The 92,268-nt window shown below is 55.2% G+C and carries 68 protein-coding genes and 4 pseudogenes; 30 read left to right on the top strand and 42 right to left on the bottom strand.

Annotation, left to right across the window (positions count from 1 at the left end):
• Positions 1–906: 906 nt before the first annotated feature.
• The 3 genes from ACL7TT_RS02435 to ACL7TT_RS02425 form a co-directional block, all read right to left on the bottom strand.
• The gene (locus ACL7TT_RS02435; protein ID WP_413392880.1) at positions 907–1,176 is read right to left on the bottom strand and encodes a hypothetical protein; all 270 of its coding nucleotides are present in this window, start codon (positions 1,174–1,176) and stop codon (positions 907–909) included.
• Between the two features lie 701 nt (positions 1,177–1,877).
• Positions 1,878–2,930, bottom strand: coding sequence for a quinolinate synthase NadA (nadA, locus tag ACL7TT_RS02430; protein WP_413392878.1), 1,053 nt, complete (start codon positions 2,928–2,930; stop codon positions 1,878–1,880).
• Between the two features lie 1,598 nt (positions 2,931–4,528).
• Positions 4,529–6,094 (bottom strand): lytic polysaccharide monooxygenase, encoded by a 1,566-nt coding sequence (locus ACL7TT_RS02425; protein WP_413392876.1) that lies wholly within the window; start codon positions 6,092–6,094, stop codon positions 4,529–4,531.
• 1,436 nt (positions 6,095–7,530) lie between these two features.
• Between ACL7TT_RS02425 and ACL7TT_RS02420 the strand changes: the two are divergent.
• A pseudogene (locus ACL7TT_RS02420) lies at positions 7,531–8,250 on the top strand (helix-turn-helix domain-containing protein); the annotation flags it as partial.
• Here ACL7TT_RS02420 and tnpA read toward each other — a convergent pair.
• From tnpA to ACL7TT_RS02390, 6 genes and pseudogenes are all read right to left on the bottom strand, one after another.
• A pseudogene (gene tnpA / locus ACL7TT_RS02415) lies at positions 8,250–8,543 on the bottom strand (IS200/IS605 family transposase); the annotation flags it as partial. The pseudogenes ACL7TT_RS02420 and tnpA overlap by 1 nt on opposite strands.
• Before the next feature lie 238 nt (positions 8,544–8,781).
• Positions 8,782–9,648, bottom strand: coding sequence for an S-formylglutathione hydrolase (gene fghA, locus ACL7TT_RS02410; protein WP_413392874.1), 867 nt, complete (start codon positions 9,646–9,648; stop codon positions 8,782–8,784).
• Between the two features lie 14 nt (positions 9,649–9,662).
• Entirely contained in the window at positions 9,663–10,796 is a 1,134-nt protein-coding gene (locus ACL7TT_RS02405; RefSeq protein ID WP_459564482.1) for an S-(hydroxymethyl)glutathione dehydrogenase/class III alcohol dehydrogenase, read from the bottom strand.
• Positions 10,797–11,046: 250 nt separating this feature from the next.
• Positions 11,047–12,060, bottom strand: a complete 1,014-nt coding sequence (locus ACL7TT_RS02400) for an AraC family transcriptional regulator (RefSeq protein ID WP_413392872.1) — start codon at positions 12,058–12,060, stop codon at positions 11,047–11,049.
• A 513-nt stretch (positions 12,061–12,573) separates the two neighbouring features.
• Positions 12,574–12,993, bottom strand: coding sequence for a CBS domain-containing protein (locus ACL7TT_RS02395; protein ID WP_299947722.1), 420 nt, complete (start codon positions 12,991–12,993; stop codon positions 12,574–12,576).
• A 73-nt stretch (positions 12,994–13,066) separates the two neighbouring features.
• Positions 13,067–13,495, bottom strand: a complete 429-nt coding sequence (locus ACL7TT_RS02390; protein ID WP_413392869.1) for an Hsp20/alpha crystallin family protein — start codon at positions 13,493–13,495, stop codon at positions 13,067–13,069.
• Positions 13,496–13,773: 278 nt separating this feature from the next.
• On the opposite strand from ACL7TT_RS02390, the gene ACL7TT_RS02385 reads away from it, so the two are divergent.
• Positions 13,774–14,211: a host attachment protein gene (locus ACL7TT_RS02385; protein WP_413392867.1), complete on the top strand. Its 438-nt coding sequence runs from the start codon at positions 13,774–13,776 to the stop codon at positions 14,209–14,211.
• A gap of 99 nt (positions 14,212–14,310) precedes the next feature.
• Here the strand turns inward: ACL7TT_RS02385 and ACL7TT_RS02380 are convergent, their stop codons facing one another.
• A complete protein-coding gene (locus ACL7TT_RS02380) occupies positions 14,311–15,216 on the bottom strand; it encodes an acyltransferase (protein ID WP_413392865.1) in 906 nt (301 codons plus the stop codon).
• An 882-nt stretch (positions 15,217–16,098) separates the two neighbouring features.
• Here ACL7TT_RS02380 and ACL7TT_RS02375 point away from each other — a divergent pair.
• The 6 genes and pseudogenes from ACL7TT_RS02375 (at position 16,099) to ACL7TT_RS02350 (ending at position 22,794) form a co-directional block, all read left to right on the top strand.
• Complete coding sequence (locus tag ACL7TT_RS02375; protein ID WP_413392862.1) at positions 16,099–16,764, top strand: hypothetical protein; 666 nt, start codon at positions 16,099–16,101, stop codon at positions 16,762–16,764.
• 155 nt (positions 16,765–16,919) lie between these two features.
• Positions 16,920–17,498 (top strand): cytochrome b, encoded by a 579-nt coding sequence (locus ACL7TT_RS02370; RefSeq protein ID WP_413392860.1) that lies wholly within the window; start codon positions 16,920–16,922, stop codon positions 17,496–17,498.
• A 41-nt stretch (positions 17,499–17,539) separates the two neighbouring features.
• A complete protein-coding gene (locus tag ACL7TT_RS02365; RefSeq protein ID WP_413392858.1) occupies positions 17,540–18,109 on the top strand; it encodes a YceI family protein in 570 nt (189 codons plus the stop codon).
• 531 nt (positions 18,110–18,640) lie between these two features.
• Positions 18,641–19,615: an FHA domain-containing protein gene (locus ACL7TT_RS02360; protein WP_413392856.1), complete on the top strand. Its 975-nt coding sequence runs from the start codon at positions 18,641–18,643 to the stop codon at positions 19,613–19,615.
• Positions 19,616–20,244: 629 nt separating this feature from the next.
• Positions 20,245–20,988, top strand: a pseudogene (locus ACL7TT_RS02355) (serine/threonine-protein kinase); the annotation flags it as partial.
• A gap of 18 nt (positions 20,989–21,006) precedes the next feature.
• Positions 21,007–22,794 (top strand): tetratricopeptide repeat protein, encoded by a 1,788-nt coding sequence (locus ACL7TT_RS02350; protein WP_413392890.1) that lies wholly within the window; start codon positions 21,007–21,009, stop codon positions 22,792–22,794.
• Positions 22,795–22,797: 3 nt separating this feature from the next.
• On the opposite strand, the gene ACL7TT_RS02345 is transcribed toward ACL7TT_RS02350, so the two are convergent.
• Positions 22,798–23,292 (bottom strand): hypothetical protein, encoded by a 495-nt coding sequence (locus ACL7TT_RS02345; RefSeq protein WP_413392854.1) that lies wholly within the window; start codon positions 23,290–23,292, stop codon positions 22,798–22,800.
• A gap of 511 nt (positions 23,293–23,803) precedes the next feature.
• Here ACL7TT_RS02345 and ACL7TT_RS02340 point away from each other — a divergent pair.
• The 6 genes from ACL7TT_RS02340 (at position 23,804) to ACL7TT_RS02315 (ending at position 31,113) form a co-directional block, all read left to right on the top strand.
• Complete coding sequence (locus ACL7TT_RS02340) at positions 23,804–25,585, top strand: trans-sulfuration enzyme family protein (protein ID WP_413392852.1); 1,782 nt, start codon at positions 23,804–23,806, stop codon at positions 25,583–25,585.
• 110 nt (positions 25,586–25,695) lie between these two features.
• Positions 25,696–26,994, top strand: a complete 1,299-nt coding sequence (locus ACL7TT_RS02335) for a S1C family serine protease (protein ID WP_413392850.1) — start codon at positions 25,696–25,698, stop codon at positions 26,992–26,994.
• On the top strand, positions 26,985–28,013 hold the full coding sequence (locus ACL7TT_RS02330) for an FHA domain-containing protein (protein ID WP_413392848.1): 1,029 nt from the start codon (positions 26,985–26,987) through the stop codon (positions 28,011–28,013). The genes ACL7TT_RS02335 and ACL7TT_RS02330 overlap by 10 nt, the downstream gene beginning before the upstream one ends.
• Positions 28,010–29,083, top strand: a complete 1,074-nt coding sequence (hisC, locus tag ACL7TT_RS02325) for a histidinol-phosphate transaminase (protein WP_413392846.1) — start codon at positions 28,010–28,012, stop codon at positions 29,081–29,083. The genes ACL7TT_RS02330 and hisC overlap by 4 nt, the downstream gene beginning before the upstream one ends.
• Before the next feature lie 76 nt (positions 29,084–29,159).
• Complete coding sequence (mepA, locus tag ACL7TT_RS02320; protein WP_413392844.1) at positions 29,160–30,107, top strand: penicillin-insensitive murein endopeptidase; 948 nt, start codon at positions 29,160–29,162, stop codon at positions 30,105–30,107.
• 4 nt (positions 30,108–30,111) lie between these two features.
• Positions 30,112–31,113: a D-alanine--D-alanine ligase gene (locus tag ACL7TT_RS02315; RefSeq protein ID WP_413392842.1), complete on the top strand. Its 1,002-nt coding sequence runs from the start codon at positions 30,112–30,114 to the stop codon at positions 31,111–31,113.
• Positions 31,114–31,148: 35 nt separating this feature from the next.
• Here the strand turns inward: ACL7TT_RS02315 and ACL7TT_RS02310 are convergent, their stop codons facing one another.
• Entirely contained in the window at positions 31,149–31,718 is a 570-nt protein-coding gene (locus tag ACL7TT_RS02310; protein ID WP_413392840.1) for an HNH endonuclease, read from the bottom strand.
• An 827-nt stretch (positions 31,719–32,545) separates the two neighbouring features.
• On the opposite strand from ACL7TT_RS02310, the gene ACL7TT_RS02305 reads away from it, so the two are divergent.
• The 5 genes from ACL7TT_RS02305 to ACL7TT_RS02285 all read left to right on the top strand — a co-directional run bounded on the left by ACL7TT_RS02305 (position 32,546) and on the right by ACL7TT_RS02285 (position 39,183).
• Positions 32,546–34,036: a PQQ-dependent sugar dehydrogenase gene (locus tag ACL7TT_RS02305; RefSeq protein ID WP_413392839.1), complete on the top strand. Its 1,491-nt coding sequence runs from the start codon at positions 32,546–32,548 to the stop codon at positions 34,034–34,036.
• A gap of 80 nt (positions 34,037–34,116) precedes the next feature.
• The gene (locus tag ACL7TT_RS02300; RefSeq protein WP_413392837.1) at positions 34,117–34,368 is read left to right on the top strand and encodes an exodeoxyribonuclease VII small subunit; all 252 of its coding nucleotides are present in this window, start codon (positions 34,117–34,119) and stop codon (positions 34,366–34,368) included.
• Positions 34,361–35,275, top strand: coding sequence for a polyprenyl synthetase family protein (locus ACL7TT_RS02295; RefSeq protein ID WP_413392836.1), 915 nt, complete (start codon positions 34,361–34,363; stop codon positions 35,273–35,275). The genes ACL7TT_RS02300 and ACL7TT_RS02295 overlap by 8 nt, the downstream gene beginning before the upstream one ends.
• A gap of 89 nt (positions 35,276–35,364) precedes the next feature.
• Positions 35,365–37,281: a 1-deoxy-D-xylulose-5-phosphate synthase gene (gene dxs, locus ACL7TT_RS02290; protein WP_413392834.1), complete on the top strand. Its 1,917-nt coding sequence runs from the start codon at positions 35,365–35,367 to the stop codon at positions 37,279–37,281.
• A 54-nt stretch (positions 37,282–37,335) separates the two neighbouring features.
• Positions 37,336–39,183 carry a DUF885 domain-containing protein gene (locus ACL7TT_RS02285; protein WP_413392832.1) on the top strand — a complete coding sequence of 616 codons (1,848 nt, stop codon included), beginning with the start codon at positions 37,336–37,338 and terminating at the stop codon, positions 39,181–39,183.
• 50 nt (positions 39,184–39,233) lie between these two features.
• On the opposite strand, the gene ACL7TT_RS02280 is transcribed toward ACL7TT_RS02285, so the two are convergent.
• Positions 39,234–41,345 (bottom strand): TonB-dependent receptor, encoded by a 2,112-nt coding sequence (locus tag ACL7TT_RS02280; protein ID WP_413392830.1) that lies wholly within the window; start codon positions 41,343–41,345, stop codon positions 39,234–39,236.
• A 663-nt stretch (positions 41,346–42,008) separates the two neighbouring features.
• Here ACL7TT_RS02280 and ACL7TT_RS02275 point away from each other — a divergent pair.
• A complete protein-coding gene (locus ACL7TT_RS02275) occupies positions 42,009–42,326 on the top strand; it encodes a DMT family transporter (protein WP_413392828.1) in 318 nt (105 codons plus the stop codon).
• Positions 42,327–42,847: 521 nt separating this feature from the next.
• On the opposite strand, the pseudogene ACL7TT_RS02270 reads toward ACL7TT_RS02275, so the two are convergent.
• Positions 42,848–43,933 (bottom strand): annotated as a pseudogene (locus ACL7TT_RS02270) (IS5 family transposase).
• A gap of 745 nt (positions 43,934–44,678) precedes the next feature.
• Between ACL7TT_RS02270 and pulA the strand changes: the two are divergent.
• The gene (gene pulA / locus ACL7TT_RS02265; protein ID WP_413392826.1) at positions 44,679–48,002 is read left to right on the top strand and encodes a pullulanase-type alpha-1,6-glucosidase; all 3,324 of its coding nucleotides are present in this window, start codon (positions 44,679–44,681) and stop codon (positions 48,000–48,002) included.
• A gap of 82 nt (positions 48,003–48,084) precedes the next feature.
• On the opposite strand, the gene ribA is transcribed toward pulA, so the two are convergent.
• The 12 genes from ribA to ACL7TT_RS02205 form a co-directional block, all read right to left on the bottom strand.
• Positions 48,085–48,699, bottom strand: coding sequence for a GTP cyclohydrolase II (gene ribA / locus ACL7TT_RS02260; RefSeq protein ID WP_413392824.1), 615 nt, complete (start codon positions 48,697–48,699; stop codon positions 48,085–48,087).
• A gap of 17 nt (positions 48,700–48,716) precedes the next feature.
• Complete coding sequence (locus ACL7TT_RS02255) at positions 48,717–49,352, bottom strand: retropepsin-like aspartic protease family protein (RefSeq protein WP_413392822.1); 636 nt, start codon at positions 49,350–49,352, stop codon at positions 48,717–48,719.
• A gap of 17 nt (positions 49,353–49,369) precedes the next feature.
• Positions 49,370–49,858, bottom strand: coding sequence for a phosphatidylglycerophosphatase A family protein (locus tag ACL7TT_RS02250; protein WP_413392820.1), 489 nt, complete (start codon positions 49,856–49,858; stop codon positions 49,370–49,372).
• Positions 49,859–49,919: 61 nt separating this feature from the next.
• A complete protein-coding gene (gene thiL / locus ACL7TT_RS02245) occupies positions 49,920–50,867 on the bottom strand; it encodes a thiamine-phosphate kinase (protein ID WP_413392818.1) in 948 nt (315 codons plus the stop codon).
• Between the two features lie 15 nt (positions 50,868–50,882).
• Entirely contained in the window at positions 50,883–51,326 is a 444-nt protein-coding gene (gene nusB / locus ACL7TT_RS02240; RefSeq protein ID WP_299941403.1) for a transcription antitermination factor NusB, read from the bottom strand.
• A gap of 61 nt (positions 51,327–51,387) precedes the next feature.
• Positions 51,388–51,858: a 6,7-dimethyl-8-ribityllumazine synthase gene (gene ribH, locus ACL7TT_RS02235; protein ID WP_413392815.1), complete on the bottom strand. Its 471-nt coding sequence runs from the start codon at positions 51,856–51,858 to the stop codon at positions 51,388–51,390.
• A gap of 72 nt (positions 51,859–51,930) precedes the next feature.
• Positions 51,931–53,043, bottom strand: coding sequence for a bifunctional 3,4-dihydroxy-2-butanone-4-phosphate synthase/GTP cyclohydrolase II (gene ribBA, locus ACL7TT_RS02230; protein WP_299941409.1), 1,113 nt, complete (start codon positions 53,041–53,043; stop codon positions 51,931–51,933).
• Between the two features lie 66 nt (positions 53,044–53,109).
• On the bottom strand, positions 53,110–53,772 hold the full coding sequence (locus ACL7TT_RS02225; protein ID WP_413392813.1) for a riboflavin synthase: 663 nt from the start codon (positions 53,770–53,772) through the stop codon (positions 53,110–53,112).
• Positions 53,772–54,917 (bottom strand): bifunctional diaminohydroxyphosphoribosylaminopyrimidine deaminase/5-amino-6-(5-phosphoribosylamino)uracil reductase RibD, encoded by a 1,146-nt coding sequence (ribD, locus tag ACL7TT_RS02220; protein ID WP_413392811.1) that lies wholly within the window; start codon positions 54,915–54,917, stop codon positions 53,772–53,774. The genes ACL7TT_RS02225 and ribD overlap by 1 nt, the downstream gene beginning before the upstream one ends.
• Positions 54,914–55,381, bottom strand: coding sequence for a transcriptional regulator NrdR (gene nrdR / locus ACL7TT_RS02215; protein ID WP_299941418.1), 468 nt, complete (start codon positions 55,379–55,381; stop codon positions 54,914–54,916). The genes ribD and nrdR overlap by 4 nt, the downstream gene beginning before the upstream one ends.
• A gap of 177 nt (positions 55,382–55,558) precedes the next feature.
• A complete protein-coding gene (gene glyA / locus ACL7TT_RS02210) occupies positions 55,559–56,827 on the bottom strand; it encodes a serine hydroxymethyltransferase (protein ID WP_413392809.1) in 1,269 nt (422 codons plus the stop codon).
• Positions 56,828–57,039: 212 nt separating this feature from the next.
• A complete protein-coding gene (locus ACL7TT_RS02205; RefSeq protein ID WP_413392807.1) occupies positions 57,040–57,462 on the bottom strand; it encodes an outer membrane beta-barrel protein in 423 nt (140 codons plus the stop codon).
• A 556-nt stretch (positions 57,463–58,018) separates the two neighbouring features.
• Between ACL7TT_RS02205 and ACL7TT_RS02200 the strand changes: the two genes are divergently transcribed.
• Positions 58,019–58,594, top strand: coding sequence for a hemerythrin domain-containing protein (locus ACL7TT_RS02200; protein ID WP_413392805.1), 576 nt, complete (start codon positions 58,019–58,021; stop codon positions 58,592–58,594).
• Between the two features lie 678 nt (positions 58,595–59,272).
• On the opposite strand, the gene fnr (ACL7TT_RS02195) is transcribed toward ACL7TT_RS02200, so the two are convergent.
• From fnr (ACL7TT_RS02195) to ACL7TT_RS02170, 6 genes are all read right to left on the bottom strand, one after another.
• Positions 59,273–60,004 (bottom strand): fumarate/nitrate reduction transcriptional regulator Fnr, encoded by a 732-nt coding sequence (gene fnr, locus ACL7TT_RS02195; protein ID WP_413392803.1) that lies wholly within the window; start codon positions 60,002–60,004, stop codon positions 59,273–59,275.
• Positions 60,005–60,321: 317 nt separating this feature from the next.
• On the bottom strand, positions 60,322–61,053 hold the full coding sequence (fnr, locus tag ACL7TT_RS02190) for a fumarate/nitrate reduction transcriptional regulator Fnr (RefSeq protein WP_413392801.1): 732 nt from the start codon (positions 61,051–61,053) through the stop codon (positions 60,322–60,324).
• A 69-nt stretch (positions 61,054–61,122) separates the two neighbouring features.
• Positions 61,123–62,505, bottom strand: coding sequence for an oxygen-independent coproporphyrinogen III oxidase (gene hemN / locus ACL7TT_RS02185; RefSeq protein WP_413392799.1), 1,383 nt, complete (start codon positions 62,503–62,505; stop codon positions 61,123–61,125).
• Between the two features lie 122 nt (positions 62,506–62,627).
• Positions 62,628–63,323 (bottom strand): OmpW/AlkL family protein, encoded by a 696-nt coding sequence (locus tag ACL7TT_RS02180; protein ID WP_413392798.1) that lies wholly within the window; start codon positions 63,321–63,323, stop codon positions 62,628–62,630.
• A gap of 490 nt (positions 63,324–63,813) precedes the next feature.
• Positions 63,814–64,722: a 3-hydroxyisobutyrate dehydrogenase gene (gene mmsB, locus ACL7TT_RS02175; protein WP_413392796.1), complete on the bottom strand. Its 909-nt coding sequence runs from the start codon at positions 64,720–64,722 to the stop codon at positions 63,814–63,816.
• 56 nt (positions 64,723–64,778) lie between these two features.
• Positions 64,779–65,885: an enoyl-CoA hydratase/isomerase family protein gene (locus tag ACL7TT_RS02170; RefSeq protein ID WP_413392794.1), complete on the bottom strand. Its 1,107-nt coding sequence runs from the start codon at positions 65,883–65,885 to the stop codon at positions 64,779–64,781.
• 180 nt (positions 65,886–66,065) lie between these two features.
• Between ACL7TT_RS02170 and ettA the strand changes: the two genes are divergently transcribed.
• Complete coding sequence (ettA, locus tag ACL7TT_RS02165) at positions 66,066–67,730, top strand: energy-dependent translational throttle protein EttA (protein WP_413392792.1); 1,665 nt, start codon at positions 66,066–66,068, stop codon at positions 67,728–67,730.
• A gap of 738 nt (positions 67,731–68,468) precedes the next feature.
• Here the strand turns inward: ettA and ACL7TT_RS02160 are convergent.
• The 6 genes from ACL7TT_RS02160 to ACL7TT_RS02135 form a co-directional block, all read right to left on the bottom strand.
• A complete protein-coding gene (locus ACL7TT_RS02160; RefSeq protein ID WP_413392790.1) occupies positions 68,469–70,607 on the bottom strand; it encodes an ATP-binding cassette domain-containing protein in 2,139 nt (712 codons plus the stop codon).
• Positions 70,597–73,338, bottom strand: coding sequence for an ATP-binding cassette domain-containing protein (locus ACL7TT_RS02155; protein WP_413392788.1), 2,742 nt, complete (start codon positions 73,336–73,338; stop codon positions 70,597–70,599). Before ACL7TT_RS02155 ends, ACL7TT_RS02160 begins: the two co-directional genes overlap by 11 nt.
• Positions 73,335–74,525, bottom strand: a complete 1,191-nt coding sequence (locus ACL7TT_RS02150) for an HlyD family secretion protein (RefSeq protein WP_413392786.1) — start codon at positions 74,523–74,525, stop codon at positions 73,335–73,337. The genes ACL7TT_RS02155 and ACL7TT_RS02150 overlap by 4 nt, the downstream gene beginning before the upstream one ends.
• A gap of 139 nt (positions 74,526–74,664) precedes the next feature.
• Positions 74,665–74,826 carry a hypothetical protein gene (locus ACL7TT_RS02145; RefSeq protein WP_413392784.1) on the bottom strand — a complete coding sequence of 54 codons (162 nt, stop codon included), beginning with the start codon at positions 74,824–74,826 and terminating at the stop codon, positions 74,665–74,667.
• A gap of 339 nt (positions 74,827–75,165) precedes the next feature.
• Complete coding sequence (locus tag ACL7TT_RS02140) at positions 75,166–78,201, bottom strand: TonB-dependent receptor (RefSeq protein ID WP_413392782.1); 3,036 nt, start codon at positions 78,199–78,201, stop codon at positions 75,166–75,168.
• A gap of 692 nt (positions 78,202–78,893) precedes the next feature.
• A complete protein-coding gene (locus ACL7TT_RS02135; RefSeq protein ID WP_413392780.1) occupies positions 78,894–79,595 on the bottom strand; it encodes a glutamine amidotransferase-related protein in 702 nt (233 codons plus the stop codon).
• A 369-nt stretch (positions 79,596–79,964) separates the two neighbouring features.
• Between ACL7TT_RS02135 and ACL7TT_RS02130 the strand changes: the two genes are divergently transcribed.
• Positions 79,965–81,566 (top strand): AbgT family transporter, encoded by a 1,602-nt coding sequence (locus ACL7TT_RS02130; RefSeq protein ID WP_413392778.1) that lies wholly within the window; start codon positions 79,965–79,967, stop codon positions 81,564–81,566.
• 899 nt (positions 81,567–82,465) lie between these two features.
• A complete protein-coding gene (locus tag ACL7TT_RS02125; RefSeq protein ID WP_413392776.1) occupies positions 82,466–83,512 on the top strand; it encodes an AraC family transcriptional regulator in 1,047 nt (348 codons plus the stop codon).
• Positions 83,513–83,582: 70 nt separating this feature from the next.
• On the opposite strand, the gene ACL7TT_RS02120 is transcribed toward ACL7TT_RS02125, so the two are convergent.
• Complete coding sequence (locus ACL7TT_RS02120; protein ID WP_413392774.1) at positions 83,583–83,708, bottom strand: cob(I)yrinic acid a,c-diamide adenosyltransferase; 126 nt, start codon at positions 83,706–83,708, stop codon at positions 83,583–83,585.
• 21 nt (positions 83,709–83,729) lie between these two features.
• The gene (radA, locus tag ACL7TT_RS02115) at positions 83,730–85,124 is read right to left on the bottom strand and encodes a DNA repair protein RadA (RefSeq protein ID WP_413392772.1); all 1,395 of its coding nucleotides are present in this window, start codon (positions 85,122–85,124) and stop codon (positions 83,730–83,732) included.
• Between the two features lie 263 nt (positions 85,125–85,387).
• Between radA and ACL7TT_RS02110 the strand changes: the two genes are divergently transcribed.
• From ACL7TT_RS02110 to ACL7TT_RS02090, 5 genes are all read left to right on the top strand, one after another.
• The gene (locus tag ACL7TT_RS02110) at positions 85,388–85,831 is read left to right on the top strand and encodes a plastocyanin/azurin family copper-binding protein (RefSeq protein ID WP_413392770.1); all 444 of its coding nucleotides are present in this window, start codon (positions 85,388–85,390) and stop codon (positions 85,829–85,831) included.
• 13 nt (positions 85,832–85,844) lie between these two features.
• Entirely contained in the window at positions 85,845–86,642 is a 798-nt protein-coding gene (locus ACL7TT_RS02105; RefSeq protein WP_413392768.1) for an oxygen-binding di-iron domain-containing protein, read from the top strand.
• Positions 86,643–87,669: 1,027 nt separating this feature from the next.
• Entirely contained in the window at positions 87,670–88,050 is a 381-nt protein-coding gene (locus tag ACL7TT_RS02100) for a SpoIIAA family protein (RefSeq protein ID WP_413392766.1), read from the top strand.
• Between the two features lie 85 nt (positions 88,051–88,135).
• Positions 88,136–88,651 (top strand): ClbS/DfsB family four-helix bundle protein, encoded by a 516-nt coding sequence (locus ACL7TT_RS02095; RefSeq protein WP_413392764.1) that lies wholly within the window; start codon positions 88,136–88,138, stop codon positions 88,649–88,651.
• A gap of 92 nt (positions 88,652–88,743) precedes the next feature.
• On the top strand, positions 88,744–89,184 hold the full coding sequence (locus tag ACL7TT_RS02090) for a hypothetical protein (RefSeq protein WP_413392762.1): 441 nt from the start codon (positions 88,744–88,746) through the stop codon (positions 89,182–89,184).
• A gap of 213 nt (positions 89,185–89,397) precedes the next feature.
• On the opposite strand, the gene ACL7TT_RS02085 is transcribed toward ACL7TT_RS02090, so the two are convergent.
• Together ACL7TT_RS02085 and ACL7TT_RS02080 are read right to left on the bottom strand one after the other, a co-directional pair.
• Positions 89,398–89,769 (bottom strand): cupredoxin domain-containing protein, encoded by a 372-nt coding sequence (locus ACL7TT_RS02085; protein WP_413392886.1) that lies wholly within the window; start codon positions 89,767–89,769, stop codon positions 89,398–89,400.
• Positions 89,769–92,012 (bottom strand): heavy metal translocating P-type ATPase, encoded by a 2,244-nt coding sequence (locus tag ACL7TT_RS02080; RefSeq protein WP_413392760.1) that lies wholly within the window; start codon positions 92,010–92,012, stop codon positions 89,769–89,771. The genes ACL7TT_RS02085 and ACL7TT_RS02080 overlap by 1 nt, the downstream gene beginning before the upstream one ends.
• Between the last annotated feature and the right edge of the window lie 256 nt (positions 92,013–92,268).

The raw sequence follows: 92,268 nt of genomic DNA, 5'->3' as shown, positions 1-92,268 counted from the left end.
GTCAGGATGCCATCTTTGCCGCTGAGGTCTTTGCCCTCACGCAGCGCCTTGATAGCAGCATCCATATCGAAAGTATGTTTAGTCATAGGTCATCTCTTTTTTGCTAATGATAAAGAAATGACACAGAATTCTGAACACTACCTTTTTGGAAGAAAACCACCTTCTTCTTTCTTCCCGGCTACACTTCCCTACTTATTGCTTACCTGGCATCCGACTTGATCACAAGGTTAATAATGAGAACCATAGCTAAGGACAAATGGAGAATAGGGGCCCTCACACCATTCTCCAGTATCCAATTGATAGCAATGCAATTGCGCACGGCTACAATTATCCAGCGCTCCCATATAAGGGTCTCCAGCCAGACAAAAACGAGGGAAGGCCGTAATTTCATCCGGTGGCACTGGGCCGCGTTTGTAAGTGTAGTACATTGGGTCACCACACAGATCCTGCCAAAAACCATCTGCACAACCGCCTAGCAGGTGTGTCGCGACCAGCACCAGTAAAATTCTACTCCTCATAGGAAATACAACGTCTACCACCGGAAATATCATAGCAGCGTGCACTGGGAGGGCAAATCGAACCCGGCGCCAGCTCCTCGGAATCACCGGGGCAGCTTGAATGCCTGATTTTGCGCTCAGTTGGCGCCGCAGGCACATGAGAAGAGGGGTACGATCGGTATTCCACATGTCGAGGCATTGGCGAGCTGTGAGGATACACGACCTGATTGCGGGTATTAGGCGTTCCGCAGGCTGTCAGCAACAGGCTCATAGAGAACGCGAAAATAACAATCGGGGAGTTTTGCATGGGTATTTCTCCGTATCGGTACCACGCGAAGCGGTCTTCGCGTACTTCGGTTTAAGATCGGGTTATGCCCTCATGTCCAAGCGCACAGTATTTCCATAAACACTAATAGACTCTCATAATCGGAAAGAACCAAGTCGCGGAGTTGTACATGCTGTCGGCGCACTCCACTCCGCATTGAAAACTGGCCGGTGAAGGTTGCAGATATTTGGAATCATAACTGCCTATTTCGGCAAAGCTGGCACCCTGTCCATCAGTACCTGTCTCGAAATAGAATGGGTCTTCACCCTCCACATCTTCAGCAGGCACAAACAAGCAACCTTGTATCACCAACACCGTCAAGAGCGGCAAGGCGAATCTCCCTGAAAGTCTCATGATTCGACTCCCCCATTGTTTCAGTGTTGCACTAATAGCTGTCTTCAGAGAGTCTAGCTGCAGGAAATTTGCGAGTAATTGGCGCCGAGGGATTTATGCGCATAATTCATTTTTATGTAGCTTTTAGCGCCAATAGTTTTTAGTGGAAGCGGTGAATCCCGACGAAGCCCAAATAAGAAAATGGTGCCAAGAACCAATACGTATCCATTGGACCTCATCACTTTTCGCTCAGGGTGAAGAACATCCCAGCCAGGCTGATCTTTAGTATCCAACTGGTAATATCCAGGTGGTCCTTCATGCTATTTGAAGGGCTTTCCCTGCTCTGATCGCGCCCCGTCTAAAAGAATCCGGCCAGTCGACCTGCGCCAATAGCAACGGTTCTGGACAATGCCAAGGTATATGTGCGGGCAACCATGTTAAGGCTGCACCCAGGCCGGAACAGTTCCAGGGCGACAGCGATTCGGAAACAATCAATCTCCCTGTTACTAATAAGGAAGGGGGGAAGAATACCCCCTCTGCCAGGATCGTATGAGGCATGGGTGTCGATTACGAGCGCACAGGGATGTATGTACAGCGCATCTCGGGAGAGGGGTATTCTTTCCTTCCGACCCGGTAGCAACGGCGACTGTTACACTGTCTAGCAGCAGGCTCTGGATCGCTCTTTTTTCATCTGCTGATACAGAGAACTTTGGCCTTTATTATTAGACCCTGCGGAAATCCAGCATTCTCTGCAGTGCAATCATCGCCTTGCGCCCCAAATCGTTGTCCACAAAGATTTCATTCCCGCCCAGCTCCAAAACCCCGCACAGATTCTCCAGCGAATTCATTGCCATCCATGGACAGTTGGCGCAGCTGCGACAAGTGGCACCTGCGCCAGCAGTTGGGGCAATAATCAGCTCTTTATCCGGACACTCTCGCTGCATTTTGTAAAAAATGCCCTGGTCTGTCGCTACAATGAAGCGTTTCTGTGCACGGGTTTTGGCAGCATTAATTATCTGCGAAGTGGAGCCCACGACATCTGCCAAAGCAACCACTGACGCCGGTGATTCAGGATGTACCAGCACTGCTGCATCTGGATACAAGGCTTTAAGATCCCTCACCCCCTTTGCTTTGAACTCCTCATGCACGATACAGGCGCCATCCCACAGCAACACATCCGCGCCGGTCTCACGCTGCACATAACCCCCCAAGTGCTTGTCCGGCGCCCACAGGATTTTCTCACCCTTGGCATCCAGATAATCCACAACATCGAGAGCAATACTGGAGGTTACCACCCAATCGGCACGGGCCTTCACCGCCGCGGACGTGTTGGCATAAACCACTACTGTGCGGTCGGGGTGCTGATCGCAAAATGCCGCGAACACCTCCGATGGGCAACCCAAATCCAGGGAACAGGTAGCCTCCAAAGTGGGCATCAGAACACGCTTGTTGGGCGTTAGAATCTTGGCGGTTTCACCCATAAACTTAACCCCGGCTACCACCAGAGTGTCGGCCGGGTGTCGGGCGCCAAAGCGGGCCATTTCCAGGGAGTCCGAGACACAGCCACCGGTCTCTTCGGCCAGTGCCTGAATCAAGGGATCGGTATAATAATGCGCCACCAGCACAGCATTTTGCGCTTTCAGTAAGCACTTGATACGTTCACGCCAAACCCGCAATTCCTCTTCACCGTACTGGGACACAACCGACCCCGCCAAATGGGCCTCTACCAGGGAGGGGGCATCTAACGTGCCTGCGACATTAGACTTATGAGTCATTGCTAGCCACCATCAGGGAAAAAGGCGCATTATAACGCAATGGAAGGCCACCAAAACGGGTTGACTGCACCCTCAGGATCTGGCTGGAAACTGGCAGCAAAGTGCATCTACTTTATTCCCACAACACCAAAACGGGTGCCATATGGTGATTCTGGTGATGGAACACGTGAAAACCCGACCTTCCGCTGCTTTTAGTCTCCATCTGCTTGAACAGGCAATCTGGCTCTGATTACTATGCAACTGCGTTGGACGATCCCTGAGCGTCAGCGTATAGACCCCGACATATCGCGTTTGGTGAAGATGCGCTACTTCAAGGGCGCCTTCGCCGGTCCAATTGTGCCGGGCGTAAATTGCTCCTAGACAAGCCCGGGGTTGGTCGTTCAGGCCATAGGGCTGGCAACTAGCGAGCGGGGTAGCCCACCATACCCTCATCATCGGTTAGGATGGCGACAGCTTTCACTGCAGAGACCCCCAGATCCCGATCTCAACGCTCAAAATCGAGGGACTATTCTCACGAAAATCGGGTTTGGCGCTGTCACCATAGAGTCAGGTAGCCGTGCGCACAGACTATTGAGCTCAATGCCGATACCACTACTTACGCGGATATCCACGCCTGTATCGGCGAACACAGTCCTCAGATCACCGCTTTGGAGAAACACCGTTCTCACAACCTCACCACCAGGTTTCGAAGAGTCTACACCTTGGCAAATGGCATTTTCACCACAGGCGACAGAGATCTGTTTTCGGGGTCTGGCTATTTTCGATATCAGCGCGGTATTCCAGCCGACTCTGTATACGAATCACCCGAATTTCGAAGTAAGTGTGCAGGGTTTTCATTTCCTGCGGAAGCACTGGTTCTGCACAGGGCAGAGTGCAATAGCATTACGGTGTTGAGAAGGATTTTCTGGGCCACATCCAGACCGTCACGTACCGATCCTATCCTATTGCAAAGCAGGTAGAAAAGACAGCGGGGTTCGATCTGGGTCTGCAGCAGTTTGCGTTCAGATAGCAGAATTTCTGTTGCCGGGTCGAGTGCAGACTCTTGACATGTCCTCTGCTACTGCCTGACACGCCTGATCTCCATAGTAGTTGTTGGAGTAGTTGCAATCCACACAAGGGGCTTGATGATATTTACCCCCCTTAAATAGCCTATCTATCATCGCGATAATAGTTTTCATATTTCCCTCCTATGCTCTAAATAACCGATAGCGTAACACAGTGGGAGAAATGTAATAAAATAGTCTTTTTCACTAAGCTAAATAGCCTGCCCCTATGAAAATATTCCTGCACTGAATCCGGCTACAGTCCCGCTTGACTTTATAACCAGGAAAAAGGAAATACCTCTGAGAGTTTGGAACTGCATCTGCTTAAAAATACCAACACAAGGGGCTGCACTGCAAGGCATGATAATGTGGACAGTAGCTCCTGAGGTGTCCCGGTTTAAAGTTATGGCTTGTTAGCAGGTCTTAGGCTCCTCGACACATAAAAAAGCCCCGGGAGTGCCAGGGCTTTTGTTGGTATACAGGCTCACAATATTGTGGATCAATTATCAGCCTGCATACACCATCTTCAGTTGTTGATGTTTATATTATTCAAACTTAACGCCAGACTCCCCATTGCCCAGTTGTGCCTGGCTCCTCACCTCTTGTCCACCAGCCTGCTGTCCATGTTTTTCCACTATGAGTTACCACATCACCCGAAGTATAGACCTGACTACTATCCCACTTTTGAACTGTAGGGTCTGTGGGATCAGTGGGATCAGTGGGATCAGTGGGATCAGTGGGATCAGTGGGATCAGTGGGATCAGTGGGATCAGTGGGATCAGTGGGATCAGTGGGATCAGTTATGTTTGATGGTTCTACGACAAATGAATACACTTCTTCATCAATGGCAGCGTCACTACTGATCGTCAACCTAAAGGTTAATTCCTGACGTATATTCGGCAGGCTTGACGTATCGATGATTAAGGCATTATCAGGGCCATTGGAAGTTTGCACTTGACTGCCACTGACTTCCGACCATTGTGAATGAGTGACATCACCTTTGCTTTCCCCCTGTGTAAGCACCATATAGTCCCCGTGCATCACTTTTGCGTTAACCGGTGACTTTAAAACTCTAGGCGTAATCACCGCCATTAATTCGCTCCCATTATCGATAATGGTGAGCTGACCAGAAGCTCTCGGATCTTTTGAATTAAAATAATTCCCATGCAAATCATTCCGGAAATACATGTAATGATTCATTTCTTCATGCCAGCGGCCAATAAAAACGTTTCCATTATGATTTGACTCATACCATCCGGTGACTTGAGAAGCCAAGAGTCTATCCCAATCGTTTTTATTGCCCTCCGTGATCGACAATGAGAATGAGGAGTGTTCTTCTCCATTTTTATTGAACACCGTATACTTTACTGTATCGCCAACACTTACTGAGTTTAAATTAATCTCTTGCGGGATAAAAGTGTTACCCTGAACAAGGTACGGTTGCGTCGTATCTGGATCGGGCTCTACGGGCGGCTCAACATCATTATTTGTAATGATGATATCACTACAGTTATAGAAGCCTTCACCAACTGGGTCTATTCGCTGCCAGCGCACAAATAAAACGGCATTTCCCACCCTGTCTTCGGGAATGGTGACATTCATACGGTATTTACCGTTAACAACTGGCACATTACCTACTTCTTGAATAAGATCGAGATCACCCCAAGCTAATGGCTTTGATAAATCTGCATTGGATTTGGTTAAGTAAAACTCCCAAAATGAAGGATTGTGTGGCGCTGTTGCATTGAAAACGTACTCAAACGTACCAGCGTTGATCTCGACACGATTCCAGGCGTCCGTTCCTGCACCCATCCCTCTTTTTTGGGAGTCATTGGCATAGCATAGGGTACCGTCAGGGACCGCACTTCTTACGGTGGCAATGTTGTTATAGTCAGGGATATTAATAGAAAATTCATTGCGCTGTTGAAATGGATATGGCCCTGAGATGCTCTTGGCTAAAGCACACCCGGCATTTGGTGGTGTCCCGGACCAAACATTGCCTTGTTCATAGCAGATTTGCTGTCTGGCCTTGGGGTACTCGGACCAGCCATGGGCCTGTGTCTGTAGGCTATATGGCATCAACAATATCGATGCAATGGCAAACTTTGTTCTTAATATCATAAAATTACTCTTAATTAGTCAATACTCTTTGGTGGGGCCACCGTCTGGGCCGCCACCAAGAAAAGTGAAGTTAAGACATGGCAACAGCTAAAATGTTCCCACGCAAATTGTATTGCCTGAAACATCCTATAATTCAGAAGCTGGTACAGCCTGATCAGCATTATAAAAGCAAGCCCCTGACTGAATCTGTGAATTTGGTTGGCTTTTTGACATTTTTCATATTCATTACTAAGCGGGCTCAAAAGGGCAAGCTTTGTAAATTCAGGGTGCTGTTATAAACAGCAGTTTTTCGGATCTCATGTCTTGAAAATTTCTACCTACGTGAAAATGATACGCTCAAAAAAGAAATTTTAGTGAAAGACTACACTGCGCCTATCCCACCAAATTTCTGTAAAGTGATAAAGTGAAGATTTTCTGCTGCATAATTTAATTCGATACTATCTATAAAAAGTAGATGCAGTAGCTGGAAAAATTTTTCCAGTCCAGTGGCAGTGTAAATCACACCAAACTACAATAGCTCCGCCTTAAGTGATTTCGGTAGATAATTTTACTCCGGCGGTTAGCAGTAGAAGGTCACTGCGCAGAGGTTTATCTTCACATCTCTTCAATCAACCGCTCCAGAAATGTCACGAAGCTGCGGCAGGTTTAGGTACTGTTCAGCCAGGTGATGTCGCGTGTGGATGTGATACGCTTGATGCAAGCATCCGAACAGAGACTCTATCGCCGACGCAAACAATATGACGGGACGGGAACCGACTAACTAAAGGAATCCAAGTGACAACTAAAGGAGAGTGAACGGTTGCGTCGAGCAAGATCGGATCTGACGCCGAACAAATTATTTGAGGTGGTAGAGGCGACGGTCACCCAGTCGCCCCCCCAGTTAGAACCCAGCGTGCGCTATTTACGCACTAGGCTCAAGACAAAACCCTTCACGCAGTTATTGGCTGTAGAGTGTGTGGTAGATCCTCACTCTAGGTAACGGAAACAGACGCAAAAAGCGCCCAAACTTCTCCCAGCTGAACGATTTCCGCTGGCTGCGCCGATTGAGCCACTTGAATAGAATCCGCGTAGACTGGTAGAGGAATTGGCCAACACGCCTTGCATTGAAGCTCATACCGAAATAGCGGATATGACCAGCAAGCTTAGCACGGAAGATTTTCCATATAACAGCCAACGGTGCTCTATTCCTGACTTGGCGAGCCCATTGATTTACCTTCGTCAGCTTAGAGCGAACACGTTTACCGCTCGTTTTAACTTTCGGTATTACACGGCCTTTGCGAGACCGTCCCAGGTGGAAAGTAAATCCGAGAAAATCGAATATACCTTGCTTATTTGTATTAGTTCAGACCAAATCTGACACATCTCCTTGAAAAGAGGGGGTTTACCGGTTTTGATGAAAGCGACGAAACCTGTAACCAAAACCAAGGATAAACCCCGTGATTCATACTAACGATCGCATCATTAAACACAAGACCGGTCTGCTCAATCTGACGGAAGAACTCGGCAATATCTCCAAAGCCTGCAAGATGCTCGGCGTATCGCGAGACACCTTCTATCGTTACAAAGAAGCCGTATCCAGCGGCGGCGTGAACGCCCTGCTGAAGAAGAACCGGCGGGTGCCAAATCACAAGAATCGCGTTGACTCAGCTATCGAAGAAGCAGTGCTGGCTTATGCCCTTGAAGAGCCTGCTCATGGGCAGGTACGGGTATCCAATGAGCTACGTAAGCGCGGTGTCTTTGTATCGTCTAGCGGGGTTCGCAGTATCTGGTTACGGCATGACCTGGCTAACTTCAGACTCCGCCTGAAAGCCCTGGAAGCCAAAGTGGCAAAGGAAGGTCTGATTCTCACTGAATCACAGGTTCAGGCTCTGGAACGCAAACGTCATGATGACGAAGCCTGCGGCGAAATTGAGACCCAACATCCTGGTTATCTGGGCTCACAGGACACCTTCTACGTTGGGACATTCAAAGGTGTTGGACGTGTATACCAGCAGACCTACGTTGACACCTACGCAAAAGTGGCACACTGCAAGCTGTATACAACAAAGACGCCAATCACTGCAGCAGACCTTCTGAATGACCGTGTGTTGCCATTCTACGCTTCGTGTGAGCTACCTGTGCTGCGCATCCTGACTGATCGTGGCACCGAGCACTGTCTATGCCGGCCAGTGTAGGTCCTCGTGATGTAAATACCACTTTTCCCTTTGATATATCCCATCACCTGAAAGACAGCATATATGGGCGGAATCGATGTCATTATATGGACATGATCCAGCATTACGTCCCCCTCCTCAATCAGACTCTCCTTTTGTCGGGCAAACTAGTGAAACACTGTGGCCAACACTCTGTGCATCTGTCCAAACAGTACCTTCCTACGATACTTTGGGATAAAAACTATAGGGTACTTACACTCCCACTTCGTGTGACTTAAACTGTCCACTTGTCTCATCGTGCCTTCTTTATGTATTGCTGGGCGGCTCACACATTCGAGTTAATCTGGGACTTCCGGATCTGTCAAACTACGCGTGCCTCCCCGGCAGGGCCGGGGGAGGCTGCCTTTGGACTAGTTTATTAGCCGCAGATTCTGGTTTCTTACTCTTTTTAGTGTTAAGTAACTCGCCGTTTATTCCTGACCCAATAATATTAATTTCTTGGTCAATAAAGGTACTGGGGGGGGCAGGAAAAGTTCACAGTGTGCTCCCAAGGTGATTTCTCAACAAAAAATCTGAATGAAAGCGTAAATGCGCTTCAATAAACGAGGCGATGAAGTAATGGCTGTGGTCATAGCCCGTATGACGCTCCAGTCGAATCGGATATCCGCAAGCTTCAGCCGCTAGTTGCAGGGCTTCGGGTCGCAGCTGTTGCTTGAGAAATTCATCCTCTTCCCCCTGGGAAATTAACAGGGGCAGAGGACTGACCGCACGGCCTACCAGTACTGTCGCATCGTACTCCTCCCAGCTGGTAGTATCCGCTCCCAGATAAGCACCCAATGCTTTTTCACCCCAGGGACACGCCATGGGGTTGCAGATCGGGCTGAAAGCCGAGATAGAGGTGTAACGCTCGGGGTTTCGAAACCCGATCACCAGGGCACCATGTCCACCCATGGAATGCCCGCTGATTGCGCGCCGCTGGTTTATGGGAAAATTCGCCTCGATCAATAGCGGCAATTCCTCTACGATATAATCGTACATTCGGTAATGCCGCTTCCAGGGCTCGTGTGTGGCATTGACATAGAAACCCGCTCCCTGGCCCAGATCATATTCTGGGTCATCAGCGACGCTCGCCCCCCGCGGGCTGGTATCCGGCATCACCAGAACAATGCCCAGTTCGGCGGCCATACGCTGGGCACCGGCTTTCTGGCTGAAGTTTTCGTCCGTACAGGTGAGGCCGGAGAGCCAGTAGAGAACCGGATATCGGTGTCCAGGTTCTCTGTCGGCAGTCTGAGGCAGGAAAATGGAGAATTGCATCGGGCAACTCAGGACCTTAGACCAGTGCCGATATTGCTGCTGCAGGCCGTCAAAAGATTTGGTACTGCTGACAAGTTCGAGAGACATATTCCTATTTCCACTCACGCTTGGTCGTAATGAATCACACTGCGAATGCTTGTGCCTTCGCGCATTAAATCGAAAGCGTCATTGATTTTTTCCAACGTCATAGTATGGGTAATAAAGTCATTCAGCTGAAACTCCCCCGCCAGATAGCGCTCCACATAATCCGGTAATTCCGAACGACCCTTCACGCCACCAAACGCCGTACCACGCCAAACCCGACCGGTTACCAGTTGAAATGGACGGGTACTGATTTCCTGTCCCGCACCGGCAACTCCGATAATGACTGATTCCCCCCAGCCTTTGTGGCAGCATTCCAGAGCAGCGCGCATTACCTGCACATTGCCGATACACTCAAAGGAGTAATCCACACCACCATCGGTCAGGTCGACAATCACCTCCTGGATCGGTTGTTCATAATTATTTGGATTCACGCATGCTGTAGCGCCCAGTTTTTTTGCCAGTAAAAATTTATCCTCATTCACGTCAATGCCGATAATACGTTCAGCTCCGGCCATTTTAGCCCCGATCACCGCAGACAGACCGATGCCTCCAAGGCCGAAAACCGCCACGGTAGAACCCGATTCAACTTTTGCCGTATTCATCACAGCGCCCATACCGGTGGTAACGCCGCAACCGAGCAGGCACACTTCCCTAAGGGGCGCCTCGGGGTTGATTTTGGCCAGAGAAATTTCCGGCAGAACCGTGTACTCGGAGAAAGTAGAGGTGCCCATATAATGATAAATGGGCTGGCCATTAATCGAAAAACGGCTAGTACCATCAGGCATCAGGCCCTTGCCCTGTGTGCTGCGAATTTTTTGACACAGGTTGGTTTTTCCAGACAAGCAAAACTTGCACTCCCCACACTCAGGCGTATACAGGGGAATCACATGGTCTCCAACCTGCAAGCCGGTAACACCCGCACCTACCGACTCGACAATACCCGCTCCCTCGTGACCGAGGATTGCAGGAAATACACCCTCCGGATCTTCCCCGGACAGTGTGAAGGCATCGGTGTGACAAACCCCGGTAGCCATCAACCTGACGCGAACTTCGCCTCTTTGCGGAGGCATCACCGCGATTTCCTCGATAGAAAGCGGTATACTCGCTTTCCAGGCCACAGCCGCTTTGCAGTAGATGATGTCCGTTCCCATAAATCATTCCCTATTGATACCGGTCAGATGAAACTGGCGTTCAGCATAACCCCTCACCGTGAGCGAGGCAAAAAGGTAGTGGAAGGGGGGTGTGCAGCAACCCCTAGAATAAACAGCCTCCATTGGTATTGGGTTTACAGCGGTTGCCATCAAACCGGCCATGAGTAACCGATATGTCTGCAGGATAAGAGGTGCAATCTAACAGGCCCAGCACTCAGACCTGGCGCAACAAGCCACTGCTGAGCCTCAATCAGTTTATTTCACGTTGATATTTACGCCACTGCAAAGGAGAACTGCCGTGAATGCTCCGAAAAGCTTTTGAAAAAGCGCTGACATCCGTATAACCCAGACTTGCAGAGAGCAAACCGATATCAATACTGGAGGCGCGCAAATGCCAGCGCGCTGTCTCCATACGTGCCTGCTGTAAGAGCTGCCTGAAAGAGGTTCCCAAGTCATTCAAGCGTCGCTGCAAAGTGCGCACCGGCATGTCCATCAATCGGGAAATCTGCGCCAGACTGTGCTGCTTGGCACCCAGCGTTTGTAAAATCAAGGTGCGTACCTGCGCGGCAATATCCCCCTGGTATTGCTTGATCAGCCCATGGGTAAACTTCTCGAAGTAATTGATCAAGCTGGGGGCGGGGGCGTTGATTGGGCGACGCAACAAAGTGGCATCAAAAATTAGACAATCCCGCTCCTGAGCAAACAGCACCTCAGTATCGAAATACTCCCGATAGCGCTGCATAGAGGAAACCGGGGCATGGCGAAACAGCACCTGTAGAGGACGGATGTCAGTGCCTGCCAGTTCCCGAAACAGCCTGCAGGCCGCGCCCATCGCCAACTCACTGTACTGATCTGTGTCATTGAGTCCGGAAAAGTGGCTGATCCGCTGCGCATGCAACCGCTCCCCCTGCTCCGAGAGTCGCCAGTGGTCCGCCTGATTGTGCAAAACCATATAGCGATGACACGCGCTCAGAGCCGTATCCAGGTTCCCCCCATTGAGTAGTAGTTTTCCCAGGATCCCCAGCATTCTCAGCCCCTGCATCTCGGCGAGTCGCATGCCAAAGTCATCACACTGCAACTCCCGCTTACACACATTCAGCAGGTCTACTAATGTAGAGATGGAAATCAGTATCTCTGGGCGGCGCACACACTTTGGGGGAAGAGAGGCGCGGGCCAACAGTTCGGCTGGTACACCACCCAATTGAGGTACAAGCGTATCGAAACCCGCCAAAGTACCGATGCGGATTTCATAAGTGGGTTTCATGGGTCCATCTCCGGGATTTAGCCTTTACTCTATCGGCCACCAGATTACAGGTGCTTGGCTGCCCACCTATCCTATAAGGGTGTGTCTCCGAGCGGGCGCAATAACAAAGTGGATGAGGAACAGTAACAGAACGGTATCATAACAGGCCAAATCCACTCGGGTAACAGAGAGGCCTAGCCAAACCCAATACTGCCGGGGTTTCGTCATCCGATCGCTTCCAGCATGAAAAACAACTGTGCTTTTTGACCAGACTTTACAACCCACCGCCACGGTTACCCACCCGGCGACCAGTGTTGCCAGGCTGCAGTTGATCGCAAGGTAAAGGGAAGAACACTCACCTCTCGGGGCCGTACGAAGCATCAATGGGAACTGTGAAGACAAAAGAGGACACTCACAGCCTATTTGCGTTGGAGGATTTTTTTGCCGTGAGGCATGAGCCCCATTGTCCATCCTGTCCGGTAAGGAATGCCATGGGGCCTGCGGGAGCCTAAAGATAGGGGCCTCAGACCCCCTTCAGTGATGCGCCGACACCGCCGAAGCGAAATGACCACCTTGTTTGGCGGCGATTGCTGCTGTGATATCACCCAGGCTCAAAATGCCCACCATGCGTTTCTCGCTATTGAGTACCGGCATTCGGCGCAGCAATTGCTGCTCCATCTTGTGCATGGCAGAGAGCAGCTCGTCCTCTTCCCAGCACCACTCGATACCCTCGGTCATGACATCGCGGGCGCTGAGTGTTGAGCAAGTTTCCCCCTGTACTACGCCGCGGCATACAATATCACGGTCGGTTATCATACCGACCAGCCTGTCATTTTCACCGATAGGTACGGCACCAATATCTTCATCACGCAGGATTTTCGCCACTTCTTCTAGTGGCATATCCGGGCTACACCAGGTGACACCCTGGTGCATTGCCTGTTTCACTTTCATCATCTACCTCCGTCTGCCCCGAGGATTCGGGCTGCCAGGTGACGGGCTGCTCCCGCCACCTTTGTAGTGTTTTGAATCAATGCACTTCGATACGCTTTCTCTGGGGAAGTTGTCCTTCGTGTTTCGGGACTTTCAAGGTCAGAATCCCGTCTTTAAAGTTCGCATCTATATCATTCTCACGGACTTCCTCGCCCAGATTGAAACTGCGCAGGAATTTTCCGTAGCGACGCTCCTGGCGAAGTATCTGTCCGTCCTGCTTTTCCTTCACTTCCCTGTGCACTTCCGCTTCCAGGGTCAAAACACCATTTTCCAGGGTCACGCTAATATCGTCCTTGCCAACCCCGGGCAGCTCGGCACTGATCTCATACATATTCTTCCGCTCACTCACATCAATACGGGGTGAAAAAAACCCCTCCCGCTCGCCGCCGATGGCGCGTGCAGGATAGAGCATTTGCTCAATCATATTATCCAGATCCAGCAGGGATCCTCTCGGTATCAGACTCATAATTACAACCTCTTTACTTCCACCATATGGCAAGAGACACAGACATGACGTTAGAATCCAACCCTGTGTCTCAAGCGCCTTTAGTTCATTCTAGAAAATCCATCAGCACTCGGGAGGAAGAAGCACTCGCTATAACCATCACAAACAGCATTAAAAAATGCGCTTTAATTACTTTTCATCTATCACTGAACAACATTCCCATTGACTGACAAATACTCTTTCGCCGATGGCGCAGTATCTAACTAACATACGGGTATAGAAGCAGCGGGGGAATAGGCATGGTATTAGCATGGGTTCTCGTGGCCAACCAGTCTCAAGCCCGAATTTTCGAGGCTCAAAAACGCGCTGGGCAACTCCATGAAATAGAGGATCTTTTTCACCCAGAATCCCGATTGCCAGGGCGCGAGCAGGTGAGCGATGCTCCAGGGCGTAGTTTCGACAGCCACGGCCAGGGCCGCCACGCTATGGGCAATTTCGCAGAAATACACCGCCGCAACGGAGAGAGATTTGCCAAGGAGATTGCCAAAACACTGGAACGGGGCAGGCAGGAAGGGCGCTATGAAAAATTGTACATCGTGGCAGAACCCTACATGGTCGGTAGTTTACGCGATGCGCTCAGAATACCAACCCGTGCTACTGTCGCCGGTGAGACAGGCAAAAACCTGGTGGACTTTCAACCAGAAGAGATACGTGCGCAACTGCCCATCTGGTTATAATTCTAAGGCGCTTTGTATTTTCGAGCGGAAGTAGTCTCTGGCTGAGGTATTCACCGGAAAGGGCAACAAGATCCCTAAAACACTGCTCATTTAAAAAACTTATACTCTGGCGGTATCTGCAAGCAATCTTCCAATCAAAGAATCCTTTTTCTCCCATAGTTCATACACCCAGCGGTTAAATTCAGCGCGGAACACCTGATCGTTGGTATAATCTGAAATGACAAACCTCTGCGGAATTTGAATCTGCTCAACACGGACTATCACCCGCTTCACCTTGCCGGCAAGAAAATCCACAAAGGATGGAGCGCCATCGGGATACACGATGGTGATATTCAGTAAACGGTTGAGTTGCTTTCCCATACTTTGCATGGCAAAAGCGATACCACCAGACTTGGGCTTTAGCAGATGTTTGAATGGCGAACCCTGTCTATCATGTTTTGCACGGGTAAAACGTGTTCCTTCCATAAAGTTCATAATGCTGGTTGGGATAAGCTTGAAGTGCTCACAGGCCTTCCGGGTGACCTCCAGATCCTTGCCCCGCATTTCCGGATGTTTCTCCAGGAAGGTCTTGCTGTAGCGTTTCATAAAGGGGAAATCCAGTGCCCACCAGCAAATCCCCATCACCGGCACCCTAATCAGCTCCTGCTTGATAAAGAATTTCAGAAAAGGGATTTTTCGATTGAAGACAGATTGCAGTACAAAGATGTCAGCCCAGCTCTGATGGTTTGATGTGACCAGATACCAGCCTTGTTTATCAAGATTTTCCACCCCTTCTACATCCCACTGTGTTTTCTGGGTTAGTTTCATCCATCCTTTATTCAGGGTAATCCATGCACCCGCAATTCCCATAAATATGGAGGAAAAGAACTTGCGCAACCCAGAGAAGGGGAGGAGCAGTCGAAGCACCACAAAAAATAAAATGGGAAGGAAACAGAGAATGGTGATAACTCCCAACAGACTCGAAGCCAAAACCAAAATTACCTGAGAGGGGAAAAAATTTAACATCTTACACTTCTACATTGACTTTACTGGGCATAGAACTCTTTTCAGTGAACAATCGGCGAGCATCCAGAGTGTTGAAGCGGCTCTCAACAGCCTCAGATATGCCGGGTGATACCCGCCGGAGTAAGAACCGCTCGCCCGGGTTCGGCTCTTGCCGGGCATAGTTAGGCATCCAATCACTACCCTCACCCCTTGGCCATTTTAAGATTCACCCGGGGTTGCTCCCATAGTGATCTATACAGGCCAAGAGTGGCTGGTATAGCAGTGTGGAACACTACCCACATTTTCTGCCCCCAAGAACAACCACCATGCTATGGCTACAACCTGACTCTCAGCCCGAGAGCACCGACTTTACCCCTCGGGACCACTTTGAACCCAGTAAAATTGGGTGATCCGTCACCGTCTCTGGCATAGCAGTTTGATATTTTCGACCGTATAGTCTGCCTTACTCCAAGCCGAGGAAAAGACTTCATCAGAAAAAGAGGGAACAGATAAGAAACCGGCAGTAACCAAGACAAAAAAGCGGGTTTCAACTGCATAATTTCTTCCCCATGGGAGCAATAAGCGCCATTGTACCTTTTCTACCAACCCCATGAAGCCCCTTTTCACGCCAGGCACAATAGCACTTGTCCGCCATCCCAAAACTAATTACATACGGGCAACCGGTTTTATTCGGCTGCTAAACTATCCATTGACAACAAATGCGGCCATGCTGCCCGCTTTTGTTCGGCAGGTGCGCCTGTCTTGGATGTTACGGGCGCGTTTTTTTGCACTTCCCGACCCCATCCACAAAGCCAAGCCATTGGCACCACAATGCCAGGCCCGGTTGTGAAAGCCTACCGGGCCAAGCCTCCAGGGATTGCGATACCACACCAGGAGTCGCGCATGCAAACTACTGCGGGCAAACATTTCCATCGCAAACAGTGGCTGAGTGTCCAGCAGGCCATCAGTCACCTGAGCGCCCTGGCGGAGGAACCACTCACCAGCGCCCACCTCGCAGATCTTGCCGAGGAGCAACTCCTCGATCTCTACTGGTACCGTCCCGGACAAAAATTGACCTTTCAGGACCGTATTGGAACTCAGGAGCTGGTGGAACCTCTGCGGCTGTGCACTGATAATCGCAGCAACTGGCGTGCCATTGCTGGGATTCTGCGTCACAACCCGGCCCTGCCCGCCTACGAGCAGGATACCCCCCTGCTGGAGGACGCCAAGGGCAATCGACTGCGCATTACCTTTGAGCATAACCAGCGCCCTGAGCCCTTTAGCAGCCGCTGGTATCCGAGCCTGGCGGAGCTGGTATTAAAGCGCAGTGATCTTGAGCAGCTAGAGCCCCGCCTGTTTTCTCCCCAGGAAACGGACAGCAGCCTGGAACACCAGTTATTACTCGATATTATCTGGCACTTGGAGGAGTTGGCCCTGGACGGGGAACGACACTCTGTCAGTTGGCTGGTAGATCAGCTTGCAAACCGCTCCCCCACATTGGATCGCAGTACCTGTGAACAAGTGCTTCAGGCCGCGAAACGCCAACATACACAACCCCGCCCTCATTAATCAAAGCCTCCCCGGTAAGTAGGTAGCCACTTACTTTCGACTAGGCTCTTCCCCCCACACTCACAGGCCGGCATTGGTCGCAGACCATAAAGGCGATACCCTAGCTTCAGGCACCAGGCACCAGGCACCAGAAACAAAGCCCTTGGAGGTAGACAGTGCGCTTCAGGAATCACCAGACACACTACGGTTGGATCGCCATCACATTACACTGGCTGATGGCACCGAGTATTATCGGTCTCTTTGCGCTCGGGTGGTGGATGCGCCAATTGTCCTACTATGATCCCTGGTATCAGCAGGCGCCAGACATCCATAAAAGTATCGGCGTACTTATGCTGCTTCTGCTCCTATTTCGACTGCTGTGGCGCGTTTTTAACCCATCGCCACAACCCTTACCCACCATCCCACGCTGGCAATCCCTGGCTGCGAGGGCCACCCACGGCTTTATCTATTTGGTATTATTCAGCATCATGTTATCGGGATACCTGATTTCCACCGCGGATGGGCGGGCAATTGAAGTGTTTGGCTGGTTCAGCCTGCCACCCACTGTCCGGGGCATCCCAAATCAGGAGGATATTGCCGGCCGCGTGCATGAAATACTCGCCTGGAGCCTAATGATTCTAATCGCAGTACACGCCCTGGCCGCCTTGAAGCACCATTTTATCAACCGGGATACAACCCTACGCAAAATGTTAGGCACCACGACCAGTTCTCCATCAAGCAGAAATCGTGCTTAAAAGCCAACAACACTCACAAGTACAAGAAAGGAAACCATACTATGAAAAAGCCCATCGCACTCCTATTTGCAGCTCTGTTACTGGGCACAACGGCCCATGCTGCAGAGTACAAAATAGATACCAAAGGCGCTCACGCTTTTGTTCAATTCCGCATCAAACACCTGGGTTACAGTTGGCTCTATGGTCGCTTTGACGACTTTAGCGGCTCCTTCTTCTACGATGACGAGAAACCCGAAACGTCCTCGGTCAATGTCAATATCGACGTGACCAGCCTGAACAGCAACCACGCCGAACGGGACAAACACCTTCGCGGAACGGATTTCCTCAACACGGCCAAATTCCCAACCGCCACCTTTAAAAGCACCAGCTTCGAACCCCTGGAAAATGGCAAGGCACGCCTGAACGGCGAACTGACCCTGCACGGTGTCACCAAGCCAATAACCATTGATGTAAGCAACATTGGTGGGGGCAAGGACCCATGGGGGGGCTACCGCCAGGGCTTCAGCGGGGCCACGGAGTTCGAGCTGAAAGATTTCGGTATCGATTACAACCTGGGCCCTGCATCCCAGAAAGTGGAGATGATTCTGGATATCGAAGGCATCAGAATCTAGGCTTGGATGTTCCACTCTAAATATGAAGGGCTTTTGGCTATATGGCGGGGCCCTTTATTTTTGTTCCCGCAAAAATTCGACCGACAGCGAATCAGCCAGCGGCGACGTCATTTTCGTTTGGAGTCCAAAGGCCAAAAAAAGACCCTACCCAGAACCGCCAAACAATTTTCGAGACTATTCACTCGACTCGGGCCCCACGAAATCCCATGAAGAACAAAAAATTCCGAGCAGGTTGGCCAGTATTTCAGGGAAAGCGTCGGAAGGTGTCGTGGAAGGCCAACTCAAATGCGGGATTGTAGTCACAAACATTGCATTCACCCTTCAGATGGGTATAAATGACAGAATAATATTGAGCAATGTACACAACTTGTAAGCGACTACTCACTCACAGTAATCCTGCTCAACTGCTCAGCACGGCAACGGCCTCAATCATCCCAGGATTTCTCTTACCCAATAGGGTTCAGTACGCGCCTGGCTTTGAGAAAACAGCAGTTTTGCCCACAAGGAGGCTCCGGTAACAGGACACAAGAAATGGCTTACCTACAACACCCAGAAAGAGATCAACCGGTTTATCTTGTAGCGCACCACACTATTGGTCGCCGCCAGGGCGCCGTGGATACACGCATTACCTCTGCCGAGATTTCCGGCATCCATGCAGCCATTCAATGGACCGGTACCCATTGGAATATTCGCGATCTCAGTCGTAATGGAACCTGGCTCAACGAACAACAACTGGTCCCCGCCAAGAGTTACCCCCTGCAACACGGCGATAGAATCTGTTTCGGCCGGGCAAACAATCCCACCTGGATTGTCGAGAATCTCGACGCCCCTGAGAATCTGTTAATTGACCTCCAAACCGGGGATGCCCAGCTACTGGAACAATACCATCTGTTACCGGATGACAGCGAACCTCTGGCAAGTCTGCATTTCAATCCCGTTGCCGGGCAGTGGCAATATGAGTTCACTGGCAACTCGGCCGAAGGTGGCAACAAATCCCTGCTTGGCCACAGTGACCGCATTGACTGCGGTTTACACAGTTGGCAGCTGTTTTTGGCCGACAACCAGGGAGCCACCAAAGAATTGGCTTTGCAGCAGCTGAGTATTACCGACTTCCACCTGCGCTTCTCAGTCAGCTCCCATGAAGAGCATGTACAGCTGCAGTTGCAACAGGCAAAGATGACACTGCCTCTTCCGGCACGTATACACAACTACCTGCTGCTCTATCTTGCGCGGGCCCGCATTAAGGATATGCAAAACGGTATGGACCAGGATTCCCAGGGTTGGGTTTCCATTCAGGTTGCCACGCACGAATTGGGCATCACGGTCAATCACCTGAACACGCAGATTTTCCGGGCGCGCAAACAGATTTCCGAATCGTTGCCGGATGCGGTCGATATCTCAAACCTTGTTGAGCGCCGATCCTGGGAAATTCGTCTGGGTTGCCACCAGTTTGAGATCCACAAAAGTACCCAATTGGAAGCCAGGACCGACTCTGAGGAGCAGTAAACCGGGTCACGCACCAGGACATCACAGGGAAAACGGTACTCAACCGGTTAAAGACTTGTCAGAAATATATCAATTTCAGAAAGTCAATACTAAGGTCTTCGGGAGAAAAGAAAACGGACCCCAACCCCATTGAAGGTAAACCGACTGGGGAGGGGAACCCGTGCGTGAATCAGAAACACACAATCTCGACAGCGGCAGCTTATCTTCGCCAAAGGATTAAACCAAAGTGCCGCTCTACAACTCGAGAGAAGACGGCTTTCCAATCCGGTTTTGGTTTCGACTATTCAAAGCCCACAGGATGAACTGCATTGCTGAAAGAACCTGTTTGCCCTGGCCATATGTCAACCGAGTGTTCGCTTCCCATTGGCTTGGCCAATCCTGGAATTAACGCCAAATCCAAGAGCCCTTTCCCTATCAGCTTTGGGACCATTGACAGCCGCATCGTTTTTCATGATTTGCGTACCAACTCAGCTGTGTTATGTTCTCCCTTGTGGTTGCGCTATAAACTGGCCAGCAACCCAATAGCAATAAGATAACGTGAACCATGCCACTTTGAAATGTGAGATAGGTCTTCACGAACCCGAGCCATCGGGTAAAATCCCCCGTCTACCCGGAAAGATCAAAGTACAATGGACGTAGCCGCGCTGGAGAAAACAGAGGTATATCAAGGCCGCTACAGCATAGAGGGCACCCTGGGCGCCGGTGGTATGGGTGTCATCTATCTGGCGGAAGATATCAAGCTTGGGCGCAAGGTGGCAATCAAGCAGCTGCGTTCAGACCTCAGAGGCGACTCTGCAGAGGCCCGTTTTCGCCGCGAAGCGCTACTGCTCGCGAGGCTCAACCACCCAAATATTGTTCGGCTTTACGATGTACTGGAGGACGGCACCAGTATTGCCTTGGTGATGGAGCTGGTAGAAGGCGTAACACTTAAGGAATGGATGCGCGAGCATACTGCCTCTCTCGGGGAGAAACTGGATCTGCTGATGCAAATCTGCCAGGGACTGGGCAAAGCCCACGCCCTGGGCATTATCCACCGCGACCTCAAGCTTGAGAATGTCCTGATCACAACCGACGGTGTGGCAAAAATCACCGATTTCGGCATTGCCAAAGCCCTCGACTGTGACCAGCAGCTGACCCGCGAGGATCATATCGCGGGTAGTATACAGGCCATGTCCCCGGAGCAGGTGCAGGGGTCTCCAATGGATGCCCGCAGTGACCTGTTCAGCCTGGGCAGCATTGCCTATGAGCTGCTCTGTGGCAGCAAGCCGTTTGAGCGTGGGGAGTTGTGCACACTGGCCTTTGCCCAGCAGGTTGTCAGCAAGCCCCATATTCCTCCCCAACTGGCCTGGCCCGATATCCCAAAGCCACTGGCCGCCCTGTTGGACCGCCTGTTGGCCAAACGTCCGGAGCAGCGCCCGGAATCCGCCCAGCAGGTCTATGCGGCCCTGGAACTGGTGTGCAAGCATGGTATTGATGCCGATACCCAGCAATACTCGGAAACGGTCACGCAACTGCTGATCCGGCCCCGCAAGAAGCGCGGGCGTATCACCGTCGGTCTGGCAGGTCTGGCTCTGTTGAGTATTGCGGCATTTTGGGTTTGGCAAACCTTTATGCAACTGCCACCACAGTATATTGCGGTGTTACCTGTAGAATTAAATGGTGAGCTTTCCGGCGAGCAGGATGCGGAAACCTTGGTTACCGCTGTGGTGCGTCAGGCCCTGATGAATACCCCCTCGAAACTCAAAGCCAGCGCCCTGGTGAGCTACACACCAAGACAAGGAACTAGCCTTGAAGAACAGTTACAACGACTACATGACCAAGGTATTACCGATGCACTGCTTGCCCGCCTCGACTGTATGAAGCAACGCTGTAATATCGAGCTACAAAGAGTGAACCCTCAAGATCGTCAAATCAAAAAACAGGCTGGCTTTGCCTTTATCGCAAATCGACGGCAGGAGGCCCAATATACAATAGGTCATGCCTCCGTTGAGCTTTTTTCTAAAAGCTACCGTGAAAAACCAAGTGCCGAAACCCGAATGGCTCCTGAGGATTATAATCGCTACCTTGTCATACTTGCCAAATTCGCCACCAGGGCAATTCAGACTGATGACCTGGAATTGGTTGAAGAGCTGATTGGCAAATACCCTAAAAACGTAAACCTCTATTCATTATATGCGCGAGCATCTGCCAGTATGTTTAGCGTCTCCAATAAGAGCCGACACCTCACCAAGGCGCTCGGAATTTTAGCGAGCGCAGAAACCTCTGATATAGATGAAATCCCGTTGCTGGAGGCCAAACTATCAATTAAATCTTTAGGGACGGATAAAGCAGGCTTTGAATCAACACTGAGAAAACTCCAAAACAAAGGCCATCCTTCCGCACACCTCTTGGCCGAGCATGCCCGCTTCCAGTTCAACCAAGGGGGCTATGCTCAAAGCTTGTCCTATGCCAAGCAAGCTGTCGCTCTAAATCCTTCAAATGCCAATTATTACCTGATCGCCATCAACCAATTGGCTACCGGAGACTATGACTCCACAAGGGAAACACTCAAAAATTTAATTAACGAATCCCCGAAATACTGGGCTGCCTATGCGCTGCTTGGTGCTATAGAGCTGGAAAATGGGAGCCTGGATATCGCAGGAAAAATGATCGGCAAGATGCCAAAGGAAGTGCGCTCTTGGCGAACCAAGTCCAATCTTGGGACTGTGTATTTTCTGCAGGGAAAATTCTCCAAAGCGCTTGCTACTTTTCAAGACCTTTCAGTAGAATCCCCCCAAAATCTAAGTATATTATACAAGCTGGCAGAAACGCACTTAATGCTATCTCAACCTGAAGTCGCCAATGAGTATTTTGCGCAAATCATAAAGCTCACCCACGAAGCGTCCACTCTGGAGGCTAAGCACACAAGAGCCGGGGCACTGGCGTATATTGGAGAAACAGCAGATTCTATCTCTTTAATTAAAGACTTACTTAGAGAATCTCCGGATTATACCTATGTAAAATATACAGCTGTCCAAGTCTATGCCCTGGCTGGAGAGTGGCAATCTGCAAACTACCATTTGGAGCAGCTTACCTCCCAAGGGATGGGGGCAGAGTGGTTTACTCTGCCCGCCTTCCAACTTCTCTGCTCCCAAGCACAAATATCTAAGCAAATACTTGAGGTCATCTGCCAGGATTAGTAATCACCAACCACCAGTGGGCGGAAGAGGGTCAATTTCAGCTTTAGGATCCCCGGAAACAAAGTGCATGCCCGTTTCCGGGTCCACACACATCCACAGGAAGGAAAAGTTATCCGGAATATGCTTCTTGTCCCTAATCTTAATCACCAGTTTCGTGTACTCCCCATCCACTGCCCTGGCGCGGGCACGGAACTGATGACGAAAGTCCGGGCTCAAGGCAATAATCCCATCCAACTTATGATGGTGGCAGCGGGCAAATTCCAGTTCACGACACGGCACTTCAGACAAATCCAGGGTAATTTTCAGGGTAACCACACCGCCTCTGTGGATTTTAAAGCGCATATTGCCAAAGTGCTCCTCCGGGTTGGCGGCATTAAACAGGGGCCAATACTGAAGTTCCCCGTCTACAGGATCTCTGGGCCTCAAGACCAAATCCAGCTTCAACCCCTCTTTTGGTACTTCGCACTCCAGTACGGGTAAGTCGGCACAAGCGCCCATTGTGTATCCCCTTTGTTAAAATTTGTTATCTGGTGTCACTACCTGGACACGTACTATCCGGTAAAATACGTCTGTGACGTGGCTATTTTAATCTTTTCGAATTAAAAAAAAAGCCGGCAGTAGTGATACTGCCGGCCCGGAAGGATGGCCCCGGCCATCGACGGTTACAACAACACTATCAAGAGCAAAATGTGGCATCCTGCCCGAACAAGCCCATCCATTAGCCCCGATCAAGATTCTGTATCTGTCGGGCCCAGCCTGATCGTTCAGCTTGCGCTGAATCCACTACCCGCCCGCACGGCAATCAAACCTTTTCCTAGCACTGAAACTGGCCACACCCTGACGATACGGCCGGGCTAGCCCAGGCCCTCAATCGGCGTTCACTATACAAATGGCCCCATTACAGGTCTATCACACCCAATGACACAAAATTACATACCAGGTGTTCTAACCGCCGCTATAGACTGTTAGAGTCGAGGTATAACAATAAGCTTCAACCAATGAGGATACGATGGAAGCTAAGCTTGAAGATGTAAAAATTCTCTCTCCCCTGCGCAATAGTACGGAGGCCAGCAGTATCGAGGCACTGGCACGGGAGCAATTACAGCACTTCTGTATTGATGTAGAGTCGGAACATGGCCGGATACTGGAGCAAACCGCAGCGCTTCTGTACCGGGCGCAGGGCAATCTGGGCCAGTTATGGAGCCAGATCACGGATACCCTGAAGCGCCTGGACCGGTCCGACAGGATCGCCTATTTCAATGCCAAGCGCTTTATGAGCTTTCAATTGGCAAAGCTGCTGGATACCCTGCAAAACCCGCTGCGCGCGAGTTTCCAGAGCCTGCAGGGGGACGACTTCAATATCACCACCCGCGGCGGCTACCCTCTTTTCGATAATATCCCGGCGATCTTTTCTGCAACGCCGGTGATTGCCCGCACCGCCACCTATATTTATGCCTGCACTGAGTGGGTGGATGACGCTTTCCGCGGCCGCGAGCCCAGCCACGATATCTACTCCCGCCTCCTCAACCCCACGTCAATCTCCCTGGCCAATGCCATTGTGGACCTGGAGTGCGGTCCGGAGGCGAACGCATATATGGCATGGAATTTCAATTCCGGCATGGCAGCGATCGATGCACTGCTTTCGAACCAGTTGCGACGCGGGGATATCCTCATCGTCTCCAGAAACGTCTACGGCGGTGTGCATCAGTTGCTGCAGGATTTTTATGCACGTGAAGACAAGTTTGCGGTTCAACTGGTCTGGTTTGATGGCACCAGTGGCAAGGACTTCGGCGCGCTGTTGCAAGAAACCCAGCGCAACTACGCTGAAAAATTAAACAAGGGGGCCAAGATTCATGTCTATATCGAATCCCCCTGTAATCCCCACGGTATCATGCTGGATGTTCCGGGCATCTGTCAGGCGGCGCATCAGGAGAATATCCTGGTGAGCCTGGATGCCACCCTGGCCACACCCTTTCTGTATCAGCCACTGCGCCGTGAAAACCGCGCGGAGCGCCCGGATTTTGTCGTGCACTCCTACACCAAGGATATCGGCGGGACCGGTGCCGCCACTGCGGGCGTTGTGATCGGTGAAAACCACCGCATGTTTATCCCCAAGGGGGACAGTGCCAAAGGGCTCAACTGGGACCAGTGCATGTTCTGGGACGTCTACTATATCAAAGGCGCCTTCCTGGATGCGGACAAAGCCTGGGAGGTACACTGTGGTATGCGCACCCTGGAAATGCGCATGCTCACCAAGTGCATCAATACCCAAAGCCTCAGCCACTTCTTTGCCAGCCACGCAAAAATTCGTGTAAACAGCCACGCGGTTGAAAGCCATCCCAACGCCAAAATGCGTGAGCAACTGATGCGCTACCAACTGCCGACACCGCTGTTCAGTATCGATATGGAAGCAGCGGAGCTGCCCACAGCGGCATTCAAAAGTTTCTTCGATGCTCTGGAGCCCGCTTTCGGGCAGATGGTGAGCCTGGGCCAGACCAATACCATGGTGCTCTGCCCCGCCCTGACCTCTCACTCGGAACTTTCCCCTGAAGCCATGGAGGCGGCGGGTATTTTCCCCACCACCATCCGGATTTCCGTGGGGGATGAAAATATGGCCCAGCTTGCAGCCCATGTGATCAGTTGCGCGCGGCTGCATCTGGACCCGGTATCTCCGGGGTTCAGCGCAGGCTTTATCACGCCGGAGGAAGCCGACGCACTCTTCACCCGTTTCTATCTGGAGTCACACCGGAGAGTGGTGCAGGCACAACCGAAAATTGCCGACTACCTGTAGCGGGAGTTTCAGCGCACACCGCCGCCGCCTTGCTAACGGCGGCGCGCGCTTGTTGCACTACCCTATATCCCGTACCATCCTTATTTCTGTCCATAATTTAATCAAACAAAATGCCGAATTCTTCCGTATCCCTTTTGGCCTTGATACTGTGTTGTCTGTCTGCACTGGCAGTCGCGCAAGGCTATGAACAGCTCTACAGCGATTATCGCGGCAGCCTCTACCAGATTCGCCTGATCGAAAAATCCTCCAACTCCAAAGCCGGCCTTGGCTCCGGATTCCAGATCTCTGCCGATGGCCTGGTCGCCACCAACTATCACGTGGTCGCACAGGCTGTCAGTGATCCCGACAAATACACCCTGGAATACCTCTCCACCGATGGCACCAAGGGTGTGCTGACGTTGCTGGATATTGATGTGGTGAACGACCTGGCCCTGCTGCGCCAGGACAAGCCCGGTAAGGAAAACCTGCAACTGGCCGAGGAGGCGCCAAAACAAGGCGAAACCATCGTGTCTCTCGGCAATCCGCTGGACCTGGGCATGACCCTCATTCCCGGTACCTATAACGGTATCGCCGGCGGCAGTTTTTACGACCGCATCCACTTTGCCGGCTCCATCAATCCCGGTATGAGTGGCGGACCTGCCATTAACACCGCGGGCCAGGTGGTGGGTATCAATGTGGCAACGGCCGGCAACCAGGTCAGTTTTCTGGTGCCGGTCGACAAACTCTCCACGCTGCTGAAGCACTTCCACCAGCGAGAGGGCCAACTGGACCTCAAAGCGGTGACCTACCAGCAACTGCAGAAGAACCAGAAACGCATCATCCATTCCATATTGCAGGCGGATTGGAAGCGCCGCGCCCTGGGAGAGGCCAAGGTGGTTGGGGAAATCGTGCCGGCAATCAAATGCTGGGGCAACAGCCAAGAGAGCGATGACAGTCCCATCAAGCGCATCGACAAAGGCTGTACGGGGCACGACGTGATCTTTCTCTCCGACGACTTTAATACCGGCAGGGTCGAATATGAATTTTTCTGGCTGGAGGCGGAAGACCTGCTGCCGGCACGCTTCTACGCGGAATATGAGCAGCAAATGAGCACCTTTTACCCCGGTAACAGCGCCGGGGAAGAGGATGTGACCAACTTCCGCTGCCGCCAGGCATTCACCTCCCAGCCGCGCAATGGCAATGACCGTGTGTCAAAGCCGGAGCGCAGTCGTAAACCGCTGACCACACGCACCAGCTACTGCGTAAGACGCTATAAGGATTTCCCCGACCTGTACGATATTTTCTTCCTGAGCCTCAGCGTGGATCAGAAAAACCGCGCATTGGTCAGCCACTTCACCCTATCCGGTTTCACCCGGGAATCCGCCGACGCCTTTTTTGAAAAGTTTACAAGCGAGATCCAATGGCTCTGATTATTGAAGAACTGAACCGCGCCCACCGGGTACAGGCGCGCTACCGTATGGACGGAGATCGGTTTACCCTGGGGCGCGCTTACAGCAACGATGTCATCCTGGAGGATATTCATACCGATGCCCGCCACGCGGAAATCCGCCTGGGGGACGACGATCACTACTACCTGCAGGACTTGAACAGTACCAACGGCAGCCAGCTTCTGGGTAACCTCAACAACAGGTCCATCAAGCCCTGCACAATCTCGTCACACCAGATCGCCTCCGGGGATCTGGTGCAGTGCGGCAAATCCCGCCTGCGACTGTTTTATTGTAACGACGTCGTAGCGGAAGCGACCCCCCTGCATTCGCTGGAAAGCCTCTTTTCAAGCCTGTCCCGCCCCACTACAGCCGCCTTGCTAGCCTTGGGGGTCGCCCTTTCCACACTGCTGCTCAGCTATCTGGGCTATGCGCGCACCTACGAGTGGGTGATCGCCATTAATGTCCTCGCGAGCGTCGTTATCGGGCTGGTACTGTACGCTGGCGCCTGGGCTTTTGTGGGAAAGGTGGTGCGCCACGAAACCCACTTCTTTGCACACCTCTCCATCGCCGCGATCGGCGCTCTGAGCTATACGGTTTGGGAGTGGTTCAGCGGCGTGCTGAATTACAATTTCGCCATTGGCCGTTGGATGGAGACCCTCGACTTCGCGGTATTGGCCATCATACTGCCGTCGATGCTCTGGTGCGCTTGTTACCTGGCGACCAACCTCGGCCGCGGCTGGCGCTGGTCCGTCGCACTGGTACTGCCAATCGGCTTTCTGGGGCTCAACCTGGTGGAGAGTATCAGCAACCTCAATGACTTCAGTGAGGCACCAGAGATTTCCACCGAACTGAAATACGATAATATGCTACTGCGCACACCCATGCCCATGCAGGCGTTTATTGCCGACTCACCGGCACTGTTCGATATTCCCATAGAAAAAGACGAGCCAGGCACAAAAGCCAGCGGCGGCAAAGGCAGCAATAAAGAGGTAGAGCCATGAGTGAGGTGTTTTGGAGCCCTGATTTGGGACAACTGGAACCCTACACGCCCGGCGAGCAACCCGACAGCGAAACCTGTATCAAGCTCAATACCAACGAAAACCCCTATCCGCCATCGCCCCGGGCGCTGGCGTTGCTCGCCAGGGGAGACTTTGCCAATGCCCTGCGCCGCTATCCCGATCCGGAGTCCAGCCAGTTGCGCAGCGCCATCGCCGATCGCTATGGGCTAAAACCTGCACAGGTCTTTGTCGGCAATGGTTCCGACGAGGTACTGGCACTGAGTTTTTACAGCTTCTTCCGCCGCCCGGAACCCCTGCTTTTTCCCGATATCACCTACAATTTTTACCCGATTTACTGCCAGCTCTACGGTATAACCCACCGCGCGGTCCCCCTCAGGGAAGACTTTACGATAGAGGTTCGGGACTTTGCCAGTAGGGCCGGGGGCGTGATTATTCCCAACCCCAATGCCCCCACCGGGTGTTACCTTTCGCTGGAAAAAATTGAAGCGCTGCTGCAGCTACAACCCCATCACGTCGTCATCATCGACGAAGCCTATATTGATTTTGGCGGAGAGAGCGCGATATCACTGATCAACCGCTACCCGAACCTGCTGGTGATCCACACACTATCGAAGTCCTATGCCCTGGCGGGGTTGCGGCTGGGATTCGCTATGGGGCCGGAGCCATTGATCCAGGGGCTGCTGCGGGCCAAGAATTCCTTTAACCCCTACCCCATTGATGCCATTGCCCAGCAGGTGGCGACCGCCGCTATTCGCGACAGGGCCTGGCACGATGACAACTGTGGCAAGGTTATCGCCACCCGCCAGCGCAGCGAGCAGGCTCTGCAAGCACTGGGTTTTGCACTTATCCCCTCCTGCGCAAACTTTATCCTGGCCAAGCCCCCGGCGCCTGGTGCCGAGGCACTGTACCTGGCCCTGCGCAAGCGGGATATCCTTGTGCGCTATTTCGATCAGCCCCGTATCAGGGAATACCTGCGCATCTCCATCGGCACCAATGAGGAGATGGATCAACTGATAGGGAACTGCAAAGAAATCCTTGCATCACAGAGCTAGTACGCTGTCTATCTATACTCTTTGGGGCCGTGTCCGCTGCGGCCCGATTTTGTGACTTATTGGTAATCCGGGACCCATGCAGCCTTTTTTCGAGCCCTCCAGACCTGACAACACCCGCATCCGTCACCCCAAAACCGGGCCTCTCAAACGGCTATTTTATTATCTGGTTTTTACTGCCCTTACGGTGAGCGCCCTCAACCCGGATCGGGTCCTGGCCAATGCCTGGGAAGCGGCAAAGAGACCCAGCGCCCAAGACGCCGCCAGTATCGGTACCTACACCAATGGCTGTCTCGCCGGTGGTGAATCCCTACCCCTGCGCGGCGAGGGCTACCAGTTGGTGCGCACCGGCCGCGGGCGCCGCTTTGCACACCCGGACACCATCGCCTTTCTGCAAGACCTCTCCCAAAGTGTCGCGCAGAGCCAACTTGGCCGCATACAGATTGGCGATATGTCCATGGCCCGAGGGGGCCCCTTTGGCAGTGGCGGACACAGCAGCCACCAAACGGGGCTGGATGTGGATATCTGGTACTCCCAGGATTTGCGCGCAGCAGAGCGCCCGCTGACCAGATGGGAGCGCGACAATATCTCTGCCATCCCTCTCGCGGATGCGCGCAGGCATCGCCTGATCGAGGAGAATTGGGATGAACGGGTCCCCCTAATCCTGCGTCTGGCGGCACAAGACAAGCGCGTCGAGCGTATATTTGTGCACCCCACCATCAAGCGTCACCTGTGTGAAATCACCGGTTCAAACCGCGAGTGGCTGCGCAAGGTGCGCCCCTGGTGGGGACACAACTACCACTTTCATGTTCGCCTCACCTGTCCCCGCAACGACAGCACCTGCAAACCCCAGGCACCAGTGCGCACCGAGCCTTGCGGCAATGACCTGGATTGGTGGTTCAGCGACGAGTTCTACGCAATACTGAATGGCACAAAGGCCAAACCGACCAAGCCCCAACCAAAAACAATGCCACAACAGTGCCGACAGGTTTTGCTCGCACCCTCAACGAATGCCACAACGGACTAACGGTATGATCAACACCTTGCTCATTTGCGGCGGTGGCGGCAGCGAACATCCCGTCTCCCTGCGCACTGCAGCCTTTATCGAAGAGCAACTGGCCAAAGCCGGGGATATCGCCCTGATGCAAGTGGAGATGGATACCAACGGTTGCCTCACGGATAGAGAGGGCCGGGTTTACCATATCTTTTACGACCGCAAAGTTCGCGACGAGGCAGGCAACGCCTGGAATGTGGACTATGTGATTCCGGCCATTCACGGTTACCCCGGAGAGACCGGCGACCTGCAGTCACAGCTGGATATGTTCGGCATCCCCTATTTTGGTTCAGCCCCGGAAGCGAGCAAAATCTGCTTCAATAAAATCAATACGAAACTATGGCTGAGCGCCCTGGGAATACGCAACACGCCCTACCTGTTCCTGTACAGTTTTGAACCTTCCGAGCTGGATAGAGCCAACGCCGCGCTGGAGACCTGGGGAGCGGTTTTTGTCAAAGCTTCCAATCAGGGGTCTTCCGTCGGTTGCTACAAGGTCACTTCCGCAGAGGGATTGAAAACGGCTGTAGAGGAAGCATTCAGCCTGTCCCCCTACGTACTGGTGGAACAGGCACTGAAAGCGCGCGAGCTTGAGGTGGCGGTTTATACTTATAATCACGAACTGATTGCCACCCGCCCCGGTGAAGTGCGCGCACCGGTAGATACCTTTTATACCTACCGGGAGAAGTATACCGAAAGCAGCCGCGCCACCACCTTTGTCGAGGCGCAGGGGCTGACCGATACGCAACTGAACTGGATCCAGGACGTCTCCATACGCACCTTTAAGGCACTGAAGCTCAAGGATTTATCCAGAATTGATTTTTTCCTGACAGAAGCCGGCGAACTCTACCTCAATGAGGTCAATACCTTTCCCGGCATGACTCCAAATTCCATGTTCCCGAAAATGCTGGAAAATCACGGCCATAATTTCACCCGGTATCTCACCAGCCTGATTCACGCTGCCGTTTCCCCGGCGCGCTAACGCCTGTCACTCAGCGTCCTTTTTCCTTTCTGACTTTAATGCAGCAGCCAATCCTGCTGCCTACGCCGGGAAAATTGGCCGCGCAGGAATTCCATCTGGTCACCGCGGATCCGCTCACTGTTAATCAACGCCAGATATTCCGCCGCATTGGGACAAAACGGCAGCGCCAGTAGCTCCATAGTAATATCTTCAAGCAGGTGGTGGCCTTTATGTTGGTTGCAACGCCTGCAGGCAGTCACCACATTCTCCCAGGAATCCATGCCCCCCTTTGAAATTGGAATCACGTGATCACGGGTCAGCTCACCGGATTTGAACGAAATACCACAATATAGGCAGGTATGTACATCGCGAAAAAACAGCGCCCGGTTTGTCAGGGGTGGGCGGCTGCGTGGGCGTGCCATACGCGCCCCCCCGCAGGCAATAATTGCCGCCAGGTCCAGGCCGGAGCGCTCGCCGCTGCGGTTAAACCCGCCCCGAACCCGCAGCACCACACCGCCTAAGGACCAGGTCACCAGTTCCCGCACATACAGGCAGGCCGCCTCCTGCCAAGAGAGCCACTCGAGCGGTTGCCCGGCCAGATTCAGGCGTAAAATTCTCGCTTGCACAGCGCTGCCCCCCCACAGTCCAAAAGAAAAAATCGGTCGGGAAATCCACTCATCCCAGACACCAAAGTGACTATTTTTAAACAGCACCAGACCCTGCAATGGCAATTTGGAGAAATCGGAAGGAAAAGGGGGCAGCGGGATTTGGCACAAGTAAATACTGTTTGCGCCCACAAAAAGAAAAATCCTGTGGAGACACTGGACTGGCCCGTTGGAGTTGCGACCGGCAAAACGGCAGCTATCCGGCATCGCAATGCAGCCTGGGGGGAAACCGATACCTCTGCCAATGGATTACTGAATGCGCCACCCTCCGCCGGGCCGGAGCAAAATTGGCCAGCCTCTCCCCATTAAAGCGGATTAAGATTACAAATTCCAGACAGACGCTTCGTCACCTGTAGAAAGAGGCAACCACTTTAGAGGGACCATTGCAAATGCATCGCTGCCAAATCCATTGGCATAATGACTGTCATACAAAAAGAGAATAGAGGCAATTTTGTTAAGGGGATTAAAACACCGCCCAGGCAATCCGGCCTGGGCGGTGCGTCTCACAGGATGGAGCCCATATCCTTAGGGCCAGCGGCGCATTCCATTTATCCCTTGCCGCAAAAGTGCAGTCCCTTATGCATCCCTGCCCGTTAATTATGGACATCAAGTGAGAAAAAAGTAGGGGTCATCTGCTGAATTTTATGTAAGAAATATCTCACATTGTGAGAGATACCCTTCACATTAAGAGGGATTTGAAGTGCGCACTGTGGTAAAACGGGGCTCACAAAAAGAACGCGGCCACTATAACTGTCTCTATTTCAAGTTCAATCCAATTCGGGAATAAAATGTTGAAATATACGCTAATATTTTTGCTTATCCTCAGCGCGATAGTTTCAACCACCCTGGCTGCCGTTGCCTCGGGTATCAGTGTGCCCTGGCGTCAGATCATTGGCGGCGCAAAGACAACACAGCAGAAGGTCACCGACAACCTGTTCCCGGCACAGGGATATACCCTCCAGCTGTTTGCCGGCAAGGTACCCAATGCCCGCTGGCTGGCGATCACCCGCGCCGGAGACGTGCTCGTTTCTCAACCCAGGAGCGGCCAGGTTTCGCTCCTGTTTGCCGACCGCAACGGCGATGGCCGTGCAGACGGCCAGCGTGTCCTTATTGATGACCTGCGCCGCCCCCACGGCCTACTCCTCCATGAGGGCTGGTTGTATATTGCCGAGAGTGATGCGGTGGGGCGCGTCCCCTTTGATCACTCGGATGCCCGTCTCGCCGGCAGTTACCAGAGAATTGTCGAAGGACTGGAAGATGACGGCCATTGGACCAAAACCATCGATATGGGTCCCGATGGCTGGCTGTATTTAAGCAGTGGTTCCAGTTGCAATGTGTGTATTGAAAAAGACCCGCGTCGCGCCACCATTATGCGTTTGCGCCCCGATGGCAGCGACCTTGAAATCTTCGCCACCGGTCTGCGCAACAGTGTCGGCTTCGACTGGTCCCCGAGAGATGGCGGCCTCTACGCCACAGACAATGGCCGCGACTGGCTCGGTGACAACCTGCCGCCCGATGAACTCAACCGAATTCGGCAGGGGGCGTTTTACGGCTGGCCCTACGCCTATGGTGATCGGGTGCCAGATCCGGATTTCGGCGTCGACGCGGCCCTCGCCATAGAGGAAAAGATTGCCACCTCGGTGCCTCCGGTACACACGTTTGCGGCCCATAACGCCCCACTGGGGATGCAGTTCCTGCGCAGTCCCAAACAACCCGCGGATTATCGCAATGCCGCTCTGGTGGCCCTGCACGGCTCCTGGAATCGCAGTGTCAAAGACGGCTACAAAGTGGTCTCTCTGCACTGGAATCAAAGTGGTAAAATCGAGCAGCGGGATTTTCTCTGGGGTTTTCTCAGTGAGGATCGCAAGGCGGTGTTCGGCCGGCCGGTAGCGATCGCCGAGGACACCAATGGCAACATCTATATCTCCGACGATTACGCAGGCGCTGTCTATCGCCTATCCAGCAGTGGTGCGCCCGGTGTTCGCACCGCCTCCCCGGAGGAGACACCGCGCAAGGCGCAGGACACCCCACCCGCTGTTGATGCCGTTGCGGCCCGCAGCGGGGCAGAGTTGTACCAAAGCAATAGGTGCGGCCTCTGCCATCAGCAGCAGTTACCCTTAAAAAATCTGCGCAGTAAATATACTTTGCAGACCCTGGCGGATTACTTCGACGCGCCCACCCCGCCGATGCCCAATTACAATTTTGACAGCGCCCAGAAACGGGCCCTGGCACATTACCTGATGTCTCGGGAGGTCTCCCCGCAGGCGCCCACCCAATAAGTGCCGACACCTGGCCTCGCCCCGCATTGACCCCTGCTGCGCCAACGGCTAAGGTTGCCCCGCAATGACGAGGCGATGCTATGGCGGCAAAGAAACAATCGGCAACTTTTGAAGAGAGCCTGGAAGCACTGGAACAACTGGTGGAGCGCCTGGAGGCTGGGGACCTTCCCTTGGAGGAAGCCCTGGCCGACTTCGAACGGGGTGTGAAACTCACCCGCGAGTGCCAGCGCAAACTGGCGGGCGCGGAGCAGAAAGTCAAACTGCTGATGGAGGAGAATGGCGGCATTAAAGAGCTGCCTTTCGACACCGGCGACGCCGCGAAAGATGCCTAGCACTACCGCTGCCCCGCCGGCAACGCTGAAGGCATTGCTGCAGCGTTCCGCCCCCCGGGTTGAAACCCGCATTCGAGACGCACTCTCCCGCCCCACCGCGGGGGCAGAACCCCTGTTTGAGGCCATGCAATACGCAGCGCTGGGACCCGGCAAGCGCCTGCGCCCGGCGTTGGTATACGCCTGTGCACAGGTTTTTTGCACGGAGGCATTCAATCCCGCCCGCTGCGATGCAACGGCCGCAGCTCTGGAATGCATCCACGCCTACTCCCTGATCCACGACGACCTTCCGGCCATGGACGATGACGATCTGCGCCGGGGCCGCCCCACCTGCCATATTGCCTTTGGTGAAGCCACCGCGATCCTCGCCGGCGACGCCCTGCAGACCCAGGCCTTTGAACTGCTGCTGGCGGACACCCTGGCGCCCGCACTGAAACTGCGATTGATCCAGGAGCTGGCCGCCGCATCCGGTGGCCGGGGCATGGTTGCGGGCCAGGCCATTGATCTGGCGTCGGTCGACAAGGCCCTCAGCCTGGAACAACTGGAGCCCATGCACCGCCTGAAGACCGGTGCCCTGATCTGCGCCAGCGCGCGCATGGGCGCACTGCTTGGCGGCGCCGATGAGGAACAGCTGGAGGCTGTGACCCTGTTTGCCCGGGCCATAGGCCTGGCCTTCCAGGTTCAGGATGACATCCTCGATACCACCGCAGACACCGCGGTTTTGGGCAAGCCCCGGGGGGCAGACGCCCTGCGCAACAAGCCCACCTACGTATCCCTGCTGGGTGTGGATGGCGCCCGTGCAAAGCTGCAGGGCCTGCACCAGCAGGCCCTGGATGCCCTCAAACCCCTGCCCGGCGATACCCGCTTATTGCAACAGCTGGCGGATTACATCGTCCAGCGCGGCCATTGAGCCGGCACCCGCTGCGCCCATAGGATGCAATATAGCCGTCGCGGGCATACAATCCCCCTTATCACCCTCTGTAGCCATTGAACCGATTAATGCTCGAAGATATTCCACGCACCCGCCCGCATACGCCGCTACTCGATGCCATCGACAACCCGGCCCAGCTGCGCGCCCTTGATGAACGCCAACTGCCCGAGCTCGCCAGCCAGCTGCGTGAATACCTGCTGTACTGTGTCGGCCAGACCGGCGGGCACTTCGGCGCCGGCCTCGGCGTGGTGGAGCTGACCGTTGCCCTGCACTATATCTACAACACCCCGGAAGACCGCCTGGTGTGGGATGTGGGCCACCAGACCTACCCCCACAAGATTCTCACCGGACGCCGCGAACAAATGCTCACCATGCGCCAGCGGGGCGGTCTGTCCGGCTTCCCCAAACGCAGTGAAAGCCCCTACGACACCTTCGGGGTTGGGCATTCCAGCACCTCAATTGGCGCAGCCCTGGGTATGGCACTGGGCTCTCCCGACGAGCGCAAGGTGGTGGCGGTGATCGGCGACGGCGCCATGACCGCGGGTATGGCCTTCGAGGCACTCAACCATGCCGCCCACACCGGCCGGGATATATTGGTTGTACTCAATGACAACCGTATGTCGATCTCGAAAAATGTGGGGGGGCTCGCCACCTATTTTGCCAAGATCCTCGCCAGCAAGGCCTACCTCAGTATGCGTGAAGGCAGCCGCAGGATACTGTCTGCAATTCCCAAGGCCTGGCAACTGGCGCGGCGCACGGAAGAGCATGTCAAGGGTATGATCACGCCCGGCACTCTGTTCGAAGAACTGGGCTTCAACTACGTGGGTCCGCTGGATGGACACAATCTGCACGACCTGGTGCACACCCTGCGCAACCTGCGCAGCCAGCCCGGTCCCCAGCTTCTGCATATCGCCACCACCAAGGGCAAGGGCTTTGGGCCCGCTGAAGCGGACCCGGTGGGCTATCACGCCCTGAACAAGCTGGAGCCGGAGCGCAAGGTTCAGGTGGCCGTACCCGGCCGGAAGAAATCGCCCAAGTACCAGGATATCTTCGGTCGCTGGCTGTGCGATACCGCCGCCCGCGACGAGCGCCTGATCGGCATTACCCCCGCCATGTGCGAGGGCTCCGGCATGGTGGAATTTTCCCAGCGCTTCCCCGAGCGCTTCCACGATGTCGCCATCGCTGAGCAGCACGCCGTGACCCTCGCCGCCGGCCTCGCCTGCGAAGGCCAGAAACCGGTAGTGGCCATCTACTCTACTTTCCTGCAGCGGGGCTACGACCAATTGGTGCACGATGTGGCTATCCAGAACCTGGATGTCACCTTTGCCATCGACCGCGCCGGCCTCGTAGGTGAGGACGGCCCCACCCACGCGGGCAGCTTTGACCTGACCTTTATGCGCTGCCTGCCCAATCTGGCCATTGCCGCCCCCAGCGATGAAAACGAATGTCGCCAGCTGCTGACTACCGCCTACCAGCACCAGGGCCCCGCCGCGGTGCGCTACCCTCGCGGCACTGGCCCAGGCGCCCAGATAGAAGGGGAGTTGCGCGCGCTGCCCCTCGGCAGAGGCCATCTGCTGCACCAGGGCAGCGGCGTGGCCATCTTGAATTTCGGCGCCCTGCTGGCACCAGCCACCGCAGCGGCGGAACGCCTGGGGGCAACGGTGGCGGATATGCGCTGGGTCAAACCCCTGGACCAGGCACTGATCGATGAACTTGCCGGGAACCACCAGCTCCTGGTCACCATCGAAGAAAACACCGTGGCCGGCGGCGCCGGCAGCGCCGTACTGGAGTACCTCAACAGCACCGCCAGGAGCCTGCCGGTATTGCAACTGGGGCTGCCCGATCGGGTGATTGAACACGGAAAACACGGCAACCTGCTCGCCGGAATCGGCCTCGATGCCACCGGTATTGAAGAACAGATACGCCGGCGCCTGCAGCTCTTGAACCAGCGGGATTTCAGCAGTCGCACCGCAGCGGTCAACTAACTAGCCTGCGCGCGGGTATTTCTACAGCGGACTCCGCTTTGTATGGGAGGAGAAATGTCATTCTTCAGGAAAGCCCTTGTCTTATCCTTGGGCCTGCTCGCCAGTTACAGTGCCACCGCCATGGATCGGGAAGCCTTCGGGCGCGCCTTCGAAGCCCTGCCCACCGAGGGCGCCTCCGAGCGACTGATCGCCCTGCAGGACCTGCGCTACCGCTGGCTGATGGAAAGCTTCCCCAGCCAGGCCACCTACGAGGGCTACCCCGGCCAGAATGACCGCTGGATGGACAATTCAATCGCCGGTATTGAGCGGCGCCAGGCGCAGACCCGGCGCCTGCTCGGCGCCACCCGCAATATCGACACAAGTGCCCTGCACGCAGCACAGCAGCTCGACTACCAGCTGCTGTACCAGGATCTGCTCGGCGCAGTGAAGGGTTTCCAGTTCCCGGATCACCTGCAGCCGCTCACCCACATGAGCGGTATCCAGCGCAGTGTGCCGGCGGTGCTCAACAGCATGCCCCGCCGCACCGCTGCGGATTACGACACCCTGTTGGCGCGCCTGCAAAAGCTCCCCGCACTGGTGGCGCAAACCCAGGCGCTGATGCGGCTGGGGCTCAGACAGCAGGTGACGCCGCCACAAATCACCCTGCGCGACCTGTCCCGCCAGATCCGCGCCCTGATCCCCGCCTCCCCACAACAAAGCCCGCTGCTCAAAGCTTTCGCGGAAATGCCCGGCGACATGCCCGCAGCCCGGCAGCGCAGCCTGCAACAGCGTGCCTACGCCCTCTACAGCGAGCAGCTGGTGCCGGCCTGGCGGGATCTGGCCGGGTTTGTGGAACGCGAGTATATCCCCGCAGCACAGGTGGACATCGCCCTCTCCAGTCGTCCCGACGGATCGCGCTGGTATACCCATAAAGTCCGCCAGAACACCACCACGGATCTGAGCCCCGAGGAGATACACCGCATCGGCCTGGCGGAGGTCAAGCGCATCCGCGGGGAGATGGAGAAGATCATCCGCAAGACCGGTTTCCAGGACGACTTCAAGGCATTTACCGAATTCCTGCGCACAGACGCGCAGTTCTATCACAGCAGTCGCGAAGCGCTGCTGCGGGATTACCGGGCCATCGCCAAGCGCATCGACGGCAAGCTGCCAGCCCTGTTCGGTACCCTGCCGCGCCTGCCTTACGGAGTTGAACCCATCCCCGGCTATTCCGAGCAGTCGCAAACCACAGCCTACTACCAGCCGGGCTCCAGCGAGGCCGGCCGCGCGGGGATCTTCTTCGCCAATACTTACAACCTGCCCAGTCGTCCCAGGTGGGAGATGGAGGCCCTCACCGTGCACGAGGCCATGCCCGGCCACCACCTGCAGATCGCCCTGGCCCAGGAACAGAGCGAGATTCACCCCCTGCGCCGCCTGGCCCTGTACACGGCCTTTGTGGAGGGCTGGGGCCTCTACTCCGAGAGCCTCGGCTACGATCTGGGGCTGTACCGGGACCCTTACAGTGAGTTCGGTGCCCTGACCTATGATATGTGGCGCGCAGTGCGCTTGGTGGTGGATACCGGGATGCACCAGCTGGGCTGGCAACGCGAACAGGCCATTGCCTACTTTATGGAAAACAGTGCCAAACCCCTGCATGATGTCACCGTGGAAATCGACCGCTACCTGGTGTGGCCGGGCCAGGCCCTGGCCTACAAACTGGGGCAGCTCAAAATTCAGGCGTTGCGGGCAAAAGCGGAACAAAGCCTCGGCAGCAACTTCGATATCCGCCGCTTCCACGATACGCTGCTGGGCGCCGGCGCCCTGCCCCTCAATATCCTTGAAGCCCGTATGGACAACTGGATTGACAGCCAGGGCGATCCATCCGCCCACGCAAGCGCGCAGGCCGCACCGCCACCTGCAGGTTAACGTACCCCGGCAACCCGGCAGGTGTGGGGCTCCGGCTCAACGCCCCGTATTTACCAGTCGGCGGACACCGACAGGTAGAGTACGCGCCGCGCACCGGGTAAATAGCGCTCGCCGCCAAAGCGGCTGTAATCCGCCCGCTCCGCATAGGCTTTATTGGCGAGGTTCAGTGCCCGTACAGACAGCGCCCAGCGCTCCATTGCCCAGCGCAGGCGCAGGTTGAGCAGATTGTGGCCGGGATACTCGTGCCGGTTCTGCGGATCGGTGTAGTAGCGCCCCTGGTGCAGCCACTCCAACTCGGCGGCCATCCCCGCCAGTGGCTGCCAGCGCAGGCGGGCGCTGCCAAACACCCTCGGCGCCGAATCCACAAGCCGGCCATCCAGTGCCACACCCTGCAACCGGCGCGTGTCCCGGTAACGGTGCTCGGCATAACTGGCGGCAGTCTCTATCCGCCAGCGGCTGACGAATGCGTACTCGAACGCAAGTTCCAGGCCGCGGTGCGCGGTTTTTCCATTGGCGCGGTTAAAGTACTCGGTATCCCGAAAAATCACATTGCGCTTGCGCATCCCGTAGGCCACCAGTTCATATAAAAGCCCACTGCCGCGGCCGCGCAAACCCAGCTCAATACTTTTTATCCGCTCCGAATCCAGCGCCGCAACGCGCTGCTCCCGCTGAAGGCGGTAGAGTTCCGTAGTCTGGGGGACCCGATACCCCTGGGCCAGGTTGGCAAACAGCTGCAGGCCCGGCGCGGCCCGGAAAACGGCACCCAGTTTCGGGGACCCGTTCATAAAGCGGTCCTCCCGGTCTTGCGGGCGGCTGAACCTGCAGCCGCCAAACCCGCAGGGTGTGCCGTCCTCCCTGGTGCGCCCGGTCAGCATGTTATTGTCGTAGTGGTAATTGACCGCTTCAAAGCGCAGGCCTCCGAGAAAATGCCATCGCTCGGTCGGGCGCCAGGTGGCCAGGGCAAAGGGGGCAATACTCCAGGCATCGACCTCGTAATCGTAGTGTTTGCCAGTGGGAATTGTCGCCTGCAGAAAATCCGACCCCTCCGTTGAATGTGCCTGGGTTTCACGCAGATAGCCCCGGGTAAACTCCCCATCGACTCCCGCAACCAGTTCCAACTGGTCTCCCCTAGCAACGCGGTAACGGCTTCTGATACCCGCACTCTCCTGGCCGTTTTCCTCCAGGGCCTGACCGGGCAGATAGTGTTGTAAAAAACGCATCTCCGTTTTTCGCAGGTAGGGCGTCAATACCAATGCCCGATCCCCGTCCAAATCGATATCCAACCGCGAATACAGCCGCAGGGCGCCGGCATCGCGAAAAGCCTCCGGGTTGGGGTTCTCCCGACTGGCCCGGCGGCTTCGGTAGGCACCGGTACCTTCAATATACCCCGCCGTCTCCTGATTGACATTGGTTGCGGCCAGACGTGTCCGGATCTCCAGGGGGCCAGCCTGCACCAGGTACTGCAGGCTGAGTTTCTGCTGGTCGTAGCCGGAGCGGTCCCGGTAGCCGCCGTCTGTGGACAGGGACAGATCCATACGCAGGCCCCAAGGGTTTTCCGTACCGGTGTCTGCCGAGAGTTTCGCCCGGTAAAACGCCTCGGGACCGGCTTCAAACCCAACCGCAGCCGAGGTCCCGCCCGCCTGCTCTCCCACGGTGGGACTGATCACATTCACCACGCCGTGCAGGGCATTGGCACCAAACAGGATACCAGCGGGCCCCCGTATCACCTCAATACTCCGGGCCGTCTCACTGTGGGACTCGAAGAGTTCATTGATATTGCAAAAGCCCTTCGCACGCAGTGGTATGCCGTCCTCGGCGCTCAGCACACTGCCACAGGCCCCGGCACCAGACAGTACTGGCGAACGCAGCGCTGGCAGGTATTCCTGGCCATTGCCCCTGGCCAGATTCACACCGGGCACCCGTACCAGGCTCTGTTGAATATGACTATGTCCCACCAGGGCCAGGGCCTCATCGCCAATTTCAGAGAAGCGCTCCGGCGCTGCCCCTGTGGGTGTCCCGGCGCGGCTGGCAGTTACCAGTAAGGTCTCAATGCGCTCCTGCTCGGCCACGCCGCTGCCCGGCAGCATAAGCCATCCCAGCAGACCGATCATGCAATTCAGGCTTGTCCCCTGCCATATTGGCCGCGCTACCCCCCTTGGCATCCGAAATCTCCCATAGCCTTTTCAAGCCCGCTCTGCGCGCAAGATGCCCGCTGTCCCCTTGGCCAAAACGGCAAGGCAATATATGGCCAACAGGGCAGTTCAGCCTCATTAGAGGTATCAGGTGTCATCAGGGCGGCCCACAAATGTTTAGAGCAAAGTATCACTGATAAATACAATCCTGAAAATTTCGGGCCTGGTTACCACCGGTGTAGTTGGCTTTCTCACTCAATCGCTTTGCTTTACAAACACATCCATGAACAATCCGCCAAGAGCTTTCTACGGTATCAAATGAACAGGGCAAAAATACTACCCGATATCCCAATCCAGCACGTCCAGATAGATTACAAAATACAACAACACGACAGGGCCCCGAATACACACAGCGGTAGCAGTCAAACCCGATTTGCCCTGTGCAATCCCTCTTTGGGCAGAACTGGTTTTGCCCAGACTGTGTAGCAACTGGATGGGTTTCGGCTGTTTGGCATACCTCGCCCAGGACCTTATATGGCATGGATACCGTTAACGGGCCTACAGGGAATATCGTTACCGCACACCCCGAAAGAAAGAACCCTGCTGCTTGTGCCTTGGCTGTCTATCAATGGGAGCGCGCGGGCGTATACTTATCTGCCCGGATAAACAACCCTGCGTCTCGAAGAGGAAAAAATGGCCTGGTTCTACCTGATACTGGCGGGCCTGTGTGAAATCGGCTGGGTCCTCGGACTAAAGATTTCCCAGGACCAAACCACGCGCCCTTTGGGCATCCTGATGGCCGCGGTCTTTATTGGGGCCAGCGGATTGCTGCTGTGGCTGGCGCAACGGGAGATACCCATCGGCACCTCCTACGCGGTCTGGACCGGTATCGGCGCCGCCGGGGCATTCCTGGTAGGCATTCTCTTTTTTGGAGACCCCGCCAGTTTGAGCCGCTACCTCGGTGTGTTGCTGATTATAGCCGGGGTGGTCACATTAAAGCTGGCGCACTAGACCTTCACTAAAAAAATCAATCACATGTATGGGGTCACATGCACAAAAGGCTCAGATCACCATACACGCCCATATTCGCGCTCGAATGTAATTGGTGTCGCAGTGCAGCGTTTTGTTATATATATTTATCCGACAACTTTGCATTTTATATAAGTGGAGATTCTAAAGGTTAGAGTAAACTGTTGGGCTTACTTTTTCTGTCACTTCAAATCGCTTCCCGTCGGGATTAATGCCAGACAGATTCCAGTTGAACCGGTAAGGCCTGCCACGAAGACATAATAAATCTTTTGTAATGGCAATGTCATCGATTAATTGTTCGATATCTACCGTATTTGATATTGGAATAATCGTCTTGCCATCTAGCAGGCTGTTGAAATCCGGAAGTATTATTTAGAAACATTTTCTAGCAAGCCAAAAACTCGAGGACAAGCTGCTTTTTTCTATTTTGATGGATTTTTACTCGGCTTTTGGCTGAATACACGCACCTTTAACACAAACACATTTTGTTGCTTCTCCGTCCATTAAGCGGATTCCCCTTGAAAATTGCTTATTCGGGTTAGATTCCAGCCGATAAAGGTGAGGGTAAATACCTCCTTGACCCGCGCTAGCCCGCGGACTTTTACTTGGCGAATCAGACCAATGGTTTTGCCCCAACCGAAACCCTCCTCGACTTGCTTGCGTACCTCCATGCTCGCTTGATACCCGCTGTGCCGAGTGGTGCGTCCGTCAATGGCGGGGCCACCGCGGCGCTTGGTGTTTTGGGCCACATACGGAGTTACCTTGACACCACGACAGACGGCTACGAATCCCCGAGTGTCGTAGCCTTTGTCTGCGCCAACGGTTTTGCGCCGCGAGCCCGGCAGCTCCGTCAGCATCTGCTCGGCTGCTTCCCGCTCAGCACAATTATTGGCTTGCCTTACCGCCGTCTGTACGATCAGGCCATTACGGTTTTCCATGGTGGTGTGACCCAAATAGGCCAGCTTGGCTTCAGCACCTTTGGATTTTTTGTACAGTCGAGCCTCTGGATCGGTGCGCGATTCGTGCGTTTCATTGCTGCGCTTTTCCTTGTGGCAGTTCCGCTCGCTGTTGCTACCACTGCCCTTATCGTCGTCGCTATCCTGCTTGCGACGAAAACTTTTGTGCGAAGCCCACGTCTGAAACAAGGTGCCATCGACGCTGAAATGCTCTTCCAACAACAGTTGCTTCTGCCGGGCTATCTGCACCACTTCTTAGAACAGGGTGGGAATAATGTCGTGGGCAAGCAGACGGTCACGATTATTGCGGAAAGTGGAATGATTCCAAACCTTGTCATCGATACTGAGGCCAACGAACCAGCGGAATAATAGGTTGTAGCGTGTATGTTCCATCAGCTGTCGTTCACTACGCACGCTGAATAAAACCTGTAGCAGTAGGGCTCGCAGTAATCGCTCCGGGGGGATAGACTCCTTGCCGTTCGGTGCATAGGCGCAGTCGAGCAGCCAGTCGATACGCTGCAATGCCAAATTAAATTCCTGACGAATCTTTCTCAGCGGGTGGAATTTGGGGACAAATTCTTCCAGGATAACAGTGGTGAACAAAGTATCCTGCGTAATATCTGCACAGCGCATACATTATCTCATTGTAGGGTATCGGCCCGAGCATTGTACAAAAGCCAGTAAATACATGAGCCTATTTCAACAGCCTGTTAAACCATTCCAATTATAACTCTTGCGTCGACTCCGTCGGTTGAGTCATTTGTGTATGCTGTGTAGTACATAGCTGTACAAACGGGACAAGCTTCGACTATTGCCTGGCAGACCGAAGCAGTTCTGGAAGCCCTGTCACTTGCGCTTCGGGACGGGTAGCCAAATTCACTGCCACCACAGGGAAACCTGCGCGGTGATGGTGCTGAAGTCAGCAGAGGGCATAGTACCTGGAACTGGCAGGGAGCCGGAGAAGGGGAGGGGGAAGGCCCGAATATTAAACAAAGAATGAAACATCACTACCTTATGAGGGTAAAGCCGGCAAATGCCGGCGTGCCGGGGATTGCAACGGGTACATCACCTTTCCCGACCCGAAGCAATCTCAACAATCAGATAGGTCGCCGACCATTCAGAATTCAGGTTGCCCGCTCCCTACCCAGGCATACTTTGTCCCGCGGACATGACCGGCAGATGACATCCGCATAAAGATTTTGTGAAGCCATCCACCAATCTGCCTGCCCGTTTGCGGCGGCGCATACCCCTGCTGGCCACCACAACCCGTCTGCCTCCACCCCCTTGGGGAGGGAGGTCGGCGGGGCAAAACTGGGCTTCAATGCCTTGCTGGGAGAAACGCAAACCCCCTGCCTATAACAATAAATGAGGCCAGATCATGCCAATAGTAAAAACCGCCAGCCCCTTTTATCGGGCGCTCCTGCTGGGCGCTCTGCTCTGTTGCACCCAATGGCCCGCCCGGGCGTCGGACACGCCGGCACCGGTGGCAGTGAACATTCCCGGCAGCCTGCAAAGCCAGCTCGGCTGCAGCGACAACTGGCAACCGGACTGCGCCGCCACCGGGCTCCATTACGACAGCGAAGACGACAAGTGGCAGGGCCACTTTTTTGTCCCGGCCGGAAACTGGGAGTACAAGGCCGCCCTCAACAACAACTGGGACGAAAACTACGGCCAGGGCGCCCAGCGCAATGGAGCCAATATTCCTCTCGACCTGGGCGAAGCCCGCGAGGTCAAATTTATTTACGACCACGAGAGCCACTGGATCAGCGACGACGCAAACCAGTTTATCGCCACGGTAGCCGGTAACTTCCAGAGCCTGCTCGGCTGTGCCGGCGACTGGCAGCCCGGTTGCCTGCGCACCTGGATGCAAGACGCCGACAACGACGGTATCTACACCTTTGTGACCTCCGGGCTGCCCGCCGGTACCTATGCGTTCAAGGTGGCCCTGCATGAGGGCTGGGACGAAAGCTACGGCAACGACGGCGACAATATTGCCTTTATCGTGGGCGCCGACAACGACGAACTCTATTTTGCCTTCGACGCCGCCAGCAAACAGGTCAGCGTGCGCAGCGATGGTTTCGCCAAGGGCGATCTCAGCCGCGACAGGGCCCACTGGGTGGACACCAACACCTTCGCCTGGGATATTCAAGCGCGACAAGGCGACACATTCCAACTGCACTACAGCCATTCCGCAGGGCTGGCGCTGACTGCCGATGGTATCGTTTCAGACGGCGCAATCCCCCTCACACCCGTCGACGGGCTGCCCCAGGGCGCGCGCGAGAAATTCCCGCACCTGGCCGGCTTTCGCGCGCTGCAACTGCCCGGCGGGGTCTCCCTGGAATCCCTGGTTACCGGGCAGCTGGCCGTTGCAGTCTACGATCGCGAAGGCAGGCTGCGCGATGCCACCGGCGTGCAGATGGCCGGCGCCCTGGATGCACGCTTTTATTACGATGGCGCGCTGGGTGCCCGCGTGGAAGCGGATCATATCCAACTGGACCTGTGGGCACCCACTGCGCGCTCGGTAAAGCTGCACCTGTTCCGGGATTCCGCCGGCGACAGCGCCGATCTGGTGCTCCCCATGTACCGCAATACCGCCACGGGGGTCTGGTCGGCATCCATCGACAAACAGTGGGACCGGGGGTTTTACCTCTATGAGGTGGAGGTTTACTCCTATTTCAGCCGCAGGATCGAAACCAACCTGGTGACCGACCCCTATTCCCTGAGCCTCTCTATCAACAGCGGCAAGAGCCAGATCGTCAACCTCAATGATCGCGACCTGAAACCCTGGGGCTGGGAGCGGTTGCGCAAGCCGGCACTGGCACAGCCGGAAGATATCAGCATATACGAGCTGCATGTACGGGATTTCAGTATTCATGATGAAACGGTGCCTGAAGCGGCGCGTGGCACTTTCCGGGCCTTTACCCGGCGCCACAGCCAGGGCATGCGCCATCTCGCCGCACTGGCCCGCGCCGGGCTCACCCATGTGCATCTGCTGCCGGCTTTTGACTTTGCCACAGTCAATGAAGACCGCGGGCAGCAACAGCAGACGCCCGACCTGTCCCCCTACGCACCAGACAGCAGCGCACAGCAGGCCGCAGTGCATGCCGTTCGCGATACCGACGGTTTTAACTGGGGATATGATCCGCTGCACTTTACGGTGCCGGAGGGCAGCTACAGCACAAACCCGGACGGCGCTGCGCGTATCCTCGAATTCCGCCAGATGGTACAGGCACTGTCCCGCACCGGCCTGCGCCTGGTGATGGATGTGGTCTACAACCACACCAGTGCCTACGGCCAGTACCCGCATTCGGTACTCGACAAAATCGTGCCCGGCTATTACCACCGCCGCACCCTGGAGGGCGATGTGGCGATGAGCAGCTGCTGTGCCAACACCGCCAGTGAGCACGGCATGATGGAAAAGCTGATGATCGATTCCCTGCGCACCTGGGCCAGGGCCTACAAAGTGGACAGCTTCCGCTTCGACCTGATGGGCCATCACAGCCTGGACAATATGCTCAAGGCCCAGGCGACGTTGCAGTCTCTGACTCCGGCAGCCGACGGCGTGGATGGTCGCATTCTTTACCTCTACGGCGAGGGCTGGAATTTCGGCGAGGTTGCCAACGACGCCCGCTTCCTGCAGGCGCGCCAGCCCAATATGGCGGGCACGGGTGTGGGCACCTTCAACGACCGTCTGCGGGATGCCGTGCGCGGTGGCAATCCCTTCGGCGGCTATGTAGAGCAAGGCTTTGGTACCGGCCTCTTCACCGATAGCAACGGCAAGTTCGAAAGCGGGGATGAGCGCACCACTCTGCTGACCCTGGCGGACAAGGTGCGGGTTTCCCTGGCCGGCAATCTGGCAAATTACCTCTTTGAGGATGCCACCGGCGCCCTGATCACCGGCAGCGAGCTGGTCTACAATGGCCAGCCCACGGGCTACACCGCCGACCCACAGGAATCCATCCACTATATTTCCGCCCACGACAACGAAACACTGTTTGACGGCGTGCAAATCAAGGCCAGTGAGCGCGCCGGTCTGCGCGAACGGGTGCGCATGCAGGCATTCAGCAACTCGCTCGTGCTCTTCGCCCAGGGGATACCGTTTATCCACGCGGGACAGGATTTCCTGCGCTCCAAGTCCATGGATCGCGACAGCTACAACGCCGGCGATTGGTTCAATGCGCTGGATTTCAGCCTGGATACCGACAATTGGGGTGCCGGGCTGCCGATGGCGGACAAGAACGAGGACAAATGGCCCCTGATGCAGCCGCTGCTGGCCAATCCCGCGTTGGCGCCCAAGCGTCGCCACCGCCGGTGGAGCAGTGCCCTGTTCCGCGAGCAGCTGGCGATCCGCAACAGCTCACCGCTGTTCCGCCTGCCCGATGCGGAGGCAGTGGCAGCACATGTACATTTCCTGAATACCGGCCCGGACCAGATACCGGGCCTGATTGTTATGGCACTGTCGGATGCAGAGGGCAGCTTTGACCCGCGCTTTGAACGCATTGTGGTGCTGTTTAACGGCGATGATGACACGGTGGCATTTGCCAGCGACACGCTGCGCGGCCTGCCCCTGCGCCCACACCCGCGCCAACGCCGCTCGGTGGACCCGCGCCTGCAACGGGCAAGCTTCAACCGGCACAACGGCAGCTTTACCCTGCCCGGGCGCACCACAGCGGTATTTGTACAGCCGCGCCGGGCTTATTGAACCCATCGCAGGTAGCAAAAATAAAAAGGCCGGATACTTCCGGCCTTTTTATTGGAATGGCAGGGGCACAAAAGAGCGGAGATTATGGCTCCCCGTCCTCTTCCTCTCCACTTTCAATCAGATGCCCCAGCTTGCCTTTCTTGGTGGAGAGGTATTTGGCATTGTGCGGGTTGCGCCCGGACTGGTGTGGCAGGCGCTCGGTCACTTCGATGCCCAGATCCTGCAAGGCCTTTACCTTGCGCGGGTTGTTGGTCATCAGGCGAATGGCATGGATACCCAGATGCGCAATCATCCCCTTGAGGAGGGAATAATCGCGCATATCCGCACCGAAGCCGAGCCTTTCATTGGCCTCTACAGTATCTGCCCCACAGTCCTGCAGGTGATAGGCGCGAATCTTGTTCAGCAGGCCGATGCCGCGACCCTCCTGGCGCAGGTAAAAAATGGCCCCGCGCCCCTCCATGGCAATGCGGTGCATAGCGTGTTGTAACTGGGCACCGCAGTCACAGCGCAGAGAGAAGAGCGCATCGCCGGTCAGACATTCCGAGTGAATGCGGGCGAGCAGCGGTGCATCGGTATTGAAGTCACCCATAGTGAGTACCAGATGCTCCTTGCCGGTACCCAGCTCCTCAAAGCCGTGCATCTCAAACATACCCCAGGAGGTGGGCAGCTTTGAGGATTCCACATATCGAATAGCCAACGTTATACCTCTTCTATTCAGTTGCGTGCGCGCAGTATCAGCACACCATCCTGCTGCTTCATATCCACCCGGGCGAGAAAGGTGTTTCCCAACAGCACGATACGGGGAAAGTCCCCAGCGTGCACAGTGGCTTCCACATTGTGCAGTTTAATGCCACCAATGGTCACACTGCTGAGAGTCACCAAGTACGCCCGTGTCATACCATTGGCAGTTGAAACCGCGATTTCCTCCGCACCTTCAAGATTGAGGCCGAGGCGGCGCGCAGTGGGATAGTTGAAGGCAATGCTGGTTGCGCCAGTGTCCACCAGCATGGGCACGCGCAAGCCATTCACCCAGGCTTCGGCGCTGTAGTGGCCGCGCCTGTCGGCCATGAGGCGCACCTCGGCCTTTTCGGCCTGCACATAGCGGGTGGCAACCGGTGCATCCAGGGTGAGCTTTCGCTCGCGCCCAGCGACACGGATGCGGGCATGGCTGGTGGTGGCCTCCAGCAGTTCGACCCCTTCCGGGGAGCTTTCCCCCCTGCTGAGAATACGCTGGCGACCATCAATTTCCAGCAGGGCGCTGTCGCCAAAAAGCCCCTTGAGCTGCACCTGCTGGGCACCGGCGGCAGTGGCAATCAGCAGCCCCAGCAGTACACACAGTCGTTTTCCCATCGATAGTCCCTATCCGTTTACACACCTACCAGCCATGCGGTCACCTGCACTACCAGCCCCGCGTAAATGGCGGCCAGTATATCGTCGAGCATAATTCCGATGCCACCCTGTACCTGCTTGTCCGCCCAGCGCACGGGCGCTGGCTTGGCAATATCGAACAAGCGAAACAACACAAAGCCGTACAGCGCCCACACCCAGCCCTGGGGAGCCATCCACATGGTGAGCCAGTAACCCACCATTTCATCCCAGACAATGCCGCCGTGGTCATGCACGCCGAGTTTCTTCGCCGCGGCGCCACACAGGTAACACCCCAGCAGTGCGGAGACCACCACAATCCCCAGATACCCGGCCGGAGACAGCCCCTGCATCAACCACCAGAAGGGGATGGCGGCAAGGGTGCCAAAGGTGCCCGGCGCCCTGGGGGCAAGGCCGGAACCAAAACCAAAGGCCAGCAACAGAACGGGGTCGCGCAACAGCCGGGGAAAAGACGGATTCTGTATCTTCATGGTGTCCAAGTCCGGTGACACTACAAAGCCATAGCGGTATGGCCTGCCTGTAAAGCCGCCCTCAAAAGTGCCGGTAGCCCGTGCGGGGGGCCCGCCAGCGCTTTCCGTTTTGCCAGCAGCGCACCTCGGCTTCGCCGCTGCCCAGGGTACCGATAGCCACCGCTTCCGGCGCCAGCTTTTGCAGGGCTGAAACCCGCGCCTGGGGCACGGTAAAACACAGCTGGTAATCGTCGCCCCCGGCAGCGGCCAGCGCCAGTGCAGCCTCCCCCGCTAGCGCCCGCGCCAGCGGCGCAATCGCCAGCCGCTCCAGATACACATCGGCACTGACCGCGCTGGCGGTGCAGATATGGGCGAGATCCGCCAGCAGGCCGTCGGAAATATCCACTGCACTGCTGGCCAACCCGGCGATGGACGCCGCAGTGGCGAATTGTGGCTCAGGGTAGTAAAAAGCCCGCTCGGCACTGCGCCGGGTTTCCCCTTCGGCTGGTCGTTCGCCCAGGATCACCGGCAAAGCGGCGGCTGCCCCGCCCAGAGGACCACTGATATACACGAAGTCGCCGGGGCGGGCGCCGCCCCGGCACAGCGGTTTCAGGGTCTGGCCCAGTACCTGGATGGTGATCGACAAAGGCCCCGCGGTGGTATCGCCACCCACCAGGGAAATGCCAAATAGTCTGGCGGTGTTCAGCAGGCCAGCGGCGAACCGCTGCAACCAATCCGCGTCACTGTGCGGCAGGGTCAGCGCCAGGGTAAACCACAGCGGGCGCGCATTCATGGCGGCCAGGTCGCTGAGATTAACCCGCAGTGCCCGCGCGGCAATAGCGGCGGGGTTTGCATCCACAGGAAAGTGCCTGCCCGCCACCAGGGTGTCTACGGAGGCGGCCAACTGGCCCTGCGCCGGCACCTGCAACAGGGCGCAATCGTCGCCAATACCCAGTGCCACCCCCTCGCCCTGCGGGGCGCTGGCGAAGTAATCGCGGATAATGTCAAACTCGTCCGGCGCGTGTTCCATGGCTGTGACTGCGGGTTAAGTTTTCTTGTCCGCAGCCACTTCCGCCGCGCGCAGGGTTGCGGCAGTCCTGTCCAGAATGCCGTTGATAAACTTGAAGGCATCGGTGGGGCCGAATTTTTTTGCCAGGGCCACCGATTCGTTGATCACAACCTTGTAGGGCACATCCATGCGGTGTTGCAGTTCGTAGGCAGACATGCGCAAGAGCGCGCGGGAAACCGGATCCAGGTCTTCCACGCTGCGATCCAGGTAGGGTGTAAAGGTGTCTTCCACCGTATCGAGGTTTTTCGCAACCCCGTGGAAAAGGTCGCGGAAATACGCCACATCGGTTTTACTCATATCGTTATCGGCGTGAAACTCCGCCTCGATAGTCGTGAGGCTGGCGCCGGCTATTTGCCATTGGTAGAGCGCCTGCATGGCGTAGTGGCGCGCCTTGCGGCGGGCGGATGCAGTTACCGTCATTGTCTTTTCCGGTGGGTACTTCACAGGGTGGATTGGCGCCGGCCCGGCCGGCGCCGCAGCATTAGATCTTGCCGAGCAGTGAGACCATTTCCAGGGCGGTCTCGGCGGCCTCGCAGCCCTTGTTGCCGGCCTTGGTGCCGGAGCGCTCGATGGCCTGCTCAATGGAGTCCACGGTGAGTACACCGAATGTCACCGGAATACCGGTGTCCAGTGCCACCTGGGCCAGCCCCTTGGTGCACTCGCTGGCGACATATTCAAAGTGCGGGGTACCACCGCGAATCACCGCCCCCAGGGCGATCACCGCATCGAACTTTTTGCTCTGCGCCAGCTTCTGCGCAATCAGCGGAAACTCAAACGCACCCGGTGCGTAGCAGATCGTGATATCCCCATCCGGAATGCCCTTGCGGCGCAGGGTATCGAGTGCGCCGTCTTTCAGACGCTCCACCACAAAGCTGTTCCAGCGACTCACCAACAGCGCATACTGGCCACTGCTGCCGACAAAGTCCCCTTCGATCACTTGCGTATTGCTCATCGTTTTCAATCCGTATCCTGGTGGTAGCACCGGCACTCACCCGCGGACCGGGCCAGTGCGCGCTGCTTGATTTTACTGGTCAGCGTTCAGGTACTCCTCCACTTCCAGGTCGAAGCCGGAAATGGCACTGAATTTGAATGGGGCGCTCATCAAGCGCATTTTGCACACTTTGAGGTCGCGCAGTATCTGCGAGCCGGTGCCCACCTGCTTGTACACCAGGTCCTGACTGGGGCGCTGCTGCTTGCCGCTGATCAGCCAGTCGATACTCTCTTCGATTTCCTCTGTGGTCTCGTTGTGACAGATCAACACCACCACACCCTTGCCCTCTTGTTCGATGCGCTGCATGGCGCGGCGGAAGGTCCAGGGTGTGAATGTCTCGTCGCCGCGGCGAATGGTGAGTACATCACGCAAAGTATTGCCTACGTGAACCCGCACCAGGGTGGGCTCTTTCGGCGTGGGGTCGCCCTTGATAAAGGCAAAGTGGCGCTCGCGGCGAGCCCTGTCCAGATAGGTGCGCAACCTGAATTCGCCGAACTCGGTATGCACCTTGCGCTCGTTGATACACTCCACCGTTTTTTCGTTGAGGGCGCGGTAGTTGATCAGGTCGGCGATGGTGCCGATCTTGAGGTTGTGTTCCCTGCCGAACCGCTCCAGGTCCTGGCGCCGCGCCATGGTGCCATCTTCGTTCATGACCTCGACAATCACCGCGGCGGGCTCAAACCCCGCCAGGCGCGCCAGGTCGCAACCCGCTTCGGTGTGACCGGCCCGGCTCAGCACCCCGCCGGGCTGGGCCATAATCGGGAAGATATGGCCGGGCTGTACAATATCGCTGGGCCTGGCATTCCTGGCCACCGCCGCGCGTACGGTGCGGGCGCGGTCCGCTGCGGAAATCCCCGTGGTAACCCCCTCGGCGGCCTCAATGGATACGGTGAAGTTGGTGCTGAACTGAGTACCATTTTCCCGCGACATCAGCGGTAGATCCAGCTGTTCACAGCGTTCCCTGGACATGGGCATACAGATCAGGCCGCGGGCGTGGGTGGCCATAAAGTTGATGTCCTCGGCGCGTATCTGTTCCGCCGCCATCACCAGATCGCCCTCATTTTCGCGATCTTCGTCGTCCATCAGGATCACCATCTTGCCCTGGCGAATATCGTCGATCAGTTCTTCAACCGTATTAAGTTCCATTGCTCACTCTGGATAAATTGGTCAATTGCAAATTGGGCGCCCTCCCCGGTGGCCGGCAAACGCCGGCTAGCGCGGGTAAAATCCGTGCCGGGCGAGAAATTCACGGGTTATCTCCGTATTGCCGGGTGTGGCCGCCTGCTCCCCCAGAAGCAGGCGCTCCAGATAGCGCGCGATCAGGTCCACTTCCAGGTTGACGCGCGTCCCGGCGATGTAAGCGCCCATAATCGTTTCCTGCAGTGTGTGGGGTACGATGGTCAGCTCGAACTCTGCGCCGTCCACCGCATTCACGGTGAGGCTGGTGCCATCCACCGTAATCGAGCCCTTATGGGCAATATAGCGGGCCAGGTTTTCCGGTGCGCGCAGGCGGAAGCATTCGGCACGCGCTTCGGATTTGCGCCACAATACCGTACCGATGCCATCCACATGGCCACTGACAATATGGCCGCCCAGACGCGTTTGCGGGGTGAGGGCCTTTTCCAGGTTGACCCGGTCGCCCCTTTGCCAGCCACCGACACAGGTGACAGCCAGGGTTTCCGCGGACACATCCGCCCAGTAGCCGTCGCCGCACAGCGCCACCACCGTCAGGCACACGCCGCTGGTGGCGATACTGTCTCCCAGCTGCACATCGGACAGGTCCAATTCGCCGCTTCTGACCCGCAGGCGCAGATCACCCGCGCGCGCTTGCAGTTCGGCGATATCACCCACAGCTTCAATGATTCCGGTAAACATCAGCGCTCGATATCCGTGGTTGCGGTGATGCGCCAGTCATGCCCGACCGCACGCATATCGGTAATCGTAACCGGCAGGACCGAACCCATCCGCTCAATCGGTAGTGCAAACAGCGGTCGCGCCGTGCTACCGAGTAACTTGGGCGCCAGGTAGACAATCAACTCGTCCACATGGCCGCGGTACAGGAATGCACCGGACAGTGTCGCGCCGCTCTCCACCAGAACCTCATTGCACTGACGCCGTGCCAATTCCTGCAGCAACGCGAGCAGGTCCACTTGCCCGTTTGCATCCGATGGCAATACCAGCACCTCTGCACCGGCCTGCTGCAGGCGCACGCGGCGCTGTTCCTCTGCGCGCTCAGTCGTGCACACCAGTGTGGGGGCGTCGCCCTGCAAAATAAAGGCTTTGAGCGGTGTGCGCAGCTGGCTGTCGACAATAACCCGCAGTGGCTGTACCCGAGCGGCCTGTTCCGCCGCAAGCAGCGCCAGCGCCATTTCGTCCGCGCGCACATTCAGGTTGGGGTTGTCAAAGCGCACCGTCTCAACGCCGGTAACAATCGCGCAGCTGCGCGCGCGCAGGCGCTGCACATCGGCGCGCGCAGCGGGACCGCTCACCCATTTGGACTCACCACTGGCCATGGCGGTGCGCCCGTCCAGACTCATCGCGGACTTGCAGCGCACCAGTGGCAGGCCCAGGGTCATACGCTTGATAAAACCGGGATTGAGCCTCCGGCACTGAGCTTCCAACAGGGGGCCTGCCACCTCGATACCCGCTTCGCGCAGTCTCTGCAGGCCCGTGCCGCCAACCTGTGGATTCGGGTCCTGCATTCCGTAGACCACGCGGGCAACGCCGGCTTCGACCAGCGCCTCTGTGCAGGGGCCCGTGTGGCCGGTATGAACGCAGGGCTCGAGGGTGACATACACAGTGGCCCCGCGGGCGCACTCGCCCGCAGCACACAGCGCCTCAATCTCCGCATGGGCGGCACCGGTGCGTTGATGCCAGCCCTCACCCACAACCGCACCGGCAGGATCGGTAATCACACAACCGACCCGCGGATTGGGCATGGTGGTATAGAGGCCTCGCTCCGCCAGTTGGATAGCGTGGGCCATCAGGGCCTGGGCGCTCTGCACAGCGGCACGACTCATTGCGAACCGCTTCCCTTTCCGATCAGGCGTTCTATCTCTTCGTTGAATTCACTCACATCTTCGAAGCGCCGGTACACCGAAGCGAAGCGCACATAGGCCACCGGGTCCAGCTCGCGCAACTGCTCCATCACCAATTCTCCTATGGCGCGGGCGGGCAGCTCCCGCTCGCCGGTGGCCTGCAGGGCGTGTTTTATCTGGGAGACTGCGGACTCCACCCGTTCGGTGCTGACCGGGCGCTTCTCTACCGCGCGCTGAATACCCGCGCGCAGCTTGTCTTCGTTGAAGGGCTCGCGCTGGCCGTTCTGCTTGACGACCCGCGGCAGCAGCAGTTCTGCGGATTCGAAAGTGGTAAAGCGCTCGCGACACACAAGGCACTCGCGCCGACGGCGCACCTGATCCCCTTCAGCAACCAGGCGGGAATCGACAACTTTGGTTTCTTCTGCGCCGCAGAAAGGACAGTGCATACGGGATAGTTCCCAGAGGGAGTGGAAAATGGATTGCAGTTTACCATAGCCGCTGGATCAAGTGGCCCGACAGCTAGCGCTAGTGTTCCCTTACCACTGATTGCCCCCGTGGCCACTGCGCCAGTACGTCCATAAAGAAAACGGCTCAAAGAGCCGCTTTCTTGTTAACACTGCCAATCAGCCCTGGCTGTACACCGGATACTGTGCACAAATTTTCAGCACCTTCTGCTTTATCTCGGCAATAGCGGTCTCCACATCCTCCTTTTCCAGTGCATCCAGAACATCGCAGATCCAGTGGGTCAGCTGCTGGGTCTCCTCGACACCAAAACCGCGGGTGGTGATCGCCGGGGTGCCGACACGCAGCCCGCTGGTAATAAATGGGGAACGTGGATCATTCGGTACCGCATTCTTGTTCACCGTAATATTGGCACGCCCCAGGGCCTCATCGGCATCCTTACCGGTGTACGCTTTGCCGATCAGATCCACCAGCATCAGGTGGTCATCGGTACCCCCGGAAACGATATTGATGCCCCGGTCCAGGAAGGTCTCCGCCATGGCGCGGGCATTTTCCACCACTTTTTTCTGGTAGGCCTTGTACTCCGGGGTCATGGCTTCTTTAAAAGAAACCGCCTTGGCGGCAATCACATGCATCAGGGGGCCGCCCTGGCCACCGGGGAATACCGCAGAGTTCAGCTTCTTCTCAATCTCTTCATTGGCGCGGGCCAGGATGATACCGCCGCGCGGGCCGCGCAGGGTTTTATGGGTAGTGGAGGTGACAACATCTGCATGGGGAATCGGTGTGGGATACTCTCCGGCAGCCACAAGGCCAGCGACATGCGCCATATCCACAAACAGATAGGCCCCCACCTTGTCGGCAATTTCGCGAAAGCGCGCCCAGTCCATCACACGGCTGTAGGCGGAAAATCCGGCAACGATCATCTTCGGCCTGTGTGCCAGCGCCAGGCGCTCCACCTCCTCGTAATCCACCTCACCGGTTTCAGGGTTCAGGCCGTACTGCACGGCACTGTAGATCTTGCCGGAGAAGTTGACCCGGGCACCGTGGGTCAGGTGACCGCCGTGGGCCAGGCTCATGCCCAAAATAGTATCGCCGGGGGCACAAAGGGCCTGGTAAACCGCAGCGTTGGCCTGGGAACCGGAATGAGGTTGTACATTGGCGTAGTCGGCGCCAAACAGTTGCCTGGCACGCTCGATGGCCAGGGTCTCCACCTTATCCACATACTCACAGCCACCATAGTAACGCTTGCCTGGATAGCCTTCGGCATACTTGTTGGTCAGACTGCTACCCTGGGCGGCCATAACTTGCGGGCTGGTGTAATTCTCTGAGGCAATCAGCTCGATGTGGTCTTCCTGGCGAGCATCCTCCTCCCGAATGGCTTCCCAGATCTCGGGGTCGTAAGAGGCGAGCGTGACAGATGCATCAAACATGGTGTTCCCTCGATAAAGCGGGTTGGATAGCCACTTGTGAAACCCGACACTTCAGCGCCCAGGCCCTGCAACTGGGACCCGAACAGCAAAGAGGGCCGGGGCTAATCAAAACCCTGAGCGTTCAGAAAGGCGCGCATTGTACACCAAGGGCGGAGGGATTGCGCAAAATGCAAACGCGGCCCAGTGGCCGCATTTGGAGAGGATGGACCGGCTTAGAAACGTACAACCAGGGAGCCTGACCAGTAGTCCACCTCTTCTTGGATAAGCGTGTATTCGGCTTCAAAGGAGATGTTTTCGGCCAGTTTAAAGCCGACACCAACACCCACGGAGGCGCCGCTATCGGAAACATTACCAAAGGATTTTACACCCACTTCTTCGTTGAGGTAGCCGAAGCGCCCCTTGAAATAAATATCTCCCTGGGTGCGATAAGTGGTATACACTGCCTGGGTGGAGATAGAGTAACCCACTGTTTCCCGGTCAATCCTGCCCCGAAATGAATCGTAATCAAAGCCAACGAGTTCGCCATCTACCACGGAGCCGGTAAACTCAGCCTCAATCCCCCAGCCTGAACTCCAGGTATAACCCCCGCGAATACCAGCGCTTAAAGGGCTCTCATCACCGACATCCGTGTTCATCACACCAAAAACACCACCGATGTGATGTAGGCCCCTTTCGCCTGGACAGCAGCCGAACAGAGCAAAGCCACCGCCGCAACCACTGCTTTAAGATTGAAAGACATGCTTTTCCCTTACTATAGAATCCACAAAAGCCGACGGATGTCCCCTGATCATTGGGTGATTGGCCCAGAAACTATAGTGGCCGCACACTGAGTCCTGTGTATTTCCAAAGGCATCTCTCCACAGCCAATAGGCAATAGCCAATAGGCAATAGGCAATAGGCAATAGGCAATTCGGATAAAAAATGTACGGTCTTGATTGGCTTCATTTTACTGGTCTTCGACTATGGGTGCCATAGAGAGGTATTGCTCCCTCCGGCTCGCCGGAATTTCCAATCAGATGCCGAAATGGCAATTGAGCCAGACTTGGCTAATACCCGGGGAATCCTGAACAAGCCCCAATTTCGCTAAATGCCTCCCGCTTTTTCATTAAGTTTCCCTCGCTTGATCCAAGTCAACCCAGCCACATCGAGCCCAACAACAATAGAGCAAGAAACAAATCGCGGAGGTCTGGGGTGGATACCATCTACCGACAACTGTGTTGTGACCATCAAGCTATGCAGCAAATGCTCGATACCTTTGAGCAGCTGTTGTTGGATCTTTTTGGACACAGTGACCGGGACCCAAATACCCTTTCATGTATTCTCGATGCACTGGATTATTTTTCCGTTTACCCGGATCAATACCACCATCCGCTGGAGGATTTGGTGTTTGCCCGGCTGTTGCTCAAGCCGGTCCAGAATCGCGATGCCATTTATAAAGCGCGGATGCAACACCAGCAGATTGCATCCGCAACCAAACATATATGCGCACTCTTTTATGCCGTGGCCAATAACGCAATGGTGGAGCGAAAAATGTTGGAGAGTACCTGCAGCGCCTATATACAACTGCAACGCACCCATATCCACCTGGAAAATTCAGCACTGTTTGCCCAGGTTGAGCGGTATCTGGACGCAGAAGACTGGCGCTTGATTCATATGCAAGCTAAAAATCTTGACAACCCGTTTTTTGGTAACAAGATGAAAAAAGTGTATGAGACACTGCGTGAACATCTCACGCAGCATCAAAATGCGGCAACTGGGTTTGCCTGATACATACACCAGTCATCCAGGGGGGATGAACATCAAACGGCAAGGCACTTCCATCGGGATAGGGTGAATCGACGATGATTTTCTGCTGTCTCTCAAAACGATTGGTCAGCCAAGTCATAAAGACTATGAGCAAGTCGCTCTCCTGCTGGAATATGCCCTTGAGGGCGTGAAACACCCCCAGGTTAGTAGACTTGTGGATATTCGGATTTTGTGAGGGCCGGGGTCTGCATACAGTGTGATATGAGTTCAGGCTCGCCCTGAAACACGGCAATAAATTTTTCAGAATTGCCGCACTCTGGAATGAGCAATAACAAGAGATCGCCACCAAAATTGGGGGCTGGTCTATCAGCGGCAAGATGCGCTACTTCGAGGAATATCACAAAGCCATGGACTGGCTAACAATAGGGAATAAATCCAACAATAAACAAACTCACAAGACATTCGCTTTCTCCACGCACTCGTGATAAGTAGTGGATTTTGGGGGCGTTTACGCCCCCTTTTTTCACCAAAGCATCCGTGAAGCAAGATGAAAACCCTATGCCAACTGCCGTGGCGGGAAACCTGCACCAACCTGCTATTTGAAGACGGGGCTCCCAGTATACAGTTGCGAAAAATAATTTCACTGCTCTGGAAAGAGCACGACATATTGTGCCAGTGCAATGTATATGCAAGCAGCACTCACGGGTGGTTCTCATAACCGCAATGGGTTCCCGCAATCTCACTAAGCCCGACTAAATTCAGAATCTGCACGCTTCTGCCATTCACTCGGATCAAATGCTCGCGGTGAAAGCGGGAAAAAAGCCGGCTCACCGTTTCTGCACTCAAACCCAGGTAATTGGCAATATCAATGCGTGGCATGGAGAGCACAAACTGACTGGATGAACATCCACAGCGGGCATATCGGCTGGAGATATTGATTAATAATGCGGCGAGGCGGGTATCTGCTGCGCGCTTGCCCAGTAGCATTAATATTTCATTTTCCTGACGCAGTTCGTCGGAAAACAGGCTGTAGATTTGCTGCTGCAGTGCCGGAACCTGTTGGGCCAGCCACTCCAACTGGACAAAGGGCAGCAGGCAGACACTGCTGTCTTCCAGAGCCTCGGCATAACTGGAGTGGAGTCGTCTGCTGTAGGCATCGAGGCCAAGCAGCTCTCCCGGAAGGGCAAAATGGGTTACCTGGGTATCGCCATCGGCGGCAATGACCGCACGTTTAAAACTGCCGGAGCGAATGGCATAAAGATTCTGAAAAGAATCCCCGGCGCTGTAGAGCATCTCCCCGGCTCTGACGATCCGCTTTTTGCGGGTAACGCCCTCCAGCCGGTCAATGTCTGCCTGGGATAGCCCCGCAGGGAGACACAAACGCCTGACCGAACAATTACTGCAGCTTACCGCTACTGACGAGTCAACCATATCAAAACGAGGAATAACCTATCTGTCGCAATGGTACCCACTTCTTCGGATAAGGTCGCGTGGAGAAAATCGGACATCAGAAATTGAGGTTTTTATTCTAATGAACGGCCAGCCGCTCAAGCTATGTCGTACAGAATATCAAGCGGGGGAGAATATTATTTATAAGTAGTATAAGGCGGACACCTACCAGTGCATCGGCCAGCCGCCTGCATTTCACAAAGTCCCGGAGAGTATTTCTCCTGAACCGGCATAATTGTAATCCGGTATTCCCACCGTTTACAAAGGGAGCAATAGGTAATTGAGCACTGCAAAACCGCTTACTGGGACTCCTCATAACTGCAGTGGGTGCCCGCCAGCTCACTCAGCCCCACCAGGTCCACAATCTCCACGGCCCTGCCGCTCACCTTGATCAGGTTTTCCCGCTGCAAGCGCGAGAACAGCCGGCTTACGGTTTCCGCAGTCAGCCCCAGGTAGTTGGCGATATCGGTTCGCGGCATGGACAGGATAAACTTGCTGTGGGAATAACCGCGGCGGGAATATCGGCTGGAAATATTAATCAGCAGTGCCGCCAGGCGGGTATCCGCCGAACGCTTGCCAAGCAACATCAGAATATCATTTTCTTGGCGCAGCTCTTCGGAAAAAATCGTGTAAATCTGCTGCTGCAGGGCCTGTACCTGGTGGGCGAGAATTTCCAGTTGAGTAAATGGCAACAGGCAGACGCTACTATCTTCCAGGGCTTCGGCATAACTGGGGTGGACCCGGTCACTGTAGGCATCGAGACCGAGCAGTTCTCCAGGCAGGGCAAAATGCGTCACCTGGGTATCGCCATCGGCAGCAATAACCACCGTTTTGAAACTGCCGGAACGAATGGCGTACAGATTGGCAAAAGGGTCACCAGCGCGGTAGAGCGTCTCCCCGGCTTTCACCAGTTTTTTCCGGCGAGTGACCTGCTCAAGCCGATCAATATCGGCTTGGGATAATCCTGCCGGCAGGCATAAACGCCTGACTGAGCAGTTGCTGCAGCTGACCGCTACTGAGGAGTCCATCATACTAACCAGCCGGTAATTCAATTTGCGGCAATTGTAACCGCTAAGCGGGCAATCGTCGCCTGCAGCCAGTTAAAGAACACGGGAATATTGGGCCTGTGTCGGCTGGTTGTGTAGATAACTATCGAAAGCGGACGCCACATTTCGCACAAACCAACGCCCCTGCTCAGTAATCATAATTGCCTTGTCGTCCTGGTAAATAAGCCCGTCGTCAAACATAGGTTGCAGACGCTCGAGTTCCTCATGGAAATACTCTGCAAACGGTATTCCCATACAGCGCTCAACCTCGTCTTTATCCAGGCGCAGGCGACACATGAGTTCGCTGATCACCCGTTGACGCAATCGGTCCTCCTCGCTCAACAACCAGCCCCGGCAAGCGGCATTTCCCCGCTCGCCAATGGCCTGGGCGTACTCTTTCAAGCGGTGCGAGTTTTGCCAGAAGCCACTTTGACTGTAACTGATTGCCGATGCGCCCAGTCCCACAAGGGCATCTGCAGGCATCAGGGTATATCCCTGGAAATTCCGTTGTAGCCTGCCCGTATCCGCAGCTTTGGCCAGTTCGTCGCCGGGGCGGGCGAAGTGATCCATGCCGAGGAATGCATATCCCGCGCGCGCCAGATGCTCCACGGCTGCCAGTTGCATGGCAATTTTTTCTGCGGCAGGGGGAATCAGATCGGTATCTATCAGGCGCTGGGCCTTAAAGCGGTGTGGCAAATGGGCGTAGTGATAAAGCGCGATACGATCCGGTTGTAACTCCAGCACCCTGTCCAAAGTGCGCTGCAGTGTGCCCAGGTTCTGCTGCGGCAGTCCGTAAATCAAATCGTAGGAAATGGAAACAAATCCTCGCTCACGCGCTGCAGCAGTCAGGGTACTCACCTGATCGGCACTGCAAATACGATTGATGGATCGCTGTACCTCGGCATCAAAATCCTGAATGCCCAGACTGAGGCGATTAAAACCCAGCTCTCTCAGGGTATCCAGCGTCTCCAGTTCCAGGGTACGCGGATCGGCTTCAATGCTGTACTCAACACCATCACCAGGGTTCAGATCAAAGACCTCTCCCAGCCCTTTCATTAACCGACGCAAATCAACATCGTTGAGGAAAGTGGGCGTACCACCACCCAGGTGCAACTGTGTTACCGGTACCTGCGCCACTTTATCGCGGTACCAGCGCGCCTCCTGTAAAAGATGATCGAGGTAACTGGAGGCGAGTCCATACTGCTGGGTGATCACTTTGCTGCAGGCACAGAAGTAACAGAGGGAGCGGCAAAAGGGAATATGGACATACAGAGAAAGGCTGCGGATGCCCTGTAGCCCTGTCCAGGGCCTGACGCCCTCCAGAGAACTGAACCGATCCGCAGTAGGATAAGAGGTATAACGGGGGCAGGGCCCGCTGTAGCGGGATAACAGCGCTTGTGAAAGCCCGCCCACTTTGGTCTTTATCTCTTGCACCATATTCATCACAATTTTATCAAGCCATTTGCGACAACCCCCGTCACAAACTGAAAGATGACCGTCAGGCCCACCAAAAGAAAACCACAGCGGCCGCCCCATCCCGGAGCCCCGGTGTCACAGGCTTAGAACCGGTAGCCCAGCCCCGCCGTGTATACCAGCGGGTCGATATCCACGCTGGCGGTGATATCACCCACTTCCGGCACTGTCACTTTGGCGTCGGTATCGATATCGATCAAGAACACCGCCAAGTTCAACAACCAGCGCCTGTTCGCGCCGAAGGCAAAATCCACTCCCGCTTCCGCGGCCAGGCCAAAAGAGTTGTCCAGGGACAGTTTGGCTCCTCCTGTTGCACCGAGAGTTGCGAATCTCGCATCCGCTTCGCTGTCAATGTCCTCATCAAAGAATACGGTGTAATTCACCCCCACGCCGAGATAGGGCTGGACTGAAGACCGCTTATCCATGGGGTACCACTGCAGCAGCAGGGAGGGCGGGAGCTGCTTGGTTTCCCCAAGGTCAAAGGTCGCCCCCAGGCCCTCGACCTGAATATCGTGGGTGAACGGGGTTGCCGCCAGCAGTTCCACACCCCAGTGGTCGTGGAACATGTAAACGCCTGTCAAGCCCAGCGCGGAGCCGTTGTCAACATCAACCCTGGTGCCACCCAGCCTGGCACCCGACACTGACAGCGCGCTGGAACTGACATCGGGTGCTACCGAGGCGATGCCACTGCGCACAATGATGCTCCCCTTTTCATAGGCAAGTGCCGGTACAGAAAGTACAGCGGTCAAAGCAGCGGCTGTGCATGCAGTGATACGATTCATCAACTTCTCCATAGAGCAATTTGGTATTTTTCCCGACTTGAGAAGGCTTCTTCCAGGCCCACTCACCAGTCGCAGGCAGGTTAACCGCTGACCTTGCTCAGGGGCTTGATCCAAATCAAGGGGTTCAAATGCACGATATCAAGACCATCGATTAGTGCGATGCATTAAGGAGGAACAAGGAAAACATGAGGCACATCAGGGGAATGGCAGAGGTGTAGCTATCAGGAAACCCAAAGGAGCCATCGAGTCCTTCCTGAAACTGGCTTGTCGATGAGGGCGCAATACCTGGGAGGCAGACAACTCGTATTTCACCCCCGAGACTGATCAGTTGCCGGATTCATGCTGCCCGGGCGCGTGGCTCAGGCGGCCACAGGCTGGCGCAAGCTCTCCGCCTCCACAGGTACGCAGCTCACTCAGGAGCGACCACCGACCGGTCCCATTCGGCAGCACTGACTTAGCATATAGCACCGCAGTGACCGGAAAATCCTAACTAGTCGGTCAAAACTCCTGCCGGGCGGCGGAACATATTTTGGATACTGGAGAAATCCAGTTGCTGGTTCTCTGCACTGGCACCGTGCAGCTGATACAGGTTTTCCGCCAGCGCGCCCATGGGCGTGGACGAAGCGCTACCCGCCGCGGCATCCATGGCCAGGCGCAGATCTTTCAGCATCAGGGCCACACTGAAACCACCACAATAACCATTGGCTGCGGGCACATTCTCCATCGCGCCAGGGTAGGGATTGTAATGAGTCAGAGACCAGTTATTGCCTGAGCTTTCGCACATAATTTCCGAGAGCACTCTCGGGTCCAGCCCCTTGTCCACACCCAGTTGCAGCGCTTCGGCGGTACCAGTCATCTGCACCGCCAGCAACAGGTTATTGCAGATTTTCGCCACCTGCCCTGATCCAGCGCCACCCGCATGGAAAATCTTGCTGCCCATGGCCTGCAACGGCGCTCGCGCCACATCAATTGCCGCCATGTCGCCGCCACACATAAAGCACAGGGTACCCGCTATTGCCGCGGCAGTCCCGCCGGACACAGGAGCATCAATTGCGCGAATACCGCGCACATGGGCCGCTTCATGCACCAGGCAGGCATCTTCCGCAGAAACCGTCGAGCAATCGATGACCAGGGTATCCTCCTGAAGCTGTTTTAACAGCCCCTGCTCACCGAGATAGAGGCCTTTGATCGCATCGCCACTGGGCAACATGGAAATCACGGTGCCGGCCCCTTCCAGGGCCTGTCCAATATGCTCACAGGCCAGGCAGCCTCTCCTCTGTGCCTGCGCCAATGCCGCGGGATTTAAGTCAAAAGCCGCTACTTGGTATCCGGCCTTGACCAAATTGGCAGCCATCGGGCCACCCATATTACCCAGACCAAAAAAGGCTATCTTTTGCATAAAAACCACTCCGGTTTTTGTTGTTGGTGTCCCGGGCGAAAACGGCCCGGTTCGCTCTATAAATCTGCCAGCGGATGCTCGCCGTACCAAGGGCTGTCAAAGCAGCGCGCTACCTGCTCTGGAGATATCTCCTCCAGGCTCGCCGGTTGCCACTGCGGAGCACGGTCCTTGTCGATCAACAGAGCACGCACCCCTTCTTTGAAATGGCCACTGGCACAGAGGTTGACTGCCAGAGCCAGCTCCATACGGAAGACATCGGCGAGGGACCGGTGGCGGGCCCGGCGCAGCTGCTCCCAGATAATCCAGGGTGTTAACGGAGAGCCCCCCGCGAGGGTGCTGGCGGAGCGCTGCAGCCATTTGTCTCCCCCCTGGTAGGAACGGATTGCCCTACACACCGCTGGCAGACTGGAGAAGTCCGTGAGCTGCTGGATCTGGTCATAGTGTTCCCGCAGCACCGATTCCGGTCGCTGCAGCGATACGAGTTCAAACGTTTTCAGGCAATCACTGACGGTTTCGTGGTTGGCATCTACATTCCGGGCAAATGCCAACGCAGCCAATGTTTCCAGTACGGTATCGCGCTGGTCCTGCGCGACCATACGGTCCGCCAGGCCCACAAACAGGGCATCGGCACCATTAAACTGGGCACCTGTCAGCCCCAAAAACAGCCCGAGACGGCCGGGCATACGGTTCAGGAACCAACTACCTCCCACATCGGGAAACAGGCCGATGGTAATTTCAGGCATGGCCATGCGGGTGGTTTCAGTGACAATACGGTGACTGGCCCCGGCCATAATACCGATACCACCGCCCATCACGATGCCGCCGCCCCAAACTACAACCGGCTTGGAATAGGTATGGATTGTGTAATCGAGACGATACTCGCGGGAGAAAAATTCTGTGTTATATCGGCCATCCCCTGCCTCTCCATAGCTCGCCGACTGCTGGTATAGGGTCACCACATCGCCTCCGGCACACAGCGCCCTGTCGCCACTGCCGTCTATCCACACAACAGCCACCGTATCGTCCCGGGCCCACGCATCCAACTGGGCACAGAGCCGGTCTATCATCTGCAGGTTCAGCGCATTCAGCGCCTTGGGCAGGTTGAGAGTCGCGATCGCCACAGCGCCACGTCGGGAAAACAATACGGGAAAATCCTGATCCATTGTTGTCTGTCTTATTGCACCTGTACTTGATAGCTTCGCAGTTAAGCACAGATCGCTGCGGGCGTCAGCCACACGCGAGTACAGCCCCCTTACCCAGGCCCACGCAGTTGCACTTTCTACGCAAACTGATAAGTTGCGCGCAAATTCTCACCGATTCCAACACTCATTACTGGAACCCAGATGGCTGAATACGTTTACACCATGAACCGGGTGGGCAAGGTAGTACCACCCAAACGCGAAATCCTCAAGGATATCTCCCTGTCCTTTTTTCCCGGTGCCAAGATTGGGGTGCTGGGACTCAATGGTGCCGGTAAATCCAGCCTTCTGCGCATTATGGCCGGGGTGGATCAGGACTATCATGGTGAAGCCCGGGCCATGCCCGGTATTAAAGTGGGCTACCTGCCTCAAGAACCCCAGTTGGACCCCGGCAAAACCGTGCGTGGCAATGTGGAAGATGGCATGCGGGAAGCCATCGACGCCCTCGCCGGCCTCGAACAGGTCTATGCCGATTATGCAGAACCCGACGCAGACTTTGATGCCCTGGCAAAAAAACAGCAGCAGCTAGAAGATATCATTCATGCCTGGGACGCCCACAACCTGGAGCACCGCCTGGAAGTGGCTGCCGACGCCCTGCGCCTGCCATCCTGGGACGCGGATATCACCAACCTGTCCGGTGGTGAAAAGCGCCGTGTGGCCCTGTGTCGCCTGTTACTGTCGCGCCCCGACATGCTGCTGCTCGACGAGCCCACCAACCACCTGGATGCCGAATCCGTGTTCTGGCTGGAGCGCTTCCTGCACGATTTTACCGGCACCGTCGTAGCCATCACCCATGACCGCTACTTCCTCGACAATGTGGCTGGCTGGATTCTGGAACTGGACCGCGGCCACGGCATCCCCTGGGAGGGGAACTACACCACCTGGCTGGCACAGAAAGAGCACCGCCTGGCACAGGAACAGCGCGGCGAACAGGCCCGTATGAAGGCTGTACAAAAAGAGCTGGAGTGGGCCCGCCAGAACCCCAAAGGCCGCCAGTCCAAGAACAAGGCCCGCCTCGCACGCTTGGAGGAGATGCAGTCTCAGGATTTTCAGGCCCGCAACGAGACCAACGAGATCTATATCCCGCCCGGTGAACGCCTCGGCGACAAGGTGATCGAGTTTGAGAGTGTCAGCAAAGGTTTTGGTGATCGCCTGTTGCTCGAGAACCTGTCCCTGCGCATCCCCAATGGCGCTATTGTCGGTATCGTTGGCGGCAACGGCGCCGGAAAATCCACTCTGCTTCGTATGATCAGCGGCTCAGAACAAGCGGACGCCGGAGAAATTCACATCGGGGACACCGTCAAAGTCGCCTATGTGGAACAGGGCCGTGAAAACCTGGATAACAGCAAAACCGTTTGGGAAGCCATCTCCGACGGCCACGACAGGCTCAAGATCAATCACTACGAAGTGGGGTCGCGCAACTACGTGGGCCGATTCAACTTCAAAGGCAGCGATCAGCAAAAACGGGTGGGCGAGTTGTCCGGCGGGGAGCGCGGGCGCCTGCACCTGGCCTATACCCTCAAGCAGGGCGCCAATGTACTGCTGCTCGATGAGCCCTCCAACGATCTGGATATCGAGACACTGCGGGCCCTGGAAGAAGCCCTACTCAATTTCCCCGGTTGCGCCCTGATAATCTCCCACGACCGCTGGTTCCTGGACCGTGTCGCCACCCATATCCTCGCCTACGAAGGCGAGAGCGAAGCCGTGTTCTTTGAAGGTAACTACACCGAATACCACGAGGACTTTGTTCAGCGCAAGGGCGAAGAGGCCACACCACATCGCATGCACTATAAGAAACTGAAGACCTGAAAGTAAGAAAGCCCGCAGAATGCGGGCTTTCTTTGTAAATTTGAGATATAACACCCAAAAACTCTATTCAAACGTCTCAATTAAAAACTCCTACTAGGCCAGTCAGAGAGCAACTGACTTACTAAAGCACAATAAAACACTTTGTAAGCACGACAACTTATGTCCTATGAAACAACCATAATAGTTTCAAATAAAGATAGGTAATCAGTCTCAAATTTTTGATACGCTTATTCTTCGTTTTCCCATGGCCGAGGGTACTCAGCTTGTGGGCCCGCCTGGATATCAGTTTCAGCATTCATAACAAACTCCTTTCTAAAATTTTTTTTCGAAAAATAAAGAACACACCTAAAGAGAACTGCCATAACAAAAGGGGGAAAAGTTTACCCCCACTTTGACCCCACCTGTTTAGTTGGCACAAACGTTTCATTTAAGTCTTCATCACTCCCCTATAGCCAGATCAGCAGGACGGTAATGCAAGAGCAGCTTCCCGGCCCATCTGGATATCGGCCCGAATATAGATATAGCATCTCCTTTTTTTTGTCAATATGAAAAATATTCGATATTGAGGCACAGAGGTTGGGCACAATACAGCTTAAAGGTATCTCTATAAATTGAGTTTTCCTTAATTTTATCCTCCTGGAACCCCATTATTCGGTGCTTATGGGCACCAAAAAAGTAATTTTGAGAGGTGCCCTTAACTCAATAGTAAAAAAATCACTGGTATCACTGTCCATTCAATTATGGGTGCGCAATCACAATCAATGTATTTGCGTACTTTTGTACGCAAGCCATGGCCCGGCGCAAATTTCCCGGGTCCAGGGCAGCAAAACTTTCGTCCAGCACGGCCATTTGCGCGTTTTGCAACAGGGCACGGGCAATAAACAACCGGCTCATCTCCCCATGAGACAGGCGCCAACCCATCTCGCCCACCGTCTGCAGCATACCCGCGGGCATTTTTTGCAAAAGCGGAGTAAGACCGAGTTCGTCGCAGATAGCATAGGCTTTGCGCAGGCTCTCCTGCCGTGGCGGCCACTCGTCGCCCATCAGCAGGTTGAACAGGAAAGAATCGCCAAGCACATGGTTTTCATGAAATTGGGGGGCGGAGGCCACCAGCCGCTGCCACTGCCCGGGACCAAGACTGTTGCCATCGTACCCATTTAAGAGCAACAGGCCTTCGTCCGGTTTCTGGAGGCCGGTAATCACATTGGCAAGGGTGGATTTTCCCGAGCCGGAGACACCCTGCAAAAGCAGGCGGTCGCCGGGATAAATAACCAGGTTGCACTCCGCCAGCACCGGCTTTTCTTTTTTCGGGTAACTGAAACACAGATCGCGGAGATAGCACAGGGGTTGGGTGGCAGACGCAGAGACTGTGCTGTCGGCTGCGATATGTGCAGCGCCGGGAGAGAAGCGCTTTTGTGGTGCCTCCAGGGTAAAGAGTTCCCGCACGTTTTCCCAGGCCACCAGGGCGTTCAAGGCACCGGTAAAGCCATGTAGACACTTGAGCACTGCGCGATAGCCGAGCAGCACTCCGCCCAAGGCCACAGCGAGTTGCGCACTGCCGGAGTTGCCGGCGATAAACGCAGGCGCCAGCCCGGCCACCCCCAGCAGAAGCCAGAGGCGCGGCAATAGCGCTGCCAGATGCACCATGGTGCTGTCCATACCTGCGGAACTTTGCAGGTAGTCGCTCAACTCGCGGTCCTCTCCCCGGTGCCAGTCAGCCGGCTGCTGCTGTGCGAGGCGGGTGCGGTGGCCGAGCATTTTTTCTATCAGGCGGTGGGTCATGGCCAAGCGCCGGGCAGTCCAGCGGCGACGGCGGCGGTATTGGGTCCGGCCGAGAAAAAAGGCCAGCATTAAAAACGGCAACAACATCAACAGGTGCAGGGGTCCGCCGGCCCCCAAGGCGAGCACAATACAGGCCAGCGCGAGTTCCACCATGCCCAGCAACAGCGAAAAACCGCCCTGAAGGGCGCTTGCCTCAAGGCTTTCCGCATCGTAAACCCGCCCGAGTACCCGACCCGTGCCCATATGCCGCACCTTGCCCGTATCGATACGCAGGGCGCTGGCGAGTAGGCGCTGTTTTAGCAGCGCACCGGTCTCCACCGATACCGAACCCTGCAGTTGCGCCGTGAGTAATGACAGGGGAACCTGCGAAACCAGCAGCAGAACCCAGGCCAGGAGCCAGCCGGTATCAATAGAGCCGCCCAGTAGAGCGCGGCCGATTACCCACCAGCTGGCCAGAAACAGGGCCATTTGTAGCGCGTGAAAGACAAGCATCGCAAGAAAACGCCGGTGCTGGCCTTTCTGGCGCAGTTGCTGCCAGAAAGGCCGGTGCGCGGGCTGGCGCAGCAGCCAGCACTGCTCAAGGTGCAACCCTGCCAGGCTTTCCCGCAGCAGGGCACTGGTGGCCCTGCTGCGGCGCCGCCCGCCAATGCCGACGCTGTCGAGTAGGCGATTGATGCGCTCGCGCTGGGGCGCCGCCTTCGCATGGATGAGCTGGGTCACCACCCGGCGCGGACACACCTTTTGCACTTGCAGAGCGGGGGTGAGCAGGTGCAGGCGACGGCGATTACCACCGCACAGGGCGATAAAATACATCCTCTCGCCAAAGCGCAGACGGATCAATGCCGGCGCGGCACGCGCCAGCATCTGTTCCAGCTCTCCATAACCGCAGCTGACTTTCTCTACCTGTAAATCCAGCGCCTCAGCACCCAGCTGAAGCTGGGTGTCGATATTCTCCACCCCCTGTGCGACGGTACTGGAGTCGGGTGTGTCGGGGCCCAGCCCACAGTGCCGGGCCAGGGTTTGCAGGGCCGTATCCAGTTGGGCAAGGGGCCAGCACAGGGCGCGCAGACTGTTATCCACAGATTCAGCGCTCACAGGCCACCTCCGCAGACGCTTCCGTCTTTCGGGGGGAATCGGCTTCTGCCTGAGGCGGCACTTCCGAGAGGCGCCCGCCCTGCATGCGCAAATGGCGCCAGTCGGTACTTTTCCAGCAGTCCTGCCACAAGGTTTGCTCCGCTACCAGCAATTGGGCGTAGCGCGTGTCCCTGCGTTTGCTCAATACCGCCGGTGCGCCATCCTCCACTATGCGACCGTCCTCAACCACCAATACACGCTCAAAGTGTTGTGTTTCGGAAATATCGTGGGTCATGCAGATCAATGTGATGTCCTGCCAGGCCTGACGCACACGCCCGAGCAGGCGCTGGCGCTGGTCGCGGTCCAGGCCGCGAAAGGGCTCATCCAGGATGGCACAACAGGGCACTTCGCGGCCCAGGGCACGGCCGAGACGCACGCGCTGACCTTCCCCGCCACTGACCAGGGCACCCCCCTCTCCCAGGGCACTCTGCAGGCCATCTGGCAGCGAGGCCAGTAGTTTGAGTAAATCCGCCTGCTCAAGAATCGGATACAAAGGCGCGTTGGGGGTGTTTCCGTAGTGCAGGTTGTGAAGCAGGCTGTTGTTCCACAATTGAATGGCGGGATCTACCCAGGCGCAGTGCAGGCGGAAGCGGGCCTGCAACTCTCCTTGCAGCTCGGCACCGTTTAGCATTACGCGGCCCTGGGCAGGCCTGTGCCAGCCCAACAGCAGACCCGCCAGGCTGGATTTACCCGCACCGGATGCGCCCACGACAGCGATATGTTCGCCAGGGCCTATTTCCAGATTGATATCATCGAGAATGGTTCGGCCGCTGGCATTTACCTGAATATCCTCAAAGCGAAAATGCGCGGGCCGCTTCGGGTTAAAATCGGCAACCTTGTCTGTGGTATCCGGCGCGCCCTGGTCTTCAACCGCCTGCAGTGGTTCGAGCGCCCTCAGCAAGGTGGTGCGCTGGCGGGGATATTCACGGATTCGCACGGCGATATTCTCGCCCAATGGTGGCAGCGCCAGCACCCAGTAAATTAACAGCAGCAGATCGGGGTCTGCCCCGCGGCTGTGGATACAATAAATCACCAGAGTAGCGGCAAGTGCACAGTTCACAACCAGTTGCAGAGCCTGGCTGTTAAGCTGAAAGCGCAGGAAAATATAACCGGCCCTGATCCATTCGGAAAGCAAGGCCTCATGTTCCCTGCGTACCGATTCCCCAGCGCCATGGGTACGTATCGGCACAACCCCCAGCAGCGCATCCATATAGAACCGGGCCAGGGCACCGGTATGGGTCTGCACTCTCATATTGTGGTCATTGAGCACCGGCTGAAACAACAGTGGAATCGCTACCTGCACTGCTGCCATCAGAAATACCAGCGGTGCAGCTGAGGGCACAAGCCAGATAATGCCTGCGGCCGTCGCGAGTAGCATGAAGACGTTGAAGAGGATACCCCCCCCCAGCACCGGCAGCTCCCTGAGGGCGGTAATTCGGTGGCTGCGCTCGGCGGTATCCGAGGTGGGACGACTCTGGAAAAAGTGCTCCGGTATCTGCGGCAGCGCGGAGAGAAAGCGCATGCGAAAACGGTTTTCCAAGTGTCGCCCCAGTACCCGCTGCAGCTTGGCAACGGGAAACTGCAATAAAATGACGGTGAGTAAAAAGCCCAGCAGCAGAGCCACGGCTCCCATACGCTGCATACCGGTGGCCAGTTCGCTGTGGATATCGATGAGGCCGCGAAACAGCAGGGCCTCAGCCATCAAACCGAATACCGCGCCGAGCATCGCCAGCGCAATGATTACCGGAGCGAGCAGGCCATCCTCGCGAAGTAGATGCCACAGCTGCGGCAGGGGGCGCACCGATGGGGCTTGCAGCGCCCTGACCAGCGCCCTGGAGCGTGGCTTCACCCCATCCGCTTGGCGCACGCCCTTGACACGCACGATCACAACGCCGCTGAATTCCAGTTGTTCCGGGGTCAACTCCATGCTTTCACCAGACGCAAACCCCGCCGGGCGATAGGGGCGCACACACCAGTACTGCTCCGGCACCAGGGTGTGTGCGCAAGTGGCATCTGCGCCGAATTCCTCCACCAGCCTCTGCAGCATACTATTGGTTTCCGCACCGCGTCGCACGGCACCTGCCGACACCAGCGCGGTCAACATGCGTACTGACGCATCGAGAAACGCCAGGGAGAGCCAGTTACCCGACTCGAGGGATCGCCGGCATAAATCCGACCTGTCCATCTCGGAAACCTTGAGCCGCTGCATACGTTCGCACAGCGGATCGACAAAATCGGCACCTCCAGCCCAGCTGCGCCAATCCTTCGGGGGCAGACGCAAAGTATGGACATGCAGTTCGTCGAGAAAACGGCGCGCGCTGGGCCAACGCCTGCCGCTGGCAGGGTCCATTAATTGCACAACGCCCCCGTGGTTGCGCCAGGCCACCACAAAATGGGTATTGCCGTTTGGCAGGCGCACCACCACCATACCCGGTAAATAGCCCGGCGCATTCAACAGCAGGTGATCCTTGGGCACCACCATCTGCGCGGCATCCAGCCCCAGCTCGACCGCGACCCGCTCCAGGGTATTGATGGAGGTGCCATCTACATCGGTTTGGCAGGCATCGCGCAGGTGGCCATAGTGAACACTGACCCCAAAACCCTCCAGCAGGCACTTAAGGGATGCCGGGCCGCAGTCCATATTGGAAGTCTGGATCACTTCAGGCACCAGCCAGCGGGTTTTCCGGTTCACGGCAACCTCTCTACTGTGGCCTGGCGACTCTGGCGCTCCCCGGTAAGAGCGTCCCCCACCCGTTGCAGCAGCAGCTGGTAGGGGGTTTTGGTACCTGTGGCAATTTCAACCCTGGCGGGCAGATCATGCAGCAGCGGTAACTGCGGCGGTACTTTTCCCTGCAGGGAAAGCTGCACAAGAATTCGCTCTTGTCGCACGGCACTGGCCACCCGCTCCACCCGGGCATGTAACTGGCCGTAGCGCGCCCAGGAAAAACCATCCAGTTTTACCCGGGCATATTGACCTGGCCGGATATGTCCGAGTGCCTGAGCCGGCGGGAAGTATGCCTGTATGCCAATGCCGCCCTCTGCCTGGATGGTGGCAACCTGTTGTCCGGCAACCAGGACTTCACCCTCGCGAATATCCGCCAGGGAAGCGAGGGTACCGGCGATCGGCGCACGCAACTGTTGCTCGCCGGCAGCCAGAGTGCTCTGCCGTATGCGGGTTTCCACTTCAACCAGCTTACGCTGGATATCGGCACTGCGCTGTTTCAGCTCACTGACCACCAACTGGTACTCAGTGGCAATTTGCTCTCGGCGATCCTCCTCTGCGCGGATGTCGGCCTCTGCCGCAAGCGTTTCCATCGCCATCTGCTGGTATGTGCGCTTGGCCACAAGGTAATCGAGCTCCGAACTCTGCTGTTTTTGCAAAAGCCGCTCGTAGCGTTCGGCTACCTCGGCCTGGATTTGCTGGTTGCTCACCTGCAACTGGTGCTGTTCCCGCAGGAATTTAAGCTGGTCGAGCAGGGCTTTATCCTCCTCCGCAAATTTTTTATCCAGCAAACTTTGATCCCGCTCAATCGCAGTGAGTTGTTCGGTGAGTCTCTGCGAAACCCTGGCATCCCCATCCAGTTCCAGGTCCAGGGCCGAAGTATCCAGTTGTATCAACAGGTCGCCAGTTCTCAGGGTATCGCCGAGAGAGGCGGCAATAGCAACAACCCGGCCGGCTCTTTGTGTGCTCACTTGCACCGTGTTTTGTGCCTGCTCGAGCCTGGCCACATCACTGACACTGTAGGTGGTAATGTCTTTGCTAAAAAACCAGATCGCCCAGGCCACCATCAAGAGTATCCCGCAGGTGGACACCAGGGCTAAAGAATGGATCGTCTCGGAGGCTATGGAGCGGGTAGTGTGAACAAAAGGTGTGGGCAATGCGATTTATCCAATTGGTACCAGTTAAGGCGAGTGCAAGTGATGATTGGTTTTTATTCTATACACAGCCTATGGCTGTGTACTGCGTAGCCAAATCTAAATGCCCCCAGCTTTATAGTCAAATTCGCGTTACATCCATTTACAGCAATAACAGCTGCACCAACTTTACTGTCTGGTCCGCACTGCTATCCACACGGATCAATTTTGGTTGCAAATAAACTGGCGTGATCTGCTGATCGTTTTGCAGCAGCTTTTCCGCATCGGCAATAACTGCGCTAATGTCGATTTTCCTCAACGTCATTGATTACCGGGCAGGTGGCTCTGGCATGGCCCTAGTGTCTCATGGATATATTTCTGGAAAATTTAGTCTCTGTGTATTCGTATAAACCATTTTCATGGTTGGCCAGTTAGCTGGTCATAGCAGGGGAGACGAAAAGACTGTAAGAAGCAGCTGTGCTGTCTTGATGACATGTTATAAGAAAGAGGAAGTGCGGACGAAAATTGAAAAACTCCAGAAAAGCTTGTCAAGGAATTTTTTAATTTTCCTAGAAATACTGAGTAGTTATGAAAAAAGCTGTGACCGATTGCTCGGCCACAAATTTCTTTGGATACCCCCTCTCGATACATCTACAGGTCAGTACTAGAAGTTATAACTAGCACTGAGGCGAACATGCCGAGGGGTCTGATAACGCGTGGGTTTACCATAGTTGGGATCAGATTGAGGCAATACAGCACCATAATCAGAAGAGAAGCCTAAATCACCAAATTCGTGACGATCGACAACCGCATTATGATTAAATAGGTTGAACACATCCATACGTAACGCCAATTTGCCGTTACCCAGCATGTCACCCATTTGCGGGGTCCACATCAGACTGAGATCAACTGTCTCGACCCAGTCGGTCTCTATCTGAGAGCCTCGCGGTGTCGGCTCATTACCACAGTACCAGGAGCTGGCACCATAGTCCCAGGCGAAGACGTCAGTTGGGTGCTCACCCAGACAACCCATTTTGCGGGGTGCTTCGATATTGAGGTTTGCACCTATGCTGAGCTGATCATTGATGGCGTAAGCACCACGCACTTTCAGACGATGACGGCGGTCGTTTGGCAGCGGACCAAAGGCACCCTGTGTCAGGCCCGGCTGATCAAAGTCCTGAGTGAGGCCCGCATCGTCCTGACCATTTTCGGATTTAACCGCACCTTCGTAGTTACCTTCGCTCTTCGACCAGGTGTAGTTGGCAGATAGGTACCACTGACCGTCCCAAATGCGCTCGAGAGTCAAATCAATGGCGTCGTAAGTACGCTTCCCTTCCGGGTAACCAAGCTGCTCTGCAGACAGCTCAGCCCAATCAACGACACCGTCGTTACCAAAATCTTCGACCAGCGCAACGCGGACATCTTGACCGGGGTTTATCAAGACATACTGATGAAAGCCGGTGTAGGTTTCCAGAGCGGGGTCATCGCCATAGCCATTCGCTTCAGCCCAATCGATGACGGCAGCGTCGATAGCCACGTCCTCGATCAGGCTTTCAAGGTTGCGGTAAATGTAGGCCACACCGAAGGTCCACTCATCGGCGAAGGTATGCTCGAAGCCAAGGATATATTCAGACTGATAGAGCGGATCCAGATCCTCGTCGTGAGTTGCATCGCCGAACGGCATTGTGCCGTCAGCGAAATAGAGCCGGTCTTCTATTTCACCGAACACAGGGAAGCCGTTGGCATCGTAGTCTGGCTCACCATCGCCATCAGCATCAATCGCTTCTTTGTACTCTTGAAAGTAAGTTTCCTGACCGGCGAGACGCATATTAGTATTGGAAGCAATCGGCAGATAGTAGTGACCGTAGCTACCGTAGACGCGGGTATTTCCATCCTGGAAGGGGTCCCAGGAGAAACCGAGTCTCGGGGCCAGCTGATCCTTAATCTCCACATAAGTGTCGCCTTCGATGTTTCTGTTATCGAAAGTCTCGTTTCGGAGCCCCATGTTCAGGGTCAGGTTATCGAGCACCTGCCAGCTGTCCTGAATATAGAAGGCGGTCTGAATAGTACTGAACGCCCCCTCGTTGTAGTATTGACGAGTGCGCCAACGCAGACCAGAGGAATAGGGGTCATCACGCTTATCGTATTGAAGCCGGGCACGCAGGTTGCCTGAGTAGTGAGCTTCGGTACTGGAAGCCAAATCCTCTTTGTCCACGCCAACCCGAATGTGATGTTCACCCATGGCATTGAAGTAGAAGTCAGCATCGAAGCGATAATTCTTACGCTCATCTTCGCCGCGCTCCAGCAGATCTACGGCCCAGACACCAATATCAAAAGTGCTTCCGTTTTCACCAGTTCTTTTATTGCGTTGATCCCTGAGCCATGGGGGCTCTGCATCAGAGAAGTTTTCACGGTTGTAGCGGTTTTCACCATACATTGCCGAAACAGTTACCCAGTCAGCCAGCGCAGCGGTATATTTGAAAATCTGGTTTTCACCACCATTCACGTACTTGCTGTCTACTAGGCGCTCGCCTTTCAGTTCCGAAAGCGGTGCACCGCCCAGCGCAGTGGCATCGCCGATGCGGTTGATGCCAGCCTCAGTGAAACGCCATGTTTTCACGTCACGAGTCTGGTCATCGGAGAACAAGGTGTACTCGAAACGGTGTCCCTCGAAAGGGACAAAATCGAGTTTCACTGCGTAGAACGGATCGGTCTGGGTTTCTTCTAAACAACTACCGTCGAAGCAATCGAGGGTGCGGATATCGCGGGGATTGTAAAGCCCGAAGAAAAACAACTTGTCTTCAATAATCGCCCCGGATGCCCAGATATTGTAGTCCGCTTGGCTCCGCTCGTCATGCTGGTTCGCGGCTCTGTAAGTCGCCGGAGCGGTTTCATAAAAACCCTCAGGCTCAAGGAAAATATTGGCGCCGAAATGGAACTCATTGGAACCGGATTTTGTTACAGCGTTTAGCACACCGCCGGTTGAACGACCAAATTCCGCCTGGTAGCCGCCAGTTTTAACCTCAATTTGATCATAGAGTTCAAAGGGAATAGTGGAACCGCCAACGAAATTACGGAAATTGGTGATATTCATACCATTCACGTAATAAGCGTTCTCACCAACAGAAGCGCCGGCAATAGAAGCCACGTCACCTGACCCACCGTAAACGCCGGTAGAGAAAGCAGAGTCACCGGCGCTGGTGCCCGGAGCCAACAGCGCTACAGCAGTTCCACTACGGGCAATCGGCGTACGTGCAAAAATTTCACCTACATCTACTGTGATACCGGTAGTGGTGGAATTGAAGTCCCAGGAATCCTGCCTAACACCAGTTACGTAAACCTCTTCGATCGTAGTATCCAGTGCTTCCATGGTGAAGGTATAAGCAGCAGCCTTACCAATCTGGATGGCGACATTTTCAGCAATCAGCGCATTGTAGCCATCCTGGGAAATGGAGATTTTATACTGGCCGATTGGCAACTGGGGAATACGAATATTACCTTCACTGTCAGTAGTGGTTGTACGGCGAACCCCTTTGTCAGACGTTATCAATACCTCAGCATTCTCAACCGGAGTACCGGACTGGTCTTGAAGCGTGCCGCGCAACGTACCAGTAGTGTAGTCTTCTGCCATCGCCGCGGTTGATACCAAGCCACCAATAGCCAGCACAAGCAAGCTTTTTTGAAAATTGGACCGAATCATAGAAAAGACTCCTTGATCATTAGATCGATTTATTAGTTATTGGTCAGCGACTCCCACCCCCCCAACGGTCACTTTTTTCCTAACACATGGAATTCAACAGTAAGTAACGCCGGGCACATGTAGCTACGCTCTTCCCCAACGAAGAATCATGCCTGTGCTTGGCTTCTGCTGCGGCAATGAAAATCGCCGAAGAGCGGCAGACATAAAAACGTATTTAACGATGCAAAATCCGGCATCAGATAACCAGAAAATTACAGAAGAAAATTTTCTTTATCAATAAAAAGAAAACAGAAAATACAATAAAAATAATATCAATTATCAAAAGTGGATAACCAGCAGGATATCAGGGAGTTTTTTACGACAAATAAAATAATTTTATATATCCTCCCATTGATTTTCGCAAAATGAGTATACTCAAAACACAACAAGCCGGATAGATAAGCATGTGAATTTATCTATATCAACACACGATAAAGCTTTACAGCATTAATTAAATTGTTATGAATAACGGATCATTGAATCAATTGGTGTATTGAGTTTTATACCCACTCGCGAAATAAAACTTAACACCGAAGGCAAGCGCTGACTGATATAGCTGAGAAAGAAAGATAAAAGCGCCAAGAGGCGCTATGGAAAGTGAGAAATAATTTAGAAATACAGGCGGACAATTCCACAACATAGATATACGGTATTTATCTGCGCAAAAATTCCAGCATCCACTTGGCAACGACATTTTCGTGGATATCGTTTTGCAGGGAGATCTGTCCCTTTTCAACCACTTTCTCGCCAAAGGCCTCGCGGCGCAATTCCATCAGGCTGTTGGAATAGGGTTTGCTAAATTCCGGGTGGGCCTGGAAGCTGAGCATATGGTCGTCCACCTGCAGCATCGCCATCGGGCAGAATTCGCTCGAGGCCAATACCCGGCCACCAGGCGGTAATGTTTCCACCTGGTCCTGGTGGGTCACCAGTAAGCTGAATTTGGTCATGGGCTCCGACATCCACGAGGGCGTCTCCTGCATCTCGTAGGTATGCACCCCCAACCCCCAGCCTTTATCTGATTTACAGGTTTTGCCACCCAGTGCCTGAGCGATCAGCTGGTGGCCAAAACAAATACCGATCGTGGGTTTCCTGGCCTCATGCAACTTGCGCACAAAGTCCATCAGAGGTGAAATCCAGTCTTTGTTATCATAAACACCGGCCTTGCTTCCGGTTATCAGATAAGCATCCACCTCATCCATTTGATCCGGGTAGTGGCCGTGCTGAACCTCATAGGTAGTAAACGCCAGTTCCGGGTCTTGACTGCGCAGCAGGTCGGCGAACATTTCCGGGTACTCGCCAAACTCGCCCACCAGCTCTTTGCGTACATCGTCGGTTTTTAACACTCCAATCTTCATTATTTCACCGCTCGGTTGACTGCTGAGTGTTGGGATTATGGCATATCCGGGCATGCCAGGTCGTGTCAGTGATCCTTATTGGATGTTACCCCGCACCCGCCTGGAGCCCAGAGACCCTGGCACCTCTTTGTAGATCAGCAGGAATAAGTCATGCGCCATATCCCCTACCCTCGGATCTTTTCCCAGAGGGCAGACCAGGCCTGTATTTTACCAACCGGCCAGTCGGCCGCATCCCTGCCCGGGCATTCTTACCCACAAGACTTTTGTGTATGATCGCGACCTTAGAACATTTTTCAGCCAATTATTGGGCTACCGGACGGCTCGGAAGCCATTAGAGCCCGCCCGTAATTCAACGATCGAGGACAAACAATGACCACAATGACCTCCCCGAATGATCAGCAGGATAGCCCTGCCGGGCGCAAGACGCCCTTTACCCGCTTTCTAGATACAGTGGAATGGCTTGGCAATCTCTTGCCCCACCCCATCACCCTGTTTGCGCTCTTCGCGATAGGCGTGATATTGATCAGTGGCGTGGCCTCCTATTTCGGGCTGTCTGTGGCAGACCCGCGGCCGGTTGGGGCCGCGGGCCGCGACCCCGATGGTGTCATTGAAGTCTTTAACCTGATGAGCGGTGACGGCCTCAGGATAATCGTGACTAGCCTGGTGAAAAACTTCACCGGCTTTGCCCCCCTGGGAACGGTGCTGGTGGCCCTGCTGGGCGTGGGTATTGCCGAGCGCTCTGGCCTGCTCAGCGCCGCTGTGCGCGGGCTGGTATTACAGGCATCCAAGCGCACCGTGACCGTTATCGTAGTCTTTGCCGGCATCATCTCCAACACCGCATCCGAACTCGGTTACGTGGTACTGATTCCGTTGGCGGCAATGATCTTTCACTCTCTGGGACGCCACCCACTTGCCGGTCTGGCTGCCGCTTTTGCCGGCGTTTCCGGCGGCTATAGCGCCAACCTACTCTTGGGCACCGTGGACCCGTTGCTGTCGGGAATCACCGAGGCCGCGGCCCATATCATAGACCCCACCTATACAGTGGGCCCGGAAGTGAACTGGTACTTTATGTTCGTGAGCACCTTCCTGATTACCGCCATAGGCAGTTGGGTTACCCTCTCAATCGTGGAACCCAAACTTGGCAAGTACGATCCCAGGGAAGCCTCTGTAGATTTGAGCCAGGACAAGCTGGGAACTCTCACCGATGCCGAGAAACGCGGCCTGAAGTACGCCGGCCTCGCCGTCCTCGCCGTGTCGGCCCTGTTTGCGCTGTCGGTGGTGCCCTCCTGGGGCGTGCTGCGCAACCCCGAAACCGGCGCGGTAGCCGGCTCTCCCTTCCTCAAGGGTATAGTGTCACTCATCCTGGTCTTCTTCGCCGTTCCAGGCTTCGTATACGGTAAAACTGTCGGCACCATGCAGAATGACCGTGACGTAATCGACGCTATGGCCAAAAGTATGAACAGCATGGGCATGTACATCGTACTGGTGTTCTTCGCCGCACAATTTGTCGCTTTCTTCAAGGTGACCAACCTGGGCACTATTTTCGCCGTGCTGGGGGCGGATGCATTGCAAAACATCGGCCTGACCGGGCCGCTTCTGTTTCTGTTCTTTATTATGATGTGCGGCTTTGTAAACCTGATGCTGGGCAGCGCTTCAGCACAGTGGGCGGTGACCGCGCCTATCTTTGTACCAATGTTGATGCTCGTGGGTTACGCGCCGGAAGTGATCCAGGCGGCTTACCGCATTGGCGACTCGGTAACCAATATCATCACCCCGATGATGAGCTATTTTGGCCTGATCATCACCTTCGCCGCCCGCTATAAGAAAGATCTGGGTATGGGCACGCTGATCGCCACGATGATTCCCTATTCCATCTTCTTTTTTGTTGGATGGACCATTCTATTCTATCTCTGGGTATTCGTTTTCGGCCTGCCCGTTGGTCCGAGTGCGGCCACCTACTACGCCAACTAAGATAAACGCAACAGAAAAGCCCGCGCCAGCGGGCTTTTTAATTCCACACTCCACCTCCACCCCCACCTACCCATATCCATGCCCCGAGATGCCGCCCCCAGCCGGCAAGAGCCCTTAAACAAAGGTGCTGAGAATGCCACCGGTATCACAAAAGCCGTATTCAAACAGGTCCTGCAGGGCAGGGCCTATTGGGTAGCCGGACTAACCGACCCCGGGAAACTGCCCCAATCGGATATTGCCTGGTATCGGTCCAGCCGACCGCCCGCAAATGGGGCCAACCGCGCCGGGATTTACTGCAGAGAATCCACTGACAGCCAAAAGAGGAAAAAACTTATATTCCCAAATACGCAGCCACCTTAAAACAAAAAAAAAATAACAATGAAATGCAGAAACACTATTCCTTAATGAAGGCTTATAGAGGTATTTTTTTTCATTAGGCGACATCCATGTATTCCCGATGCGATTTATAGCCTTCAAAAGCGTGGAATAAAACAAGTAATATAGTTTCCTGTAAAAACGTTTAGCGGAGATAGATACGCGGATTATCGCCACTGGAAAAATCTGCCCTGACCTAGAGATCATTATTTTTTCCGCTCAGGACGAGCACCTTGGTTGTACCCTGATTTGCCCTCATCTCGATGAGAAAAAGATAGCTATCGCGCTCCTTCGCCGGCATAGCGGGGTATCAAAACAGCGCAGGCCTTTGTCGACAAGACTGTTCCAAAATCAGTCGCAGTATTGCCATTAGAGACAACGATTGAAAACGACACTGCAGTATTCTGGTTGTCTTTAGTATCCGGGTATCGCAAAAACCCGATCGATTCCGCCTGAACATATTCTTCTCAACAGAAAGATTCAGCGACTTTAGTTTTGCGGATGACACACAGGACTCACAGGAATTGACTCAACAAATAAAAACGACGCTGCTGACAGGTTTCTGCGATCTGGTCGACCAGCTGCACCACAACCCGGAGATACTGCTGACCAGCGCCGGCATTAATCCGCACCAGGTTGCACGCCTGTCAGGGTACCTACCCCTGAGTTCTGTCACCACACTTCTGCAAAAGTCGGCACAGCAACTGGACTGTGCCGACTTTGGCCTGCGCCTGGCACACAGCCAGGGAGTGGCCGCACTGGCCTTCCTGGGCCCAGCAATATCACAATCCTTGACTTTGGAGGAGTTCCTGAAAGTTGCCATAGATCTGTTGGGCAACCCACCCTACGGTCTGCGCTTGGCATTACAGAACAAAGGCGACAGAGCCTGTCTCAGCTTTCACTGTCTGGAGGATCTGCAAGAACAGGTGGAAACCCCGCAGGCTGCCGAGCAGTGCCGGGAATTTCTGATGGGTGTGTGTCTAAATACCTTGCAAACCTTGTGTGGTGATCACTTTCAACTGGAAGCTGTGCATTTGAAAACACAACGGCCTCTCCATGGACAATACCAGGAATATTTCAAGGCGCCGGTGCATTTTGGCAGTGACTGCAACCTATTTGTTCTCAGCAGCAACGCCCTGTTATTGCCGACAGAGAAGTGCGGTACAGGCCTGCGCGCACTGTTCAAAGCCTATATCGATGACCTGCTCCAGCAAGGTGCGACGGACTTGCCTGGGCAGGTTGAGCAATTGATTGACTGCCTGATGCCGTTGAAACGCTGCAGCCTGCAGGAAGTGGCCAACCAGTTGGGTTTGCACAAGCGCACCCTGCAGCGCAGGCTGCGGAATCGTGGGCTGGTATTTGAGGATATACTGGATCGCATACGCCGGGAGCGTGCGGAATACTATTTAAGTGGCGAACAGCCGCCTATGTCGCAGATATCCAGTATGTTGGGATACCGCGAGCAGAGTTCTTTCAACCGTGCCTGCGCCCGGTGGTTCAAGGCTACGCCAATGCGGGTAAGACGCAGGTTGCTGGCCAATGCAGCGCACGGGGCTGTGGAGACCGAATAAAGCCATCTTCTATCGTGTGGGCAATGCTGGCTAGGGCTGGGCTGGGCGGGGCATACCAATATCAACTCACTCACCATTCGATACCCTTGCGAGCGGCAGGTCCACTGTCAAAAGCATGCTTATCTGCACACATCTCACTGGCAGTATCGGCAATTTCCTTGAGGTACTGCTTGGCGCCCCGCCCGATGATTATCACTGTTTGCTCCCCGGAATCGCCTCAGCTCAGATCAATGGCCGCAAGCGCTTCTGCCAGAGTTTTCACCGGCTGCATCTCCATGCCCTCGATATCATTTTTAAGGCGGTTGGCAGCGGGTACTATGGCCTTGCGAAAACCGTGCTTGGCGGCCTCGCGCAAACGCTCCTGACCGGAGGGCACCGGGCGGATTTCCCCGGACAGGCCCACCTCACCGAACACCACCAGATCCCGCGGCAGGGGATGGTTGCGGAAGCTGGAGACCACCGCTAGCAGCAGGGTCAGATCGGCACTTGTTTCCACCACCTTGACGCCACCTACCACATTAATGAACACATCCTGATCCCCCACCAGCACCCCGCCGTGGCGATGCAGTACCGCCAGCAGCATATTCAGGCGATTATGGTCCAGCCCCACCGCCACCCGGCGCGGGTTGCCCAGGCTGCTGTCGTCCACCAGCGCCTGCAATTCCACCAGCAGGGGGCGAGTGCCCTCCCACACCCCAGTCACCACCGAGCCGGCCGCCACCTCCTCAGCGCGCTGCAGGAAAATGGCAGAAGGGTTGGAAATCTCTTTCAGGCCCTGCTCGGTCATGGCAAATACCCCGAGCTCGTTCACCGCACCAAAGCGGTTTTTATGGGCGCGCAGGGTACGGAAACGGGAATCGTGGCTGCCTTCAAGCAGGATGGAGCAGTCGATAATATGCTCCAGCACCTTGGGACCCGCCAGGCTGCCGTCTTTGGTGACATGGCCCACCAGGATCAGTGCAGTACCGGTCTGTTTGGCATAGCGGGTGAGGAAGGCTGCGCTTTCGCGCACCTGGGCCACGGAACCCGGTGCCGATTGCACCTCGCTCATATGCATCACCTGGATGGAGTCCACTACCATCACGCGCGGATTGACGCTCTTGGCCACCTGGCAGATACGCTCTACATCGGTCTCGCTGAGCACCTGCAGGGAATCCGTGGGCAGCCCCAGACGCTTGGCGCGCATCGCCACCTGCTGCAGGGATTCCTCACCGGTGATATACAGTGCGGGCATGCCCGCGGCCAGGTGACACAAGGTCTGCAGCAGCACCGTGGATTTACCCGCGCCGGGGTGGCCGCCGATCAATACCACCGAGCCCGGCACCAGGCCGCCGCCCAGCACCCGGTCCAGCTCCGCGGCAGAGGTGGGGATACGCGGCAATTCGCTCAGGTCAATTTCCGAGAGTTTCTGCACCTTGCCGCTACCGGCTGCACCGGCATAGCCGCTCTGGGTATCGGTAAAATCGGCCGCGCGGCTGTCTTTAAACTCCGACCGCGAGCGCACTTCTGACAGGCTGTTCCAGGCACCGCAGCCACTGCACTGCCCTGCCCACTTGGTGTAATCGGCCCCACAGTCATTGCACACATAGGCCGTTTTGCGTTTTGTGGCCAAGATTTTCTCCCGAAGAGTCGCCCATCATTTGTTTGGCGCACAGTTTACCCCGGACAGGCCACTGTGGGCATGGCCTGCACCCAGGGATAAAGCACTGACACATCGTGCCTCCAATGGCAGGTTTTCCCTCATTCAGGGGACTCTGCCCGATTGATCCAGATCAATTCACCGCATTTTTAGCAAGATACTATCCGCCGCGGTCCGTAACTGCGATTGGGTGGGTACAGACAAAACACCGGCAAGCCATCAAACAGGAAGTCAATATGCCGTCTATTTTTCTTCGCAGTGCGATATTGGTACTCACCTTCATTTCAACCTCCGCCCTGGCTGCGAATGAGCAGCTCCAGATGCTGAACCAGGACAAGCACGGCATGATGGCTTTTGAGCCCACCTTCCTGAACGTTGCCTCCGGCGACACCGTCACCTTCCTGCCCACCGATATAGTCCATAACACCCGCTCGGTATGCTCACCGGCAAACGGGGCCAGTTGGAATGGCAATATGGGCGAGGAAGTAACGGGGATGCTCGAAGAGGAGGGCGCCTTTGTGTACCAGTATGACCGCCACCTGGCACTCGGCATGGTGGGTGTCATCCAGGTGAGCAAAGCCGGCAACCTGAAGCATGCCGGGAAACAGGCTCTGACAATGTGTGGCCGCATTGCCGTCAACACGGCACGGCTTGAACAATACCCAGGCCAGGTGAAATAAGGGGAGCCGCAGTGTGGATATTCTATTTGAACAGGGTAATCACCTGGTTGCGCGGTTTTGTGATCTCGTTAAGGAGCAACATGACAGTGACGGCATACAGGCCAATCAATTCGTGATCCGACGCGGTGCCAAAGGAGCGCTTATCGATCCCGGCGGCGATCTCACCTACACACACCTGACGATCGAACTCAGTCGTCACCTGAACCTGAGCGACCTGGAATATATCCTGGCCTCGCACCAGGACCCGGACATTATCGCCTCCCTGCCCCGCTGGATGTTGCACTCCCGCTGCAAAGTGGCAGTATCAAAACTGTGGTCGCGCTTCCTGCCGCACCTGGTGTCCGGTTTTGTAGCCTCCCGTGCCGGTAACGAAAGATGGCATGATCGCATAGTGCCACTGGATGACCGGGGCCAGGTACTGAGCTTTGCCGGCGGTGAAATCTGGGCCCTGCCCGCCCACTTTCTCCACTCCTGTGGCAATTTCAGCTTTTATGACCCGGTCAGCCAAATCCTTTTTTCCGGCGATATCGGCGCCTCATTGGGGGGAGAAGAGGGGGAGGTGACGGATTTCGACGCCCAGTTACAATCCATGGAAGGCTTCCATCGGCGTTATATGGGCGGCAATCGGGCCTGCCGCTTATGGGTACAGATGGTGCGCGAATTAAACCCCGCAATGATCGTGCCGCAGCACGGTGGCTATTTCGTGTCAGAAGCAGTCAAGAAGCGCTTTTTGGACTGGTTTGAGCAGTTGGAGTGCGGGCCGGATCTGCTGCGTCATCAGGATTTCCAACTGCCAATGGACAAGGCCTGATTCAAAAATTCAACAGTGCACTCACACGCTCTCATTGATGCAAAGCCATTGTCGTGCCGATTCGCCCTGCCGGGCACTCAACCGGCCCTTCTGTCACCCGGGATCGCCTGTACTTCGCAACGATTTACCTAAACCGCTGAAATACAGTGGCTTTGGCTGGTTTATAGAGCGGCCAGCTTCTATCGGAGTCACAACCTGATATTACATTACAGCCCTGGCACCACGGGAGCACCGTGTCATTTGCGAGGAATAAGAAAGCCGATAATCTCCGCCTGTGAAGCCTGATCTGTACAGCCTCCTGATAGTGGAGTGCACCATGTCGAAAAGCATGACGCCCATATTAGCTCGGAATCTGCTGACTGAATTTATAGCGGCATAGAACAACTGCGCACGCCCCCAGCCACACTAAGAGAGGACACTATTACCACCCCCGAGGGGGTTCAAAGACCGAGACACAGACACTACGCTGCAATTAGCGTGTAACCGGCAATTGCTATAATAACGCTACACAGGGAAATTAATTCACGCGCTTAAAATAACGGGAACAGAGAAAACGGCTTGTCAGCCGGAAAAGTGCTGAAAATGGCTTTTGAATGCATACGAGTAAAGCAGGAGGGAAGAATACCCCCTCTCCCAGGATCGTATGAGGCATGGATGCCGATTACGAGGTTACAGGGATGTATTCATAGCGCGTCCTGGGGGAGGGGTATTCTTTTCTTCCGACCCGGTAGTAACTCCAATCGAGCATAAAAATACGGCATGATGACACTACTTTCTCCGTTGGGCCGCATCACGTCTTGGAGACGAAAAATGCCTTTATAAAGATGCGCTCAGGGAATGTCTCCTCGATGGCCTTTCATTGAAAACTCAAACCCCAAAAAATGCAATATAGGTGACAGTCATTTTCAATAAAGATAGAATTAACAAACAGTGTCTGCTTTGAGCAGGCCATCAAAACCGCAAATCCATATGAACTGACTGTTCCACCTGTATTGCAGGCACCCTACTTGAACAAAAGGAGCTACAAATGGCATCCAGACGGCACGGGCTATCCATCGGCATTGAAAGAGCCGGTGATCTTTTTTTCCTGTCTTTAAAAGCCCAGGGGAAGCTTACCCATCAGGATTATGAAACAATAACCCCAATGATTGATTCAGCCCTGAAAGAAGTTAAAGACCCCAGGGTCAAGGTCTTCCTGGATGGCACAGAACTCGAGGGTTGGGAGCCAAGAGCGGCATGGGATGATTTCAAGCTCGGGCTCAAACATGGCAATGAGTTTCAGAAAATTGCCATTTACGGCAATAAAAAATGGCAGGAAGTCGCGGCAAAACTGAGCCGCTGGTTCATCTCGGGCGAGGCCAAGTATTTTGAAGATGAAAGCGAAGCCATGCGTTGGCTGAGCGAATAATATCATCCGCTTATCGACGTCAGGCCTGGCTTGACGTCACCCTGTTCGCACCCGTTTTATCTGCATCAGCCCCCTGGAGCCAGCCATGTCATCCATACCAATGAATAAGCAGGCGTTATACGATTCGATCCAACATGCCTATGACAAGCTGATTGCTGACTATAAAACCATTCCCGATAGCTATTCCCGGAAGACTGGTGTCGAGGGAAATGTAAAAGGTACTAAAATTAGCGTATGTGATACTCTGGCCTATCTTATTGGCTGGGGAAAATTGGTCTTAAAGTGGCACAAGCAGACTTCCACTGGACAACCCGTTACGCTGCCAGCTACTGGATACAAATGGAATCAACTGGGAAAACTTGCCCAGCATTTTCATGCGCACTACAAAGACTGGCCTTACCCAAGTCTTCTCCATGAATTCAAAGTCACAACCGATAAGATTTTAACTCTGGTTAACTCATTGACTGATGAGGAGCTATATGGTGATACCTGGTATAGAAAATATACTTTTGGGAGAATGATTCAATTTAATACCACGTCACCAATGCGGAATATGCGCACCAGAATCAGAACCTTCAAAAAGAAAAACGGGCTAATGTAAATCCCTCAACAGACAGCGCCACCACAAGGCAAATGCGTCAGTGCTTGTGATATTCCCCACCCATAGAAATAAGAACAATGCCGGAGTCATTTATGAAAACTGAAGAGCAATATATCGCCGGACATGGCGCCTTAGAAGTATTCAATGCCCATGGGTTTATGCAGACCCCAACATGGGTACAGATTTGGGTTTGCTTTCTGGCGATCACATTTTTAGTAGGGTTTTACTTTGCCTGGAAGCACCCACTGGCCAGGTGGACTTCGGGTGGTTTTATCCTTTCAGCAGCAGGCGGGTCTATGGCTTTTGCGCTGTTGAGACTGCCTTTCCTGGGTGGCTCCATTGCGTTAATGCATATTCTCTGCTGGTTGCCGGGGCTAATTCTTTTACTCATACACCGCCCATTCCTGAATACAAATGAACCGGCTGGATTTCGAATTTGGGCGGGCACAATCACTGGCGTCATCCTATTTTCTTTTATCTTTGATATCAGAGATGCAGTGATTTATATCGATCATATCAGTGGCACAGGCTGAAAACCCCGCTCACAGGATTGTATAAAAAAATCTGGACAATATTGGTGCGTAACTTTTCCCTTTCAGGCGTTACCTATGGTTATTTTAAACCGGGCAATCTGATTGCTCTGCCAAGACCTCTTTACATACCGCCAATGAAGGGCTGCCAACTTTTTGAGATCCTACGGCAGCAAACCTGGTTAGTCGGTACACCGCGTCGGATTGCAAGCCGGATTAAGGCTCCAGCACCAGTACTCCCCGGTACATTTGCATCTGGCAGGTAAAAGGGTACTCACCCGGCGCACTCGCAGGAATTTCTACCAGTGTTTCCTGATGGAGCGCCAGTTCCGCACTGATTTCCAGGTCCGGAAAAAGCACCCACTCCGAACAGGGATTGGGATCCTCGCGGCAAAAGTGCAAGGTGGCGGGGCGGCCTGCCGGCATGCGGATACGATCCGGCTCATAGACACCGTCTTTGACCAGGATGTGCAGTTTCTCACCCCCGGCGACCTCTTTGCCTGCTTTATGTTTAGGGCCCAACCAGAACCACCAGATAATCCAGGCAATCAGCAAAAGACCAATAACGTTTACCCAAAACACTTCCATCAATGTGGCTCCGAGGGTTTGAAAAGGCGCAATCGATTGGCGTTACTGACCACCGTGAGGGACGACAATGCCATCGCAGCACCGGCAACAATCGGGCTGAGCAGCATGCCGGTGAAGGGATATAAAATACCGGCGGCAATGGGGATGCCAAGGGTATTATAAATAAATGCACCAAACAGGTTTTGCTTGATATTGCGCAGTGTTGCCCGCGAGAGTTCCACCGCATTGGCCACGCCGTGCAGGGAAGAGCGCATCAGGGTGACATCGGCACTTTCGATGGCGACATCGGTGCCGGCACCAATTGCAAAGCCCACATCGGCACGGGCCAGGGCCGGAGCATCGTTAATACCGTCTCCCACCATCCCCACGCGTTCGCCGCCGCGTTGCAGCTCCGCGACAATCCGCTCCTTGTCTTCAGGCAAAAGCTCCGCATGCACCTGGTTGATTTTCAGGCGCCTGGCGACGGCTTCGGCGCTGGCCCGATTGTCGCCGGTCAGCATTTCGATACGCAGGCCCAGTCTACGCAGGCGCCCGATGGCTGCCTCGGCATCGCCCCGAACGGGATCGGCGATGGCGACGACGCCTTTCAACTCACCGTCCACGGCCGCGTATATGATGCTGCGCCCGCCCTCCGCCAACTGGTCGGCGCGGGCCTGCCAGGTGCCCATGGGAATGTTTTCCCGCCGTATTAATTTCGTGTTGCCCAGCACTACGCGCCTGCCAGCAATAGTGCCGCTGACCCCATGGGCGGTGGTTGCTTCGAAATCACCCAGTGTTTGCAGCGCCAGCTTTTTCTCGTGGGCTGCACTGACGATGGCCTCTGCCAGGGGGTGCTCAGAACCCTGCTCCAGGCTTGCAAGCAACTGCAACAGTTCATCGCTGTCGCCATCCGTGTCGATATCGGTAAGGCGTGGCGACCCCTCGGTGAGGGTTCCGGTTTTATCCACAACCAGGACATCCAGGTTGCAGGATTGCTGCAGCGCCTTGCCATTGCGCACCAGCACACCGTATTCGGCCCCCTTACCCACCCCCACCATCACGGACATGGGGGTGGCCAGTCCGAGCGCACAGGGGCAGGCGATGATGAGCACAGAGGTGAGCACCACCAGCATATGTGCGGCGCGGGGTTCGGGGCCCACATTGAACCAGATCAGTGCCGCCACCACGGCGATAACCATAACCACCGGCACAAAGATCGCAGAAATTTTATCCGCCAGGCGTGCAATGGGAACCCGGGAACCCTGTGCGTTTTTGACCATCTCAATAATCTGCGCGAGACGGGTCTCGTCGCCGACCTTATCCGCGCGAAACAGCAGGCTGCCATTCTTGTTCAGGGTGCCCGCAACCAGGCTGTCGCCGGCGCTTTTCTTTTCCGGCACAGGTTCCCCGGTGAGCATAGATTCGTCCACCCGGCTGTTTCCCTCGATCACCTCACCGTCCACCGGGATTTTTTCCCCGGGACGCACGCGCAACCGGTCTCCCACCTGTACTTGTTCGATGGGAATATCCACCTCTTTGCCATCGCGCAATACCCGCGCCGAGCTATCCTGCAGCTGTAGTAATTTTTCCACCGCCGCATTGGTGCGCCCCCGTGCCCGTACCTCCAGGGCCTGTCCAAGGCTGATCAGGCCGACAATCATGGCACTGGCCTCAAAGTACACGTGTCGCGCCGACTCCGGCAGTAGCTGGGGCAGCACAACGACCCCCATGGAAAACAGCCAGGCCGCACCGGTACCGAGCGCTACCAGTGTGTCCATTGTGGCACTGTGATGGCGCAGTGCCTTCCAGGCACCACTGAAAAAATGCCCACCACAAAAGATCAGCACCGCCAGAGTGATCAGTCCCATCGTGCCCCAGACAAGCTGATCTGTGGGGGTATTCACCGATACCTTGGCGGTAACCAAACCCCAGGCCATGAGTGGAACACCCACAAGCAGGGCAAAGGCTGAGCGCCACAACAGCTGGTGGTAGTGGTATATCTCTTCTTTATGCTGTTGCGCGCGCAGCTCGCGCTCGCTCTGCTTTGCAACCTCGGCGTCATAACCTGCCGAGCGCACGGCCTCTATACAGGCCCGAGGCTCGGCTTCACCGCGCACGGTCAGTGTTTTCCCGGCAAGATTGACGCGGGCATCGCGTACCCCCACCACCCGCTGCACGGCGGTTTCAATTTTGTGCACACAGCCGGCGCAAGTGATGCCATACAGGCGGAAGACCCTTGGCGGTGACTGTTGCTCTCTGGTCATATTGCGCTCCCGCATTACTGTTTGCAGCGACAAACCGCCAATCGCACCGCGCAGGCAGGGCAACCCTTTGCACCGGCGGCCCTTTTGTTACCCGAATTGGAAATAGGGATTGCCGGACTGATCGCAAAATAAAAGCGATACCGCCTTCGGCCTCCTGCAGAGGATCTGCAGCAATATTAACAACCCATTCCTTGCAGCGGAATTTCAAGGGCAGCGCTTCAAGCGGTCGCATCAGGCCCCGGAAAGCCGATTGAAT

The organism is Microbulbifer jejuensis, from assembly GCF_047289955.1.
Lineage (GTDB): Bacteria > Pseudomonadota > Gammaproteobacteria > Pseudomonadales > Cellvibrionaceae > Microbulbifer.
Note: the sequence above shows the minus strand (reverse complement) of the source record. Positions and strands in the feature narration are given on the sequence as shown.

Coding starts and splice junctions, on each gene's coding strand:
- nadA (WP_413392878.1), bottom strand. CDS start 2,930: ATGACTCATAAGTCTAATGTCGCAGGCACGTTAGATGCCCCCTCCCTG.
- ACL7TT_RS02110 (WP_413392770.1), top strand. CDS start 85,388: ATGCCGTCTATTTTTCTTCGCAGTGCGATATTGGTACTCACCTTCATT.
- ACL7TT_RS02385 (WP_413392867.1), top strand. CDS start 13,774: ATGGTATTAGCATGGGTTCTCGTGGCCAACCAGTCTCAAGCCCGAATT.
- ACL7TT_RS02380 (WP_413392865.1), bottom strand. CDS start 15,216: ATGTTAAATTTTTTCCCCTCTCAGGTAATTTTGGTTTTGGCTTCGAGT.
- ACL7TT_RS02295 (WP_413392836.1), top strand. CDS start 34,361: ATGCCTAGCACTACCGCTGCCCCGCCGGCAACGCTGAAGGCATTGCTG.
- ACL7TT_RS02080 (WP_413392760.1), bottom strand. CDS start 92,012: ATGACCAGAGAGCAACAGTCACCGCCAAGGGTCTTCCGCCTGTATGGC.
- ACL7TT_RS02425 (WP_413392876.1), bottom strand. CDS start 6,094: ATGATATTAAGAACAAAGTTTGCCATTGCATCGATATTGTTGATGCCA.
- ACL7TT_RS02145 (WP_413392784.1), bottom strand. CDS start 74,826: ATGACGTTGAGGAAAATCGACATTAGCGCAGTTATTGCCGATGCGGAA.
- ACL7TT_RS02095 (WP_413392764.1), top strand. CDS start 88,136: ATGTCATCCATACCAATGAATAAGCAGGCGTTATACGATTCGATCCAA.
- nusB (WP_299941403.1), bottom strand. CDS start 51,326: ATGACGGTAACTGCATCCGCCCGCCGCAAGGCGCGCCACTACGCCATG.
- hisC (WP_413392846.1), top strand. CDS start 28,010: ATGAGTGAGGTGTTTTGGAGCCCTGATTTGGGACAACTGGAACCCTAC.
- ACL7TT_RS02140 (WP_413392782.1), bottom strand. CDS start 78,201: ATGATTCGGTCCAATTTTCAAAAAAGCTTGCTTGTGCTGGCTATTGGT.
- pulA (WP_413392826.1), top strand. CDS start 44,679: ATGCCAATAGTAAAAACCGCCAGCCCCTTTTATCGGGCGCTCCTGCTG.
- ACL7TT_RS02435 (WP_413392880.1), bottom strand. CDS start 1,176: ATGAGACTTTCAGGGAGATTCGCCTTGCCGCTCTTGACGGTGTTGGTG.
- nrdR (WP_299941418.1), bottom strand. CDS start 55,381: ATGCACTGTCCTTTCTGCGGCGCAGAAGAAACCAAAGTTGTCGATTCC.
- fghA (WP_413392874.1), bottom strand. CDS start 9,648: ATGTCTCTCGAACTTGTCAGCAGTACCAAATCTTTTGACGGCCTGCAG.
- ribH (WP_413392815.1), bottom strand. CDS start 51,858: ATGAGCAATACGCAAGTGATCGAAGGGGACTTTGTCGGCAGCAGTGGC.
- ACL7TT_RS02335 (WP_413392850.1), top strand. CDS start 25,696: ATGCCGAATTCTTCCGTATCCCTTTTGGCCTTGATACTGTGTTGTCTG.
- ACL7TT_RS02345 (WP_413392854.1), bottom strand. CDS start 23,292: ATGGGCGCTTGTGCCGACTTACCCGTACTGGAGTGCGAAGTACCAAAA.
- glyA (WP_413392809.1), bottom strand. CDS start 56,827: ATGTTTGATGCATCTGTCACGCTCGCCTCTTACGACCCCGAGATCTGG.
- ACL7TT_RS02360 (WP_413392856.1), top strand. CDS start 18,641: ATGGCTTACCTACAACACCCAGAAAGAGATCAACCGGTTTATCTTGTA.
- ACL7TT_RS02395 (WP_299947722.1), bottom strand. CDS start 12,993: ATGATGAAAGTGAAACAGGCAATGCACCAGGGTGTCACCTGGTGTAGC.
- ACL7TT_RS02340 (WP_413392852.1), top strand. CDS start 23,804: ATGGAAGCTAAGCTTGAAGATGTAAAAATTCTCTCTCCCCTGCGCAAT.
- mmsB (WP_413392796.1), bottom strand. CDS start 64,722: ATGCAAAAGATAGCCTTTTTTGGTCTGGGTAATATGGGTGGCCCGATG.
- ACL7TT_RS02330 (WP_413392848.1), top strand. CDS start 26,985: ATGGCTCTGATTATTGAAGAACTGAACCGCGCCCACCGGGTACAGGCG.
- ACL7TT_RS02365 (WP_413392858.1), top strand. CDS start 17,540: ATGAAAAAGCCCATCGCACTCCTATTTGCAGCTCTGTTACTGGGCACA.
- mepA (WP_413392844.1), top strand. CDS start 29,160: ATGCAGCCTTTTTTCGAGCCCTCCAGACCTGACAACACCCGCATCCGT.
- ACL7TT_RS02400 (WP_413392872.1), bottom strand. CDS start 12,060: ATGAAACCCACTTATGAAATCCGCATCGGTACTTTGGCGGGTTTCGAT.
- ACL7TT_RS02180 (WP_413392798.1), bottom strand. CDS start 63,323: ATGAATCGTATCACTGCATGCACAGCCGCTGCTTTGACCGCTGTACTT.
- ribD (WP_413392811.1), bottom strand. CDS start 54,917: ATGAGTCGTGCCGCTGTGCAGAGCGCCCAGGCCCTGATGGCCCACGCT.
- ACL7TT_RS02225 (WP_413392813.1), bottom strand. CDS start 53,772: ATGTTTACCGGAATCATTGAAGCTGTGGGTGATATCGCCGAACTGCAA.
- ACL7TT_RS02135 (WP_413392780.1), bottom strand. CDS start 79,595: ATGAAGATTGGAGTGTTAAAAACCGACGATGTACGCAAAGAGCTGGTG.
- ACL7TT_RS02100 (WP_413392766.1), top strand. CDS start 87,670: ATGGCATCCAGACGGCACGGGCTATCCATCGGCATTGAAAGAGCCGGT.
- ACL7TT_RS02305 (WP_413392839.1), top strand. CDS start 32,546: ATGTTGAAATATACGCTAATATTTTTGCTTATCCTCAGCGCGATAGTT.
- ACL7TT_RS02130 (WP_413392778.1), top strand. CDS start 79,965: ATGACCACAATGACCTCCCCGAATGATCAGCAGGATAGCCCTGCCGGG.
- ACL7TT_RS02250 (WP_413392820.1), bottom strand. CDS start 49,858: ATGAAGATACAGAATCCGTCTTTTCCCCGGCTGTTGCGCGACCCCGTT.
- ACL7TT_RS02275 (WP_413392828.1), top strand. CDS start 42,009: ATGGCCTGGTTCTACCTGATACTGGCGGGCCTGTGTGAAATCGGCTGG.
- thiL (WP_413392818.1), bottom strand. CDS start 50,867: ATGGAACACGCGCCGGACGAGTTTGACATTATCCGCGATTACTTCGCC.
- fnr (WP_413392801.1), bottom strand. CDS start 61,053: ATGATGGACTCCTCAGTAGCGGTCAGCTGCAGCAACTGCTCAGTCAGG.
- ACL7TT_RS02285 (WP_413392832.1), top strand. CDS start 37,336: ATGTCATTCTTCAGGAAAGCCCTTGTCTTATCCTTGGGCCTGCTCGCC.
- ACL7TT_RS02405 (WP_459564482.1), bottom strand. CDS start 10,796: ATGGGAACGGACATCATCTACTGCAAAGCGGCTGTGGCCTGGAAAGCG.
- ACL7TT_RS02085 (WP_413392886.1), bottom strand. CDS start 89,769: ATGGAAGTGTTTTGGGTAAACGTTATTGGTCTTTTGCTGATTGCCTGG.
- fnr (WP_413392803.1), bottom strand. CDS start 60,004: ATGGTTGACTCGTCAGTAGCGGTAAGCTGCAGTAATTGTTCGGTCAGG.
- ACL7TT_RS02375 (WP_413392862.1), top strand. CDS start 16,099: ATGCAAACTACTGCGGGCAAACATTTCCATCGCAAACAGTGGCTGAGT.
- ACL7TT_RS02390 (WP_413392869.1), bottom strand. CDS start 13,495: ATGAGTCTGATACCGAGAGGATCCCTGCTGGATCTGGATAATATGATT.
- ettA (WP_413392792.1), top strand. CDS start 66,066: ATGGCTGAATACGTTTACACCATGAACCGGGTGGGCAAGGTAGTACCA.
- ACL7TT_RS02280 (WP_413392830.1), bottom strand. CDS start 41,345: ATGCCAAGGGGGGTAGCGCGGCCAATATGGCAGGGGACAAGCCTGAAT.
- dxs (WP_413392834.1), top strand. CDS start 35,365: ATGCTCGAAGATATTCCACGCACCCGCCCGCATACGCCGCTACTCGAT.
- ACL7TT_RS02315 (WP_413392842.1), top strand. CDS start 30,112: ATGATCAACACCTTGCTCATTTGCGGCGGTGGCGGCAGCGAACATCCC.
- ribBA (WP_299941409.1), bottom strand. CDS start 53,043: ATGGAACTTAATACGGTTGAAGAACTGATCGACGATATTCGCCAGGGC.
- ACL7TT_RS02170 (WP_413392794.1), bottom strand. CDS start 65,885: ATGGATCAGGATTTTCCCGTATTGTTTTCCCGACGTGGCGCTGTGGCG.
- ACL7TT_RS02205 (WP_413392807.1), bottom strand. CDS start 57,462: ATGAACACGGATGTCGGTGATGAGAGCCCTTTAAGCGCTGGTATTCGC.
- ACL7TT_RS02255 (WP_413392822.1), bottom strand. CDS start 49,352: ATGGGAAAACGACTGTGTGTACTGCTGGGGCTGCTGATTGCCACTGCC.
- ACL7TT_RS02300 (WP_413392837.1), top strand. CDS start 34,117: ATGGCGGCAAAGAAACAATCGGCAACTTTTGAAGAGAGCCTGGAAGCA.
- hemN (WP_413392799.1), bottom strand. CDS start 62,505: ATGGTGCAAGAGATAAAGACCAAAGTGGGCGGGCTTTCACAAGCGCTG.
- ACL7TT_RS02090 (WP_413392762.1), top strand. CDS start 88,744: ATGAAAACTGAAGAGCAATATATCGCCGGACATGGCGCCTTAGAAGTA.